This is a genomic window from Novosphingobium profundi, from assembly GCF_018491765.1.
In the GTDB taxonomy this organism is placed as follows: Bacteria; Pseudomonadota; Alphaproteobacteria; order Sphingomonadales; family Sphingomonadaceae; genus Novosphingobium; species Novosphingobium profundi.
In genome coordinates this window covers 114,304-228,124 of record NZ_JABWCU010000001.1, presented here as the reverse complement: position 1 = coordinate 228,124, position 113,821 = coordinate 114,304, and the positions used below count along the sequence as shown (strand labels likewise).

112 protein-coding genes and 1 riboswitch (2 of these 113 running past the window's edge) are annotated in these 113,821 nt (G+C 65.7%); of the genes, 39 read left to right on the top strand and 73 right to left on the bottom strand.

All coding sequences use genetic code 11. From position 1 onward, the window contains the following. The 3 genes from HT136_RS01075 to HT136_RS01065 form a co-directional block, all read right to left on the bottom strand. A protein-coding gene (locus HT136_RS01075) for a TonB family protein (RefSeq protein ID WP_214196874.1) crosses the window boundary here: on the bottom strand, positions 1-101 show its start. It extends 673 nt beyond the left edge of the window; 101 of the gene's 774 nt are visible here — the first part of the coding sequence; the start codon lies at positions 99-101; its stop codon lies off the left edge, out of view. A 59-nt stretch (positions 102-160) separates the two neighbouring features. Then, positions 161-1,105 (bottom strand): hypothetical protein, encoded by a 945-nt coding sequence (locus tag HT136_RS01070; protein ID WP_214196872.1) that lies wholly within the window; start codon positions 1,103-1,105, stop codon positions 161-163. Positions 1,106-1,236: 131 nt separating this feature from the next. Next, the gene (locus tag HT136_RS01065) at positions 1,237-2,646 is read right to left on the bottom strand and encodes a helix-turn-helix domain-containing protein (RefSeq protein WP_343222075.1); all 1,410 of its coding nucleotides are present in this window, start codon (positions 2,644-2,646) and stop codon (positions 1,237-1,239) included. A gap of 188 nt (positions 2,647-2,834) precedes the next feature. On the opposite strand from HT136_RS01065, the gene HT136_RS01060 reads away from it, so the two are divergent. The 5 genes from HT136_RS01060 (at position 2,835) to HT136_RS01040 (ending at position 10,491) form a co-directional block, all read left to right on the top strand. Then, positions 2,835-4,427, top strand: coding sequence for an isocitrate lyase (locus tag HT136_RS01060; RefSeq protein ID WP_214196870.1), 1,593 nt, complete (start codon positions 2,835-2,837; stop codon positions 4,425-4,427). 155 nt (positions 4,428-4,582) lie between these two features. Continuing rightward, positions 4,583-4,759, top strand: a complete 177-nt coding sequence (locus HT136_RS01055) for a hypothetical protein (RefSeq protein WP_214197216.1) — start codon at positions 4,583-4,585, stop codon at positions 4,757-4,759. Positions 4,760-5,012: 253 nt separating this feature from the next. After that, positions 5,013-7,763 carry a bifunctional diguanylate cyclase/phosphodiesterase gene (locus HT136_RS01050; RefSeq protein ID WP_246543236.1) on the top strand — a complete coding sequence of 917 codons (2,751 nt, stop codon included), beginning with the start codon at positions 5,013-5,015 and terminating at the stop codon, positions 7,761-7,763. Between the two features lie 161 nt (positions 7,764-7,924). Next, positions 7,925-8,863, top strand: coding sequence for a 1-phosphofructokinase family hexose kinase (locus HT136_RS01045; protein ID WP_214196869.1), 939 nt, complete (start codon positions 7,925-7,927; stop codon positions 8,861-8,863). Positions 8,864-9,306: 443 nt separating this feature from the next. Continuing rightward, positions 9,307-10,491 carry an MATE family efflux transporter gene (locus HT136_RS01040; RefSeq protein ID WP_246543235.1) on the top strand — a complete coding sequence of 395 codons (1,185 nt, stop codon included), beginning with the start codon at positions 9,307-9,309 and terminating at the stop codon, positions 10,489-10,491. Between the two features lie 129 nt (positions 10,492-10,620). On the opposite strand, the gene HT136_RS01035 is transcribed toward HT136_RS01040, so the two are convergent. From HT136_RS01035 to HT136_RS00995, 9 genes are read right to left on the bottom strand one after another with little or no spacing between them, the layout of a single operon-like run. Continuing rightward, positions 10,621-11,277 carry a DUF938 domain-containing protein gene (locus HT136_RS01035; RefSeq protein WP_214196867.1) on the bottom strand — a complete coding sequence of 219 codons (657 nt, stop codon included), beginning with the start codon at positions 11,275-11,277 and terminating at the stop codon, positions 10,621-10,623. 25 nt (positions 11,278-11,302) lie between these two features. Further along, on the bottom strand, positions 11,303-11,626 hold the full coding sequence (locus HT136_RS01030; protein ID WP_246543234.1) for a hypothetical protein: 324 nt from the start codon (positions 11,624-11,626) through the stop codon (positions 11,303-11,305). Between the two features lie 15 nt (positions 11,627-11,641). Further along, complete coding sequence (locus tag HT136_RS01025; protein WP_214196865.1) at positions 11,642-12,082, bottom strand: chemotaxis protein CheW; 441 nt, start codon at positions 12,080-12,082, stop codon at positions 11,642-11,644. Positions 12,083-12,110: 28 nt separating this feature from the next. Next, positions 12,111-12,482, bottom strand: a complete 372-nt coding sequence (locus tag HT136_RS01020) for a response regulator (RefSeq protein WP_084592158.1) — start codon at positions 12,480-12,482, stop codon at positions 12,111-12,113. Between the two features lie 16 nt (positions 12,483-12,498). Continuing rightward, positions 12,499-13,056: a chemotaxis protein CheD gene (locus HT136_RS01015; RefSeq protein ID WP_214196863.1), complete on the bottom strand. Its 558-nt coding sequence runs from the start codon at positions 13,054-13,056 to the stop codon at positions 12,499-12,501. Beyond that, positions 13,056-14,081, bottom strand: a complete 1,026-nt coding sequence (locus HT136_RS01010) for a protein-glutamate methylesterase/protein-glutamine glutaminase (protein ID WP_214196861.1) — start codon at positions 14,079-14,081, stop codon at positions 13,056-13,058. Before HT136_RS01010 ends, HT136_RS01015 begins: the two co-directional genes overlap by 1 nt. Beyond that, the gene (locus HT136_RS01005; RefSeq protein WP_214196859.1) at positions 14,078-14,947 is read right to left on the bottom strand and encodes a CheR family methyltransferase; all 870 of its coding nucleotides are present in this window, start codon (positions 14,945-14,947) and stop codon (positions 14,078-14,080) included. The genes HT136_RS01010 and HT136_RS01005 overlap by 4 nt, the downstream gene beginning before the upstream one ends. Continuing rightward, positions 14,944-17,202, bottom strand: a complete 2,259-nt coding sequence (locus HT136_RS01000) for a chemotaxis protein CheA (protein ID WP_214196857.1) — start codon at positions 17,200-17,202, stop codon at positions 14,944-14,946. Before HT136_RS01000 ends, HT136_RS01005 begins: the two co-directional genes overlap by 4 nt. Next, complete coding sequence (locus tag HT136_RS00995) at positions 17,199-17,459, bottom strand: STAS domain-containing protein (RefSeq protein WP_214196855.1); 261 nt, start codon at positions 17,457-17,459, stop codon at positions 17,199-17,201. Before HT136_RS00995 ends, HT136_RS01000 begins: the two co-directional genes overlap by 4 nt. A gap of 318 nt (positions 17,460-17,777) precedes the next feature. On the opposite strand from HT136_RS00995, the gene HT136_RS00990 reads away from it, so the two are divergent. Further along, entirely contained in the window at positions 17,778-18,812 is a 1,035-nt protein-coding gene (locus HT136_RS00990) for a chemotaxis protein CheB (protein WP_214196853.1), read from the top strand. Between the two features lie 198 nt (positions 18,813-19,010). Here HT136_RS00990 and HT136_RS00985 read toward each other — a convergent pair whose 3' ends face one another. Genes HT136_RS00985 through HT136_RS00975 form a run of 3 tightly spaced genes read right to left on the bottom strand, consistent with a single transcriptional unit; the run spans position 19,011 to position 23,147 of the window. Next, positions 19,011-20,585, bottom strand: a complete 1,575-nt coding sequence (locus HT136_RS00985) for a DHA2 family efflux MFS transporter permease subunit (protein WP_214196851.1) — start codon at positions 20,583-20,585, stop codon at positions 19,011-19,013. Beyond that, positions 20,585-21,739, bottom strand: a complete 1,155-nt coding sequence (locus HT136_RS00980) for an HlyD family secretion protein (RefSeq protein WP_214196848.1) — start codon at positions 21,737-21,739, stop codon at positions 20,585-20,587. Before HT136_RS00980 ends, HT136_RS00985 begins: the two co-directional genes overlap by 1 nt. Next, complete coding sequence (locus HT136_RS00975; RefSeq protein WP_246543233.1) at positions 21,732-23,147, bottom strand: efflux transporter outer membrane subunit; 1,416 nt, start codon at positions 23,145-23,147, stop codon at positions 21,732-21,734. The genes HT136_RS00980 and HT136_RS00975 overlap by 8 nt, the downstream gene beginning before the upstream one ends. Positions 23,148-23,255: 108 nt before the next feature. Between HT136_RS00975 and HT136_RS00970 the strand changes: the two genes are divergently transcribed. From HT136_RS00970 to HT136_RS00920, 11 genes are all read left to right on the top strand, one after another. Then, positions 23,256-23,873 (top strand): TetR/AcrR family transcriptional regulator, encoded by a 618-nt coding sequence (locus HT136_RS00970; protein WP_214196845.1) that lies wholly within the window; start codon positions 23,256-23,258, stop codon positions 23,871-23,873. Positions 23,874-23,936: 63 nt separating this feature from the next. Then, the gene (locus HT136_RS00965) at positions 23,937-24,428 is read left to right on the top strand and encodes an asparaginase domain-containing protein (protein WP_214196843.1); all 492 of its coding nucleotides are present in this window, start codon (positions 23,937-23,939) and stop codon (positions 24,426-24,428) included. Positions 24,429-24,618: 190 nt separating this feature from the next. Then, positions 24,619-26,076 (top strand): sensor histidine kinase, encoded by a 1,458-nt coding sequence (locus HT136_RS00960; RefSeq protein ID WP_343222074.1) that lies wholly within the window; start codon positions 24,619-24,621, stop codon positions 26,074-26,076. Then, positions 26,069-26,521 (top strand): response regulator, encoded by a 453-nt coding sequence (locus tag HT136_RS00955; protein ID WP_214196839.1) that lies wholly within the window; start codon positions 26,069-26,071, stop codon positions 26,519-26,521. The genes HT136_RS00960 and HT136_RS00955 overlap by 8 nt, the downstream gene beginning before the upstream one ends. Then, complete coding sequence (locus tag HT136_RS00950) at positions 26,518-28,344, top strand: putative bifunctional diguanylate cyclase/phosphodiesterase (protein ID WP_214196837.1); 1,827 nt, start codon at positions 26,518-26,520, stop codon at positions 28,342-28,344. Before HT136_RS00955 ends, HT136_RS00950 begins: the two co-directional genes overlap by 4 nt. A 262-nt stretch (positions 28,345-28,606) precedes the next feature. Next, positions 28,607-29,002: a glycine zipper 2TM domain-containing protein gene (locus tag HT136_RS00945; RefSeq protein WP_214196835.1), complete on the top strand. Its 396-nt coding sequence runs from the start codon at positions 28,607-28,609 to the stop codon at positions 29,000-29,002. Between the two features lie 511 nt (positions 29,003-29,513). Next, the gene (locus HT136_RS00940) at positions 29,514-30,272 is read left to right on the top strand and encodes an SDR family oxidoreductase (RefSeq protein ID WP_214196833.1); all 759 of its coding nucleotides are present in this window, start codon (positions 29,514-29,516) and stop codon (positions 30,270-30,272) included. Between the two features lie 78 nt (positions 30,273-30,350). Beyond that, positions 30,351-31,592 carry an SAM-dependent methyltransferase gene (locus HT136_RS00935; protein WP_214196831.1) on the top strand — a complete coding sequence of 414 codons (1,242 nt, stop codon included), beginning with the start codon at positions 30,351-30,353 and terminating at the stop codon, positions 31,590-31,592. A gap of 100 nt (positions 31,593-31,692) precedes the next feature. Next, on the top strand, positions 31,693-32,907 hold the full coding sequence (locus HT136_RS00930; RefSeq protein WP_214196829.1) for an argininosuccinate synthase: 1,215 nt from the start codon (positions 31,693-31,695) through the stop codon (positions 32,905-32,907). A gap of 182 nt (positions 32,908-33,089) precedes the next feature. Continuing rightward, a complete protein-coding gene (locus HT136_RS00925; protein WP_214196827.1) occupies positions 33,090-33,614 on the top strand; it encodes a septal ring lytic transglycosylase RlpA family protein in 525 nt (174 codons plus the stop codon). Positions 33,615-34,043: 429 nt separating this feature from the next. Beyond that, entirely contained in the window at positions 34,044-35,471 is a 1,428-nt protein-coding gene (locus HT136_RS00920; protein ID WP_214196825.1) for a hypothetical protein, read from the top strand. On the opposite strand, the gene HT136_RS00915 is transcribed toward HT136_RS00920, so the two are convergent. From HT136_RS00915 to HT136_RS00905, 3 genes are all read right to left on the bottom strand, one after another. Continuing rightward, positions 35,403-37,028: an oligosaccharide flippase family protein gene (locus tag HT136_RS00915; protein ID WP_214196822.1), complete on the bottom strand. Its 1,626-nt coding sequence runs from the start codon at positions 37,026-37,028 to the stop codon at positions 35,403-35,405. The two genes, HT136_RS00920 and HT136_RS00915, sit on opposite strands and share 69 nt — an antisense overlap. Continuing rightward, positions 37,022-38,056 (bottom strand): glycosyltransferase family 2 protein, encoded by a 1,035-nt coding sequence (locus tag HT136_RS00910; RefSeq protein ID WP_214196820.1) that lies wholly within the window; start codon positions 38,054-38,056, stop codon positions 37,022-37,024. The genes HT136_RS00915 and HT136_RS00910 overlap by 7 nt, the downstream gene beginning before the upstream one ends. Positions 38,057-38,159: 103 nt before the next feature. Next, the gene (locus HT136_RS00905) at positions 38,160-39,287 is read right to left on the bottom strand and encodes an acyltransferase family protein (protein WP_214196819.1); all 1,128 of its coding nucleotides are present in this window, start codon (positions 39,285-39,287) and stop codon (positions 38,160-38,162) included. A gap of 564 nt (positions 39,288-39,851) precedes the next feature. Between HT136_RS00905 and HT136_RS00900 the strand changes: the two genes are divergently transcribed. Beyond that, positions 39,852-40,103: a helix-turn-helix domain-containing protein gene (locus HT136_RS00900; protein WP_246543232.1), complete on the top strand. Its 252-nt coding sequence runs from the start codon at positions 39,852-39,854 to the stop codon at positions 40,101-40,103. Positions 40,104-40,120: 17 nt separating this feature from the next. On the opposite strand, the gene HT136_RS00895 is transcribed toward HT136_RS00900, so the two are convergent. Then, on the bottom strand, positions 40,121-40,306 hold the full coding sequence (locus HT136_RS00895; protein ID WP_214196817.1) for a hypothetical protein: 186 nt from the start codon (positions 40,304-40,306) through the stop codon (positions 40,121-40,123). Between the two features lie 400 nt (positions 40,307-40,706). Next, on the bottom strand, positions 40,707-43,604 hold the full coding sequence (gene uvrA / locus HT136_RS00890; protein WP_214196815.1) for an excinuclease ABC subunit UvrA: 2,898 nt from the start codon (positions 43,602-43,604) through the stop codon (positions 40,707-40,709). A gap of 254 nt (positions 43,605-43,858) precedes the next feature. Here uvrA and HT136_RS00885 point away from each other — a divergent pair, with 254 nt between their 5' ends. The 3 genes from HT136_RS00885 (at position 43,859) to HT136_RS00875 (ending at position 45,736) form a co-directional block, all read left to right on the top strand. Further along, positions 43,859-44,263: a hypothetical protein gene (locus HT136_RS00885; protein WP_246543231.1), complete on the top strand. Its 405-nt coding sequence runs from the start codon at positions 43,859-43,861 to the stop codon at positions 44,261-44,263. 538 nt (positions 44,264-44,801) lie between these two features. After that, positions 44,802-45,179 carry a UrcA family protein gene (locus HT136_RS00880; RefSeq protein ID WP_214196811.1) on the top strand — a complete coding sequence of 126 codons (378 nt, stop codon included), beginning with the start codon at positions 44,802-44,804 and terminating at the stop codon, positions 45,177-45,179. Between the two features lie 155 nt (positions 45,180-45,334). Further along, the gene (locus HT136_RS00875) at positions 45,335-45,736 is read left to right on the top strand and encodes a hypothetical protein (protein ID WP_214196809.1); all 402 of its coding nucleotides are present in this window, start codon (positions 45,335-45,337) and stop codon (positions 45,734-45,736) included. Between the two features lie 6 nt (positions 45,737-45,742). Here HT136_RS00875 and HT136_RS00870 read toward each other — a convergent pair whose 3' ends face one another. Together HT136_RS00870 and HT136_RS00865 are read right to left on the bottom strand one after the other, a co-directional pair. Continuing rightward, positions 45,743-47,560: a mechanosensitive ion channel family protein gene (locus HT136_RS00870; protein ID WP_214196807.1), complete on the bottom strand. Its 1,818-nt coding sequence runs from the start codon at positions 47,558-47,560 to the stop codon at positions 45,743-45,745. Positions 47,561-47,642: 82 nt separating this feature from the next. After that, positions 47,643-49,163: an ABC1 kinase family protein gene (locus tag HT136_RS00865; protein WP_214196805.1), complete on the bottom strand. Its 1,521-nt coding sequence runs from the start codon at positions 49,161-49,163 to the stop codon at positions 47,643-47,645. Between the two features lie 147 nt (positions 49,164-49,310). Between HT136_RS00865 and HT136_RS00860 the strand changes: the two genes are divergently transcribed. Together HT136_RS00860 and HT136_RS00855 are read left to right on the top strand one after the other, a co-directional pair. Continuing rightward, the gene (locus HT136_RS00860) at positions 49,311-50,999 is read left to right on the top strand and encodes a M28 family metallopeptidase (protein ID WP_214196804.1); all 1,689 of its coding nucleotides are present in this window, start codon (positions 49,311-49,313) and stop codon (positions 50,997-50,999) included. A gap of 4 nt (positions 51,000-51,003) precedes the next feature. Then, positions 51,004-51,570, top strand: coding sequence for a septal ring lytic transglycosylase RlpA family protein (locus HT136_RS00855; RefSeq protein WP_214196802.1), 567 nt, complete (start codon positions 51,004-51,006; stop codon positions 51,568-51,570). A 63-nt stretch (positions 51,571-51,633) separates the two neighbouring features. Here the strand turns inward: HT136_RS00855 and HT136_RS00850 are convergent, their stop codons facing one another. Then, positions 51,634-51,840 carry an FmdB family zinc ribbon protein gene (locus HT136_RS00850; protein WP_214196801.1) on the bottom strand — a complete coding sequence of 69 codons (207 nt, stop codon included), beginning with the start codon at positions 51,838-51,840 and terminating at the stop codon, positions 51,634-51,636. A 138-nt stretch (positions 51,841-51,978) separates the two neighbouring features. Between HT136_RS00850 and HT136_RS00845 the strand changes: the two genes are divergently transcribed. Then, positions 51,979-52,134 (top strand): hypothetical protein, encoded by a 156-nt coding sequence (locus HT136_RS00845; RefSeq protein ID WP_214196799.1) that lies wholly within the window; start codon positions 51,979-51,981, stop codon positions 52,132-52,134. Positions 52,135-52,455: 321 nt separating this feature from the next. Further along, a complete protein-coding gene (locus HT136_RS00840) occupies positions 52,456-54,627 on the top strand; it encodes a M3 family metallopeptidase (protein ID WP_214196797.1) in 2,172 nt (723 codons plus the stop codon). A gap of 87 nt (positions 54,628-54,714) precedes the next feature. Here the strand turns inward: HT136_RS00840 and HT136_RS00835 are convergent, their stop codons facing one another. The 6 genes from HT136_RS00835 to HT136_RS00810 all read right to left on the bottom strand — a co-directional run bounded on the left by HT136_RS00835 (position 54,715) and on the right by HT136_RS00810 (position 60,694). After that, positions 54,715-55,413, bottom strand: coding sequence for a TIGR02466 family protein (locus HT136_RS00835; RefSeq protein ID WP_214196795.1), 699 nt, complete (start codon positions 55,411-55,413; stop codon positions 54,715-54,717). A gap of 345 nt (positions 55,414-55,758) precedes the next feature. Continuing rightward, positions 55,759-56,118: a hypothetical protein gene (locus HT136_RS00830; protein WP_214196793.1), complete on the bottom strand. Its 360-nt coding sequence runs from the start codon at positions 56,116-56,118 to the stop codon at positions 55,759-55,761. An 89-nt stretch (positions 56,119-56,207) separates the two neighbouring features. Next, positions 56,208-56,990 carry an ABC transporter ATP-binding protein gene (locus HT136_RS00825; RefSeq protein ID WP_214196791.1) on the bottom strand — a complete coding sequence of 261 codons (783 nt, stop codon included), beginning with the start codon at positions 56,988-56,990 and terminating at the stop codon, positions 56,208-56,210. A gap of 13 nt (positions 56,991-57,003) precedes the next feature. After that, entirely contained in the window at positions 57,004-57,972 is a 969-nt protein-coding gene (locus HT136_RS00820; RefSeq protein ID WP_214196790.1) for a FecCD family ABC transporter permease, read from the bottom strand. Further along, entirely contained in the window at positions 57,969-58,838 is an 870-nt protein-coding gene (locus HT136_RS00815) for an ABC transporter substrate-binding protein (protein WP_214196788.1), read from the bottom strand. Before HT136_RS00815 ends, HT136_RS00820 begins: the two co-directional genes overlap by 4 nt. A gap of 2 nt (positions 58,839-58,840) precedes the next feature. Continuing rightward, positions 58,841-60,694, bottom strand: a complete 1,854-nt coding sequence (locus HT136_RS00810; protein ID WP_214196785.1) for a TonB-dependent receptor domain-containing protein — start codon at positions 60,692-60,694, stop codon at positions 58,841-58,843. A 108-nt stretch (positions 60,695-60,802) separates the two neighbouring features. Continuing rightward, a riboswitch (cobalamin riboswitch) is annotated at positions 60,803-61,003 on the bottom strand. 241 nt (positions 61,004-61,244) lie between these two features. Here HT136_RS00810 and HT136_RS00805 point away from each other — a divergent pair. The 9 genes from HT136_RS00805 (at position 61,245) to HT136_RS00765 (ending at position 72,867) form a co-directional block, all read left to right on the top strand. Then, positions 61,245-62,474, top strand: a complete 1,230-nt coding sequence (locus HT136_RS00805) for a cell wall hydrolase (RefSeq protein WP_343222073.1) — start codon at positions 61,245-61,247, stop codon at positions 62,472-62,474. Positions 62,475-62,702: 228 nt separating this feature from the next. Further along, complete coding sequence (locus HT136_RS00800) at positions 62,703-63,089, top strand: hypothetical protein (RefSeq protein ID WP_214196782.1); 387 nt, start codon at positions 62,703-62,705, stop codon at positions 63,087-63,089. A gap of 433 nt (positions 63,090-63,522) precedes the next feature. Beyond that, entirely contained in the window at positions 63,523-64,485 is a 963-nt protein-coding gene (mdh, locus tag HT136_RS00795) for a malate dehydrogenase (protein WP_214196780.1), read from the top strand. A gap of 122 nt (positions 64,486-64,607) precedes the next feature. Further along, positions 64,608-65,498, top strand: coding sequence for a succinate--CoA ligase subunit alpha (sucD, locus tag HT136_RS00790; protein ID WP_214196778.1), 891 nt, complete (start codon positions 64,608-64,610; stop codon positions 65,496-65,498). Between the two features lie 215 nt (positions 65,499-65,713). Beyond that, positions 65,714-68,566: a 2-oxoglutarate dehydrogenase E1 component gene (locus tag HT136_RS00785; protein WP_214196776.1), complete on the top strand. Its 2,853-nt coding sequence runs from the start codon at positions 65,714-65,716 to the stop codon at positions 68,564-68,566. 8 nt (positions 68,567-68,574) lie between these two features. Then, positions 68,575-69,786, top strand: coding sequence for a 2-oxoglutarate dehydrogenase complex dihydrolipoyllysine-residue succinyltransferase (gene odhB, locus HT136_RS00780; protein WP_214196774.1), 1,212 nt, complete (start codon positions 68,575-68,577; stop codon positions 69,784-69,786). Positions 69,787-69,909: 123 nt separating this feature from the next. Beyond that, entirely contained in the window at positions 69,910-71,307 is a 1,398-nt protein-coding gene (lpdA, locus tag HT136_RS00775; RefSeq protein ID WP_214196773.1) for a dihydrolipoyl dehydrogenase, read from the top strand. 245 nt (positions 71,308-71,552) lie between these two features. Beyond that, positions 71,553-71,984, top strand: coding sequence for a hypothetical protein (locus HT136_RS00770; protein WP_214196771.1), 432 nt, complete (start codon positions 71,553-71,555; stop codon positions 71,982-71,984). Between the two features lie 124 nt (positions 71,985-72,108). After that, a complete protein-coding gene (locus HT136_RS00765) occupies positions 72,109-72,867 on the top strand; it encodes a TorF family putative porin (protein ID WP_214196770.1) in 759 nt (252 codons plus the stop codon). 57 nt (positions 72,868-72,924) lie between these two features. Here the strand turns inward: HT136_RS00765 and HT136_RS00760 are convergent, their stop codons facing one another. Next, the gene (locus HT136_RS00760; RefSeq protein WP_214196768.1) at positions 72,925-74,610 is read right to left on the bottom strand and encodes a dipeptidyl-peptidase 3 family protein; all 1,686 of its coding nucleotides are present in this window, start codon (positions 74,608-74,610) and stop codon (positions 72,925-72,927) included. Between the two features lie 205 nt (positions 74,611-74,815). On the opposite strand from HT136_RS00760, the gene HT136_RS00755 reads away from it, so the two are divergent. Then, entirely contained in the window at positions 74,816-75,466 is a 651-nt protein-coding gene (locus HT136_RS00755) for a trimeric intracellular cation channel family protein (protein WP_214196766.1), read from the top strand. 10 nt (positions 75,467-75,476) lie between these two features. On the opposite strand, the gene HT136_RS00750 is transcribed toward HT136_RS00755, so the two are convergent. From HT136_RS00750 to rplO, 12 genes are all read right to left on the bottom strand, one after another. Further along, complete coding sequence (locus tag HT136_RS00750; RefSeq protein WP_214196765.1) at positions 75,477-76,064, bottom strand: hypothetical protein; 588 nt, start codon at positions 76,062-76,064, stop codon at positions 75,477-75,479. A 122-nt stretch (positions 76,065-76,186) separates the two neighbouring features. After that, positions 76,187-76,705: a hypothetical protein gene (locus tag HT136_RS00745; RefSeq protein ID WP_246543230.1), complete on the bottom strand. Its 519-nt coding sequence runs from the start codon at positions 76,703-76,705 to the stop codon at positions 76,187-76,189. Positions 76,706-76,839: 134 nt separating this feature from the next. After that, positions 76,840-78,900 (bottom strand): prolyl oligopeptidase family serine peptidase, encoded by a 2,061-nt coding sequence (locus HT136_RS00740; protein ID WP_246543229.1) that lies wholly within the window; start codon positions 78,898-78,900, stop codon positions 76,840-76,842. A 215-nt stretch (positions 78,901-79,115) separates the two neighbouring features. Continuing rightward, positions 79,116-79,538, bottom strand: coding sequence for a 50S ribosomal protein L17 (gene rplQ, locus HT136_RS00735; RefSeq protein ID WP_214196761.1), 423 nt, complete (start codon positions 79,536-79,538; stop codon positions 79,116-79,118). A 129-nt stretch (positions 79,539-79,667) separates the two neighbouring features. Beyond that, the gene (locus HT136_RS00730; protein WP_214196759.1) at positions 79,668-80,729 is read right to left on the bottom strand and encodes an acyltransferase family protein; all 1,062 of its coding nucleotides are present in this window, start codon (positions 80,727-80,729) and stop codon (positions 79,668-79,670) included. Between the two features lie 432 nt (positions 80,730-81,161). After that, on the bottom strand, positions 81,162-82,229 hold the full coding sequence (locus tag HT136_RS00725; RefSeq protein ID WP_214196757.1) for a DNA-directed RNA polymerase subunit alpha: 1,068 nt from the start codon (positions 82,227-82,229) through the stop codon (positions 81,162-81,164). A gap of 111 nt (positions 82,230-82,340) precedes the next feature. Then, positions 82,341-82,730, bottom strand: a complete 390-nt coding sequence (rpsK, locus tag HT136_RS00720) for a 30S ribosomal protein S11 (protein ID WP_007011846.1) — start codon at positions 82,728-82,730, stop codon at positions 82,341-82,343. Positions 82,731-82,790: 60 nt separating this feature from the next. Further along, on the bottom strand, positions 82,791-83,159 hold the full coding sequence (gene rpsM / locus HT136_RS00715) for a 30S ribosomal protein S13 (protein WP_214196755.1): 369 nt from the start codon (positions 83,157-83,159) through the stop codon (positions 82,791-82,793). A gap of 304 nt (positions 83,160-83,463) precedes the next feature. Further along, positions 83,464-84,201 (bottom strand): SRPBCC family protein, encoded by a 738-nt coding sequence (locus HT136_RS00710; RefSeq protein WP_343222072.1) that lies wholly within the window; start codon positions 84,199-84,201, stop codon positions 83,464-83,466. A 143-nt stretch (positions 84,202-84,344) separates the two neighbouring features. After that, positions 84,345-84,992: an adenylate kinase gene (locus tag HT136_RS00705; protein ID WP_214196753.1), complete on the bottom strand. Its 648-nt coding sequence runs from the start codon at positions 84,990-84,992 to the stop codon at positions 84,345-84,347. 43 nt (positions 84,993-85,035) lie between these two features. Next, positions 85,036-86,403 (bottom strand): preprotein translocase subunit SecY, encoded by a 1,368-nt coding sequence (secY, locus tag HT136_RS00700; protein WP_214196751.1) that lies wholly within the window; start codon positions 86,401-86,403, stop codon positions 85,036-85,038. Positions 86,404-86,643: 240 nt separating this feature from the next. Beyond that, the gene (gene rplO / locus HT136_RS00695) at positions 86,644-87,123 is read right to left on the bottom strand and encodes a 50S ribosomal protein L15 (protein WP_214196749.1); all 480 of its coding nucleotides are present in this window, start codon (positions 87,121-87,123) and stop codon (positions 86,644-86,646) included. A gap of 281 nt (positions 87,124-87,404) precedes the next feature. On the opposite strand from rplO, the gene HT136_RS00690 reads away from it, so the two are divergent. After that, the gene (locus tag HT136_RS00690; protein WP_343222071.1) at positions 87,405-88,826 is read left to right on the top strand and encodes a hypothetical protein; all 1,422 of its coding nucleotides are present in this window, start codon (positions 87,405-87,407) and stop codon (positions 88,824-88,826) included. Positions 88,827-88,851: 25 nt separating this feature from the next. Here the strand turns inward: HT136_RS00690 and HT136_RS00685 are convergent, their stop codons facing one another. From HT136_RS00685 to rpsJ, 21 genes are all read right to left on the bottom strand, one after another. Then, positions 88,852-90,090: an ankyrin repeat domain-containing protein gene (locus HT136_RS00685; RefSeq protein WP_214196747.1), complete on the bottom strand. Its 1,239-nt coding sequence runs from the start codon at positions 90,088-90,090 to the stop codon at positions 88,852-88,854. Positions 90,091-90,273: 183 nt separating this feature from the next. Next, positions 90,274-90,450, bottom strand: coding sequence for a 50S ribosomal protein L30 (gene rpmD, locus HT136_RS00680; RefSeq protein WP_103099210.1), 177 nt, complete (start codon positions 90,448-90,450; stop codon positions 90,274-90,276). 6 nt (positions 90,451-90,456) lie between these two features. After that, entirely contained in the window at positions 90,457-91,176 is a 720-nt protein-coding gene (gene rpsE, locus HT136_RS00675) for a 30S ribosomal protein S5 (RefSeq protein WP_214196745.1), read from the bottom strand. Between the two features lie 2 nt (positions 91,177-91,178). Next, on the bottom strand, positions 91,179-91,517 hold the full coding sequence (gene rplR / locus HT136_RS00670) for a 50S ribosomal protein L18 (protein WP_214196743.1): 339 nt from the start codon (positions 91,515-91,517) through the stop codon (positions 91,179-91,181). Further along, positions 91,517-92,050, bottom strand: coding sequence for a 50S ribosomal protein L6 (rplF, locus tag HT136_RS00665; protein ID WP_214196742.1), 534 nt, complete (start codon positions 92,048-92,050; stop codon positions 91,517-91,519). Before rplF ends, rplR begins: the two co-directional genes overlap by 1 nt. Next, on the bottom strand, positions 92,050-92,445 hold the full coding sequence (rpsH, locus tag HT136_RS00660; RefSeq protein WP_214196740.1) for a 30S ribosomal protein S8: 396 nt from the start codon (positions 92,443-92,445) through the stop codon (positions 92,050-92,052). The genes rplF and rpsH overlap by 1 nt, the downstream gene beginning before the upstream one ends. A gap of 14 nt (positions 92,446-92,459) precedes the next feature. Beyond that, positions 92,460-92,765, bottom strand: a complete 306-nt coding sequence (gene rpsN / locus HT136_RS00655) for a 30S ribosomal protein S14 (RefSeq protein ID WP_086490047.1) — start codon at positions 92,763-92,765, stop codon at positions 92,460-92,462. Positions 92,766-92,794: 29 nt separating this feature from the next. Beyond that, complete coding sequence (rplE, locus tag HT136_RS00650; protein WP_214196738.1) at positions 92,795-93,376, bottom strand: 50S ribosomal protein L5; 582 nt, start codon at positions 93,374-93,376, stop codon at positions 92,795-92,797. Continuing rightward, positions 93,369-93,683, bottom strand: coding sequence for a 50S ribosomal protein L24 (gene rplX / locus HT136_RS00645; RefSeq protein WP_214196736.1), 315 nt, complete (start codon positions 93,681-93,683; stop codon positions 93,369-93,371). Before rplX ends, rplE begins: the two co-directional genes overlap by 8 nt. Further along, positions 93,683-94,051, bottom strand: a complete 369-nt coding sequence (gene rplN / locus HT136_RS00640) for a 50S ribosomal protein L14 (protein WP_039388073.1) — start codon at positions 94,049-94,051, stop codon at positions 93,683-93,685. Before rplN ends, rplX begins: the two co-directional genes overlap by 1 nt. An 88-nt stretch (positions 94,052-94,139) precedes the next feature. Then, on the bottom strand, positions 94,140-94,427 hold the full coding sequence (gene rpsQ, locus HT136_RS00635) for a 30S ribosomal protein S17 (RefSeq protein WP_214196734.1): 288 nt from the start codon (positions 94,425-94,427) through the stop codon (positions 94,140-94,142). Positions 94,428-94,439: 12 nt separating this feature from the next. Further along, positions 94,440-94,643 (bottom strand): 50S ribosomal protein L29, encoded by a 204-nt coding sequence (gene rpmC / locus HT136_RS00630; RefSeq protein WP_214196733.1) that lies wholly within the window; start codon positions 94,641-94,643, stop codon positions 94,440-94,442. A 3-nt stretch (positions 94,644-94,646) separates the two neighbouring features. Continuing rightward, a complete protein-coding gene (gene rplP, locus HT136_RS00625) occupies positions 94,647-95,078 on the bottom strand; it encodes a 50S ribosomal protein L16 (protein WP_214196731.1) in 432 nt (143 codons plus the stop codon). 22 nt (positions 95,079-95,100) lie between these two features. After that, positions 95,101-95,796 (bottom strand): 30S ribosomal protein S3, encoded by a 696-nt coding sequence (gene rpsC, locus HT136_RS00620; protein ID WP_039388082.1) that lies wholly within the window; start codon positions 95,794-95,796, stop codon positions 95,101-95,103. 3 nt (positions 95,797-95,799) lie between these two features. Continuing rightward, positions 95,800-96,177 (bottom strand): 50S ribosomal protein L22, encoded by a 378-nt coding sequence (gene rplV, locus HT136_RS00615; RefSeq protein WP_214196729.1) that lies wholly within the window; start codon positions 96,175-96,177, stop codon positions 95,800-95,802. After that, on the bottom strand, positions 96,177-96,455 hold the full coding sequence (rpsS, locus tag HT136_RS00610) for a 30S ribosomal protein S19 (protein WP_214196727.1): 279 nt from the start codon (positions 96,453-96,455) through the stop codon (positions 96,177-96,179). Before rpsS ends, rplV begins: the two co-directional genes overlap by 1 nt. A gap of 6 nt (positions 96,456-96,461) precedes the next feature. Then, complete coding sequence (rplB, locus tag HT136_RS00605) at positions 96,462-97,298, bottom strand: 50S ribosomal protein L2 (protein WP_214196725.1); 837 nt, start codon at positions 97,296-97,298, stop codon at positions 96,462-96,464. A 4-nt stretch (positions 97,299-97,302) separates the two neighbouring features. Then, positions 97,303-97,617: a 50S ribosomal protein L23 gene (locus tag HT136_RS00600; RefSeq protein WP_214196723.1), complete on the bottom strand. Its 315-nt coding sequence runs from the start codon at positions 97,615-97,617 to the stop codon at positions 97,303-97,305. Further along, a complete protein-coding gene (gene rplD, locus HT136_RS00595) occupies positions 97,610-98,236 on the bottom strand; it encodes a 50S ribosomal protein L4 (RefSeq protein WP_214196721.1) in 627 nt (208 codons plus the stop codon). The genes HT136_RS00600 and rplD overlap by 8 nt, the downstream gene beginning before the upstream one ends. Positions 98,237-98,239: 3 nt before the next feature. Beyond that, positions 98,240-98,995: a 50S ribosomal protein L3 gene (gene rplC, locus HT136_RS00590; RefSeq protein ID WP_214196720.1), complete on the bottom strand. Its 756-nt coding sequence runs from the start codon at positions 98,993-98,995 to the stop codon at positions 98,240-98,242. A 370-nt stretch (positions 98,996-99,365) separates the two neighbouring features. Beyond that, entirely contained in the window at positions 99,366-99,677 is a 312-nt protein-coding gene (gene rpsJ / locus HT136_RS00585; RefSeq protein ID WP_007011873.1) for a 30S ribosomal protein S10, read from the bottom strand. A 232-nt stretch (positions 99,678-99,909) separates the two neighbouring features. On the opposite strand from rpsJ, the gene HT136_RS00580 reads away from it, so the two are divergent. After that, entirely contained in the window at positions 99,910-100,449 is a 540-nt protein-coding gene (locus HT136_RS00580) for a hypothetical protein (RefSeq protein WP_214196718.1), read from the top strand. Between the two features lie 137 nt (positions 100,450-100,586). Here HT136_RS00580 and tuf read toward each other — a convergent pair whose 3' ends face one another. The 8 genes from tuf to HT136_RS00540 form a co-directional block, all read right to left on the bottom strand. Continuing rightward, positions 100,587-101,777, bottom strand: coding sequence for an elongation factor Tu (gene tuf / locus HT136_RS00575; RefSeq protein ID WP_214196716.1), 1,191 nt, complete (start codon positions 101,775-101,777; stop codon positions 100,587-100,589). A 96-nt stretch (positions 101,778-101,873) separates the two neighbouring features. Beyond that, on the bottom strand, positions 101,874-103,967 hold the full coding sequence (fusA, locus tag HT136_RS00570) for an elongation factor G (RefSeq protein ID WP_214196714.1): 2,094 nt from the start codon (positions 103,965-103,967) through the stop codon (positions 101,874-101,876). 143 nt (positions 103,968-104,110) lie between these two features. Next, on the bottom strand, positions 104,111-104,581 hold the full coding sequence (gene rpsG, locus HT136_RS00565) for a 30S ribosomal protein S7 (protein WP_214196712.1): 471 nt from the start codon (positions 104,579-104,581) through the stop codon (positions 104,111-104,113). A 94-nt stretch (positions 104,582-104,675) separates the two neighbouring features. Then, positions 104,676-105,047 (bottom strand): 30S ribosomal protein S12, encoded by a 372-nt coding sequence (gene rpsL, locus HT136_RS00560; protein WP_007682177.1) that lies wholly within the window; start codon positions 105,045-105,047, stop codon positions 104,676-104,678. A gap of 441 nt (positions 105,048-105,488) precedes the next feature. Continuing rightward, positions 105,489-105,770 (bottom strand): hypothetical protein, encoded by a 282-nt coding sequence (locus HT136_RS00555; RefSeq protein WP_214196710.1) that lies wholly within the window; start codon positions 105,768-105,770, stop codon positions 105,489-105,491. A gap of 20 nt (positions 105,771-105,790) precedes the next feature. Continuing rightward, positions 105,791-106,681 (bottom strand): S-methyl-5'-thioadenosine phosphorylase, encoded by an 891-nt coding sequence (gene mtnP / locus HT136_RS00550; protein WP_214196708.1) that lies wholly within the window; start codon positions 106,679-106,681, stop codon positions 105,791-105,793. Beyond that, positions 106,671-107,300 (bottom strand): TetR/AcrR family transcriptional regulator, encoded by a 630-nt coding sequence (locus HT136_RS00545; protein WP_214196706.1) that lies wholly within the window; start codon positions 107,298-107,300, stop codon positions 106,671-106,673. The genes mtnP and HT136_RS00545 overlap by 11 nt, the downstream gene beginning before the upstream one ends. A 58-nt stretch (positions 107,301-107,358) precedes the next feature. Next, positions 107,359-108,144, bottom strand: coding sequence for an SDR family NAD(P)-dependent oxidoreductase (locus HT136_RS00540; protein ID WP_214196704.1), 786 nt, complete (start codon positions 108,142-108,144; stop codon positions 107,359-107,361). Positions 108,145-108,306: 162 nt separating this feature from the next. On the opposite strand from HT136_RS00540, the gene HT136_RS00535 reads away from it, so the two are divergent. Together HT136_RS00535 and HT136_RS00530 are read left to right on the top strand one after the other, a co-directional pair. Further along, positions 108,307-108,627, top strand: a complete 321-nt coding sequence (locus HT136_RS00535; protein WP_214196702.1) for a hypothetical protein — start codon at positions 108,307-108,309, stop codon at positions 108,625-108,627. A 19-nt stretch (positions 108,628-108,646) separates the two neighbouring features. Then, the gene (locus HT136_RS00530; RefSeq protein WP_343222068.1) at positions 108,647-111,499 is read left to right on the top strand and encodes a TonB-dependent receptor domain-containing protein; all 2,853 of its coding nucleotides are present in this window, start codon (positions 108,647-108,649) and stop codon (positions 111,497-111,499) included. Positions 111,500-111,677: 178 nt separating this feature from the next. On the opposite strand, the gene HT136_RS00525 is transcribed toward HT136_RS00530, so the two are convergent. Together HT136_RS00525 and HT136_RS00520 are read right to left on the bottom strand one after the other, a co-directional pair. Beyond that, the gene (locus HT136_RS00525) at positions 111,678-113,378 is read right to left on the bottom strand and encodes a tetratricopeptide repeat protein (protein WP_214196700.1); all 1,701 of its coding nucleotides are present in this window, start codon (positions 113,376-113,378) and stop codon (positions 111,678-111,680) included. Between the two features lie 9 nt (positions 113,379-113,387). Continuing rightward, positions 113,388-113,821, bottom strand: partial view of a 2OG-Fe(II) oxygenase gene (locus HT136_RS00520; RefSeq protein ID WP_214196698.1) — the 3' portion only. The gene runs 298 nt beyond the window's last position; 434 of the gene's 732 nt are visible here — the last part of the coding sequence; the start codon falls outside the window, past its right edge — the gene reads right to left on this strand; it ends in the stop codon at positions 113,388-113,390.

Sequence of the window (113,821 nt, the reverse complement as noted above, 5' to 3'; positions counted from 1 at the left end):
ACGTGCACGACAGCGACCACCAGCACTGTCGGCAGACTTACGCGGTGTCGGGAGCCGTAGGTCTCGCAAGGCTGTTCGATGGGGGCGATGTCCCTGGTCATGTCCTCTAGATAGGCGCCTCGGGCGCGAATGCCATTTGCCGCCCCCATCTTCGAGCACGTCAGAAATACCAGACGAGCACCGAATCGGCCTCCATCTTTCCCTGCATCGGCACGACGACCATCGACTTGAGCCCCGCAGCGACGGCCAGGCAGGCCGTCGGGCTTTCGATATCGGTCGCAAGATCCTCGTCAACGAGCGGGATGCCTTTCCGGCAGGCACGTCCGAACAAGCCCGTATCACCCGAAATCCAGACATCGGCGTGCAGCCCGGCGAGGTCCTCGACGACTTCGCAATAGCCTGCCTCGAACCGGAAGGCGCCGCGTTCGGGATCGAAAACCCAATACTCGATGCGCCCCACCACCGGTGACAACCGCGAGGAAACGAGCGTCAAGACCCAGGCCGAACCATCCTGGCCCCGGCACGGCACACCGAACGCGCGATCGAAGCCGATCCGATCCTCGGCCTCATGCCGCAGGAAGCGCCCCTCGGGACGCAGGGACGTGAAGAATACCGGGGCACCGCTCTCCCAGACCTTTCCCGGAATGCCCTGCCCCCTTGCAAAGTGCAGGCTCCGGGCTTCCGCCTCGAAGCCATGCGCCTGCCCGAAGTAGCCGTCGGCAAGAGCCAGCACTTGCGAATCCCTCGTGCATTGCCAGAGCTCGAGCGCCCCGAGCCGGAAGCGCTCGTCACCACAGAAGAGCAGCAGGACGGCCGCCACTCGGCTCTCGCGCCAGCACGGTAGCGAGACCGCGCAACTCAGCTCCTCCACCAGCGCCGCTTCCTTGCGCACGAAATAGGATTTGCCGAAGTCGCCGAGGACCATCGGCCGACCATGCTGCCATGTCTTTCCCGGCAAACCCTCGCCCTTGCCAAGCCGCATGCCCCGACTGGCCGAGGCAAAATAATCCATTGCGCCATAGACGCCGGACACGAGGTCGATCGTACGACCATCTTGCGAGGGCACCCACACCTCGATCGCCCGGATGAACGGCTCGCGCTCCATGCCCCCTCTTTCCCGCCACCCCGGTGGCCCCTCTCACGGTTCAGGAAGCCAGAGCCATAGCGCAACGGTAAAAAAGAAGGGTCAATGGATCCTAGGTGCAACCCCGCGAAAACCCGGCGCGCCCGAGGCCATCATTCATCGGTGAAGGTGTAAGGCTGCACGCCCCTGCGGTAGTCGTCGCTCATCACCGCGCGGCCAATCGGGGGGACCGAGCGGGCCGCGCATTCGGGACGGTGGCACAAGCGGCAAGTCACCCCGATCGGAGTTGCCACGGCGTCCTCGGACCGGACACCGCGCGCATAGACCAGCTTGTGTGCCTCCTCGGCCGCGCAGCCCAAAGCCACCGCGCGCGTGATCCGCGCACTCGCGAAATGGCTGCCTCCGCTCGTCACCGTGCGCGCGATCGAGAAGAAGCGCTGTCCGTCGGGCAACTCGAGCCATTGCGCATGGATCTCGCGCGGGCGGCGGAAGACCTGGTGCACGCTCCACAAGGGGCAGCCCCCGCCATGCCCGGCAAAGGGAAAGCCCGCCCCGTCAAGCCGCTTGGAAACGTTGCCCGCCTCGTCGAGCCGCAGAAAGAAGAACGGCACGCGCTCCTCGCCCGGACGCTGGAGTGTGGTGAGACGGTGCGCGACTTGCTCGAAACTCGCTCCGAACAACCCGCCCAGCGCCTCGAGGTCGTAGCCGCGTTGCTGCGCCGCGCGCGCGAAGCGGCCATAGGGCATGAGCGTCGCCGCCGCGCCATAGGCCGCCAGCGCCCGCTGGACGAGCGTCGCAGTCATCGCGCTGGCGAAAGTCTCGGCGCGAAGAATCGCCTTTATCTCGGCCCTGAGCGCCGTATGCGCGATGTGCGTGGCGACCTGGAAGGCGCGGCTTGGCGCATCGAGCGTGTCGTCGATCAGCAATTGCTGGTTGTGCCGGTCGAACCGGCGCAACGCGCCCATCATCACCTCGGGCGGCAGATAGCGCAATCGAACTTCGCGGGCGGCCAGCCACGCCTGCGCACCGCCCGCCTGCTCGATCGCGACCGCGAGCTCTTCCGCCTTCGTATCGAGCGGGTGGAAGTAGTTGCGCCGCGCGGCAAGGAAACGCTGCGCCTCGCGCACGGGCTCGTTCTCCTGCGCCCCTGCCCCTGCGCTGCGCTGCTCGGCCAGCGCCTGCTGTTCGCGGGTATAGGCGCCGTGCAACCGCAGCAGCGCCTCGCTCACCCCCGGAAAGCTCATCGCGAGGTCGGAAATCTCGAGCGCGGGCAGATCGATGTCGTCGAAGATCGGGTCGCGCAGGACACCTGCAAGGCGCCGCGCATAGTCCTCGCCGTCCTCGCTGGCGAGGTCGCCGATATCGAGGCGGTAGGTGCGCGCGAGGCGCACGAGCATGTCGGCAGTGAGCGGGCGCTGGTTGCGTTCCAGCAGCGCGACATAGCTGGGCGAGATCTCCAGGTCGTCGGCCATGGCCTGTTGGGTCAGCCCAAGTTCGCGGCGCAGACGGCGCAGCCTTGGCCCAAGGTACAAGGGACGGGACTGGGTTCGGCTATCGGCCACGAGTCGGTTCCTGTGAGACCTGTACAACTTTACAAGCAAAGTTTGTAATGTTTGACAACGTCACTTTGCAAGCCATTTCGCGCAACAAAATTCGCCGGTATCAGCAGGTCATCGAACACACCGGCTCACATCGTTCCTTCCAGTCAGACAGGAACGAAAGGGCCGACCACTCAGACGGGATGAGCACAGTGACCTACCAGAGCAAGATCAGCGACGCCGGTCAGACCATCGGCAACGAGCCCAACTGGAACGGCATCGAGGCCGAATCGGTCGCCCGCATGCGCATCCAGAACCGGTTCCACACCGGTCTCGACATCGCCCGTTACACCGCCAGGATCATGCGCCAGGACATGGCCGCTTACGATGCGGACCCCGCCAACTACACCCAGTCGCTGGGCTGCTGGCACGGCTTCATCGGCCAGCAGAAGATCATCTCCATCAAGAAGCACTTCGGGTCGACGAAGCAACGTTACCTCTACCTCTCGGGCTGGATGGTCGCCGCCCTGCGTTCCGAGTTCGGTCCGCTCCCCGACCAGTCGATGCACGAGAAGACTTCGGTCCCCGCGCTGGTGGAAGAGCTCTACACCTTCCTCAAGCAGGCCGACGCGCGCGAACTGGGCATGATGTTCCGGGACCTCGACAAGGCAAGGCTGGCCGGAGACGAAATGGAAGCCAAGCGGATCGAAACCGCGATCGACAACCACGAGACCCACGTGGTTCCGATCATCGCCGACATCGATGCCGGCTTCGGCAACGCGGAGGCAACGTATCTGCTCGCCAAGAAGTTCATCGAGGCCGGTGCCTGCTGCCTGCAGATCGAGAACCAGGTCTCGGACGAAAAGCAGTGCGGCCACCAGGACGGCAAGGTCACGGTTCCGCACGAGGACTTCATCGCGAAGATCCGCGCGATCCGGTATGCCTTCATGGAACTGGGCGTCGAGGACGGCCTGATCGTGGCGCGCACCGACTCGCTCGGCGCTGGCCTCACCAAGCAGATCGCCTTCACCCGCACGGCCGGAGACATCGGGGACCAGTACAACAGCTACCTCGACTGCGAGCCTGTCGAAGCAGGTCAGGTGGGTCATGGCGAAGTCCTCATCAGCCGCGACGGCGCGCTGATGAAGCCCAAGCGCCTGCCCTCCAACCTCTACCAGTTCCGTGCCGGAACCGGCGAGGACCGCTGCGTGCTCGACTGCATCCACGCCCTGAAGAACGGCGCGGACCTGCTCTGGATCGAGACCGAGAAGCCGCACATCGGCCAGATCGGCGGAATGGTGAGCCGAATCCGCGAGGAAATGCCGGGTGCCAAGCTGGTCTACAACAACTCGCCCAGCTTCAACTGGACGCTCAACTTCCGCCAGCAGGTCTACGACGCCTGGGAAGCGCAAGGGCGCGACCTCTCGGGCTACGACCGGGCAAGGCTGATGAGCGTGGACTACGACGGCACCGAGCTGGGGGCCGAGGCCGACGAGCGCATCCGCACCTTCCAGAAGGACGCGGCGCGCGAGGCGGGCATCTTCCACCATCTCATCACCCTGCCCACCTACCACACTGCGGCGCTGTCGACCGACAACCTCGCCAAGGAGTACTTCGGCGAACAGGGCATGCTGGGCTACGTCAAGGGCGTGCAGCGCCAGGAGATCCGCCAGGGCATCGCCTGCGTCAAGCACCAGAACATGGCCGGTTCGGACATCGGCGATGACCACAAGGAATACTTCGCCGGTGAAGCGGCCCTCAAGGCCGGCGGCGAACACAACACGATGAACCAGTTCGCGGCCTGATCGGCCTCGCAACCAAAGGAAGCGAGACGATGGAGACCCGTGAACACCTGAAATTGCCGAGTGGGGCAATCCTGAGCCTCGCCCCTCTCGCCAATACCACGACACATGCAACCACCGACGCCAATCCCGGCGCGAGCAATGGAAGGAGACGTGACATGATGACTGCCCCCACCACGACCGAACCGGCGCGCGCCCGGGCCGTGCTTTCGAACCAGGACTTCAAGTTGCTGCAGGACGCCGTCCTCTACTACCTGAAGGCCCACGAGGACGATCCGATCTCGTCGAAGTACTCGGCGCTTTACCACCGCCTTGGATCGGCGATCCGCCGCTGACGGCCTGAATACCGGCACCGACGCGAAAGAACGTCGGGCCGGAGACCAAATTCGCGAGTTTTCCTGGGGAGGAAAGCTTGGCCCGCCATGCCGGAAGGCGCGGCGGGCCATTTTGCATTGCCCCCACGCGAAACTTCGGCCCGGAAAGTTACCGGGTATGGGATTAGACCGCCATCAAGCCCGATGCCGCTAGACCCCGGCCATGGGCTATATCGGCAGCAACCCCTTATCCCGTCTTTACATGTGCGCCGCCTTGCAACACCGCGTCGACCTGTTGCTGCTGGCCGTTCTGGTCTGCACCATGGCCTGTGCCACAACGGTGCTTCTCCTACGCCAGGCACAATCCGCCTCGACCGAAGATATGCGCCGCTGGCGCATGCTGGCGGGCGCGGCGTTGGGTTTCGGAGCCTGGGCCACCCATTTCATCGCCCTGCTCGGCTATGTAAGCGGCATGCCCCAGGCCTACGCGCTCCTGCCCACGCTGGCGAGCTTGGCCATCGGCGCTGTCGTATGCGCCCTTGCGCTTTTGCCTGCACACCCCACCGCGCCGATCCCTGTGCGAGTTGGTTCAGCTGCAATCCTGACAGCTGGACTCGGGTCGATGCACTATGTCGGAATGCTCGCCATCCAGGTGCCCGCCCGCTTCCAATGGGATTCAGGGTTCGTCGCCGCTTCGCTGGTGCTGCCACTCGGCCTCATGGTGACCGGCCTGCTATATGCACAGGCGCAAACGGGTCGGCGCGGCGTCTGGGTAGCCACGGCCCTGTTCGTCTTCGGCATCGCGATCCTGCACATCCTCGGCATGTCGGCGCTCAGCCTGATACCCGATCGCACCCCACATGCCCAAGCCGTGATCCGTCCGGAGGCCCTGGCCAGCTGGATCGCCACCGTGGCGCTCGCGCTCTTCGCCACAGGGATCGCGACGCAATTCCTGCGCGACCAGGCGCGTACGGCAGTCCTGCGCAGCGAAAGCCTGTTCAGCGATCTCGTCAAGTCGGTCTCGGACTACGCCATCCTCATGCTCGACCCGAACGGGCTCATCTCACAGTGGAACGAAGGGGCCAAGAATCTCACCGGATACACCAGCGAAGACATACTCGGCATGCCGGTCGCCCGCTTGTTCAGCTATGGCGACCGCTGCGACGACCTGCCCGCCCGGACACTGGACCACGCCCGCGAAGCGGGCCGCGCGACCGGGGAATGCCTCTACGCCCGGCGCGACGGGTCGACCTTCTGGGGCCACGGCACGATCCAGGCCAACCGCACCAACGACGGTTCGCTCATCGGCTATTCGTTCATCATGCGCGACATTTCCCGCTTCAAGGCCGACAAGGACCTGATCGCGCAGACCACCATGCGTCTCGACACCGCGCTCACCAACATGCACGAGGGCCTGTGCCTGTTCGACGCGCAAGAGCACCTTGTTCTGTGCAACGAGCGCTTTCGCGAACTGTGGTCGCTCGCCGGCAAGGATTGTGAAGCAGGCACGACGCTGGCCGAAATGGTCCGTGCCGGCTTCATGAACCTCGACGGCGAAGAACATGCCGAACCTGCCCTGGCGCAATATCGGCAGTTGCTAAAAGAGACCTTCAACGCGCCCAACACACCTGCGATCGTGATCGAGTTCGACAACGCCAAGGCTGTCTCGATCGCCAATCGCGCTTTGCCCGATGGCGGCTGGGTGACGACCTGCGACGATGTCACCGAACAGCGTCGGTCCGAGGCGCGGATCCAGCACATGGCGCTGCATGACAATCTGACCGGGCTGCCGAACCGGGCGCGTTTCAACCAGCGCTTGCAGGACAAGCTGGGTCTGGCCGACCGGACGGGCTCGAAAGTCGCCGTCATCGCGGTCGATCTCGACCGATTCAAAGAAGTCAACGACACCCAGGGCCATGCCGCCGGCGACGCGCTGCTGCAGGCGATCGGACTGCGTATCACCGAGCGGATCAAGGCCCGCGAGATCGTCGCCCGCCTGGGAGGAGACGAGTTTGCCGCCGCCAAGGTCTTCACCGAAGACGGCGAGTTGAGCGAATTCGTTGGGCGACTGCACGAATGCATATCGGGCGCTGGTATCGAACCGGGCTGCGTGGTCGAGGCCAGTGTGGGCATCGCGATCTATCCCCACGATGGCATCGATCGTGAAGGCCTTGTCAACAACGCCGACCTGGCGATGTACCGCGCCAAGAACATGCGCGGGGAAAAGACCTGCTTCTACGAGGAGGGGATGGATGAAGCCGCCCGCCGTCGCCGGCAGCTCGCCAACGACTTGCGCCATGCGATGGAGCGCGGCGAATTGCACTTGCTCTACCAACCCCAGCGCTCGCTTCGGACGGGCAACCTCAGCGGATACGAAGCGCTTCTGCGCTGGCAACATCCCAGGCTGGGTGCAGTGCCCCCCGATGTCTTCATCCCCATTGCCGAGGAGAGCGGCGCCATCTTCGAAATCGGAGAATGGGTGCTGCGCGATGCCTGCCAGGAAGCGACGCGCTGGAAAGGCCACGAAAAAATCGCCGTCAATCTTTCGCCGGTCCAGTTCGTCAAGCCGGACCTGGTCGCATCGATCCGCCAGATACTCGCCGACACCGGCCTGTCCCCCAGCCGCCTCGAACTCGAGATTACCGAAACCGCGATCATCAGCGACAAACTGCGCGCGTTGCATTGCCTGCGCCAACTCAAGGCCATGGGTATCAGCGTGGCCATCGACGATTTCGGAACCGGCTATTCCTCGCTCGACACCCTGCACTCCTTCCCCTTCGACAAGATCAAGATCGACAAGTCGTTTCTCCTGCGCTCGGAGACGAGTTCGCAGGCCCGGGCCATCATCCGCGCCGTCCTCGCTCTCGGCAAGAGCCTGGAAATCCCGGTTCTGGCTGAAGGCGTCGAAACCGAGGCCCAGTTGGCCGTGCTCGAAAGTGAGGGCTGCGACGAAGCCCAGGGCTATTTCTTCGGCCGACCCGACACGCCGCCGAGCCAGCCACGCAAGGCCGCCGTCAACTCCTGAGACCTCCTCGCCCACCCAGCTACCAGCCTAGGCTTCACGTCGGGGCCATCGCCAGGGCCGCGGGTTGAGAATACACCCGCCTTGATGCAGGACATGGAACCCGATGCGGGACGGCGCCTACCTGCTTGCCAGGTCCGGCCGAGCCGAGGAGATGCATGTCCATGAAGTCTATCGCCACTGTGACGATGAACCCGACCATCGACGTATCCTACGACGTCGCCGAAATGCGCCATACCCACAAGATGCGCACGGACAACGAATGGTACGCACCTGGCGGCGGCGGCATCAACGTGGCGCGTGTCTTCGTGCGCCTCGGCGGCCATGCGCGCTGCTTCTATCTTTCGGGCGGCGCCACGGGCCCCGCACTCGACGGTCTTCTGGACAAGCACCAGCTGGTCCGCACCCGCATTCCCATCGCGGGGCCGACGCGCATCGCCTCCGCCGTGCTGGAGCGTCAAAGCGGAAAGGAATACCGCTTCACTCCAGCGGGCCCCACCGTCTCGGACTGCGAATGGCGCGCCTGTCTCGAACAAGTGGCGGCAACCGACGCCGAGATCGTCGTGCTCAGCGGATCACTGCCACCGGGTGTTCCCGCAGATTTCTATCCGCAAGTCATGGAGCGCCTGTCGGCTCGCGGGATCGAGGTGGTTCTCGACAGTTCGGGTGCCGCACTCGCGCGCGGCATCGAACAGGGTGGCCTGCTCCTCGTCAAACCCAGCGTCGGCGAGCTCCAGCAATATGTGGGACACAAGCTCGAGAGCCACGAAGACATCGCCGAGGCCGCCCTGCGCAGTGTCCGCGCGGGAAAGGCGCGGCTCATGGCGGTGACGATGGGGCACCAGGGCGCGATCCTCGCCTCGGGCAAAGGCGCGTACTTTCTGCCCGCCCTGCCGATCGAGGCGGCCAGCGCCGTTGGCGCGGGCGACAGCTTCGTCGCCGCGATGGTCTTTGCCCTCGCGCGCGGGGACGATGATCTGAGCGCCTTTCGCCTGGGCATCGCGGCAGGTTCCGCGGCGATCTTGCGCGCCGGAACCGGATTGGCGCATCCCGCCGACATACGGCGCCTGCTCGCGTCCATCGCGCAGCCTGCAAGGCTCTGATTCTGCACGAGAGAGATTCGGCAAACTTCGCCAGGACCGCTGCAGCATACCGCAATTCAGGCCTGAAGAATTTTGCAGCATCGCCGCCGATTTCGCAAGTTCGCTATAGAATTCCTACGTAGGAACAATACCTTGGATCGGCAAGGTGGGTGGAGCCTGTATCGATTGCAAACCCGTTTGCAGATATTGCTTCCCCTGACGCGATTTCTGTTGCACATTGCGATTGAAAGGTCTTTGACAGACCTCACGAATTTGCAGAGGTTGGGAGAGAGCGCGCCGGGGGATACCTCCGGCGCGCCGATTTTTTTAAGGCTCCCGAACGCTCCGTAGAGGCGAAACCGCACAGGGGTCGTCGTTTCGTCCCGCTCCGACGACGTAATCGAAGGCTTGTACTCACCTTGCGCCTGATCCGATCGCGCCGCGCATCCCCACGCCAGCCCTCCATGAGCGGATTGCTCTGGTCGATCGCCTTACCGGCCATGCTCACCAACATTGCAACGGCTCTCTTTGGCCTCGCCGATATGTGGGCGATCGGGCGGCTCGGCGACGCCTCCGCGCAAGGCGGCGTCGAACTCGGCGCCAAGTTCATGATGGGCCTGCTCAACGTGTTCAATTTCCTGCGCACGAGCACGATCGCGCTGACCGCGCAAAGCGCCGGCCAGCGCGACACGCATGCGCAAGCCGCCACCCTCGTGCGTGCCCTGGTCGTCTCGCTGGGCGTCGGCCTCGTTCTCGTCTCGGCAATGCCACTTGCCGTTCCTTACGGGCTCGACTTCCTGAGCGCGCACGGCGACCTGCGGTCACAGGCCGAGAGCTATGTCGCGCTTCGCTACTGGAGCGCCCCGATCTGGCTTTGCAACTGTGTCCTGATCGGCTGGCTGGTCGGTCAGCGCCAGCTTCGCGCGGTGCTTGCAATCGAAGTGGCCGCCAACCTGCTCCATATCACCCTTGATCTCGTACTCGTCCTCGGCGCGGGCTGGAATGTTGCGGGTGTCGCGGCCGCCAGCCTGATTTCCGAAGGTGTTCGACTGGTGCTTCTGGCCTCGATCGTGACGCGCCGTCCGGGGGCTCGGCTTGCATGGACGATGGCCCGGCGCAAATCAACGTGGCAGCGCCGGGAGCTTGCCCGGCTCTTCGCGCTCAATCGTGACCTATTCCTGCGTACCCTGCTGCTGACCGGCGCCATGATGCTTTTTGCGCGCATGGGCGCCAGCTCGGGCCCGGTCACGCTCGCGGCGAACGGCATCCTGTTTCAACTCTTCATGCTGTCGAGCCTCCTCCTCGACGGGTTCGAAAACGCGGCGCAGGTGCTGTGCGGCGAGGCCTTCGGGGCGAACGACGAACCGCGTCTTCGCAAGATCGTGCACCTCGCACTGGCGTGGGGGCTGGTAGCAGGCCTGGCCGTGAGCCTCGCCTACGCGATCGTCGGCCCCGCACTGGCCCAGGCCTTCACCGCGTCGCCGGCGGTTCAAACGGAAGCGCAGGCGTACTTCGGGTGGGTCATTGCCCTCCCGCTCGTGGGCGTAGCCTCGTTCGTGCTCGATGGCGTGTTCGTCGGTGCCGGTTGGACGCGGGCGATGATGGGTACCATGGCTTTCGCCATGCTGCTCTACGCAGGCCTACTCTAGCTCCTGCACCCCATCTTGGGCAACTATGGTCTGTGGCTGGCCTTCACCACCTTGTTCCTCGCGCGAGCGGCTGGTCAATTGGCAACCTTGCCGCATCTCGTTCGCCGATCATTTCGCTGACCGGACAGCTCACGCCGGATCAGGCTTGAGCTGCTTTCGGAACACGAGGCAAAGGTTGTTCGCGGGCATTTCAACTTCACGTTCGAGAACGAAACCACGTGCCAAGGCCTCGGCCCGAACCGCTTCCACCTCGCGCAAGCCCCAGCGCGGATCGCGCCGTTTGAGGTCGAGATCGAACGCCGCATTGCTCGGTTCCAACACCCGATCACCACGCCGATAGGGTCCGTAGAGCACGACCGGGGCGCCCTCTTCCAAAACCCTTTGCGCACCTGCAAACAGGCCCAGTGTTGCTTCCCAGGGGCTGATGTGGACCATGTTGATGCACACCAGTGCCTCCGCCTTCGCCACGGGCCAGTCCGCCGGCGAGGCGGCATCGAGCTCGAACGGCGCGTGAAGATTTGGACAGGGTTCGGCCTCACGCCAGGCCGCGATCGAAGCGCAGGCATCCCGATCAGGATCACTCGGTTGCCAGTCGAGACCCGGCAAGGCGCGCGCGAAATGAACGGCGTGTTCGCCGCTCCCGCTCGCCACTTCGAGCACCCGGCCCTGCTTCGGCAGAACGGCTCGCAGAACGTCGAGGATCGGCTCGCGATTGCGCAAGGTGGCCGGCGCATGCCGGCGCACGTCCACGCCTGGCCGGGGTTCGGGCGGTGCACGATCAGTCATGCCATCCGCGATTAAAGCGCCGACGTCACTCCCACAAGCCCAGCGAGTCCGGCTTCACGCTGCCTTCCAGAGGAACCTCGCAATAAGGGACGCTGTCGTCCATGAAGCCGCAAAAGCGCGTGCGCAGGGCCTCCAGGCTGATCCGGCGCATCTCGTGCTCGCTGAACCCCGCAGCCAGAATTGCCGCCAGCGCGCGCTGCTTCTGGGCTATGAGGTCGATGGCCTGCAACTCGCGCAAGTGCCTCCCGGCAAATCCCTGGTCGCGGCACAGGACCTCGCCCAGGGCTTCCACTTCGGTTCCCAGCTCCAACAGGACTTCGGCCATCGCGTTGAATTTCGGTTCATGCATAGCATCTGGTCCCGATCAAGCCGCGAACGCCATGTCTCCGGAATCGCTGAGCGCGTTGAGATCGAGAACCATGACCATCTTCTCCTCGATCGCGACGAGGCCCTCGAGGAACGGCACGACTTCGTCGTGGCCCGCAGTGGGGGCCGGCTGAAGCGTCTCGGTGTTGAGACCGACGATGTCGCTGACCGAATCGACGATCAGCCCCTGCGACTGCCCCTTCACCTGGCATACGATGATCGCATGGCGCGGCGTCGCCTCGGTCGCCGGCCACCCCAGCCGCGCGGCAAGATCGATCACGGGCAGCACGGTGCCGCGAAGGTTCACCACGCCCGAGACGTAATGCGGCACGCGCGGCATCGGTGTCACCGGGGTCCAGGCCCGAATTTCGCGAATGGCCATGATGTCGAGCGCGAAGATCTGCCCGGCGACTTCGAAGGTTATCAATTCACGGTACATGGTGGGCCTCCTCGGCTTGGTCCTGGCGTCAATGGGCAACCCGGCGCACGGCGGCGACGAGCTTCTCGGTGTCGAAGGGCTTGACGATCCAGCCGGTCGCGCCGGCGGCGCGGGCACGCGCCTTCTTCTCGTCCGAGCTCTCCGTGGTCAGCACCAGGATCGGTCGATCCCGGTGGCGCGTGCCGCCACGCACCTGCTCGATCAGCCCGAAGCCATCGAGACGCGGCATGTTGATGTCGGTAATCACGACGTCGACCTCGTTCACCGCCAGCCACTCGAGCGCGGAGACGCCATCGTCGGCTTGCGAAACCTCGAAGCCGTTGGTCGAAAGGGCATGGTTCAGCAGCGCACGCATCGATGCGCTGTCATCAACGGTCAGGATGCGGGTATTCTTGGACATTGCGTGCCTCGCTTGATCAGAACAGTTCGACATCGCCCCGCGGGGCCGGTCGCGATGGGGGTTGCGTACGAATTTCAGGTGGGGCGTCGGAGGATGCCACCGAGCGGCACCGCACCATTCCCGAAGAGGGCCGGAAATCGACCCTGCGCGCGTTCGATCCCCCCAGATCCTCGCGCACGAGTTCGATACGTTCGCGCACCAGGAAACTGCGCGCAAAATCGGCGTTCGCGGTACCGATCTGCTGCATCCCGGAGCGGATATTGGCCCCCCCGTAGAGGTGCGCTCGAAGGCGGTCCTTGCGCGCGCCGTAATTCAGCATCTCGTTGATCAGCATCTCCATGAGATAGACCCCGTAATGGACGTCGACTTGCCCGCGATCGTGGCTGGCGGGCGGCTCGGGCAGGAGGAAATGGTTCATGCCTCCCAGTTCGACCGCCGGATCGTAGAGACAGGTCGCGACACACGATCCCAGCACCGTGCTCAGTTCGACCCGGGGCCCCGAGCTGACCTTGAACTGGCCCTGCAACACGGTGAGCTTGACGTTTCCGCTGTTCATGAAATCGAGACTGGACATCAGGCGGCCTTGTTGAGTGCGTGGCGGGCGATGCGGTTGATGGGGGCGACGACACGCGCCGCGCCCAGCGTTATGGCCGCGCGGGGCATGCCGAAAACCGTACAGGTGCTTTCGTCCTGCGCGATCGTATGGGCGCCCGCTTGCGCCATCGCGAGCAGGCCCTGGGCCCCGTCCTTGCCCATCCCGGTCAGGAGAATGCCCACGGCGTCGCTGCCTACCGACTGCGCCACAGACGCGAACAGCGCATCCACGCTCGGACAATGGCCGGAAATCGGATCACCGCGGCGCAGCTTGGCGTGCAGGCTCGAGCTCCCGCGGACGAGGAGATGATGATCGGCCTCGGCCGCCAGGTAGACGTTGCCAGCCAGCAAGGGCATGTCGTTCATGGCGACTTGCACGCGGGCCGGACAGGCATTGTCGAGCGTGCGCGCAATGGCCGGAGCGAACCGCGGATTGACGTGCTGGACGATGACCGTCGGCGGGCAATCCACCGGGAACTCGCGCAAGAGCACCTGCAGGGCCTCGACCCCTCCGGTCGACGAACCGATCGCGATCACGCGGGTGTCGCGCCGGATCGATCGCCGGCTTTCCTCCGCAACGGCGGGGGCGGAACGCGCGGGCGGACGAAAGCGAACCTGCGCGGCCTCGTGGATGAGCCGCCCCAGCTCGCCGCTGTCGTTCAGGGCGAGCTTCCCGGTCGGGTCGTATTTCGAATAGCAACTCACCGCACCCAACGCGAGCGCGCGCGCGGTGACGTCGTTACCTTCCTGCGTGGCCCCCGATATGATGATCACGGGCGTCGGGCGCAGGGTCATGATCTTCTCGAGAAAATCGAGACCGTTCATGCCGGGCATTTCGATGTCGAGCGTGACCACGTCGGGATCGTGCTTCTTGATCAGTTCGCGTGCCTGCGCCGCGTTCGATGCCGTGTCGACAACCTCGATTTCGGGCTGTTCGCTGAGCCGTGACATGAGGATCGCGCGCATGGTGGCGGAATCGTCGACGATGAGCACACGGACCGTCACGCGTCCCTCCTGCGATAGATCGTAGGGCCCACGAGGTTGAGTTCCTGCGCGGCTGGCCCCGTCACCCGCTCGGAATGGCCGATGTAGAGGTAGCCGCCGGGATGAAGCGCCTCGCTGAAGCGTTGGACCAGCCGCTCCTTGGTCGGATTGTCGAAATAGATCATGACATTGCGACAGAAGATAAAATCGAAGTGCCCCCGGATCGGCCAATCGCCCAGCAGGTTCAGGAGGCGGAAGCGCACAATCGAACGCGGCACGTCGCCGATCGTCCCGTTTTCGCCTTTCACGCTCACCCAGGCCTGACGCAGGGCATCGGGAACTGGCTTGAAATCCTTCGCCGGATAGATCGCGCGCTCGCCCGCCTCGATGGCATGCGGCGCCAGGTCGCTCGCCAGAACCCGCAGGTCCGCGCGCGCCAGTTGGGTGCCCTCGTGCCGGTCTCCCCCCAGCAGGGTCATCACGATCGACCAGGTCTCCTCCCCGCTCGAGCAGCCTGCCGACCAGACCCGCACCTTGCCGCCCCCCTTCAGCGTCTGGACGAGGCGGGGGCGCAGCTCGCGCTGGAGATGCTCGAAATGGTGGGCTTCGCGGTAGAAGAAGGTGTGGTTGGTCGTCAGCGCCGCGACGGCGCGGCTCAGTTCCGCCCGATCCGCGTGCAGCCGCTCGATGTACTTGCCGAACGTGACCAGCCCGCTGCCCCGCACCAGCGGGGCGAGCCGCGAATAGACCAGCATCGACTTTCCTTGCGGCAGCACGATCCCCGCCGCCTCGTGCACGATGCGCGCGACTGCGGCGAAGTCGGCCGGGCTGTAGATATCGGGACTGACGCCCGGTATCGTGTCGGCCAGGTCCAGGGCCTCGCTCACGCGGCCTGCCTTTCGTGCGCCGGCAACGCACAGGCGACAAGACCGTCGACGTCGACGATGAGCGCGACCCGTCCGTCACCCAGGATAGTGGCGCCGGCCACGCCTTCGACGGGCCGGAAATTGGTTGCCAGGCTCTTGATCACGAACTGGCGCTGGTCGTGGATGTCGTCGACCAGCAAGGCCGCCTGCCCCGCGCTTTCGGTATCGACCACGATCAGAACGCCCTCTTCGGGTGTCGTCGCGTTGCAGGCCGTGCTCAGTTCCTCGCCAAGGGTGATCACCGGGATGAACTGGCCCCGCACGTTCAGCATCCGCCGGTTCGAGCCAAGGCCCTTCACGTCGCCCTCACCGGGGCGAAGACTTTCCACCACGTGCGCGAGCGGGACCACCATCGTCTGGTCTCCCACGTTCACGATCATCCCGTCCGAGATGGCGAGCGTCAGCGGCATCGTGAGAATGAAGGCCGTGCCCTTGCCCGGCGTGCTCTCGATCGTGATGCGTCCGCCCAGTTCCTTCACGTTCTGGCGCACCACGTCCATGCCGACGCCGCGACCCGAGATGTTCGAGATCTGCTTGGCCGTCGAGAAGCCGGGGGCGAAGATCAGGTTGTCGATCTCCTCGGCCGAAAGCTGGGCCTCGGGATTGACGATGCCCTTCTCGATCGCCTTGGCCAGCACGACCTCGCGATTGATCCCGGCCCCGTCGTCGGCGATCGAGATGACGATACGCCCGGAGCGATGCTCGGCCGACAGGGTCAGCGTCCCTTCGGGGGACTTGCCCGCCGCGATCCGGTCTTCCGCCTTCTCGATGCCGTGGTCGACCGCGTTGCGAATCAGGTGCGTGAGCGGTTCGCCAAGGCGCTCGATCACGGTCTTGTCGAGTTCGGTGGTTTCGCCATGGACCTCGAGCCGGACATGCTTGCCGGTCGAGGAAGCCAGATCGCGCAGGATGCGCGGGACACGGCTGAACACCGAAGCAATCGGCTGGGCCCGGATCGACATCGCCGATTCCTGGATGTCACGCGTCAGGCTTTCGAGCAACGACAACTCCTCGGTCGCATTGACCCCCGCGCCCTCGAGACGCTGCACCAGCATTGCCTGCGCGATCACCAGTTCCCCGACCAGGTCGATCAGGCGATCGAGCTTGTGCAGGTCGATACGGATCGACTGGCCCGCGACCGGTGCGGCCGGCGGGGCAGCCGCCGGCGCGGCGGCGACGGGCCCCCGCGTGGCGGCGCCATCGTTGCCACCCGGACTCGGTGCGGCGGTGCCTGCTTCGTCTGGTTCGCGTGCTTCGGTGCGCGACGGCCCTGCCTCCAAAGCCGCCCCCCGATCATCGGCGCCCTGCCCATTGGCCGCCTGTCCGGACGGCTGTGGCGCCGGCGAAGCAAGCTCGACCTCGGGTATTTGTGCGTCCGCGCCGAGGGCGACGGCGCAGTCGTCCCCGATAAAATCGAAAATCTCACGCACCGAATCTTCGGTCACCTCGCCCGGCATCGCGAAGGTCCAGCCCAGGTACCCTTGCGCCACGTCGAAGCCATCCAGCTGCGGAACCTGCGAAACATCGCAGTGGACGCAGCGGCCGCCCAGCTCCGCCAGGTCGCGCAGCATCAGCAGCGGCTCGCTGCCGTTGCGCATGGCGCCCGCTTTTGGCCGGACGTGGACCGGCCAGGTGCCGGTGCCCTGCGAAGCCGCCATGTCCAGTGGGTCCGTTGCACCCTCGCCCGCCGGCGGAGGCGCGAAATCGGCCGTCAGGTCGTCGAGCAGGGCATCGAGGTCCAGGCCGAAATCGGGATCCTCGCTGGCGGCCTCGGAGGATTGCGGCGGATCATCGGAAGGAATTTCGGCGACAGGAGACGGGCTGGCCGGCGCGGCGAGGTTGGCCGCCATCGCGGCCTCCATTTCCGCGATAAGGGCCGCGTCGTCGGGCGCATCGCCGCCTTCGCGCGCGGCCTCGACATGATCCGCCAGGGTGTCGAGCGCCCGCAGCAGAAGATCGATGAGTTCGGGCTCGATCGCCACGAGACCTTCGCGCACGTCCGAAAGCAGGGTCTCGAACGTGTGGGTATAGGCCTGGAGCGCGCCATAGCCGAAGGCACCGGCGCCTCCCTTGATCGAATGGACCGCGCGAAAGACGCCGTTCACGGTATCGGAATCCTGCGTCCCCTCACGGCAGGCCGCCAGACCGGCCTCGGCCGCGGCGAGCGATTCCTCGCATTCGACGAAGAATATCTGCTGGATTTCTTCCGGGCTCATAGTTCGCTCTCTTCGAAAAGTTCGGCTTCCAGACCGGTGAGTTGCGCGGCGGCGCGCAGGGCCGGAGAGGCGGTGATCACGGCGCCCCCATTGCTGCGCCGCGCCGAGACGAGAAGCTGCAGGACCGCCTGGCCGACGTGTTCGACCCCGCTCGCATCGATCCGCGTCGGGTCATTGCTGACCGCGGCGACGAGCTCGGGCCAGAGTGCCTCGGCCGCGGCGCGGTCACACCGCGCCGGCAGGATGACGCTGCTCATGAACCTATTCCCCCTTCTTCACGGTGCCCGGCGCGCGCCCGATCCCCGGTTCGCGACGCCGATGCAGCGTCGCGCCGGGGCAGTTATGCGGAAGGGCTGGAAAATCGGCGTGCACCATTGGCTTCCTCGGTCGATCCTTCGCCCCCGACGATCGAGACGGCAAAGACGGGAAGCGAGGTCTTAGGGGCCAGCCTGCCACCATGCGGTTTGCCGCAAACTCAGGCGATCTGCTTAGGCCGACGAAGGGAAATCGTGGGATCGTGAGCGCTATGCAACAAGCCCGTCCGGGTTGCCGGAGCCAGCAGAGAGGTTCAATCCATGCATGACGCCCGCGTCCTGGTAGTCGACGATTCAGCCGCCATGCGTGCGCTGTTCTGCGATGTGCTGGAACAGTCCAAGAATGTACGGGTCATCGGAACGGCCGCGAACGCGGCCGAGGCCCGCGACCAGATCGCCGAACTCAAGCCCAATGTGGTCACGCTCGACGTCGAGATGCCCGGGATGAGTGGCATCGAGTTTCTCGAGGAGATCATGACCAGCGGCAGCCCACTGCCGGTGGTCATGCTCTCGAGCCTCACCCAGAGCGGAACCGAGACTTCGCTCAAGGCCTTCGAACTGGGCGCCGTCGAGTGTTTTCCAAAACCACTCAAGGCAACACCCGAGCAGTTCGCCAAGACGGTCGGCAAACTGGGCAAGATCGTCCTCGCCGCGGCCAATTCGAACGTGCGCGACAAGCCCCGTCCCAAGGCCGCGCGCAGCGAGGATGCAGACTACGCCGCCAATGGCAAGATCGCGGCGTTCAGCACCTCGATGGGCGGTGTCGACGCGCTGACCGAAGTGCTCGGGCACTATCCCAAGGCCTGTCCGCCCACCGTGATCATCCTGCAGACCGAGCCGATGCTCGCCGAAATGTTCATTGCCCGGGCCGACAAGGACTGCGCGTGCGCGGTCAAGGCCGCCACCGACGGCGCCGAACTGCGCGCGGGCACGGTCCATATCGCCTATGACCCCGGCCGCCACGTCATCGTCGAGCCGGGCAATCCGGCCAAGTTGCGCTTGATCGACCGCGACCCGGTGGAAGGTTTCCGTCCTTCGGCCACCCTGCTCTTCGGCTCGCTCTCGCGCGGGGGAATGCCCACGATCGGGGCTGTCCTGACCGGCATGGGCGAGGATGGCGCCAAGGGCCTAAGGCTCCTGCAGGCGGCCGGCTGTCGGACCCTGGCGCAGGATCGCGCCTCCGCGACCGTTCCTCAGGCTCCCGCCGCCGCCGTCGAAGCCGGAGCGGTCAGCGCCGAACTCAAGCTTGAGGAGCTTGCCGCCGACGTGCTTCGGAATTGCTCGCAGGAAGAGTGATAGAGGCCCTGCCGCCGCTTGAGGCGGCGCGCGAGGGTCCATGTCCGCGCTGACGGCACCGACCCGGCTTCCGGCGGAAGAACCAGGGTCGTCGAGGGATAGAAACGTACCCTGCACACCGGAAGTGGGGTGCTGGGGGGCGTTCCGGGTCGGTGCCGCGCGCCCGGCGCGTGCCGGAAGCGGTTTGGCCGGGCGGGATCAGTGTCCCGAGGCAGCCTTGGTGCCGCGCTTGGGGCGCGGTGCGAACCAGATGGCGAACGCCGCCACCAGAAGCGCAATCGCCGATATGGTCGCCACATGGACGGTCGCCTGCGCCTGGGCCTGCAACGTCACGATCTGGTTGATCGCCGCCCGGGCGGTATCGAACGGCATTCCCTGGCTCTGGAGCCGCGCGATCAATCCTTCGACATTGTTCATGCTCGCCACCAGGTCCGCCCCGTCGCTTCGGCCAAGGTCCGACCACATGGTCGTCACCACCGAAGTCCCGATGGCACCCGCCAGGGTGCGTCCGAAGTTGGAGATCCCGGCCGCCGAGGCGGTTTCCTCCGGATCGACCGAGGCGAGCCCGATGGTGGTAAGGGGCACGATCATGAAAGCAACCCCGACGCCCTGGATCAACTGCGGGAAGGCGATCTCCCAGAGCGTCGAATCGGTCGACCAGAAGGAGCGCAGGAACGCGCAGAACGCCAGCCAGGACACGCCCAGGAAAACCAGAAGGCGCGGGTCGGTCTTCTGCATGAGCCTGGGCACTATCGGCGAGGCGATGACGGCCAGCACGCCGGCGGGGGCCATCGCGATCCCGGCCCAGGTCGCGGTATAGCCCATCCCCGCCTGCAACCACTGCGGCACGATGACGACGGCCGAGAAGTAGGTCGCGAAAGCCAGGGCCAGGGCGAACGTCGAAGCGCTGAACCCGCGATGGCGGAACACGGCCAGGTCTACGATGGGGTGCTCTTCGGTAAGCTCCCAGATCACGAATATCGCGAAGAACACCGCCGCGACGCATCCCAGAACACAGATCGTCGTGTTGTGGAACCAGTCCCGGTCATGCCCAAGGTCGAGCATGGTCTGGAACGCGCCGACCCAGACGATCAGCAGTGCCAGGCCGACAATATCGATCGGGAGCCGGCGCAAGGGCGAGGTCACCCCGCGCAAGAGCACCAGCAGCGACATGAACACCGCGATCACGATCGGCACGTTGATCAGGAAGATCCACCGCCAGTCCCAGTTGTCGGAAATGTATCCGCCCAGAATCGGCCCCGCGATCGGCGCGACGACGACCGTCATGGCCCACATCGCCATGGCCTTGGGATGCATCTCGCGCGGGAAGATCTTGAGCAGGAGCGTCTGCGACAAGGGCATCAGCGGTCCACCGCAGAAACCCTGCCCGAGGCGGAAAAGCAGGAGCATTTCCAGATTCCCGGCGATACCGCACAAGGCCGAAAAGATGCCGAAACCCAGGATCGAGGCCAGGAACATGCGCACGACCCCGAAACGACCTGCGAGCCACCCGGTCAGCGGAACGCAGATCGCCTCGGCAACGGCGTAAGTCGTGATCACCCAGGTCCCGCTCTCGGTCGAGACGGCGAGGCCGCCCGCGATATGCGGGACCGAAACGTTGGCGATGGTCATGTCGAGCACGACGACGAAGTTCGCCATCGCCAGGACGAAGGCGGTGATGGCGAGCTTGGCCCCGCTGAAGCTGCCGGCCATGTCCTGCGCGGCTCCGGCGGCCGGGCGGCCACCGGACGCTGGCGTTGCGGCGCCGGCCATTACTTGCCGCTCGTCAGGTCGATCTCGGCATCCATCGAAAGACCCACGCGCAGCGGGTGTTCCTCGAGTTCACGCGGATCGAGTTCAATGCGGACCGGCAGGCGCTGCACCACCTTGATCCAGTTGCCGGTGGCGTTCTGCGCCGGGATCAGCGAGAACGCCGCCCCGGTCCCGCCCGAGAAACCGACGACCTTGCCGTGGTACTCGACGCCGCCGCCGTAGAAGTCCGAGGAAAGCGTCGCGCTCTGGCCCGAGTGGACCTTGCCGAGCTGGTCTTCCTTGAAGTTCGCGTTCACGTAAAGCTTGTCGACAGGCACGATGATCATCGCCGTCGAGCCGTTCTGGATCTTCTGCCCCACCTGGATCGATCGCTTGGACACGATGCCCGAGATCGGCGCGCGCACGATCGTGCGCTCCAGATCAAGCTTGGCCTTGTCGTACTGGGCCTGGGCGAGCTGGATTTCCGGCGCGGTCTCGACCGTCGTACCCTTGGTGAGGGCGACGGCGGCCTGTTCCTGCTGGCTGGCGCTGACGGCATTGGCCTGGGCCTGGGCCAGCGCGGCCTTGCGCTGGTCGAAGGCCGCCTGCGCGGAATCGAGCGCCTGCTTCGCGCTGGTCAGTTCCTCGGTTGAGACGGCACCCGACCCGGCCAGCGCATTGCGCCGCGTGAAATCGGACTTGGCCTTCGTCAGGTCCGCCTGCGCGGCCTTCAAGTTGGCGCGCGCGGTATCGATCTGCGCCCGGTTCGCGTCGGCGGCGGCGCCCAGTGCCTGGTTGCTGGCCAGCGACTGGCCGTACATGCGCCTGGCCTTCGCGAGATTCGCTTCGGCTTCGGCGAAGGCGATCTTCTGGTCGGTATCCTCGATCCGGAACAGCAGCTGCCCCTTGCGCACGGGCTGCGTGTCGGTGACCAGCACTTCGACGACCCGCCCCGAAGTCAGCGGCGTGACTTCGGCATTGTCGGCGGCCACGTAGGCGTTGTCGGTCTCGACCGAACGGCTCGCGATGAAGAACTCGTAGGCGCCCCAGAGCACGCCGATTGCGACCACGGCTCCGCCGAGCCCCAGCAGCAGCGTCTTGCGCTTGCTCTTGGGGACGACGCTGGCCTTGCCGGCCTCGGCGGGCGCGTCGTTGTCCATCTGGTTATCACTCATCGGATGTGGCCTTCTTGTATGTTTCGTCTGCATATCCGCCGCCGAGCGCGCGCTTGAGCGCGACATCGCTGGCCAGCGTTGCGAAATGGGAATCCAGCGCGGAGAGCCGCGCATCGAGTTCGGCGGTCTGCGTGGTCAGAACGTCGATATAGGTCGTCAGGCCCGCACGATAGCGTTGCAGGGCCAGATCATAGGCCGCGGCGGCCTCGCTCTGGGCATCACCTGCGTGCTTTTCCTGTTGGATCGCGGAATCACGGCTTGCGATCGCGTCAGCCACCTCCTGCAAGGCGCCGATCACGGTCTTGTTGTAGCTCGCGACCATCGAATCGTAGCCCGCGCGCGCGATGCGATAGCGTCCCTCCAGGGCACCGCCCTGGAAGATCGGCAAGCTGACCGCCGCGCCCGCGTTGCCATAGTCCGAACCGCTGTCGAACAGGTTCGAGATCCCGAGCGAGGTCAGCCCGAGCAGCCCGCTCAGCGAAATATCGGGCAGGAAGGACTTGCGGGCGTATTCGGTTCCCTTGTCGGCAGCCTCCACGATCCGGCGCGCCGCGACGATGTCGGGGCGGCGTCCGGCCAGCGCGATGCCCGCGTCGGCGGGCACGGCCGCCACGGCAACCTTGGCAATGGAGGGCGGAGTCAGGTCGATCGTGCTGTCCGGACCGGCACCGATCAGGGCCGCAAGCGCATGGCGGCGCAGCGCGATCTGTTCCTGGTTCGCCGCGACGAGCCCGCGCGCGCGCGCCGTTTCGGCGTTCGCCTGGCGCAGGGGCGCTTCGTTCTCCAGCCCCTGTCCATGCCGCTTGGCGGTCAGGTCCGCCGAATTGACCCGCACCGCCAGAGCCTCGTCGAGGACCTTCTGGCGTTCGGTCAGGCGCGCGAGGTCGAAATAGGACGAGACGATCTCACTGGTCAGCACCAGTTCCGACTGGCGCATTTCCGCGACGGCCGCCTCGGTGGCCGAGGTCGCCGCCGACAGCAACGCCCTGTTCTTGCCCCATATGTCGAGATTCCAGTTCGCCGACAGCGCCAGCGTCCCGTAGTCCTTCCAGCCATGCGGCAAGGCCGAGGCCGGAGTGCCGTTGTTGTAGCTTTGCTTTGCCACTTCGCCGGAGCCCTGCGCGCCGACTGAAGGCAGCAGGCTGGCACGCGAGGCCTGAAGCGCGCCACGCGCCTGCTGGACACGCGCGATCGCCGAGGCGAGATCGGGCGAATCCTTGAGCGCGGTATCGATCAGCGCGTCGAGCTGCGGATCGTTGTAGACGGTCCACCAGCGCGATTGCGGCCAGTCACGCGCCGAAGCCGTGGCCGCGATGGACGCGCCACTCTGGAATGAAGACGGCCCCCTGAGCTGAGGACGCGGACCCAGGTCCGGCGCGCAGGCGGCGAGCGAAACGGAAGCAGCCAAGAGAACACTTGCTGCGACTCGGGAGGGGAATGTTGTACTCATCAGTACAGTTTTTATCGTTGCAAGGCTTGCAAGTGTCAACCGAAAAGTGTACCACTGAGTTCAATTATGGAAGAAAACATCGGCAAACGGGAACTCAACAAGGCTCGCAAGCGGGCCGCGATCGTGGAAGCGGCGCGTCAGTCGTTCCTCGAACAGGGCTACGCCGCCACCAGCATGAGCGCCGTTGCCGATGCCCTCAGCTGTTCCAAGGCGACCATGTGGTCCCATTTCAATTCGAAGGAAGACCTCTTCGCCGCGGTGATCGACGAACTCGTGGACGAATTCTCGCAGGAAATCGATGAGGTCCTGACCCAACAGACCTTCTCGCATCCGGCCCTGCGCCGCGCCTGCCTGCGCTTTCTCGATTGCCTGCTCGCCGGTCATTCGATCCGGTTGTTCCGCCTCGTCGTCGGTGAAGGCGAGCGCTTTCCCGAAATCAACGTGATGTTCTATTCGCGCGGCCCGGAAAAATTGCGCCGCCGCGTACGCGCGTTCTTCGCCACCGCTTTTTCCGATGCGGCCGCCGAACGCCTGACCATCGCCATGCTGTCGGCGATCATGGGCTATCGCTCGGACATTCTCCTTAGACCGGCGCAACCTGGCCCCGCCGAACGCCAGGTCTTCGTCGACAACCTCATCGAGATGATCGACTGGGACGGCCTCGAAGTGCGCCAACCCGATTGAGGCGCGCCGTGCGCCACGCTCGCTCTCTTTTGCCACTCCGGCAAAAGTGCTAGTTCGACGGGCATGAACCAGTCCCCCATTCTCGTCGTCACGACCGGCGGCACGATCGACAAGCAGTATTTCGACGCCCTTAGCGAGTACCAGATCACCGAAAGCGTGATCTGCAAGCTGCTCGAGACGGCGCGAGTCGCGCAGCCCTTTCGCGTTATCGAGCTCCTTCGCAAGGACAGCCTCGAGTTGACCGACGAGGATCGCGCGCTGATCGCGCAGACCATCGAGACGGCACCCGAGACCCGCGTCGTGGTCACCCACGGTACCGATACGATGACCCTTACCGCCCAGTCACTCGCGCCGATCGCGGGCAAGACCATGGTGCTGTGCGGCGCGCTGGCACCGGCGCGCTTCGCCGAAAGCGACGCCGCCTTCAACCTCGGCATGGCCTTTGCGTGCGCGCAATCGGCCGCTCCCGGCGTCTGGATTACGATGAGTGGAACGGTGTTCGACGGGCTGAAAGTCCGGAAGGACCGCCAGGCCGGAAAGTTCGTCGAAGCCTGATCTTCTCCCCGCGCCAGGTGAGCAATCCCTAGGGGCAAACAACCAGGCCTACGTTCGCGGCACAAAAACCAATCGCCCCTACCCTGACCAAGGTCGGGTAGCGGGCAGTGCCGGAAAAGATGACGCACAGCCCCCAAGCTGCCTGACCATTGCCGTTGCGGCATGGCGAAGACATCGCGGGGGAATGCGCGTGGCAACTTCAATATCTTGCGGGACCGAACTTCCAAGCGGATTGGCGCATGCCCCGATCGGTGCCCTGCTGGTGGAACGCAGCGGCTTGATCCGGGCCGCCAATGGCGCCGCGGCCGGGATTTTCGGAGAGGCCGACCCGGCTTCACTGCAGCACACCCTGATCTCGGTGTGGCTCGGCGAGAAGGATGCCGAGACGCTGAGCCAGATGATCACGATTCATTTCGATTCGCCGCTCGAGGCGCGCGCCGGATGGACCCGCCGCATGACGCTTCTCAGCAACGAGAGCGACGAACACCCGATCGAAGTCACTCTTACGCCCTATCCCGAAGAGCACGAATGCTGCGCGATCCTCTTCGTGCGCAGCCTCATGCGGGTGCTGACGGCGGAGAGGCGGTTCGCCCAGATCTTCGAGACATTGCCGGTCGGTCTTCTGGTCATCGATATTCGCCACCGCATCGTCAAGGCCAACCGGACACTCGCCTCCGACTTCGGCTACACCCGCGAGGATCTGATCGGCCAGTCGCTCAATATCCTTCTACCGCCTCGCTATCGCGCCGTGCACGCTGGCCACATCAAGGCCTATAGCGAAGCCCCGATGTCACGGATGATGGGAACCGGGCGCGATCTGACCGGCCTGCACCGATCCGGCCAGGAAATTCCCATCGAGATTGCCCTGACCCGGCATGAAAACGTCAGCCAGCCGCTGTTCATGGCGATCGTCACCGACATCACCCATCGCAAGCGCGCCGAAGTGGCGATGCAGCAGACCAATGCGCAGCTGGAAGAGTTCACCTACGTCGCCAGCCACGACTTGCGTTCACCTCTTCGCGGTATAGCCGATCTCGTAAGCTGGATCCGGGAAGACCTGGACCAGAGCACCTTGTCGGAAGAGGTCATTCGCAACTTCGATCGCGTGGCCATCCGGATCGACCGCGCCGAGCAGATGATCGACGACCTGCTCAATTACGCACGCATCGGCGTTCGCGACCCGCAGCTCGAACTCCTGCAACCGCGCGAACTGATCGACGAAGTGCTGTCGCTGGTCGCAGTGCCTTCCGGCTTCGACGTCACGGTCGATGTCGATGCGGGCGCGCTGCAGGCAGCACGGGCCCCTCTGTCCGCCTCGCTGCGCAACCTCATCAGCAACGCCATCAAGCATCACGGAAGCGAACAGGGTCATGTCGCCATTCGCGCCCGCGAGGAGGGACGCTTTACCGTCTTCACGGTCGAGGACGACGGGCAGGGTATCGCCCCCGGTAACGAGGAACGCATCTTCAAGCTGTTCCATCGCGGCTCGACCCGCGTCGAGGGCGATGGAGTCGGCCTCGCCTTCACGCGAAGGATGATCAACGCCAACGGCGGCATGATCGCGGTCACCTCCCCCGGGGAGATGGGCGGTGCCCGGTTCGACGTCTACTGGCCCCGCATCCTGCTTAGGGAGTTCGACGATGCTTGAATGCGCCGAGGGACTGGACGATTTCACGGTCCTCATCGTCGACGACGACGATGTCGCGCTCGAAGGGGTCCTGCGCTCCTTCAAACGCAATGAGGTGCGCTGCCAGACCCTCACCGCCAGCGACGGCCGGGAAGCGCTGGCCATCCTGAACGGCGTGCATCCCTCGAAGCATATTTCCCCGCCCTATATCGTCCTGCTGGACCTCAACATGCCGGGCATGGACGGATTCCAGTTTCTCCATGCGCTGCGCACGACCCCCGAGCTCAAGCGCACCGTCGTCTTCATCCTCAGCACCTCGGCCCGCGAACAGGACATGTGCCGCGCCTACGACGAACAAGTTGCCGGCTACATGGTGAAGTCTGCGGTCGGCCCCCAGTTCGCGCGCCTCGCCGACTTCATCCGAAAATACACATGTACCCAGAAGCTTCCACGAGAACGCTCATGAAGCATGCCACGATCGAAAAGGCTGCTGGCGCGGATGCCGCCCCCGACACGCAAGAGCCCCTGCACGTGCTCATCGTCGACGACGACGACGTGGATCGGGAAAAGCTGTCCCGGCTGCTGCACCGGTGCCCCTGGCGCATCGAAGTGAAGGAAGCCGCGTCGCGGCGCGAGGCGCTCGACCTCATCCGCACCCCGGAAACCCGCTTCGACGTCGTCTTTCTCGACTTCGGACTGACCGACGGCGATGGTCGCGATCTCCTGCCGCCCATTCGCGAGGAACTCGACCCCGACTGCCCGATCATTGCCGTCACGGGGCATGGCAGCGCGCAGATCGCCGCGGATTCGATCAAGCTGGGCATGACCGAATTCCTCACCAAGCGCATGCTTTCGGCCGAAAAGGTGGCCGCCTCGATCGAGGAGGGTATGGCCTGGCGTCAGGATCGGCAAGCCTTGCGCCAGGCGGAAGCGGAACTGACCCACCGCAGCCTCCACGATCCCCTGACCGACCTGCCCAACCGCACCTTGTTCTTCGATCGCCTGACCCAGGCCTGCGCGCGCGCCAGGCGAAGCGGCGATGCCTTTGCCGTGCTGATGGTCGACCTCGATCGCTTCAAGGAAATCAACGACAGTCTCGGCCACGCCGCGGGAGACGTCGTGCTGCAGACGATCGGACGCCGCTTGCGCTCGCACTTGCGCGAAGTGGACACGGTGGCTCGCCTCGGTGGGGACGAGTTCGCGATCCTGCTCGAGAACATCGCCACGGTCGACGCGGCCATGGCGATGGGCGACAAGATCAGCCAGCTGATCCAGCAACCCGTCCTGCATGACAACCGCGTGCTCTATGTCGGGGCCTCGCTCGGCATCGCCTTGTGCCCGCAGCTCGGCTATACGCCGACGGCGCTTCTTTCCGCGGCGGACAACGCGATGTACGAGGCCAAGGCCGGGATCGAGAAGACGTGCCTTGCCCGCAGCCAGCAATCCGACGACACCGAAGCACTGGACAGCAAGAGCCTGCTCGAGGAGCTTGCGCAGGCAATCGCGGACCATGCGATAACCTGGCATTGGCAACCCAAGATCGACCTGGCGAGCGCAACGGTCACCGGCTTCGAAGCCCTCGTTCGCTGGCAACCTTACGACAGCGGCAATATCTCGCCCGAGCAATTGATCCGCATCGTCGAACAATCGCCGCTGATCGAGCCCTTCACGGTTCTCTGCCTCGATACGGTACTGGGTCAATTCGCCTCGGTGCAGGATGCCTGGCCCGGTACTTCGGTCTCGATCAATGTCTCGGCCCGCATGCTGGAGCGCCCCAGTTTCGTGGAAAACGTGCTGGGCGCGATCGAGATCCACAAGATCGCGCCCGAGCGTGTCATTCTCGAACTCACCGAAACCGCCCTCATCGCGCACCCCGCGCAGGCCCGCCGCGTGATCGAGCGCTTGCGACGCCATTGCCTGCGCCTTTCGATCGACGACTTCGGTGCGGGTTTCACCTCGTTCGGCTACTTGCGCGAATTCACCGTGGACGAAATCAAGATCGATCGTTCGTTCATCTCGCGCTGCACGCAGAGCGCCTTCGATCAATCGCTCATCACCTGCCTGGTGGTCCTGTGCGACAGCCTGGGCATCACGCTGGTCGCCGAAGGCATCGAGGACGACGAGGTGCGCGCACTGCTCATCCACCTGGGCTGCCCTTCCGGCCAAGGCTATGGCATCAGCCGGCCTCTCGCGTTCGATGCGCTGCAAGGCTGGATGCACAAATGGAACTCTACTGCGCACCCGGTCGTCGAGGTCCTTCCCGTTCCACCGCGCCAGGCGGCCCGGTAACGCAATCCATCCTCGACCAGTCCCGCCGCGGGCACTTGGCTTGCCTCTTTCACGGGCTGTCGCGGTCACGCTGACGCGCCGAATGGCCTATCGTCCTAACCGGTTGGTGCGCGGATCGGCCGGTCGCACGGACGGCGCGCCCTGCCGCTCAATCGCAAATATGTCACCTGCACGATCGCGCGGTTCATTTGCAGTTGGGGGAAGGCGCGTCAAAGCGTTGCATCAAGTTTGCAATGCTCAGTGTGTGCGAAAGGAAGTTGAAATGAAACGTGCTCTGTTGGTTCTGGCAATGGCGACGGCGGCTGTCAGCCTGCCGGCGACCTCGGTGCTGGCCGACCCGCCCCACCATGCCCCCGCACACGGCTATCGCGACAAGCATGATCGTGGCCATTCCCCAAGCCACTACGATTCGCGCGGCCGGTACCGCGACCCGCGGCCGATCAGCCGCAATTCGCACGTCTGGCGCGGACACGATGGCCGCTATTACTGCCGCCGCGACAACGGCACGACGGGCTTGCTGATCGGCGCCGGTGTCGGCGCGCTTGCGGGTCACGAACTGGCGGGCAATGGCGATCGCACGCTCGGCGCCGTTCTGGGCGGTGTCCTTGGCGGCGCGCTGGGACGCGAGATCGATCGCGGAGACATCCGCTGCCGGTGATCCGTGCAGCATCGAGCTTCGCCCCAGGGCGCGGCGAGGACGGTCGGGGGGCTCCAACGCCCCCCTTCTCGTTTTGAAGGACATCGCTTGCACGTTCGCGGCGGACCGAGGTCGCGTTGGCTGAGAGTTCGCGCCATGGCGCGCCCGCGGGCTTGCATAGTTCGCCGCGGGGGTTGCGACGACCGGGACGTCCCGAGCGACGCCGGCTTCAACGGAGCCCCCAAATTCGCCGCCGGCACGCGGGCTGCATCTCCCCGATCGCCCCAAAAATGCCGTCCATCCGCTTGATCCCGGTCCCCCACCGTGGCGATGTCGAGCCGAACGCGCAACGGCGCCTGCGCACCCCATCGAAGGGTTTTTGCGCAGTGCCCCCCTTCCCTCGCTGCCCCCGGTATGCTCCATAGGCACTTATGACTAATCGTCCGCGTCTTGAGTCTGCTTTTCCGCCGGAAAGCCACTGCCTGTCAGGTCGTTCAAGCGGACCTTGTCGCGCCGTAACAAACCCTCATCCATGACCACGTCGCGCAAGAGCGTCCTGATTACGGGCGGAGCCAAGCGGATCGGCTCGGTAATCGCCAAGGCGTTTGCGGACGAGGGATGGCATGTGGTCATCCACTATGGAAAATCACGCGATCAGGCCGAGAACCTGAAGCAACGCCTTCCTTCCGCCGAAATCATCTCGTGCGACCTCAACGACACCGCCGCCGCGAACGCCATGATCCATGAGCTTGCCCAGCGTCTCGACGATTGGAGCGCGCTCGTAAACTGCGCGGCCGTCTTCGATCTCGACACGGCGCAAGCGATGAGTTCCACCATTTTCGACACCGCCATGCGGGTCAATGCGGCGACCCCGGCCTCGATCGCCCAAGCCTATTTTCGCCATGCCCGTGCCCGAGGCGGCCGCAGCCTCATTCACGTCACGGACCAGAAACTGGCCAATCCCAACCCGGACTTCTTTTCCTACACGATGAGCAAGCACGCCCTCGCAGCCACGATCCCGATGCTCTCGATGGCCCGGTCGAACGACCAGGACCGGGTCTTCGGCATCGCGCCGGGAGCTATTCTCGCCAGCCACGACCAGCGCGAGGAGGAAACCGAGGTCTCGCACCGGATGAACCTCCTGCACCGCAAGACCCCGCCCGACGAGATCGCCCGGACGGCGCTGTTCATGGCGAAAGGCTGGCTTGCCAGCGGCCAGACCGTGTTCGTCGATTCCGGCCAGCACCTCGTACCCCAACCCCGCGACGTGCTGTTCCTGGCACGCGCCTGAAACACAACGCGCCTACGGCAAATTTTGCCCATACCCCGGTGATTTGCATCAAGTCACAGCAAGCGACGACAGGATACGATGGCCCTTCTAGACAAGTTCCTCGAGAGTGGCGTTCGCCACGGCACACTTGAAGTCTCCCGGCCGGATGGGTCGACCACCCGTTTCGGCAAGTCCGCTCCGGGCTATCCCGATGTCCGCCTGCGCTTTACCGACAAGGCGGGCGAACGGCGTATCCTGCGCGATCCGCGCATCGGGGCCGCCGAAGCCTTCATGGACGGGCAGCTGGTCATCGAGAGCGGCGACATCATGGAACTGGTCCAGCTCCTGCGCGCCAACGCCCCCTGGGATCGCGGCGGCGAAGTCAAGGAAACGACCGCGTTCAAGAAGGCGGCCGGCAAGGCGGTCACGCTGATCGACGGCATCAACCGCGCGGCCAGCGCAAAGAAGAACATCGCCCATCACTACGACATCGGCAACGATCTCTACAAACTGTTCCTCGACACCGAGCACATGCAGTATTCGTGCGCCTACTGGCCCGAGGAAGGCATGACGCTCGAGCAATCGCAGACCGCCAAGCTCGCGCATATCGCGGCCAAACTGGCGCTCGCGCCGGGCCAGCGGATCCTCGACATCGGCTGCGGCTGGGGCGGAATGGCGATCTATCTCGCCAAGCACGCCGACGTCAGGGTCCATGGCATCACCTTGAGCGAGGAGCAGATCGAGCTGGCCAAGGTTCGCGCCGCCGAAGCCGGCGTCAGCGACCGCGTGACCTTCGAGCTTGTCGACTACCGCGAACTGCCCAAGCGCGGCGAGAAGTTCGACCGCATCGTTTCGGTCGGCATGTTCGAGCACGTCGGCCAGGCGCAGTTCAAGCAGTTCTTCAAGTCCACCGCCGAACTGCTGAGCGACGATGGCGTGATGCTGCTCCACACGATCGGACGCATGGGCGGGCCCGGCACGACCGATGCCTTCACCCGCAAGTACATCTTCCCCGGCGGCTATATCCCCGCCCTCAGCGAGACGGTGGCCGCCAGCGAGAAGTTCCGCCTCATCGCATCGGACGTCGAGAACCTGCGCCTCCACTACGCCTTCACCTTGCGCGAATGGTACAAGCGCTGCGTTGCCAACAAGGACGCCATCGTCGCGCTGATGGACGAGCGTTTCTACCGCATGTGGATCTTCTACCTCGCCGGGGCGACCGCCGCCTTCGAAAGCGGGTCGATGTGCAACTACCAGATCCAGTACACCCGCTTGCGGCGGACCCTTCCGCTGACCCGCGACTACATGAGCGCGGCCGAAAGCGCCTTGCGCCGACGCTGAGGAACGAAGGCAAGGTGCAGCATACCGTTGCACACGCGGGCGCGTGCTGATAGGCGCGCGTCCCGAAGAAGCGTATTTTCTCGCGGAGAACACGGCTACCATGTCCGATATCAAGAAGGTCGTCCTCGCCTACTCGGGCGGGCTCGATACCAGCGTCATCCTCAAGTGGCTTCAGGTCACCTACAACTGCGAAGTCGTCACCTTCACGGCCGACCTGGGCCAGGGTGAGGAACTCGAACCCGCGCGCGCCAAGGCCAAGCTCATGGGCCTGCCCGACTCGAACATCTACATCGACGACCTGCGCGAGGAATTCGTGCGCGACTTCGTCTTCCCGATGTTCCGCGCCAATGCCCGCTACGAAGGCGACTACCTGCTGGGCACCTCGATCGCGCGTCCGCTGATCTCCAAGCGCCTCATCGAGATCGCCCGCGAAACCGGCGCCGATGCGATCGCGCACGGCGCCACCGGCAAGGGTAACGACCAGGTCCGCTTCGAACTCTCGGCCTATGCCCTCGATCCCAACATCAAGGTCATCGCGCCCTGGCGCGAATGGGACCTCAACAGCCGCACCGCGCTCATCGCCTGGGCCGAGCAGCACCAGATCCCCGTCCCCAAGGACAAGCGCGGCGAGAGCCCGTTCTCGACCGACGCCAACCTCCTGCACACCTCGTCGGAAGGCAAGGTCCTCGAGGATCCCTGGGAAGAGACGCCCGATTACGTCTACTCGCGGACCGTCAACCCCGAGGACGCGCCCGATGCGCCCGAATACATCACGATCGACTTCGAGAAGGGCGACGGCGTCGCCCTGAACGGCGAGGCGATGAGCCCGGCAACGCTGCTGACCGCGCTCAACGAGCTCGGCCGCAAGCACGGCATCGGCCGCCTCGACCTCGTCGAGAACCGCTTCGTGGGCATGAAGTCGCGCGGCATGTACGAGACCCCGGGCGGCGAGATCTACGCCCGTGCGCACCGCGGCATCGAGCAGATCACGCTCGATCGCGGCGCCGCGCACCTCAAGGACGAGCTCATGCCCAAGTACGCCGAGCTCATCTACAACGGCTTCTGGTTCGCCCCCGAGCGCGAGATGCTCCAGGCCGCGATCGACCACAGCCAGGAAAAGGTCAACGGCACCGTCCGGCTCAAGCTCTACAAGGGCCTTGCCTCGGTGGTCGGCCGCAAGTCGCCCAATTCGCTCTATTCCGAGCGCCACGTGACTTTCGAGGACGACGCCGGCGCCTACGACCAGAAGGACGCGGCAGGCTTCATCAAGCTCAACGCGCTGCGCCTGCGCCTGCTCGCCCAGCGCGATCGGTGATGAACCTGCGTTAAGGCGTCCGTCGCAAATGCGCATGGAATCCCGGCGGCCCGTTGCTTCAGCGCGACGGGCCGCTTTCGTTGGAGTCCCATCCTTGAGACTTCGCCTGTAAAAGCCTCCCCATCGTCAACGGCCCAGCGGGGTAGGTTTTGCAAGTTTCACGCTTCGGATTGTTCGCGGCCATGGCCGCGTCGGTTACGCTCCCGCTTTCCGGGCCCGTGCACGCCGACGCTTCGTCCGCCGCCGTCGACACCGTCGCACCGCTTGCTGCGGTCGCCAGCGTGAGCAGCGCGGTTGCCGCGCCCGCTCCGGCCACCGCCGAACCCGCTCCCACCATGTTGGTCTCGCGCCCGGTGGTACAGGCACTTCCCGCTTCCACTGCCGAGGCCGACGAAGATTCCTACGAATTCATCGGTACGGGCATCGCCAGCTTCTACGGCGTCAAATTTGCCGGCCGTCGCACCGCCAGCGGCGCGATCTTCGATCCCGAGGGCCTCACCGCCGCACACCCCACCCTGCCCTTCGGCACGCACCTTCAGGTGACCAACGCCAGCACGGGTGAAAGCGTCGTCGTCACCGTCACCGATCGCGGTCCTTACCACAGCAACCGCGTGATCGACCTTTCCAAGGCCGCCGCGCGCGAAATCGGACTTATCGCCCGCGGCTCGGGCAAGGTCGAACTGGCTGTCCTTTCCAGCGACAATTGAACGTCCTACGGCTGCGACCCGAGGATGGCCCGGCATTTTCCGCCCCGTTTCGGGGGGTCGGACCGGCGCGATCTGGAGGGGGTGGGGGGGGACTGACCGCGCCGGTCTTCACTCCCGATAACGGCAAAATCGCCCAGCCGTTCCCCGCGCTTCACCTTTTTTGATTTTTGCAGGTCGCGCCCGCGGCTCAAAGCGTGCCGACGGGCCCCGGCTGGCGCATTCCTGCGCAGACATGCGCACGGTTCGTGTCACCCCCGCAGCGCTAGACGGCCTCTCGCTTTCCTACCCACCCCCCCACACCTCGTCGCCGGCACGCAAGAAGATCGCTGCGTTGCCAAGTCCAGGCGACAGGTGCTTGCGTCCCCGCACAAGAAAGCCCATGCCAAAGCGATGCGGGGCTGGGGCGACATGCGTTGGAATCAGTGGCTTTTGCCCGCATTCTTCCTGCTGGTCGTCATCGCCCTTTGCCGTGTCTCGGCCTTGCGCGATCCGGTGATCGACGAATTCTGGACGATGCTCTTCACCGAGCCGAACCGCACGTGGAGCGCCGGTTTCGCGATGTGGTCGGGAGATACCGGGCACCCGCCGGCCTACTATGCATTGATGCGGGCCCTGGCCGGGATCCTTCCTCAGTCGGTTCTGTTCGGACGCCTTGCAAACCTGTTGCCACTTGGCCTGTTCCTGGCGCTGGCAAGCGCACAGCGAGGGCGCGAGCACCGCCGGTTCGCGTTTCACTTTTGCCTGGCGCTGCTGCCAGGCTTCTTCGTGGTGGAATACTTCGCCGAACAACGCGCCTATTTCGCTGCGCTCATGGTTCTTGCAAGCCTCGTGCTGGTGCTGCGAGGGGACTTCGTTCCTGTTCCCAGCAGACGGCGGACCCTGGGGGCAGCGCTGCTCGCCTGCACTCTGGCGGCCCTCAACTACACCCAGTTCCTGGCTGGCGTGGCGGTTCTTGGCGGATGCGTCGTCGCCCATTGCCGTGGTAGGCGTCGGCAGGCGGCACTCGGCACCTTGCTGGTCCTTGCCTGCGGGCTCCTGGTGATGATCGCGTGCCTGCGCAACGGTGCGCGCTTCGAAACGGTTCCGTCCCCCTATCGCATCGACATGGCGGGCTTTGGCCGCGACCTCGCGATGGTCATAGCCTTGGCCTGCCTTGCCAATCCCTTGTTGACGATCCGGACCCTGCGCCGCCCTGCGCATGACGGTGACGGCGCAGGAGGCTTCGCCTTCGCCATGGCCCTCGGCCTGCTTTTCGCCGTTCTGGGCTACACGCTGGTCAATCTTGCCACCCATGTCCTGATCGAGCGGCACGTCATCGCGCTGGGCGTGCTGGTCGCCGCCCTCCTCGCCGCGCTGGTGCAGGATCGACTCGGCGAGAAGAGCTACTGGCCCCACGCGCTCGTGGTCACCGCCCTGGCAAGCTTGTCCGTCGCGTGCCTGACGGTGGCCGGACAACGCAACTTCACGCAGGCGGTCCCCCATCTCGTCGCCCGCCAGAAAGCCTGCCCGCAAACGCGCATCTTCGCGCTCGATCCCTCCGTGTTGGGGCCGCCCCCCCAAAGCGCGAACGCCCGCCAGCGCGTCGCCGCGATCGCCAGCGGATATGCCTGGACCCAGGCGCACAGGACGTTGAAGCTCGAGCCGCCCGGTGCTCCGCGCACATTCCCCGAGGAATGCGGGGGCGCGGTCTGGATGGCCCATCTCCACCTTGCGCCGGACACCGATCCGAGGGACATTCTCGAAAAGCTGGGTTTCCGACTTGCGGCGTGGCAGGCGCATTCGGCCCGGCTAATGGCGTTCCCCGACACCGTCATCATCGCGGTGCCGGGCCGGGCCCGATCGCGCGAACTTCGCTAGATTCAAGCGGATCTTCGCCGCCTGGCCTGCCTTTCGCCGCAGCAGGACGTCTTGCATTACGCGCCGCGTGCGCTGGCGCACGGGATCAAAACAGGGATCGAGCCGCCAGATCATCACGGTTGCCCCGCCATAGAGCGTAGCCGTCGCCAGGCCCACGATCACGCCCGAGACGATCGGTGCAAACAGGCCAAGTTGCCCGTGGAGAAAGCGCCCGAACAGGGCACTGGCGATTCCCGCACCAAGTGGGAAGGCAACCTGCCGTAGTACCTGCGCAAAGGAGACCGGGCTCGCCCGACTCGCAAGAAACATCCCTGGCAGGAAGAGCAGCAGCATCGTTCCGCTGTAGGCCCTGGCCATTGCGAGCGGCCCTCCCGCGATGGCCAGGGCGAACCCCAGAAGCAGGGCGAGCGTGGAGACGATCGACCAGACCATGAGCGACTTGCCCCGACCCAGCGAGACGTAGATCCAGTTCACCGTCGCGAGGAGGTTGAGAGAAAACAGGGAAACGGACAATGTCAGGAAGATCTCCCGGGATTGGTCCCAATGGCTCCCGAACGTGATCAGGATGACGGCATCCGAACAGGCGATCAGGATCGCCGTGATGCCTGAGGAGACCATCGCCGTGAGGCCAAGTGCTTCGAGGTAGATCCTGCGCCAGCGCTCGGGCTCGGCCTGAACTCGGCTCAAGGCCGGCACGATTGTCGCATTGAACGGGGCGGTGATGAGCTGCGTGGGAATGGCAAGGAGCAGGTACGCCCGGTTGTAGAAGCCCAGCGGCGCCGCGCCCCACCGCCAGCCGATCAGGATGTCGTCGATCTGGCGCTGTAGATAACTCAGGAACTGCGAGAGGGTGAACGAGGCGCCGAAACCCAGCACCGCCCCTGGCGCCTGCCCCTTGAAACCCAGAGTTGGCCGCCAAGGACACCACCACCAAAGAAGCCCCGCCGTCACCACGGCCGCGACCCAGACCTGCACGACCAGGGCCATGTATCCGCTATGGAAGAACCACGCGCAGGCAAGCGCGCAAACGGCCCCGGCCGCCTGCCCGACCAGACTGGAGAGTTCCAGCGGCTTCCAGCGCATCGTGCGGCGCAGGATGGCCGCATGCTGGCGCCCCGCCGCAACCACCGGGATGGAGGCGGCCAAGGCGATCACCAGCCCCGCGACCCGATCATCCGCGAAAAACCAGCCCGCCAGGGGCGCCAGCGCGACCAGCAAGGCCATGCAGACCAACCCGATCGCGGCGCTGGCGTAGAACAAGATGTTGGACGCTGCCTGGTCCAGCTCGCGACGTTGCACGGTCGTCAAGGTGACCCCCGGCTCGATAAAGACGGCGGAGAGCGCCGTCACCGCGTTGGCCATGGCGACAAGGCCGAAATCCGCCGGCGTCAGCAGGCGGGCGAGGCCGGCAAGGGCGAGGAACTGAACCACCACGCGGGCAAGCTGCGCGGATATGGCGACCGCGCTGCCATGGGCGGTCCGCCCCGTCAGGTCCGAGCCGTCCCCTTGCGGTGCAAGCGCTGCACGATTGGTCCGGGCGCGCGCGAGTTTCAGCACCCGGACACGCCTGGCTTGCCGTGCACGGGCTGGCCGCCTGCAGGGGCCGGGCGAACGGGAAGTTCACTCTGCGGAATCAGGCCCTTGGCGATCATCCGGCGCGTCACGCGCGCATGCCAGCGCCAGCGCCCGGACGCCACCAGCTTGAACACCGCTCGATAGAGGTACGCGCCCAGCAGCGAGAGAGACCAAAGTCCCGCCGAGGTACGCCGGTGGTGCCCGAGCGCGCGGGCCATCTTCAGTTGCCCCCTGCCCTCACCCATCCGCCCGAGAGCGAACAGGTGATGCGCAAGATTGCAGCGAATGAGAGCCCCCGCCTGCGGATATTCGTCAAAGACCGCGCCATGCAAATCGAGAACCGTCTCCATCGCGTCCACGTAAGCCTTGAGGTTACTCGAAATGTTGCCAGGGGTCATATAGGCGTGAACAAGCGGCTCATCGACCAGGTCGAATTCGTAGAGCCCACTGAGCCGGATCGCCAGTTCCCAATCCTGCAGGCGCCCCAAAGTCTCGTGAAAGCCGCCGACCGCGTCGAGGCATGCGCGCGGAACCAGAAGTGTCTGCGTGCTGACGAAATTGCCTTCGAGCAATGGAGCCACGATGCGCCCTCGGCGCGGCGCGATGCCCGAATGGGGCGTATAGGCCGCGACGCCATCCTCGCAGCGCATGAAGCCGCAATAGATCACGCGGTCGCGTGCCGCGCCCAGCACGGCGAGCTGGCGCTCGAGCTTGGTCGGGTGCCAGACGTCGTCGCTGTCCTGAAAGGCCAGGATATCGGCCCGCGCCAGTTCGATACCATGGTTGCGCGCGGCGCAGGCGCCCGCGTTGCGGGGCAAGGCGACATAGCGCAAGCGTGGATCCGTAAGCGCCGCCATGACCCGCGCGGTGTCATCTTGCGACCCATCGTCGACGACGATGACTTCGATCTGCGCGCAAGTCTGGCCCAAAATGCTCTCGACGGCGGCCGCGATCGTCGATGCGCGGTTGTACGTGGGAATGATGACACTCACGATGGGTTCTGGCGTCATTTTCCGGACTTTCACGTTCGATCTCGCAAACACGGGTGGCCTGGTGGGCCAGGATGAGCATGCGCTTGGGAAGTTCGACTAAGCCGAAATCCTGCTCTTATGGTTAATCCGATCCCAAATGCGCCCCGGCGACCGTGTTGCGCCGATCACGTCGCCTCCGGGGCCACTTCTCCTCGAAGGCCTTCAATCTTGGCCGAAGCAACCTCATGACCGGCTTTTCGAACAAATGCCAGGAAAGCAGCCCCGCACCGATGCTAAGCGGCAGAGCGAGAGCGACATTGAGCGCGCTCGTGCGCGACCACGCCCACTGGTCCGCCACCAGTTGCTGGATGACGTAACCATAGAGATAGACACCATAGGAACAGTCGGCCAATCCGCTCGGCAGGACCATGCGCGGACTGCAGGTTCCCAGGAAAACCGTCGCGTACACGGTTGGAAAGAGCGCCAGGTACTGCCCTCCCGGCACGAAGAACATCAGGATGCACGCCGCCAGCACGCACATGCCAAACAACTCCCAACTCCAGGGCAGTTCGCCACGGTAGAGATGGAACGCGACGCCGGCGGAAAAATAGACCAGCAGATCCAATCCCCAGACATGCCCGACGAGGACCGTGAAGCCGCCATGTTCGATGGAATTCGTCGTCGCGGCGACGAGGATCATCGCGCCGATCGCCCAAAGGATCAGTCGCCTGCGATGCCCCAGCCCCAGGAGGATGAGGACGGACAGGCAAAGATAGCAGATCAGTTCCCAGGGCACGGTCCACAACTGGCCATTCACGACATCCGGCTTGGGCGCCGTCGCGAACACCCCCGGCAACCGATAGCTGATGTGACCCGTGACGTTGACGAGGTAGCGAAAGAACTGCGGGTCGAAAAAGTAGGCCTTCCAGGGCAGCGAGGTGACCAGCGGCCCCACGAGAAACGCGGAAAGCAGGACTTCGCAGACCAGTGCCGGATAGATGCGGATACCCCGCAGCATGAGGAACATCGCCAAGGACTTGCAGCGCTCCATGCTGCCCGCCACGAGGAACCCGCTCAAGGCAAAGAAGGCCGGCAATACGAATTTGAGCGGAGCGGCCAGTGCGGAGTTGAAGAAATCAACCCCGGCCTGTTCGCCGCGGGCAATCGTCGGGGCATGGGTTACGACGACCAGACAGGCCAGAACGAGGCGCATGTAGTCAAAGCCAGTCGGCCGAAAATCATGCAGTTCCAATTTTCGGGCGATCGTCAACCGTTCCGATAGCCGCACCAAAATACCCCCACGCCGAATCACCCGATTTCAGATTTCGACTAAGTTCGAATACCATGCGTGTGAAGTGCGTTAACAAGTCCGGCGCGGACAACCTCACTTACCGGCATGAACCTGATCTTTTTTCGCGTGTTCGGCGGCCAAGAACTGCTTCACCACAAGCCAATCCTGTCGGCGTCACCTTTTGGCGTACGCCGACAGAGCGTCGGGTTATGGCGGGTCGGCGCGCGACAGAACCGACAGATAGCAGCACCCAGGAACGCCCCCGCTCCAAGGTCCCCTCCGGAGCTACGGCAAATCCGCCTAACGCCCGCTAACCTTGCCAAGAATGAACACGATCTGTCTCGCGCTGCGGCGAACTAGCCAAATCACTAACCAACCCCCAGCATCCTTAAGGGCCTGTTAAGACTTTAATCGACTAGAGAATTAGACCAAACATCTGAATTCATGACATAAATTATCAGAAGATAAGGTCAATTACATAGTTTTCACATGGCCTGCAAATACAAAATATATACAAACAATGCATCGTGGATCACAAAGAAGATGCTGACAAACATGCCTTATTCGAAGACCCATGGTTGGCTGAGTAACCGCCAAATTGAATGTCTACGGCTCGTAATGGATGGAAAATCGTCCAAGGAAATTGCCCGGGAACTCGAGATCGCACCCTCGACCGTCGACAACCATATCAAGCTGGCGCTTGCACGCCTCAATTGCGAAACGCGCCGCCAAGCTGCACACCTCATCGAAAGTGAAAGTGCTTTCCAACCCGACGATAAGGCTCGACGAAATTAGGAGCACCAATTCTGCCATCACGCTGCACGCGAACCCACCCGCGTACGCACGTCGTCGTTGCCGTCCCTGCGGAAATCCAACGCGTACAGGTCTTCCAAACCCTGATCGAGATCGCGTTCGAGTTCGCGCCCGTACGGATCGCCCTCCTCGATCATCCCCGGAATCCGGGGACCGCTCCATGTGTTGAGCCACTTTTCGCGCACGATGGCGTGACCATTCCTCCCATGCATTTGGAGCGCGATGGCGCAGCGCAAGCACAAGCCGTCGAAGTGATCGCTACAACTGCGAACCTCGCGCTGGGTAAGGTTCGAAGTGATGCCCTGTAGAGCGCGCCATTGCGAGCCGGGGGGCGAGGATCTGGGCCAAGAGCGCGAAAGTGCCCTTCACCTTGAAGCAGCTACGGGCTTCACGCCGAGGCAGGCATGACGGCCGATTGAACACGTGGCAAACCGAGGTCGCCGATTTGAGGAACGCGAGGGCAATGGCCCTCGAATTCCTCCCGGTTAAGGCAGCCCAGGAATGCTCCAGCTTCCCGCCTTTGCCAGGCTGTCGAAGTGAGGAAACGCGATGATGCGCAAGGGTGTTTTCACCCCTTGCGCATCGTCAAAGCAACGGCTTGAGGTAGTGCCCGGTGAACGAACGGTCGTTCTTCACGACTTGTTCGGGGGTGCCGACGGCAACGATCTCACCGCCGCGCACGCCGCCTTCCGGCCCGAGATCGATGATCCAGTCGGCGGTCTTGATCACATCAAGGTTGTGTTCGATGACGACGACCGAGTTGCCCTGCTCGACGAGACGGTGGAGCACCTCGAGGAGTTTGCGCACGTCCTCGAAGTGGAGACCAGTGGTAGGCTCGTCGAGGATGTAGAGGGTCTGTCCGGTGGATCGGCGCGCGAGTTCCTTGGCAAGCTTGACGCGCTGCGCCTCGCCGCCCGAAAGCGTCGTCGCCTGCTGGCCCACCTTGATGTAGCCCAGACCCACTTCGGTGAGCATCTGCATCTTGTCGCGGATCGGAGGCACGGCCTTGAAGAACTCGACCGCGTCCTCGATGGTCATGTCGAGCACGTCGGCGATCGAGTGGCCCTTGAACTTCACTTCCAGCGTCTCGCGGTTGTAGCGCTTGCCGCCGCATTCCTCGCAGGTGACGTAGACGTCGGGGAGGAAGTGCATCTCGATCTTGATGAGGCCGTCGCCCTGGCAGGCCTCGCAGCGCCCGCCCTTGACGTTGAAGCTGAAGCGCCCGGGCTTGTAGCCGCGCGCTTCCGATTCCGGCAGCCCGGCGAACCAGTCGCGGATCTGGGTGAAGGCGCCGGTGTAAGTCGCCGGGTTCGAGCGCGGGGTGCGCCCGATCGGCGACTGGTCGATCTCGATCACCTTGTCGCAATGCTGGAGCCCGGTGATCTTGTCGTGCGGTCCCGCGATCACGCGCGCGCCGTTCAAGGTGCGGCTGGCGCCGGCCTGGAGGGTGTCGATGGTGAGCGAGGACTTGCCCGAGCCCGAGACCCCGGTGACGCAGCAGAAGGTGCCGAGCGGAAACTCGGCGGTCACCCCGGTGAGGTTGTTGGCGCGCGCGTTGTGGACGACGACCTTGTGGCCGTTGCCCTTGCGCCGCTTCGTGGGGACCTCGATCTTGCGCTTGCCGGTGAGGTACTGGGCGGTGAGGCTGGACTTGCTCTTGAGCACTTCCTTGAGCGTGCCCTCGGCGACGACCTCGCCGCCGTGGACGCCCGCGCCGGGGCCGAGGTCAACCACGTAGTCGGCGGTGCGGATGGCGTCCTCGTCGTGCTCGACGACGATCACCGTGTTGCCGAGATCGCGCAGGCGCTTCAAGGTTTCGAGCAGGCGGTCGTTGTCGCGCTGGTGCAGGCCGATCGAGGGTTCGTCGAGCACGTAGAGCACGCCCGAAAGCCCCGAGCCGATCTGGCTGGCGAGGCGAATACGCTGGCTTTCGCCGCCCGAAAGGGTTCCGCTCGTGCGGTCGAGGTTGAGGTAATCGAGCCCGACGTTGTTGAGGAAACCGAGGCGCTCGTTGATCTCCTTGAGGATGGCCTTGGCGATCTGCGCCTGCTGGCTGGTAAGCTTCTCTTCGAGGCTGCCGAACCAGGCATAGGCGTCGGCGACCGAGAGCCGCGCGGCGTCGGCGATGTCGCTCTCGGCCAGCCGCACGCAGAGCGCTTCGGGCTTGAGGCGCTTGCCGCCGCAGACCTCGCAGGGCTGCGCGGTCTGGAAGCGGGTCAGCTCCTCGCGCATCAGCGCACTGTCGGTCTGGACGAGGCGGCGGTGGAGATTGCCGATCACGCCCTCGAAGGGCTTGGTGACGGTGTATTCCTTGCGCCCGTCCTTGAAGGTCAGCGGCACGGGCGCGCCCGCGGTGCCGTAGAGGATGACGAGGCGCACTTCGCCAGGCAGGTCCTGCCACGGGGTCTTGAGGTCGAAGCCGAAGTGGGCGGCCAGGCTCGCGAGCACCTGCATGTAGTAGGGGCTCGGCGGGTTCGACTTGGCCCAGGGCACGAGCGCGCCCTGCTTGAGCGACAGCAGTTCGTTGGGAACGACGAGCTGGGGGTCGAACTCCATCTTCTCGCCCAGGCCATCGCAGGCCGGGCACGCCCCCTGCGGCGCGTTGAACGAGAACAGGCGCGGCTCGATCTCCTCGATCGTGAAGCCCGAGACCGGGCAGGCGAACTTTTCCGAGAACACGATGCGGTTGGCGGGGAGCCCGGCCCCCTTTAGGTTCGTGCCGGTGGCATCGGCCCCTTCCGCCTCGCGCCCGGGCACGACGCCCTCGGCAAGATCGACGTAGGCCAGCCCCTCGGCCAGTTTCAGCGCCTGTTCGAAGCTGTCGGCCAGGCGGGTCTGAATGCCGTCTTTCACCGCAATACGGTCGATCACGACCTCGATGTCGTGCTTGAACTTCTTGTCGAGCGCAGGCGCATCCTCGATCGCGTAGAGCTCGCCGTCGATGCGCACGCGGGTGTAGCCCGCCTTCTGCCACTCGGCCAATTCCTTGCGGTACTCGCCCTTGCGCCCGCGCACGACGGGGGCGAGGAGGTAGAGGCGCGTGCCCTCGGGCAGTTCCATCACCCGGTCGACCATGTTCGAGACGGTCTGCGCCTCGATCGGCAGGCCGGTGGCGGGCGAATAGGGCACGCCCACGCGCGCCCACAAGAGACGCATGTAGTCCCAGATCTCGGTCACCGTCGCGACCGTCGAGCGCGGGTTGCGGCTGGTCGTCTTCTGCTCGATCGAGATGGCGGGCGAGAGGCCGTCGATGTGCTCCACATCCGGCTTCTGCATCATCTCGAGGAACTGGCGCGCATAGGCAGAGAGGCTCTCGACGTAGCGGCGCTGACCCTCGGCGTAGATCGTGTCGAAGGCAAGGCTGGACTTGCCCGAACCCGAAAGCCCGGTGATGACGATCAGCTTGTCGCGCGGCAGGCTGATGTCGAAACCCTTGAGGTTGTGCTCGCGCGCGCCGCGCACGGTGATGTGGGTGAGACTCATGGGGGGCTTTGTTCCAGATTTGTTCGCGCCAATCAAGGTGGCGGGCCGAGGATTTCTCCGTAGATAGGCGCAGCCCTGCCAAGCGCAATGCCCCTGCCCCGTTTCGCGACCTGCCTGGCCCGCCGCCGATACGTGGGCAGTTTGCGACGAGCGGTGGAACGTTTCGTCGCATCGCTTTTGCAAAGGTTGCGCATCCTACGTTACAAGAGCGTAGGGACACGAATAAATCGGGGTTTGACATGAGGGTATCGCGCTTGGCACCGGCATTGGCCGTGCTCGTTTCCGTTCTGGCCGCACCGGCGCTGGCCGACGATCCCAAGGACCCCGCGATGCGTTCGCGCGCGGCGCGCGAGGCCGACGCGGCCGAGATCCGCCGCCTCAACCGCGAGGAAGCCGCCTATGTCCAGCAGCGCGATGCGCGCTATGCGCAAGGTTGGCAGGACTGGCGCGACGCCCGCGACGCGCGCGGCGGCTACCAGAGCCGCAGCGGTTCGAACTATGCCCAGGATATGCGCGACCACGATGCAGGCCGCAGCGCCGCCGACGACGACCGGCGCAGCTACGCCCGCGCCCGCGCCGATTACGAGGCCGCGATGGCCGAGTGGCGCCACGACGTTTCGGCGTGCCGTGCAGGCTATTACGAACACTGCGCGCGCTGAGCCCCTACGGCGACGAATCGTGCAAAATTGTGCATCTTCCGGGCAGGGCCATTAGTCATCCGGATACTTACGTAGCTTATTTTCCACGATAAACGCTTCGTCGCAGCCAGCGACCGCCCTGCACCACGTGCGCTTTTGTAAACTTTGCCATCTCGCGCGACGAGGCGTATAACCCCGACTCATCGCAGGGAGAGGTCGCCCCAAAGACAAGTTGCGGCAACGACGGCACCCGGCCGGACAGCCCGCTCGCCCCCGCCTGCCGAGCCCCGCCCAGCGGGCCGGAAACAGGGGCTACGAGACTGGATGGCAGGGTGGATCGGCAGGCCGAGACAGCGGACACGGTCCGCCGACAGCTTTTGCCGATTTCGTCCGACACGCGAAACCCCGCCACGCGCAACGCACCGTGCCCGCCTGCTGCCCGATGACGCAGCCCGCCCGGCACGCGAACCTTTTGAGACTAATTCCACGCAAAGCTCGTTCCGGCGCTCTCGCGCCGGAGCCCGTCTCCCTGTGCGCAACCGATATGAGGAGAACGACCATGAGAAAGCTTGCCTATGCCCTTTGCGCGCTTGGCGGTGCGCTGCTCACCACCCCAGCCCTTGCCGACGTCGTCGTCGAACGGGCCATCTCCAACGACCTGCCCACCGTGCTGGTGCGCTACACCGATCTCGACCTCGACAGCGCGGACGGTCTTGCCACGCTCGACGTGCGGCTAGGCTCGGCCGTCAAGCGGGTCTGCGGCTACGCCGACTTGCGCCAGTTGCGCGAGCACGCCCAGATGCGCGAATGCCGCGTGGAATCGCTTGGCCGGGCCTATGCCGACCGCGACACGATGCTCGCCGCGCGGCTCGAGGCGCGCGGCGATCCCAGCCGGCTTGCCATGCTCGATGCACGGGGCCTGCGCGTCTCGCGCTAGCCATCGCCCCGTGACAGCCCCGACCCGCCCCGACGATCCCCCGGGGCGGGCCGGTGGTCCGACACGTTGATCGGCCTTTGCTCCAAGCGCTTGCAACGGTAAGACTTTCCCGAGATCGGCGCGCGATCACCGCGCCCCGGAGAAAGGAACCGAGAATGCGCCCCGTGCTGCCCCTGACGCTAGCGATCTGCACCCTGATGGCCGTCCCCGTCCAGGCGCAAGTCCCCGAGCAGACCCCGGTCGCACCCACGGCGCCTGCCGAGGATCCCGCCGTTGCCGCGCGCGTCGAGGCGAACCGGGTCCAGGCGGAACTGGCGCAGGACGCCGCGCAGAGCACGCTCGCCAGCCGCAAGGCACACGACGACGCCGTGCGCGCCGCGCGCACCAAGAGCGAGAGCGACGAAGCTGCCTACATGGCCGCGCTCAGCGCCCACCGGAAGGACGTGGCCAAGTACGACGCCGAGCAGGCCGAGTGGGAGAAGATCGTCGCCGCCTGCAAGCAGGGCGACCGCAAGCTCTGCCCGCCCAAGGGCAAGACCGCTCCCAAGCGCAAGTAGGCGCGCTCAGGCGGGGGTGACATCCTCGCCGTCCGCATCGTCGTCGTCGACCGCGTGCGGGCTGTCCTGCGGCGCATCGTCCGGATCGTCGAGAACCGTCTGCACTGGCGCAGCCCCACGTTCAGGCCGCGCCGGCAGCGCGGATGGCGAGGTGCCGCCCGCGCGCGCGATCTGCAGCGTCTGGGTGGGAAAGGCGATGCCGATCCCGGCCTTCTCCAGCGTCGCGAAGATCACCAGCAGCAGGTCCTGCTGGATGACCAGGCTTTCGTCGTAGTCGGCCGCGGCGATGTAGGAGAAGATCTCGATGTTCAGCGAACTGGCCCCGAAGGCGACGAAGCGCGCGCGGTAGCCCGGGCGAACGATGCGGTCGTTGCCCTCGAGCACGCCTTCGATCGCCTCGACCGCCTCGAGCAGCTTGGCCGAGCCGATGCCGTATTCGACCCCGATCACCGGGTTGAACAGGAAACGATCGCGCCGCGCGTAGTTCTCGATCTTCTGCGCCGAGAGGTCGCCATTGGGGATCGTCACCACGGTGCGCTGGAGCGTGCGGATGCGGGTCGAGCGGATGCCGATGTCCTCGACCGTGCCGAGCACGTCGCCGATCTTGCAGAAGTCGCCGATCTGCACCGGCTTGTCGGCGATCAGCGAGACCGAGCCGACGAGGTTTTCGACCGTCTTCTGCGCGCCGAGCGCCAGCGCGATGCCGCCGATGCCCAGCGCCGCGATGCCCGTCGTCACGTCGATCCCGAAGGTGTCGAGGATCGCCACCAGCACGCCGAACAGCAGCAGGATCTTGGCGGTGCGGCGAAGCAGCGAGGCGACCGAGACCACCTGGCGCTGGCCCCGCGCCTCCATGCGCGCAATCACCATGTGCGAAATCGCGTCGATCAGGCGGACCAGGAACCACGTCAGCGCGGCGGCCGAGAACAGGCCGATGTATTTCAGCATATACTGGCGCGCGATGATCGAGACCGGCAGGCTGTCGGCCCAGATGCGGATGACGATGCTGGCGAGGAACAGGCTGAAGGGCGGCATCGCGGTGCGCGCGAAGCCAAGTGCCGCATTGGCATCGGCGTTGCGCACCAGCCGCCGCGCGATCGCCAGCAGGGCCGTGGTGACGAGCTGGAACGCCAGGAACACCACGGCGGCAAGCCCGAACAGCACGCCCCAGTCCTCGAGCCCGGCACCCGCGACCTCGATCTCGCCGTTGTCCTCGAGCGTGGTGGTCTGCGGGTTCATGCGCCCGACGATGTCGCTGGTCTGGCGCGAGACTTGCCAGATCACGGTGCCGTTCGCCTCCTGCGAGCGGGTCAGCACGATCGGCGTCTTGCCCTTGTCGCCCAAGTTGCCGACATATTCCTGCTCGGGCGGGAGGTCGTCGTCGAGCACGCCCTCGCTCTTGTCGGACAGCTCGGCGAAGGCGTTGAGCGAGCCGCCCTGGTTGAGCACCGCCTCGAGCTGGCGCGCGCGGGTCGCGCCGTTGTCGGCATCCTCGAAGAAGACCGCGGCCTCATCTTCGTCGCCGTCGGCGAGCGCGCCGATCAGTCCCTGGACCATCCCACGCGGGGTGCCGCGCCCATAAGGGTCGCTCGGCGCCTCGCTGGCGGGGGCGGTGGTGGAGCCGTCCGAGCTTGCGCTGTCCGAGCTCGCGCCGGTCGCGGCGGCCTCGACGGCTTCGACGGCTTCGACGGGCGTCTGCGCGGCATGGCCGGGCGCGGGCAGCGCCGGGGCGAGCGCCAGCGCGGCAAGCGGCAGGATACGAAAGAGAATGCGCATGAAGGGGGCGGGAACTCCGGTCAGCCGGACCCATAGCGACGGGCCCATGGAGGTTTGCAACCTGCCGGGTGCGAAAGGGTTCCCTCCGCCCGCCGCGCCGCGATCACGGCCTGACCCGGCTCCGCGCCTCTCAGCCGACCAGCCGCGCCACCACGCCGATCAACGCGTGGGCGACGAGCGCGGCGCCGACCAGCGCACCTGCACGGCGCACCGCCCGGGCGGTGGCCTCCTCGCCCGGTGGTGCCTCCTCGCCGCGTTCCAGCCGCGCGCTCGCCGCGCGCATCAGGCGCGGTGCCTGATCGGCCACGCGCGCGAGTTCGAGCAGCAGCGCCTCGCCGCGCTCGGGCCGCGCCAGCCCCGAGAGACGGTGCGTGATCAGCCGCAGACGCATGGCGCCCAGCGCCTCGGACAAGTCGAAGCCCGGCGCGATGCCCGATAGGACCCCGTCCATCGTCACCATCGCCTTGAAGATGAGGACGAGGTCGGGCGGCAGCACCAGCCCCTCCTCGCGCAGGAGCGGGAAGAAGTCGGCTACCATTGCGCTGAGCACCAGCGGCCCGGTGGAGTGGCGCGCGACCAGCCGCTCGGCGGCGACCATCAGCCGCTCGCGCGAAACGTCGCCGGTCTGCGACCACAGCGCGAGGGTGTCGGCCACGCCCGCCGGATCGCCCGCGCGCAGGGCGAGGATGAAGGTCAGGAACTCGTGGCTGCGGCGCGGGGCGATGGTGCCGACCGAACCAAGGTCGATCAGCGCGAGACGATCGGGCGCGAGGCACAGGAGGTTGCCAGGGTGCGGGTCGGCGTGGAAGCGCCCGTTGACGAGCACCATCTCGAGCACCAGCTCGGCGCCGAGCGCGGCGATCGCCTCGGGATCGATGCCCTTCGCCCGCAAGGCCTGTGCGCTGCGCGGCGGCGTGCCCTCGATGAAGTCCATCACCAGGAGGTCGGGCCCGGTGTGCGCCCAATGGATGCGCGGCACGGTGACGCGCGCAAGATCGGTAAGGTCCTCGCGCAGGCGCTCGGCGTTACGCGCCTCCTGCGTGAAGTCGAGCTCCTCGAGAATGTCGCGCCCGAGCTGCTCGATCATCGGGCGGGGCGCAAGCCGACGCAGTGCGGGCGAACGCGCCTCGGCGAGTCCGGCAAGCCGGCGCAGAATGCGCATGTCCGCCTCCATCCGGGCCGCGATGCCCGGGCGGCGGATCTTGACCGCGACCTCGGTGCCGTCGGCCAGCCGCGCGCGGTGGACCTGCGCCATCGAGGCCGCGGCGAGCGGCTGTGGATCGAACTCGTCGAAGACCTCCTCGGGCGGGGCACCGAGCGCGGCTTCGACCTGGCCGCGCAAATCCTCGAACGGCAGCGTCGGCGCCTCGTCCTGCAGGCGTTCGAAGGCCGCGATCCACTCGTCCGAGAGAAGGTCGCGGCGGGTGGCGAGGATCTGCCCGAACTTGACGAAGGTGGGCCCCAGCGCCTCGAGAGCGCGGCGGGTGCGGCTGGGCAGGTCGCGCTCGGATGCGGAATCTCCGTCGCTCCGCTTGCCCTCCCCCAGCCCGAGCCGCACTGCCAGCGCCTCGAGCCCGAACCGCGCGATCACGGCGGTGATTTCGCCCCAGCGCGCGCGGTCGCGCGGCCCCATGGTCATGACCTCGAACATGGCTCTCCTTTCGCTCCGAGCCTAGCAACACGCATGCAATGCGCGCGGTTCCGATCGGCCTTGCGAAACCCCATTCGAACAGAGCTTTGCACATCTCGCACAGGCTCCGCGCTTGTCCTTCGCGCCTGTCGCCCTAGAATGCGCACCATGCTGAACCGTACCCTGCTTTGCCTCGCCAGCGCGCTGGCCGCTCTTCCGATCGCTTCCGCCGAAGCCCAGACGGCATCCGCCACTTCCGCCCCCCTCGCCCTCGACACCAAGCGCATCGCGCGCGACGTCACGACGATGGCTTCGGACACTTTCGAGGGCCGTGCACCGGGTACCGCGGGCGACGAGCGCACGATCGGCTACCTCATCGCGCGCATGCAGGACGAAGGCCTCGAGCCTGCCGGGCCGGACGGCCAGTGGGTCCAGGCCGTGCCGCTGCTGCACACGAAGCTGGGCACGCCCCGCACGCTTGCCTTCCAGACGCCCAAGGGCGCGCTCGCGGTCGATCGCACCAAGGACATCTACGTCTCGACACTGCGTCCCGCCGATGCCGCCGTCATCGACAAGGCCCCGGTCGTCTTCGTGGGCTACGGGGTCAAGGCTCCCGAACGCGGCTGGGACGACTTCAAGGGCGCGGACCTTGCGGGCAAGGTCGTCGTCTTCCTGGTCAACGACCCCGACTTCGAAGCGGCCAAGGGCATGGATCCCTACGGCAAGTTCGGCGGGCGCACGATGACCTATTACGGGCGCTGGACCTACAAGTTCGAGGAGGCCGCACGCCAGGGCGCGGTGGGCGCGCTGATCGTCCACGACACCGCCGGCGCGGGCTATGGCTGGAACGTGGTAGAGAGTCCGGGCGGCGAGAACTACGACGTGGTCAAGAGCGCCGACACGCTGACCCCGCTCCAGCTCCAGGGCTGGATCCAGGGCGCGGTTGCCAAGGACCTCTTCGCGCGCGCCGGGCTCGATCTCGCCGCGCTGGAGAAGCAGGCGCGTTCGAAGGACTTCAAGCCCGTTGTGCTCAAGGGCGTGACTTTCTCGGCCGACGTTCCCGTCACCCACGAGACGATCACCAGCCACAACGTGCTGGGCAAGATCGCAGGCACCACCCACGCCGACGAGGCGGTGATCTTCGGCGCGCACTGGGACGCCTACGGCAAGGGCGAGCCCGACGCGCAAGGGCGCATCTACCGCGCCGGCGCCAACGACGACGCGCTCGGCGTCGCGGCCCTCCTCGACATCGCGCGCGTCATGAAGACCCGCCCCGCGCCCGAACGCTCGGTGGTCTTCGCGGCCTGGACCGGCGAGGAGCGCGGGCTGCTCGGCTCGGAATTCTACGCGGCCAATCCGGTCGTGCCGATGGAAAAGACGGTGGCGAACCTTGCCATCGACATCCTCCAGACGGCGGGCCCGGCCAAGGACGTGATCCTCGTCGGCCAGGGGCAGGACACGCTCGAGGACGACATGGCGCGCGTCGCCAGGACGCAAGGGCGCACCGTCACCCCCGAAGGCCTGCCCGAGCGCGGGCTGTTCTACCGCGCCGACCACTTCTCGTTCGCCAAGCGCGGCGTGCCGGTGATGCTGCTGATGGGCATTGCGGGGGCCTCGAACCTCGAACAGGGCGGCACCAAGGCCGGGCAGGACTGGATCGATGCCTATACCGGCAACTGCTACCACCAGGCCTGCGACGCGATCGGGCCCGACTGGAACCTGACCGGCGCGCTCGAGGACATCGATCTCATCGGCCGGATCGGCTGGGACCTCGCCACCTCGCGCCGCTGGCCGACGTGGAAGGCGGGCTCGGAATTCAAGGCGATCCGCGAGCAAAGCGCGGCCAGCCGGAACTGATCGGGTGCGCAAGGCGCTCGCGCTTCTCCTCGTCTCGAGCCTCGCGCTTGCCGCCTGCGGTGGGGGCACCCGCTTCCGGCCGGTAAGCGACACCCCGGTGCGCATCGGGCCGCCCTATTCGGTGCGCGGCGCGCGCTACACCCCGCGCGCGCAGCCCGGTTACGACATGCTCGGCTATGCCACCTGGTACGGCAACGAAAGCGGCAACCAGACCGCCAGCGGCGAACGCTTCCGCGCCAAGTGGATCACCGGTGCGCACAAGGACCTGCCGCTGCCCAGCTACGTCGAAGTCACCGCGCTCGACACCGGGCGGCGCATCCTCGTGCGCGTCAACGACCGCGGCCCCTTCGGCGATCCCACCCGCATCCTCGACCTTTCGAAAGGCGCGGCGCAGGAACTGGGGGTGCTCGCCAAGGGCAAGGCCGCGGTGCGCGTGCGCGTGGTCGAGCCCGACGAAAAGGACAAAGCGCGGCTGCGCAAGGGCAAGAGCGCGCGCACCCTGCCCCCCGTCTCCGCGCGCGCGCTCGCCAGCCTGCAAAGCCAGTTCGAACGCGGCGTGGGCACGCGCTGAGGGTACGCTTCGCGACAATGTCGCGAAGACGACACGCCCCGCCGGCTCCGGCACCCGCGCCTCTCAGAAGTTGCTGAGGTGGCCCTCGCGTTTGGCGCGCGCGCGCCCCGCCGCGATCAGCGCCTTCGACTTGCCCGGTGGGGACACCCGCGAAACCAGCCGCTCGAGCGCGGTGTTGCCGCAATTCGGGCAAACCGGCGTGTCGCTCGAGCGCATCAGCAGCTCGAACGCGGCGGTGCATTCGGGGCAGTGGAAATCGTATAGCGGCATGGGTCCTCGCGGCGATCGTGGCGAACTGGCCAACTGCGTTGCGAAAAGCGTGCCAGCCACCACCCGTGAAAAATTTGCCCGAGCCGGGAACCAACGCGCCCGCGCGCGCGTTGAAGTGGTTGGATAGAGGAGAATGCCATGAACATCGGAGCCGAATTGCCGTTCCGCCGCTCGAGCTTCAGCCGGAAGACCGGATCGCTCGTGTTCGACCGCCAGCGTGATGACGCTGCCCGCGAGGACACCGAGACTCCCGACTTTCGCGTCTGGACCCAAGGACGCTTCCGCAAGCTCTGACCGCAAGGCCCGCAGGGCCAGTCTCCCCTGACCCGAAACCACCGGGGCATCCCTGCCTCCCGGTGGTTTCGTGCATCTGGGCCCCCGCACGATCGCGCCCGCAAGATTTTTGCCGCGAGGGTCTTGTTTCGCTTAGCAAATGACGTCGCAGCGGCGATCTGAGCAAGAGGCGCTCACAGCGCCAGTTGGCGCTTGCAATGCCCGGCCCATCGCGCTTCAACCCCCGCCACGACATCGTCTTCAGGCCCGGTAACCGGCGCTAACGAGAACGCCGGCACGCCCATTTGTCGCTTGCCTGTTGACCATCTGGAGATTGCATCGATGAAGAACCGGCTCCTTGCAGCCGCTGCACCGGCTGTCCTTGCCAGCCTTGCTCTTTCGGGAACCGCAGCCATGACCCTTGCCTCGCCCGCGCTCGCCGCCGATGCCGCCCCCAAGGCCACTGCACCCTATGATGGCGTCTTCGCCAAGCCGAGCACGCTGCCCTTCCACGCGCCCGACTTCGCCAAGATCAAGGACAGCGACTGGAAGCCCGCGATCGAGGCCGGCATCGCCCAGAAGCGCGCCGAGATGAAGGCCATCGCCAACAACACGGCAGCGCCGACTTTCGCGAACACCCTCGTCGCGATGGAGCGCGCGGGCGTCCTCTACGACCGCGTCTACAACGTCTTCAGCCAGCTGACCTCGGCCAACACCAGCGACGCGCTCGACGCCGTGGACACCGAAGTCTCGCCCCAGATCGCCGCGATGGAAGACGCGATCTACCTCGACCCCAAGCTCTTCGCCCGCGTCAAGGCGGTGCACGACAGCGCGGCGGGCAAGGCGCTCACCGGCGAGGACGCGATGCTGCTCAAGACGCAGTACGCCAAGTTTGTCCACCGCGGCGCCCTGCTCAGCCCCGCGCAGAAGACCGAGCTCAAGGCAATGAACACCGAAATCTCGACGCTCGAGACCCAGTTCGCCCAGCAGCTGACGCAAGCCAACAACGCCCACGCCGTGGTGTTCGACAGCAAGGAGCAGCTCGCTGGCCTCTCCGACGCGCAGATCGCCGCCGCCGCCGAGCGCGCCGCCAAGGACGGCAAGCCGGGCAAGTACGTCCTGCCGCTGATCAACTACACCCAGCAGCCCGTGCTCGCGCAGCTCACCAACCGCGAGAGCCGCCGCCGTGTCTTCGAGGAAAGCATCAACCGCGCCTCCTCGGGCGACCAGTACGACACCACCGGTATCGTCACCAAGATCGCCACGCTGCGCGCGAAGAAGGCCAAGCTGCTCGGCCAGCCCGATTTCGGCACGTTCCAGATGTACGACCGCATGATCAACACGCCCGCAAAGGCGATGACGTTCATGAAGGGCTTCGTGCCCGCGCTGCGCGCGACGCAGGACCGCGAGGCCGGCGTGCTGCTCGAGGCCGCCAAGGCCGACGGCGTGACCACGCTCCAGCCCTGGGACTGGACCTACTACGCCGAGAAGGTCCGCAAGGCGAAGTACGACCTCGACGAAAGCGCCATCAAGCCCTACTTCGAGGTCTACAACGTGCTGGAAAACGGCGTGTTCTACGCCGCCAACAAGACTTACGGGCTGACCTTCAAGCGTCGCACCGACTTGCCCGTCTACCACCCCACGATGCGCGTCTACGAAGTGATCGACAGTGACGGGAAGACCCCGCTCGGCCTGTTCTACTTCGATCCGTTCTCGCGCCCGTCCAAGCGCGGCGGTGCATGGATGAACAACTTCGTCGAGCAGTCGAACCTGCTGGGCGAGAAGCCGGTCATCGCCAACACGCTCAACATCGACCCGCCCGCCGAAGGCCAGCCCGCGCTCGCGAGCTGGGACGACGTGACGACGATGTTCCACGAATTCGGCCACGCGCTTCACGGCTTCTTCGCGCATCAGCAGTACCCGGCGCTCTCGGGCACCAACACCGCGCGCGACTTCGTGGAATTCCCCAGCCAGTTCAACGAGAACTTCGCGACCGTGCCCGAAGTGCTCGCGCACTACGCCAAGCACTACAAGACCGGCGCGCCGCTGCCCGCAGGGCTGCTCGACAAGATCGATGCGGCGGGCAAGTTCAACCAGAGCGTGGGCTTTGGCGAAACGCTCGAGGCGGCCATGCTCGACATCAAGTGGCACACGCTCACCCCCGAAGAGGCTGCGCAGCCGCCGATTGAGTTCGAGAAGCAGGCCCTCGCCAGCCTTGGCCTGCGCACCGACCTCATCCCGCCGCGCTACCGCACGCCCTACTTCCGGCACATCTGGGACAACGGCTATGCCTCGGGCTACTACTCGTACATCTGGACCGAAGTGCTTGCGCATGACGGCTGGGACTGGGTGGAAAAGCACGGCGGCATGACCCGCGCCAACGGCGACCACATCCGCACGACGTTCCTGGGCCAGGGCCACTCGAAGGACCTCGACGTGCTCTACCGCGACTTTACCGGACACGACCCCGAGCTCGAACCGATGCTCGAGGCGCGCGGCCTTTCGGGCAAGTAGGCGCGGCCAAGACCCCGAACACGTAAAAGGCCCGGACGGCTTCCACGCCGTCCGGGCCTTTTTCACGTCGCCTCGCGGCGTCGGCGCTCAGCCCGCCATGGGCGGTACGAGGTTGATCGCGATCGAGATGCGCGGGCGCTTGCCCGTGAACACCGCGACCTGATGCAGCAGCCACGACGGGAACAGCACCAAGGTGCCCGACTTCGGGCTCACCTGGTGGCGAAGCCCCGCCAGCAGGCAGCCCTCGATCCGCATCTTGATGCTGGGCGCGAGCATGAGCGGCATCGAGCCGCGCGGGTCGAGGAACTCCAGCTCGCCGCCGCAATCCTCTTCGCCCGGCTCCCGCCCGTCGTCGACCCAGTAGACCGCCGACCAATAGGCCCCCGGGTGCGCGTGGCTGACGTTGCCGTGGCCCGACCGGTTGACGTTGGCCCAGGCGTTGAAAGCCCAGTCGAGATCGGCCGCGACCAATCCGTGGGCCGGATCGAGCACGGCCGACATGCGGTTGGCGAAGGCGATCGCGAAGGCGACCAGCTCGGCTCCCGCCTCGCCGCTCCAGGCGAGGAAATCGTCCTGCGACTGCCAGCCGCCCTGGTTGCTATGGCTGACACCTGGATCGGCCGCCTCGTGCGCGAGGATGACCTCGGTCAGTTCGCGGCAGAGCCGTTCGGCCTCTGGATGCACGATACTGGCGAGCGGGGTCGGGAAGATCTTGGCGATCTGCACGAGGTCCGAGTTGACCGACGCGGCGGCTTCGCGCGCGCGCTGATGGATCGGGCTGGACATGGTTGGCTGTGCACTCTCTTCAAATAGGTCAAGAAACCGGCGTCGCCGCCACGGGCGGAGCGAAGGATCGGCGTGCACCGCAAGGCAAATCGCCCCGCAGCCTGTCTCGTTCCGTCCCTGCGGTCGCGAAGCCCTGACCCCGCGCCTGCTCTCGTTCGCTATCCATTATAGAGCGAACACGACCGCCTCCGGACGAACGCGGAGCATTTCACACGAAGATCGGCCCAGCCGGACGAGACCTGTGACGAAAGGAGAACGCGACCGTTTCGAGGGGCAGCGCCGCTCGAGCTCCATTTGCCGTCTGGGCCGGTAGGCGAATGTCCGGTTTTCGAAGGCAGATTGCCTTTACCGGACGTTTCTTGCCGCACCTTGTCCGTTGTGTTGAATCAGCTCAATCAGGTGCTGAGCATCAGCACAGATCTTAGGCCACGAGGGGTGCCCTATGATAGCATGCCCCCAGTCCCCTGATGTCTCAGCGCCAGCGAGTGCATGGAGCTTAAACGCAAGGTCATCGGCGACAGGTAATTCGTCAGGAAAAAGCCAAGTACCTTTACCCTGATGGGGATCGTCATAAAGCTCTATATCGTTCAACAGCGTTTCCGCCGCTTCGCTGGCTCGAGCTGTGCTGGTTTGGGGATCGGCTAGGATCAGGCAAGCATAGTAAAGATCGCGTCGCTCCGGCCACACCCAATGATTCTCGTTCATTTGCAAAGTCTGAACCAACGACCGATTAGGAGCAAGGCAGCACGCCCCATGAACAACCAACAAGGGCGCCAATCCGCCAACCAGCCGCCTCAGTCGAGCGGGCGCAGGCCGCGTTCCATGACTGGGGACGGCGAGGCGACCGAAAGGGCCCGTTCGCCCGGGTCGCCGAGCCAGCGGGCGCGGCATTTCCACACGCGGCTGATCAGCTCCTGCGTCAGCGCGACTTCGGGAACGCCTTCGGCGACCACCCGGCCCTTGTCGAGCACGACGACGTGATCGGCGTGGTTCATCGCGGTGGCAAGGTCGTGGAGCACCAGCACCACCCCGCGCCCCTGCTGCGCCTGCTGGCGAAAGCGGCGCATCAGCGCGGCCCCATGGCCGAGGTCAAGGCTGGCGAGCGGTTCGTCGGCGAGCAGCCAGCCGGGCCGGGTCGCCAGCACGCGCGCCATCAGCGCGCGGGCGCGCTCACCGCCCGAGAGCCGCGAGACCGGTCGGTGGCGCAGCTCCTCGAGGTCCATCGCCGCGATCGCGTCCTCGATCGCCTGCGCGTTCTCGCCGGCGGGCGCGTCGCTCCAGGGCAGGCGGCCAAGCGAGACGAGCACCTCGACCGCAACGTCCCAGGCGACCTCCGGGCTCTGCGGCAGGTAGCCGAGCCAGCGCGCGCGCTCACGCGGTGACGAGAACGCCATCGGCCGTCCGCCCAGCCTCACGCTGCCCGAAGTGACCGGCTGGAGGTCGGCAAGGCACGACAGCAGCGTCGACTTGCCCGCGCCGTTGGGTCCGCAGATCGCCGTCACCAACCCGCGCCGGCACTGGATCGTGACCTCGTGCAGGCGCCCCTCGACGCTGAGCTCGCGCGTTCCCATTCCCATCAGACAGCTCGCTTCACAACATGCCCCGGCGCAGCCGCAGCAGCAGGTGGAGGAAGAACGGCGTGCCCAGCAGGCTGAGCGCAATGCCCAGGCGCAGCTCGCCGCTCGACAAGGGCAGCACCCGGCACAGGCAATCGGCCACCACCAGCAGCAGCGCGCCGGCCAGACTGCTGGGGAGCAGCAGCGAGCTCGGCCGCCGGTCGGTCAGCGGGCGCACGAGGTGGGGCACCATCAGCCCGACGAAACCGATGATCCCGGCAACCGCCACCCCCGAGCCGATGATGAGGCCCACGCCCACGATCATCTGGATCTGCAACACCAACGGGTCGACGCCCAACGAACGCGCCGCGCTCTCACCCAGCGTCAGCGCATCGAGGCTGCGCCGCGCCGAGGCGATGACGAAGGCCCCCGCTATGGTGCAGGGCAGCGCGATCGTCACCTCGCGCCACGAACGGTCGGCGAGCGCACCCATCATCCAGGTGACGATCTCGGTCATCGCGAAGGGCGAGGGCGAAAGCGAGATCGCCAGGCTCATCAGCGCCCCGGCAAGGCTGGAGACCATCAACCCTGCAAGCGTGAAAAGCGCGACCCCGCCGCCCCGCCCCGCGATCAGCGCAAGCAGGAGCATCGCCCCCGAGGCGCCGATAAGCGCAAAGACCGGAAGCAGCCAGGGCGAGGCCGCGTAGCCGGTCCAGAAGCTCAGCACGGCGCCCAGCGCCGCGCCCGGCGCGATGCCGAAGAGACCGGGATCGGCGAGCGGGTTGCGCAAGTAGGCCTGCATCGCCGCGCCGGTGAGGCCCAGCCCCGCCCCCAGCGTCACCGCCAGCACCGCGCGAGGCAGGCGCAGCTGGGTCAGGATCAGCGCGGCGTTGTGCGTGTCGGGCGTCAGGGGATCGATCCAGACGCGCCCGGCGAGCAGCGAGAGCGCGGCGGCGAGCACGACGCCGACGAGAAGCGAAAGATTGAGCTTGAGGTTCGTCACCGTGCGCCTTCCTCTCGGCGCATGCGAAAGTCCTCGCGCGCGGCGTGCAGGCGTTCGAGCAGCCGCGGCACGGTCGGGCCGCCGCACCACAGCAGGTTGCGGGAAAGCGGGAAGCGCATCATGTCCTTCATATCGGCAAGCACCGGGTGATGGAGCATGCGGTCTTCCTCGGCAAGCGGGTTGCCGACCGCGAAGACCACGCGCGGCGGATCGGCGACGACCTTCTCGAGTGGGAGAAACTCGGCCTGGTGCAACCCGCGCGCGCTCGCCGAATTGACGAAGCCGGTGTGCTTGAGGAGATCGACCACCAACGTGTCGTCACCCGCGACGAGCCCGCCCGATTCCCACACCAGCGCGGGCACCGGCGTCCAGCCGGGCGGCGCGGCGCTTTGCGCCAGCGCGGCGTCGATCCGGCCGACGAGGCGTTCGCCCGCAGGCGCATCGCCGCTCAGCGCCGCCAATTCGCGCACTTGCGCGCGCACCCCCGCGATGTCCGAGACGATTGGCTCGAGCACGACCTCGATCCCCAGGTCCTTGAGCGCCTGCTGCGTGGTGGGGGGCATGAAACTGCCCGCCACCACCACGTCGGGCGCGAGCGCGGCGACTTCCTCGACCGAGCCCGAGACCCCGCGATAACGCGCGGCCACGGCCACCCCCATCGAACTGCTCTGCGGATCGTGGCTGTAGCCCGAGATCGCCAGCAATTGCCCGGGCCGGGTCACTTCGGCGAGCACCGCATCGGTGCAGGGGTTGAGCGAGACGATGGTGGGATGCCCGTCCCCGGCCGGCGCGTGCGGCGCAGGGCTGGCGCTGCAGCCCGCGAGCAGCGTTGCCGCCAGCAGCACGGCGGCCGGGGACAGGCGCATCCTCACATCTTCACGCGCAGGCCCGCATAGGCCGAGCGGCCGGGCGTGCCGTAGGTACGCACCACTTCGTAGTGCTCGTCGAAGAGGTTCTCGACGCGCGCGAAGACTTCCAGATTACGGCGCACCGCGTAGGAGCCGCGCAAATTGACCAGGGTGTGTCCCTCGACCCATTGCGTGTTGTCCGCATCGTCCCAGCGCGCGCCGCCGATGCGCAGTTCGCCGCCCAGGCGCAAGCCGCCATAGGGGTTCACCGCGAAGGCACGGTCGATGCCGAAGGTCATGTTGTTCTTGGCGCGGCGCGGCAGACGGGCCCCGGTCTCGCGGTTGACCGCATCGAGATAGGTATAGGCGAAGTTCACGTCGAAACCCTGCCAGCCCAGCACCTGCATGCCAAGCTCGAGCCCCTTCGCCCGGGCGCGGCCGATATTATAGTAGTTCCACTGATCGTAATCGTAATCGATCAGGTTCTTCGTCCGGCGCTCGAACCAGGTGAGCGAGAACGTTCCCTTGCCCCCGGCGAAGGGCTGCTCGACCCCAGCGTCCCAGCTGGTCGAGGTTTCAGGCTTGAGCGCGCGGTAACCCGCGTTGGTGTAGAGCTGGTAGAGCGAGGGCGCCTTGAAGCCTTCGCCGTAGCTGGCGCGCAGCACCGGGCCGCCCTCACCCGCGAGCGCATAGGCACCGTTGGCGGCGAATGTCGTGCGGTCGCCGAACTGCGAATTGTCGTCGTAGCGCAGGCCTGCGTTCAGCGTCAGGCCGGTTACCGGACGCAGCGTGAGGTTGCCGAAGGCGCTGTCGATCGACATCGAATCGTCCGAACCGTAGTTGTCGGTGAAGTCCTGCTTCTCGGTCTCGGCGCCGAGGAGCACGCTGACGAGTTCGACGGGAGTGAACTCGACCTGCCCCTCGACGCGCTGGTTCTTGCCATTGGTCTCGTAAGGCCCCCAGACCGCGTCGTCCGAAATGCGGCGGGTGTCGATCACGCCATAGCCCACGCGCGCCTTCAGCCGGTCGTCGAGCCCGGCATAGCGGATGTTGGCATAGCCGGTGAGATCGCGCTTGAGCCCGAGGTTGAGCGCATCGGCGCCGCTGTTGTCGTAGTCGTAGTTGGCGCGGGTCCAGAAAGTACCACCGTCGACCGAGAGGCCCTCGGCCAGTTCGACTTCGGCGCGCGCGTTCAGGCTCTTGCTCTCGAAGCCGTCCTTCTCGGTGGCGCCGCGATCCTCGTTGAAGGCCGAGTAGCCATCGCCCTTGAGCCAGTTGCCGCCGAGCGTCAGCCCGACCGGACCGACGAGGCCGGCGGCCGAGGCGCTCACCTGGCGGCGGTCGCGCCAGCCGTATTCGGCGCTCGCACGCGCGTGCCAATCCTCGGTCGGGCGCTGGGTGATGAGGTTGATCACGCCGCCGATCGCGCGGCTGCCGTAGAGCACGCCCGAGGACCCGCGCACGACCTCGACGCGATCGAACTGGCCGATGGTGAGCGTGCCGAAGTCGAAGCCGCCGCCCACGTCACCCGGATCGTTGACGCGCACGCCATCGATGAGGACGAGGCTCTGCGCGTTCTCGGCGCCGCGGATGAAGACGCTCGAGGGCTGGCCGAAGCCGCCGGCATTGGTCACCTGCACGCCCGGAAGCCGCGCGAGGACCTCGCTCGCGGTGGTCGCCTGGGTCGCCTCGATCTCGGCGCGGGTGACGACGCTGACGGCCTGGCCGACTTCGCTGCGCGGGGTCTCGGTGCGCGTCGCGGTCACCACGATGCCGGTGTCGGCGGTGTCGAACTTCGTTGCATCTTCGGCGAAAGCGGACGTGGCCGGACCGGCCGCAAGTGCGGCTGCGCCCAGAAAATAGCGGTACTTCATGTCAAAAACCCCCGGACCCCCCTGAACGATCGTGCCGTTCCTGGCGGAAGGTCCGCGCCGGTCCCGCTGGCGCCCCATACCGCTGCCCACGGGTCCCCTCGCCCCGCTTGCAAACGACGACCCCGGGCAGGTCTCCTGGCTTGCCGGATCGACGCAGTCCCTTGCGGCCTTCCCGATTGCTCAGTGGCGCTTGGAGCAAGGGGCTGCTCCCCGGTCACAGTTGCGGGGGCAGCGCCGGATTGGAAACCGGCTTCCCTCTTAGGTCCGCAAGGGCCTAAGGCCCGACGCGGACAACCCGTGGCGTGGGCGCGCCTTTAGAACCGGCGCCCGCCAATTGCAACCGAACGCAGGTTCCTCGCAGAGCCCCTTGGCCGCGATGCAGAGGCATTCTTAAGGAATCGGGCGTAAGAGGACGCAGATGTACCGGAGCGGGACGTCGCGTGCATCGCTACGACTTGCGCCGACGACGTCCCTATATAGGAAGCGCGCCAAGCCGCGTATGCGCCGCAAGATCGCGCGTGCACCGATAGCAACAGGACAAGAGCAAGCCGTGCCTACCCCCCCCGCACCCCCCGACTGGATCGCCCCCGGCGACAGGCGGCCTGCGGATTTCCATGCACGCATCACCCGCCCGGGGCGACGCGGTTTTCGCGGCAGCCTCGCGGCGGCCACCGATCCGCGCACCCGCGCCCGCCGTCAGCGTCGGCAACGCCTCGCAGCCGGACTGCTCGCGGTCGTCGCCTTGCCCGCCTTCGCCTCGCCCAGCGCGTGGGAGGACCGTTTCTCGGTCGCGAACGCAGGCTCGAGCGCGCTCGAGGTCGATCCGATGCCCTTCGAACAGGCGGGCTCGAGCTTCCCTGGCTCGGCCTTCTACTATCTCGAACCCGACAAGGTCGTGCTGGGCAAGGGACTTGCCGGTGCCTCGATGACGATCGGCAGTGCGCTCGATCCCGGCCCCTCCGCGCAGGCGCTGCACATTCTCGATGTGCACTTTACCAGCTCGTTCACCGACCGCACCCGCGCGCTGCAATGTCTGACCAGCGCGATCTACTACGAAGCCGCCAGTGAACCCGACGCGGGCCAGCGCGCGGTGGCCCAGGTCGTGCTCAACCGCGTTGCACACCCCAGCTACCCGAACACTGTGTGCGGGGTCGTTTACGAAGGCTCGGAAAAGCCCACTGGCTGCCAGTTCTCGTTCACCTGCGACGGCTCGCTCGCGCGCAAGCCCGCGACCTATTTCTGGAACCGCGCCGAAGACGTCGCCCGCGAGGCGCTTTCGGGCGCGGTCTACCGCCCGGTGGGGCTGGCCACGCACTACCACACGCTCCAGGTCCACCCCTACTGGGCGCAGAGCCTCCACGCGCTGACCACGATCGGCGCGCACCGCTTCTACAGCTTCGCAGGCCCTGCCGGCAACGCGGCGACTTTCCACTACCTCTACGCCGGTGGTGAACCCGCCGCGCGCCCGCATCCGCGCACCGTCCTCGTCGACGGCCGGGACGAGAGCGCGCTCGCCGATCCCCTCGTGGTCCAGCAGAGCTACGCGTGGAAGGCCCCGCTCGCCGCGCCGGGAGCAGGCGCGGACAAAGCTTTGCAAGCGACGCCCGGCTCCGGCGGCGAGGCGGGCTCCGAACCGCGCGACGGCCTGCCCGCGCCGGCCTATACCGCGCAGCAGCGCGCGCAAGGTGGCGATGCGCGCTACCGCGCCAGCGACTTGCCCGCATCCTCGGAAATCCGCCAGGAATTCGAGAATTCAGGACGCTGGCTGAAGCATCCCTGAGCCCCGCGTCCCGCGCGCACGATCATCCGCGCCGCACCCACGATTTGTGTAAACAATTGGGAAACCATAGGCTCACACAAAGGCTTAGCGGCTTTCCCTCTATAAGGAAGCTAACGGAGCCGATTGCGCCCGTGCCGAACCCCGCCCTGGTGGCGCCAACGGCACGCCGAGGCACAGTAGAGCGCTCCGGCTGGTGTCGAGAAACGGTAAAAGGGCTAGATCGGGACAATGGCAATTCGCTTCGCGGCCGCTAGAGGTCAGACGCTTCCGTTCCTGAACCGCGTCCAGTGCGTTTCGGCCCCGCTCGACAGCACCAACGACAACGCCGACCGCAAGTGCCCGGCCAGCTCGATCGACCTTTCGATCGTCTCGCGTGAGACCAGCCCCACACAGGCGGCAATGCCCGAACCCGCCAACGACGAGCGGATGCTCACGCAGGCGCTTCAGCATTTCGCGCGCCACGGCCTCTCGGCCGCCGAACACGCGCGTCGCAACGCCAACGCCGCGCGCCTGGTGGGCGACACCCGCTCGTGCACCTGGTGGATCTCGATCTGCCGCCAGCTCGACCGCCGCATGGCCGAACAGTTCGAACGCAACCTCGCCGCCGGCGCCTGAACGCGTAACCCCGTCCGACGTCCCGGGCGCACACCCCGCCGCGCAGGCACAACGATTCGCACCACCGGGCTTGTCGCCCTCTAGCGCCTGGCGCAAATCCCCCCGCATCACCGGCGCACGCCCAATCACCACGCGCGACACGCGCGCTCGATGGCACTTGCCCCGTCCGCAGCCCGCCTTGGGACGCCTGCGTAATCGTACGCAGGAGGCCGAAAACCGCGCCGAAAGAACCTCTCTCGACACCTTAATGCAATTGCGAACTATTATCATAAAAACCCGCGAATTCGGCGGTTTTAGCCCGCTTTCACGGTTGCAATGTCCGGGAGAGAGGATTAGGGCCCCCGATGCAAGTATACGGCGTCTGCCTTTCGCGGGATGAAGCAGGTTGCCTTTGAGTCCGTCAATCCCGCCCTGGGAAGGACAAGCAAGCATCATGGCTCGTAAGAAGATTGCCCTTATCGGCGCCGGCAACATCGGCGGCACGCTGGCGCACCTCGCTGCGCAGAAGGAACTGGGCGACATCGTCCTGTTCGACGTCGCCGAAGGCCTGCCCCAGGGCAAGGCGCTCGATCTTTCGCAGTGCGGCCCGGTCGAGGGCTTTGACGCGCAGATCACCGGCACCAACGACTACGCCGACATCGCGGGCGCGGACGTCATCATCGTCACCGCCGGTGTCGCCCGCAAGCCGGGCATGAGCCGCGACGACCTCCTGGGCATCAACCTCAAGGTCATGAAGGCCGTCGGCGAGGGCATCAAGAACAACGCCCCCGACGCTTTCGTCATCTGCATCACCAACCCGCTCGACGCGATGGTCTGGGCGCTGCGCGAATTCTCGGGGCTCCCCCACAGCAAGGTCGTCGGCATGGCCGGCGTGCTCGATTCGGCGCGCTTCTCGACCTTCCTCGCCTGGGAATTCGGTGTCTCGGTGCGCGACGTGACCTCGTTCGTGCTCGGCGGCCACGGCGACACCATGGTGCCGATCGTCGAGTACTCGACCGTCAAGGGCATCCCCGTCCCCGACCTCATCAAGATGGGCAAGTCGACGAAGGAGCGCATCGACGCGATCGTCAAGCGCACCGCGGGCGGCGGCGGCGAAGTGGTGGCCCTGCTCAAGACCGGCTCGGCCTTCTACGCGCCTGCCGCTTCGGCCATCGCGATGGCCGAGAGCTACCTCGGCGACCAGAAGCGCATCCTGCCCTGCGCCGCGCACCTCACCGGCCAGTACGGCGTTGACGGCCTCTACGTCGGCGTGCCCGTGTGCATCGGCAAGGACGGCGTCGAGGAAGTCATCGAGATCGCTCTCGACGACAACGCCAAGGCCGGCCTCCAGGTCTCGATCGACGCGGTCAAGGAACTGGTCGCGGCCTGCCAGGCCATCGACGAGAGCCTCGTCTGATCCACGCATAACGGTCCTGTGCACGGCGCGCGCCAGCCTCTGGTCCGCCGCGCACAGGCCTCCTAGTACACCGGACCTCCCAGGCCTTTCAGGCTGATCCAGCCCAGGAACAGGAAAACACCATGTCCATTCTCGTCGACAAGAACACCAAGGTCATCACGCAGGGCATGACCGGCAAGACCGGCAGCTTCCACACCGAGGCCGCGCTCGCTTACGGCACCCAGATGGTTGCCGGCGTGACCCCCGGCAAGGGCGGCACCGATCACCTGGGCCTGCCCCAGTTCGACACGGTCGCCGAAGCCAAGGCCGTGACCGGCGCCAACGCCTCGTGCGTCTACGTGCCGCCCTCGGGCTGCGCCGACGCCATTCTCGAGGCGATCGACGCCGAGATCGAGCTCATCGTGGCCATCACCGAGGGCGTTCCCGTGCTCGACATGGTCCGCGTCAAGCGCGCCCTCTCGGGTTCGAAGTCGCGCCTCATCGGCCCCAACTGCCCCGGCCTGCTCACCCCCGGTGAGTGCAAGATCGGCATCATGCCCGCCAACATCTTCTCGAAGGGTTCGGTCGGCGTGGTCTCGCGCTCGGGCACGCTGACCTATGAAGCCGTGTTCCAGACCACCAACGCCGGTCTTGGCCAGACCACGGCCGTCGGCATCGGCGGCGACCCGGTCAACGGCACCAACTTCATCGACGTGCTCGAACTCTTCCTCGCCGACGACGAGACCAAGTCGATCATCATGATCGGCGAGATCGGCGGCTCGGCCGAAGAAGAAGCCGCGCAGTTCCTCAAGGACGAAGCCAAGCGCGGCCGTCGCAAGCCGATGGCCGGCTTCATCGCGGGCCGCACGGCGCCTCCGGGCCGCCGCATGGGCCACGCCGGCGCGATCGTCTCGGGCGGCCAGGGCGGCGCCGAGGACAAGATCGCGGCGATGGAAGAGGCCGGCATCAAGGTTGCCGCCAGCCCCTCGCTGCTCGGCGAGACGCTGGTCGAAGCCATCAAGGCCTTCGCCTGATCCTTTCCCCCGCGAGGGGCGCCGGCGGACCTGCCGCCGCGCCCCCCTCGCGGGACGGGAACGAAGGCCCGGAACGATAGGGCGTCCCAAAACGCCCAGGACCGACTATATATACTGCAATGTAATCCCACTGCCGAACCTCCCCCGGCCCGACAGTGTCCCAACTATTCCTCCTAACGCCGCACAACGTATTCTGGCGTGGAAAAGGTGATCCCATGGGCGACGAAAGTTTCGAGTTCACCCCCGACACGGGCCTTGACGGCCCCCAGGCGGGACCCAGCTGGCAGCGCAAGAACTGGCCCCTCGTCGGCGCCGAGTTCGAAGACGATCTGACGCAGGGCCTCGATCCTTCGGCGCTGCGCATGGTCGTCGAGAAGGCCGCCGCGAAAGGCGGCGCCAAGGTCGACCAGAAGAGCATCGACCAGGCCGCGGCCGACTCGATCCGCGCCATGATGCTGATCCGCACCTACCGCGTGCGCGGGCACCTGGCGGCCAACCTCGACCCGCTCGGCCTCAACCAGCGCGCGCTGCCGGCCGATCTCACCCCCGAGTACCACGGCTTCGAAGGCGCCGCGCAGGACCGTCCGGTCTATGTCGGCGGCAACCTCGGCCTCGAATGGACGACCGTGCGCGAGCTGGTGCAGATCCTGCGCGCCAACTACTGCGGCAACGTCGGCCTCGAGTACATGCACATCTCCGACGTCGAAGAGCGCCGCTTCCTGCAGGAGCGCTTCGAGGGTCCGGACAAGGAAATCGAGTTCACCCCCGAGGGCAAGAAGGCGATCCTTCAGGCCGTCGTGCGCGGCGAGCAGTACGAGAAGTTCCTCGGCAAGAAGTACGTCGGCACGAAGCGCTTCGGCCTCGACGGCGGCGAGTCGATGATCCCGGCGCTCGAAGCCGTGATCAAGTACGGCGGCCAGCTCGGCGTCAAGGAGATCGTCTACGGCATGGCCCACCGCGGCCGCCTCAACGTTCTCGCCAACGTCCTTGCCAAGCCCTACAAGGTCATCTTCCACGAATTCTCGGGCGGCACCGCCAACCCCGAGGACGTGGGCGGCTCGGGTGACGTGAAGTACCACCTGGGCACTTCGGCCGACCGTGAGTTCGACGGCATCAAGGTCCACATGAGCCTGATGCCCAACCCCTCGCACCTCGAGACCGTGAACCCGGTCGTGCTCGGCAAGGTCCGCAGCTACCAGGTCAGCCACGACGACATCGGCGACGACGTCGGCCCGGGCGCCAAGCACAAGACCGTGCTGCCCGTGCTGATCCACGGCGACGCGGCCTTCGCGGGCCAGGGTGTGGTCTGGGAGTGCTTTGGCCTCTCGGGCGTCAAGGGCTACAACACCGGTGGCTGCATCCACTTCGTCATCAACAACCAGATCGGCTTCACGACGAGCCCCGCCTTCGCGCGCAACTCGCCCTACCCCTCGGACGTCGCCAAGGGCGTCCAGGCGCCGATCCTGCACGTCAACGGCGATGATCCCGCAGCGGTGACCTTCGCCTGCAAGCTGGCGATCGACTACCGCCAGACCTTCGGGCGCGACATCGTGATCGACATGTGGTGCTACCGCCGCTTCGGCCACAACGAAGGCGACGAGCCCGGCTTCACGCAGCCGCTGATGTACGCCAAGATCAAGAAGCACCCCGGTGTCGCCTCGATCTACGCCGACAAGCTCAAGCGCGAAGGCGTGATCGAAGACGGCTTCCTCGCCGAGACCGAGGCCGCCTTCAACGCGCACCTCGAGGACGAGTTCGAAGCCGCCAAGACCTACAAGTCGAACCACGCCGACTGGTTCGGTGGCCGCTGGTCGGGCTTCCACAAGCCCGCCGACGCCGAGACCGCGCGCCGCAACGTGCAGACCGGGATCGACACCAAGCTGTTCGAAAGCCTGGGCCGTACGCTGACTACGGTTCCCGAGGACCTCACCATCCACAAGACCCTGGGCCGCGTGCTCAAGGCCAAGGAAGAGATGTTCTCCTCCGCCGACGGTTTCGACTGGGCCACCGCCGAGGCGCTCGCCTTCGGCAGCCTCGTCACCGAGGGCTACGGCGTGCGCCTGTCGGGCCAGGACTGCGAACGCGGCACCTTCTCGCAGCGCCACGCGGTGTGGGTCGACCAGACCACCGAGCGCAAGTACACTCCGCTCACCACCCTGCCCCACGGCACCTTCGAGGTCCTCAACTCGACGCTTTCGGAATACGGCGTGCTCGGCTTCGAGTACGGCTATGCCAGCGCCGATCCCAAGACGCTCGTCCTGTGGGAAGCGCAGTTCGGTGACTTCGCCAACGGCGCGCAGATCATCATCGACCAGTACATCGCCTCTTCGGAATCGAAGTGGCTGCGTGCAAACGGCCTGGTGATGCTGCTGCCCCACGGCTACGAAGGCCAGGGCCCCGAGCACTCCTCGGCGCGTCTGGAACGCTACCTGCAGCTGTGCGCCTCGGACAACATCCAGGTCTGCAACATCACGACGCCGGCGAACTACTTCCACGTCCTGCGCCGCCAGATGCATCGCCCGTTCCGCAAGCCCTTGATCATCATGACGCCCAAGTCGCTGCTGCGTCACCCGATGGCCAAGTCGAAGGCCGAGGACTTCACCGGCGAGGGCCACTTCTACCGCATCCTCTCCGACCCCAAGGCGCCGGCGGACAAGGATACCAAGAAGGTGATCCTGTGCTCGGGCAAGGTCTTCTACGACCTTCTCGAGGCGCGCGACGAGAACGAGATCGACGACACCCAGATCATCCGCATCGAGCAGCTCTACCCGTTCCCGGGCGAGCCGCTGGCCCTGCGCCTCTCGCGCATGACCAACCTCGAGGACATCTGCTGGTGCCAGGAAGAGCCCAAGAACAATGGCGCCTGGTTCTTCGTCGAGAGCGAGATCGAAGCCGCTGCCAAGGAAGCCGGCGTTTCCAACCCGCGTCCGCGCTATGCCGGTCGCAACGCCTCGGCTTCGCCCGCCACCGGCCTCGCCAAGCGCCACGTCGCCGAGCAGTCGGCGCTGGTCGCTGACGCGCTCCACCTTTCCGTCCGTTCCGAACTCCGTCGCAAGCAGAAGGCTTGAGATCTACCATGTCCACTGAAATCAAGGTCCCCACCCTCGGCGAATCCGTCACCGAGGCCACCATCGGCCAGTGGCTCAAGCAGCCCGGCGAAGCGGTTGCCGCTGACGAGCCCATCTGCAGCCTGGAAACCGACAAGGTCGCGATCGACGTCATGGCCCCGCACGCGGGCGTCATGGGCCAGCAGCTCGCCGCCGAGGGTGACACCGTCACTGTCGACGCGCTGATCGCCACCATCGAGGAAGGTTCGGGCGCCGCTGCGGCTCCCGCCGCCGCGCCCAAGGCCGCCGCCCCGGCGCCGGCCGCAGCCGCTCCGGCTCCCGCCGCCAGCGAAGGCACCACCGACGCCGCTGTCCTCTCGCCCGCCGTGCGCCGCGCGGTGCTCGAGCACGGCATCGACCCGGCCACCATCAAGGGCACCGGCAAGGACGGCCGCATCACCAAGGACGACGTCCTCGAGGCCGCCAAGAACAAGCCCGCCGGTGCGCCTGCTGCCGCCGGCACCGTGCCCGCCGCGCCCGCCCGCCAGGAAGAGCGCGTGAAGATGACGCGCCTGCGCCAGACGATCGCCAAGCGCCTCAAGAGCGCGCAGAACGACGCGGCGCTGCTCACCACGTTCAACGACGTGGACATGACCGCGGTCATGGAATCGCGCAACAAGTACAAGGACGTCTTCGCCAAGAAGCACGGCATCAAGCTCGGCTTCATGTCCTACTTCGCCAAGGCCTCGGTGCTCGCGCTCAAGGACATTCCGGCGGTCAACGCGAAGATCGACGGCGACGAGATCGTCTACCACGACTACGTCGACATCTCGATCGCGGTCTCGGCCCCCAACGGCCTGGTCGTCCCGGTCGTCAAGGACTGCGACAAGCTGTCCTTCGCGGGCATCGAGAAGGCCATTGCCGACTACGGCAAGAAGGCCAAGGAAGGCACGCTGACGATGGCCGACATGGCCGGTGGCACCTTCACCATCTCGAACGGCGGCGTGTTCGGTGGCCTGATGTCGACCCCGATCATCAACCCGCCCCAGTCGGCGGTGCTCGGCCTTCACCGCATCGAGGACCGTCCGGTCGTGCGCAACGGCCAGATCGTGATCCGCCCGATGATGTACATCGCGCTGTCCTATGATCACCGCATCATCGACGGCCGTGAAGCCGTGACCGCGCTCAAGACCATCAAGGAAGCGATCGAGGACCCCACGCGTCTCCTGATCGACCTCTGATCCGAAATACCCCGCCCACCTTCGCGAAAATCGACGGACCGGGCGGGGTTTTCACTTGTGCTGAAATGACTATTTTGCCCTCGTGCCCACATGCTTTCCGGCACGAGCGTATGGAGGCCCCAGATGGCTGATTACGATTACGACCTGCTTGTCATCGGCGCTGGCCCGGGCGGCTATGTCGCCGCGATCCGTGGCGCCCAGCTCGGTCTCAAGACCGCCTGCGCCGAAGGCCGCGAAACGCTTGGCGGCACCTGCCTCAACGTGGGCTGCATCCCCTCCAAGGCGCTGCTGCACGCCTCGGAATACTTCGACGCGGCCAAGAACGGCGCGATGGCCAGCATGGGCATCAAGGTCACTCCCGAGCTTGACCTCGACACCATGCAGGGCCAGCGCAAGGACGCGGTCCAGGGCCTGACCGGCGGCATCGAGTTCCTCTTCAAGAAGAACAAGGTCGACTGGCTCAAGGGCTATGCCACGTTCAAGGACGCGCACACCGTCGAAGTGAACGGTGAGACCAAGACCGCCAAGAACATCGTCATCGCCACCGGCTCCTCGGTCACCCCGCTCCCGGGCGTTACCGTCGACAACGCGGGCGGCGTGGTCGTCGACAGCACCGGCGCGCTCGAACTGACCAAGGTTCCGGGCAAGATGGTTGTCATCGGCGGCGGCGTGATCGGCCTCGAGCTCGGCTCGGTGTGGCGTCGCCTCGGCGCCGAAGTCACCGTCGTCGAATACCTCGACCAGCTCCTCCCCGGCATGGACATGGACGTGCGCAAGGAAGCGGGCAAGATCTTCAAGAAGCAGGGCATGGCGCTCAAGCTGAAGACCAAGGTCACCGGCGTCGAAGTGACCGGCGGGGCGGCCAAGGTCACCGTCGAGCCGGCCGCTGGCGGCGATGCCGAAGTGCTCGACGCCGACGTCGTGCTCGTCGCGATCGGCCGCAAGCCCAATACCGATGGCCTCGGCCTCGACAAGATCGGCCTCGAGCTCAACGCCCGCGGCCAGATCGAGACCGACCACGATTTCGGCACCAAGGTCGATGGCGTGTGGGCGATCGGTGACGTCATCCCCGGCCCGATGCTCGCGCACAAGGCCGAGGACGAAGGCATTGCCGTCGCCGAGAACATCGCAGGGCTGACCGGCATCGTGAACCACGATGTCATCCCCGGCGTCGTCTACACCCAGCCCGAATTCGCGGGCGTAGGCCTGACGGAAGAAGCGGCGAAGGAACGCGGCAAGGTCAAGACCTCCAAGTTCCCGATGCTCGCCAACAGCCGCGCCAAGACCAATCACGAGCCCGACGGCTTCGTGAAGGTCATTGCCGATGCCGAGACCGACCGCGTGCTCGGCGTGTGGTGCATCGCCTCGGTCGCCGGCACGATGATCGCCCAGGCCGCGCAGGCCATGGAATTCGGCGCCACCTCGGAAGACATCGCCTACACCTGCCACGCGCACCCGACGCACTCGGAAGCGATCAAGGAAGCCGCGATGGGCATCTCGGGCAAGCCGATCCACATCTGATCGCGCTTTTCCAAAGCCAACACGAAAAGAGGCGGTGCCCCGGCGGGCGCCGCCTCTTTTCGTTGGCGCGGCCCGCCCTTGCGATCCATCGCGGATCACGACGCCCCACGCCGACCTGCGGAATCGCCGCATGGCGGGTAGTACCGAGGCAAAACCTTGGAATTTGGCGGGTCTCGGGAAAGAAAGCGGCCCGCCTGCGGTGCAAGCGGCAGGCACACCCTTTCCACTCTCCCAAGGAAACATTCGTGAGCCTCCTCCTTCTCGCCGCCGCGGCCAGTGCCGCTGCCGCCGCGCCCGTCCACACCGTCGCCTTCGAACAGAACGGACGGACCTACTCGGTCGACTACGTCGCGCACCTCGAGACCACGGCGCGCCCCGCCCATGCCAATGCGGCGGGCCGCCACGCTGTCCAGCGCTGCCTGACGCAGGCGAACGTCACCATCGAGCGGCGCATCACCGATCCCGCTTCCGGGCAGTCGATGAGCGCCATGCTGCCGGGCATGGCCACGCTTTCGCAGGCGCGCGCCGGACGCTGCACCGCCGAAAGCTTCCGCGCCACTGACCTCGCCAGCGCGCACGCCGAGGTGATCGAGGCGCGCCTCGCCGCCGCGGCCCAAGCCGACAAGCCAGCCCTCGCCGCCACTCTGAGCGCCGCACGGTCCTTGGCCGCCCGCTGATCAGGCGCTAGAGCGGCTTTCGATCAGATTACATCCGATCGGCCGCTCTAGATTCTTGTTTTAACGCATTTTCTGAATCGTCTGGTGATTTCACCTGACTGAAAAATGCTTTAAGCGAAGCTGCATGTCTGCACTGAAAAATCCCGCATTCCTCGCGGCTTCGCTTTTCCCTCTGGCGCTCGGCCTCGCGTCCGCCGCCCATGCCCAGGCCGTTCCCGAAGCGAGCGCCGGGCTCGAGGCGGATACCGACATCCGTTCACGCGGCCTTAGCGAGACGGGTGGCAAGCTCGGCCTTCGTGCCGACGGTTCGCTCCCGATCACCAACCACGTCATCGTCGATGCCAAGGTCGAGACCTTGCGCGGCAGCCACCGCAACGGGGGCAGCGAGCTCGGCCTCGAGATCGCCCCGCGTTACACCGTCTCGAGCAATGGCTGGGACCTTTCGGCCGGGGTGCGCGGCCACCTCTACGCCGACGCGGGCGAGCTCGACTACGTCGAAGTGGAGGGCTCGCTCTCGCACACGCTGGGCCCGGTCTGGGCGACGCTGGGCGCTGCCTACGCGCCCAGCCAGGACGCCATCGGCGGCGACAACCTCTACCTCTCGGCCAATGCGGGCACCGGCATTCCGGGCACGCCGCTTTCGCTCTACGCCGGGGTCGGACGCACCATCGGTTCGACCGACGACGCCGTGCGCGCGGTGCGGCTGCGCCCCGATGGCGACTACACCGACTGGTACCTCGCAGTCGAACGTACAGAGCTCAATTTCACCGTCGGCCTGCAGCTGACCGCGACCAGCATCGACCAGGATGCCGCGAAGGGCACCCGCTACTGGGACGCCGACACCGGCACGCGGGTCGCAGGCTACATGCGCGTTTCGTTCTGAACGAAGCCGCCAAGGCGGCACGCGCGGCGGAGCTCCCCTGCGCGTGCCGCCCGCAGTTCAGATCTGGGCGGGGTAGACCGGACGGATGTCGACCGGGAGCGTGCCCATGGCCGCGATCGCGCTCTCGGCCTCGGGATCGAGCTTGGCCCAGGTCGCCATGAAGGCCTTGGTGCCCGCGTAGTCGCCTTTGGCCTGGAGCATCAGGATGTCGTGGAGCAGGTCGCGCACGCCGGCTTCCATCTTCGCATCGTCGACCACGTAGCGTTTGGCCGCCGCATCGTAAGTGAACGCCCCCTTGGCCCTCAGGTACCCGTACTGGAGCGCCGCGCCCTTGCCGTGCGCCTCGACCGCGCCGAAGCGCACCGCGCGGAAGATGCCGGTGAAGTAGGTGGCAAAGAGCTGCGGCTTCTCGGCCGCCGGGATCTCGCCCTTCTGCATCATCAAGAGGATGTTCCACACCCCCGCGACGTCGGCCTTGGCTTCCTCGAGCGCCGAATTCTGCTCCTTGAGCATCTTGTCGACGGTGGTGGTCTCGCCATTCACCACGATCGTGCCCGGCCCGAGGCTGTGCGAAAGTTCGTGAAACAGCGTCTCGTACTGCATGTACTTCTTGGCGACGAGCCGGGCCTGGTCGCCCTTGAGAACGAGCGATCCCATCGGCGCCAGGATACGCTCGAACTTGGCGCCCAGCACGTTGGAGAGGATCACCTTCTTGGCGCCCTTGGCCTCGCGCACGCGTTCGTCATTGGGCAGGTTGAAGGCGACCGTCTGGGGCCCTGGCACGTTGTCGCCCCCGCCGTGGACCTGCTCGGCAACCGCGATCGGGCTCGCGAAGCCGCGCTGGAAGTTCTTGTACTTGTCCTCGATCGGCAGGTTCGCTTCCATGTCCTTGAGGTAGTTCTTGTACTTGGCAAGCGCGGCCGATTCTTCGGGGTCCTTCAGCGTCACGAAGCTCTCAAAGGCGGTCTTCGCGCCCATCAGGCGATCGGTGTAGACCTCGTAAGGCCCGATCGCGACCTCGATGGGCGTGTCCTTGAGGTCCATCCAGGCCAGCTCGCTTGCGTAGTAGTCGTCAGTCCGAAAAGCCTTGGCGCGAAGCGAGAGGAATGTCTTGAGGCTCGGGTTCGAGGTTGTCGCCGCGGCCTCGTCGAGCAGCTTCGCGGCGGGTTCGAGCCATTGCTTGTACTCCACCGAATAGGGCACCGCGACCAGCCTGGCGCCTTCGCGCTTCACCACCGTATAGGGACCGAGCAGCGCGGCCTTCTGGTCGGGGTGCTTGGCGATGTAGCCCTCAAGCTCCTCGCGCGTGAGATCGGTGGGGTAGAAGCCCGCCCCCTCGGGCATCGGGGTCGTGCCCCAGAACGGGTGCAGTTCGGCGAGTTCGTCCCAAGGCCCGAAATTGCGCTCGAACATCTCGACGAGCAGGTCGCGGTCGGCGCGGCGGTTACGCGAGATCGCGCTCTGGACCTGCGGGTTCTGCGCAAAGCGCTGGCGCAAGTAGACCTCGGAAAGCAGGTCGGAGGCCTTGATCAGGAGGTTCACCACCTTGCGCTCCTCGACGGAAAGAAACGCGGTGTCGACGTCCATCGTGATCGTGGCGAGCTTGGCTTTCTGCGCCGCGAGGTCATAGTGCGCCCCACCCGCTTCGTCCGCCGGGGACTGCGCCAGCGCAACTGGTGCCTGCGCAAAGGCCGTACCCGCCAGTAACAGCGCGAGCGAGGTGAATGTCGTGCGAAAAGCCATCTTTGGTCCCTCGTGTCTCTCATGTCGGGCGCCCTTGTCCGGAAGCGTGAAGCTCCCGTCGAAAGCGCCTGGAATGGTCGCAAACCTAGGCCCGATCCACAACGAAGCAAGTCCCCCGGGCGCCGGCCAGCCTTCCACAGCTGCCCGCACCGGGAAGGGCCAAGCGGGGTATGTCGGGCGGCCGTGCAATGATAGGAGGGAGGCGATGATAGCCCCGCCCGAAACGCCGGTCCTGCCCGCCTTCGTCGATCTCTTCGCGATCGGCCTCTTCGCGCTGTCCGGCGCGCTTTCGGGCACGCGCAGCCGCCAGACCTTCGTTACCGTCGCCTTCTTCGCGCTGATCGCCGGGGTTGGCGGGGGCACCGTGCGCGACGTGCTGATCGGCGCGCCGGTGTTCTGGGTCCACGACCGCTTCGTGGCCCCGGTCTGCCTCGCGGTGGCGACACTCGCCTGGCTGACGCCCTCGCACTGGTACAACGCGCGCCTGCTGGTCTGGGCTGATGCGCTGGGCCTTGCGGTCTATTCGGTGCTCGGCACGATCAAGGCGCTGGGCTGGGGCGTGCCGCCGGTGCCTTCGTTCCTGATGGGGGTGATGACGGGCTGCGCGGGCGGCATCATCCGCGACGTGATCGCGGGCCAGCCCTCGATCCTGATGCGCCCCGAACTCTACGTCACCGCCTCGGCGCTTGCCTCGGCGGCGGGCGCCTTGATGATCGCGCTCGGGGTCTCGCCGATCACCGCATGGATCTGCGCGGCGCTGGCGGGGTTCGCCTTGCGCGGCGCGGCCATCCAGTGGTCGATCGGCCTGCCGACCTACAGCGCCGAGGACGATCCGGACGAAGCCGGACCGCCCTGAGGCCAAAGCATCAGATCATCGCGTGCCCGTCGACCGCAACCGAGCGTACCCGGCCGGTTTCGTCCACGCTGCAGGCAAAGCCGCGTCCGTCGGCAAGCCGGCCCTCGACCGCGATGCGCCCGTTGAGGCGATCGACCTTGTCGACCGTGCGCACGTCGTAGTTCGCGCTGTCCTCGATCTCGGCGGTGCAGGTGTCGACCGCCGCGCCGAACCCGGCCGAGCCCGAGGGGCCGCGCGTATCCTCGTAGCGGCGCTCTTCGTCATAGGGCGCGGCGTAGCCCGCCTCGCCCGCCACCGGACCGCCCGGATAGGCGGCGCGGCCGCTCTCGACATAGGCGCTGCTCTCATGGTCCTCGCCCGGATCGACGTTAACCGGCTCGTCGCGGCTGTTCGACTTGCTCGCCGCGCTGGCAATGGCAACGAGACCGCCGCCGATCAGCAGGCCGGCCAGAAGATCGCCGCCTCCGCCACCGTGGTGGTGATGGCGCGGCGGCGGTGGATAGCCGCCCCAGCCATGCGCCATCGCAGGCGAAACGGTAAGCGTCGTCGCCGCCAGGACGGCCAGCGCGCCACAAGTACGCGAGTGCAGGATCTTCATCTTCGAAACGTCCCAATCCGGCGCGCCGGATGCGCGCCAACCAAACCCGTGAAGAGGCTAGCCGATTCGCGCTTTCGGATCGCTGAACCGACCGTGCCCCGCCCGCGTGCATCGGGCCTGTTTCACAGACCCCGAATGCCCGAGAACTCGAGGTTGCGCAGCGCTCCGCCATAGTTGACGCGGCAGGTGAACTTGCCGGTGTCGACATCGCCCCGCCGGCTCCAGCGACCGCGCGCATAATTCTCGACCGCGATGCGCCCTTCAACCTTGTAACCGTAGTCCTTGCGATCGACGTCGCGGACCTGGGTCACCCGTGCCCGTCCGCCATATCGGTTGGCGGTCCCGGTTGCGGCCGACACGCAGCGGTCCACCGCCTCGCGCGACGAAACCCCGCGATAGCCGCCGCGGTAACCGTCGTAACGCGAGCGGTGTCCTCGATCGTAATAGCTGTCGTCGCGCTCGTTGCCCGAAGACGCCGCCAGCGCGGCGATTCCGCCGACGACCAGCGCGCCCGCGATCACGGTTCCGGCATCGATGCCCTCGCGCGCCTGCGCCGGGGTCGCCAGCGAAGCGGCCATGGCCCCGGCCGCGACCGTCGCGACGGCGCCCTTGCCCAGCGTCGTGGTGATCAGGTTCGTCATGAGGCTCTCCTCCTTGGTTGCCCGCACCCGGCCAAATGCCCGGTGACATGGATGGTTCTACCAAGGAGGCGCTGAGGCCGCGCTGAACCCTAAGGACAGCCAATATTCATATTAATCGCTATTTTTATGAATAATTACGAGGGTGGAACCGCCAGTCCCGTCCACTGCGCCATGAAGCTGAGGATGTCCGCCGATTCCTCGATCACCTTGTCGGTGGGCTTGCCCGAGCCATGGCCTGCGCGCGTCTCGATGCGGATGAGGTGCGGCTTGCCACCGATCGCGGCGTGCTGGATCGCGGCGGCGTACTTGAACGAGTGCCCGGGCACCACGCGGTCGTCGGTGTCGGCAGTCGTCACCAGGATCGCGGGGTAGTCCGTGCCCTCGTGAATGTTGTGGTAGGGCGAATAGCGGCGCAGGATCTTGAAGTCGGCTTCCTTGTCGGGATAGCCGTAATCATCGACCCAGTAGCGCCCGGCGGTGAAGCGGTCGAAGCGCAGCATGTCCATCACCCCCACTTGCGGCACGGCGGCGGCGAAGAGGTCCGGGCGCTGGTTGGTCACCGCACCGACCAGCAGTCCGCCGTTCGAGCCGCCGTTGATGGCAAGACCGTCCTTCGTCGCGATCCCTTGCGCCTTGAGGTACTCGCCCGCCGCGATGAAATCGTCGAAGACGTTCTGCTTGTTTTCGCGCCTGCCCGCGTCGTGCCATTCGCGCCCATACTCGCCGCCCCCGCGCAAGTTCGCCAGGGCATAGGCACCGCCCGCCTGGACCCAGGCCATGCGCGAGGCGGAAAAGCCCGGGGTGAGCGCAATGTCGAAGCCGCCGTAGCCGTAGAGGAGCGTCGGCACCGGCTTGCCCGCCGCCGCGACGTCGGCCCGACGCACCACGAACATCGGAACCTTGGTGCCGTCCTTCGAGGTGTAAAAGCGCTGCTCGATCACGAAATCGTCGGGGTCGAAATCCATCTTCGGCTCGGCGAAGGGGGTCGACTGCCCGGTTTCGATGTCCATGCGGTAGATCGAAGGCGGGCGGTTGAAGCTGGTGAACGAATAGAAGGTCTCGGGATCGCCCGGCTTGCCGTGGAAGCCCGAGGCGGTGCCGATGCCCCCCAGCGCAAACTCACGGGCTTTCTTTCCGTCAAGGCCGACGATCACCGCGTGGCTCGTCGCATCGCGCATGTAGTTGAGGATGAGCTGGTTGCCCACGATCCCGGCGCGCTCGAGGATGTCCTCGCCCTGCGGGACGACCTCGCGCAATTTCGGTGCCCCGCTGGCCAGGTCGACCTGGACGAGGCGCTTGCGCGGCGCGTCCTTGTTGGTGACGAACCACAGCTTGCTGCCTACGCCTTCCACCAGTTCCCAGGCGTCGGTGAAACCGGTGACCACCGAAAGCGGCTTCCAGGTCTTGGCCGTCAGGTCGATCGCATGGACCTCGTAGCGCGCGTCGGTGCCGATGCTGCTGGTGATCACCGCCCAGCGCCCGTCCTGCGTGACTTGCGCGCTATGGTTGTACTCCGGGTGCTCGGGCGTGCGGTAGACGACCAGGTCCTCGGACTGCGGCGTGCCCAGCTTGTGGTAGAACACCGTCTGGTTGTAGTTGCGGCCCTGGAAGGTCTCGCCTTCTTCCGGCGCCGGGTAGCGCGAGTAGAGGAAGCCCTTCTCGCCGATCCAGGCGAGGCCGGAGAACTTCACCCAGTGGATCTCGTCGGCCAGGACCGCGCCGCTCGTAACGTCGAGAACACGCAGCGTGCGCCAATCGCTGCCGCCGTCCTGCACACTGTAGAGCAGGAACGAGCCCTCCTTCGAGGGCGTCCAGTCGCTGAGCGCGGTCGCTCCGTCGCTGGCCCAGGTATTGGGATCGATCAGCAGGCGCGGCGCCCCATCCAGCCCCTCGCGCACGTAGAGCTGCGCCTGGTTGAGCAGGCCGGTGTTGCGGGTGTAGAAATAGCGCTGCCCCGCCTTCTCGGGCAGGCCGAAGCGCTCGAAGTCGAGCAGCGAGCGAACCTTGTCCTCGAACCAGGCACGCTGCGGAAGGGCTTTCAGGTAGCTGTCGGTGAAACCGGATTCGCGCGCCACCCAGTCGGCCACCTCCTTGTCCTCGCGCACGTCGTTCTCGAGCCAGCGGTAGGGATCGGCGATCCTCTCGCCGAAGAGGGTGTCGACAACGTCGCCGCGGCGGGTTTCGGGGTAGCTCATGGGGGTGGTGTCTCCGGCGAGGATAGGCGCTTGCGCGAGGGGGGAAGCTGCGAGGACCGAAAACGCCGTGGTCCACCGAAGAAAGTTGCGCATGTTTATGATCTGCTCCCGACAGTTCGTTGCCGCCAAACGAAAGAACGGCCGCGAGACTGGCATCTCGCGACCGTTCCGGTCAATTCGCTTGTCAACAGAACCGACAGGTTCCGTTCAAGGACTTACGCCTCGGCGTATTCCTCGGCGTCGCTCGTCACCGGGCCCGAATCCTGGCCCTTGGCGTCGACGTCGCGGTCAACCAGCTCGATGATCGCGATCGGGGCGGCGTCCGACGCGCGGATGCCAGCCTTGATGATGCGGGTGTAGCCACCCGGACGGTCCGAGTAACGCTCGGCGAGAACTTCGAACAGCTTCTTTTCCTGCGCGTCGTCCATGATCTTGGCGTGCGCGAGGCGACGGTTCGAAAGGCCGCCGTGCTTGGCGAGCGTGATCAGCTTTTCGATGTAGGGGCGCAGTTCCTTCGCCTTGGGCGTGGTGGTCTGGATCTGCTCGTGCTTGATCAGGGCCGCGGCCAGGTTGCGCAGGAGGGCGGCGCGGTGGCCGGACTTGCGCTGCAGCTTGCGGCCCGAATACTTATGACGCATAAACTCTACTCCGTTCGTCAGACAGCCGTTTGAGGTACTGCCTGCCGGGCGATGTGACTGACGGCCACCGCCCAAAACCGATTCACGTGTGCGTGAAGAGTGGCCCTAATGACGAAATCGGCGGCGGAGTCAAGGCCGGTCGACCAGCGAAGCCGCCAAAAGCCGCCGACGCAGCCCGCCCAGACGCGACGCGACGCACTGCCCGAGCGCAATTCCCGGCCGCTCGATAGCCCAATGCGCCAGCGCGGCCGCCGCAATGACGAATGCCATCAGCAGCGGCAGCGCCACCGGCGCGGACAACCGGCCAAGCCCCAGAGCGAAGCCGAGGTAAAGCACGATACCGTGCAGGACATAGACCCCGAAGGACAGATCGCCCAGCACCCTCAGGGCGCGCCAGCGCAGCACCCCGAAGAGGTCGTTGCCGCACGCGATGCCAATGAAGAACAGCCCAAGCACCACCGTCGCGGCCGTTTCGTAAGGATCATGGAATAGCCCGAGTTCGCCCGCCAGCAACACGGCGAGGCTCCACCCTGCCCCGTTTGTGCGCAGCCGCCCGGCAAGCCGCACGCGCCCGGCGAGCTCGCAGCCCAGCATTCCGAGCAGGAACAGAGGCAGGAAGACGAACAGCGAGAGGCCGCTTACGCGCAAGGCGAGGCTCGCGAGGAGCAGCCCTGGCACCACCGGAGTCCAGGCCGAACGCGGCCAGAGCGAGCGCAGCCCCGCAAGTGCGGGCAGAAGGACAAAGTAGAAGGCCCATTCCCACTTGATCGTCCAGAACACACCCGCATTGACCAGTGCGGCGTCCGCCCGCCCCATCAGCGGCACCTGCACCCCCGCCAGCCAGGCCAGAACCTGGAACAGGAAGGAGCGGTCCAGCCTTGCTCCCTCGCGCAGAACGAGCAGAGCTGCGCAGAGCAGCGTGGAGAGCAGCAGCATGGGCACGAGCCGGAACACACGCTGGACGAACATGCGCGCCCAGTTCACCGCCTCAATTCCGCCCTGGATGCGTGGATAGAACAAGAAACCGGTCATCATGAAAAACAGCGCGACCGCACTCAGGCCCAGCTGGTTCCCGAGATTTCCCTCAGGCGCACGCCAGACGCCCGAAGCCGCATAGCCCCGCCAGATCAGGTAGTGGTGGATGACCACCGCGCAGCCGAGCACCCCGCGAAGACCATCGAACTGCACCATCCGACGCTCCGCCCGCTCCAGCCAACCCGGCCGGTCGAACGCGTAGCCCAGCCCCCATGCCACCCCAAGTGCAAGGATGATGGAAAAACCAACAGTTGCATCCGCCATCCGCAAAGAGCCCCGCAAGTGCACTATGCGACAGAAGGCAATCATCACGACTGAAAGTCAAATATATTCACTTATGTACTTATTTTCTTCCGAATTGCCGGATCATTCGAAATTACTTATTGAATGAAAATTCGATCAGAAATTTTGAATTATTCGATAAAATGAATGCACATACATTCTCATTCGACAGACGATGCTCGACCAATGCAGCTATCCTATTTTCGAAATTGAACCGTGCCGCACGTACGATCCAGATCCGCCAACGAAAAAGGGCTCCACGGTATCCCGTAGAGCCCTTCTCGAACCTATAAGGAGGTATGGCTATCAGCCGAGCAGTTCCTGCTCGAGCTTCTTGGCCATTTCTTCGATGTTCTCGGGCGGCCAGCCCGGAATGTCCATGCCGAGGCGCAGACCCATCGAGGAAAGCACTTCCTTGATCTCGTTGAGCGACTTGCGGCCGAAGTTCGGCGTGCGCAGCATCTCGGCTTCGGTCTTCTGGACCAGGTCGCCGATGTAGATGATGTTGTCGTTCTTGAGACAGTTGGCCGAGCGGACCGAAAGCTCCAGCTCGTCGACCTTCTTGAGAAGGTAACGGTTGAGCTGGTTGGTGTCGCTCTCTTCCTGCGAAGCGGCGCCACCGGCGGCCATGCCCACCATCGGCGACTGGCCGACGGGCGCGATGTCCTCGAAGTGGACGAACAGCGCAAGCTGGTCCTGAAGGATGCGCGCCGAATAGGCGACCGCGTCCTCGGGAGCGACCGTGCCGTCGGTCTCGACGGTCAGGCTCAGCTTGTCGTAGTCCAGTTCCTGGCCGACGCGGGCGTTCTCGACCTTGTAGCTCACCTGGCGGACCGGCGAGTAGAGCGAGTCAACCGGGATAAGCCCGATCGGCGCGTCAATCGGACGGTTACCGACGGCGGGTACATAACCCTTGCCGGTGTCGGCGGTGAGTTCCATGTTCAGGACTGCACCCTCGTCGAGCGTGCAGATCACGAGGTCCTTGTTCATGACCTCGATGTCGCCCGAAACGGCAATGTCGCCCGCCTTGACCTGCGCCGGGCCGGTGGCCGAGAGCTGGAGACGCTTGGGGCCTTCGCCCTGCATCTTGAGGGCGATCTGCTTCACGTTGAGGACGATGTCGGTCACGTCTTCACGCACGCCGGCAAGCGAGCTGAATTCGTGAAGGACGTTCTCGATCTTGATCGAGGTGATCGCCGCCCCCTGGAGCGAAGACAGAAGAACGCGCCGCAGCGCGTTGCCGAGCGTAAGACCAAAACCGCGCTCGAGGGGTTCGGCAACGAAGGTTGCCTTCAGCTTGGGGTCGGGTCCCGGCTTGATCTCAAGGCTGTTCGGCTTCTTGAGTTCCTGCCAGTTCTTGATGTTGACAGTCATGGACTTCCCCTGGGATTACGATGGCGGTTAGCGCCCCAGGGCCCGTTGGAAGGACCCTGGACCGCTCCTGAAAACGGGCGACAACCGGTTTGCCGCCCGCAAAAGGATCGATCAGACGCGGCGACGCTTCGAAGGACGAACGCCGTTGTGCGGGATCGGGGTCACGTCGCGGATCGACGTGATCGTGAAGCCGACGGCCTGGAGGGCGCGAAGCGCGCTCTCACGGCCCGAGCCGGGGCCCTTGACTTCGACTTCGAGGGTGCGCACGCCGTGCTCGGCGGCCTTCTTGCCGGCGTCGTCGGCGGCAACCTGCGCGGCGTAGGGAGTCGACTTGCGGCTGCCCTTGAAGCCCATCATGCCGGCCGAGGACCAGCTGATGGCATTGCCCTGTGCGTCGGTGATGGTCACCATGGTGTTGTTGAAGCTTGCATTGACGTGCGCAATGCCGCTCGTGATGTTCTTGCGCTCGCGCCGCTTAATGCGCTGGGGTTCGCGTGCCATGTCCGTATATCCTGTCGATAAATCGCTGCGTGAAACCGAAAACCGTAAAGGTTCTCAGGCTTACTTCTTCTTGCCGGCGATCGGCTTGGCCTTGCCCTTGCGGGTGCGCGCATTGGTGTGCGTGCGCTGGCCACGAACCGGAAGACCCTTGCGGTGACGCAGGCCACGGTAGCAAGCGAGGTCCATGAGACGCTTGATGTTCATCGCGGTATCGCGACGAAGGTCGCCTTCCACGAGGTGATCGGCGTCGATCGTTTCACGGATCTGGAGCACTTCGGCGTCCGAGAGATCCTGAATGCGACGGGTGTGATCGATACCCAGCTTGTCGGCGATCTCGACGGCCTTGGTACGACCAATGCCGTGAATGTAGGTGAGCGCAATGATCACGCGCTTGTTGGTGGGGATGTTTACCCCGGCAATACGAGCCACTTAAATCTCCTGCTCCACAGAGGCACATGGGTGCGCCTCCATCTCAACGCTGAACTCAGCCCGATCCGGAAACGCAAAACGACCGGGCGGCGACTTGATGCAAGCCAGACCATCCGGACACAGCGATTCCGTCGAGTGAAGGGCGCGCTTAAAACGATTCGACCCGACTGTCAATGCAGCCGACACGAATAGCGGGCCAGGCGCGGAAATTCGCGCAAGACCCGATAGCGATGGGGCCATCATACCGTGCAATGGTGCCCACGTCAAAGACCACCTCGCACAACGGCTTGATCTTCCTGCAACCTCATCGCCCGATCGCCTCACCCTTGGGCGGTTCGGGCGCGAGCGGCTGGATGCCCGACGGGTCCACCACCTCGATCGGCGGCGAGACATCCGAGGCCGCGGGAGCTTCGGCTTTTTCTCCGGCATCGCCCGGCGCGCCCGCCTCGCCGGCACCGATCTCGTCGGCACCGACATCGCCGACACCGGCGTCTCCGAACGCCCGCGCGAATGCCCCGCCGAGCTTGGCGACGAGCCCTTCCATCTGCTGGCCGAGCATGGCGTCGACCGCAGGGGCCATCGCCTCGGCGCCGCGCCGCATGTAGCCACCGACCACGTATTCGAGCAGGATATGCGTCGAGCCCGCGGCGTCGCCCTCGTCGGGCTTCAACTGGATCGTCAGCGTGGCGTTGACCGCGTCGGCCTGGAGCGGACCGAGCGCGCCGCTCATGCGCAGCACGCGCGGACGCTCGATGTAGACCACCCGCATGTGCTCGACGCTGCCGCGCGGCGCGGCGCGCGGCGAGGATTCGTTGGGCAGGATCTCGCAGAAGCAGCCGCCCGCCTTGGCGTCGATCGAAAGATTGGCGGCATCACCCGACCAGGTATGCGCCGAATTCCACCACTGCGCGGGCTCGAGCAGCATATCCCAGGTCTTCTGCGCATCGGCGGGAACATCGAACATGTGGCGTACGATAAAACCGCGCTCGCTCACCTCGGCCACCTTGGCCTGCGCCATCTGCGGCACGCCGAGGGCCAGCACCGCAAATCCAATTCCCGAAAATGTCCGCCAAAGGCCGTGTCGTCTCATGCTGCGCGGCACTCTGACGGCAAACCTTTCGCATGGCCAGAAAAAAAGCCGGGCTTTCGCACCGGCTTCTTTCGCTTTTCGAGGGACGGGGCCGATCAGGACGCGAGCACCGCCTCGATCGAGGCGGTCACCTCGTTCATGTCGGCCATGCCGTCCACCTTCGAGACGATCCCGCGCTCCTCGTAGATCGGCAGGATCGGCGCCGTCTTGGCGCGGTATTCGGCCAGACGCGTGCGCACGGTCTCGGCGTTGTCGTCGGGACGGCGCTTGAATTCGGTGCCCCCGCACTTGTCGCAGGTGCCCGGAACCTTGGGCTGCTCGAACACGTCGTGGTAGCCCTTGCCGCACGAGGCGCACGTGAAGCGTCCGGTGATGCGCTCGACGAGCGCTTCCTCATCGACGCCCAGCTCGATCACGTGATCGAGCTTGCGGCCGCGCTCGGCAAGGATCGCATCAAGCGATTGCGCCTGCGCTGCGGTGCGCGGATAGCCATCGAAGATCGCGCCGGTCTCGGCACCCATCGCGTCGAGTTCGTCGCCGATCAGCGCCGAGACGATCGCGTCGGAAACCAGTTCGCCGCGCTCCATCACGGCCTTGGCCTCGAGCCCGGTGGGCGTGCCCGCCTTGACCGCGGCCCGCAGCATGTCACCGGTGGAAAGCTGGCGCATGCCATGCCGTTCGACCAGGCGCTGAGCCTGGGTTCCCTTGCCCGCCCCCGGCGGTCCAAGAAGAATGATATTCACGCCTAAACCCCCTCAGTTTCTTGTTCGCGGCGTCGGCCCGCGCTTAGCGCAGACGGCCTTTCAGCTTCGCCTTCTTTATGAGATCGCCATACTGGTGCGCCAGCAGGTGCGACTGGATCTGCGTGATGGTGTCGACGGTCACGTTGACCACGATCAGCAGGCTGGTTCCGCCCATGAACAGCAGCGGCAGGCCCGTCTGCGCCAGGAAGAATTCCGGCACGCAGCACACGATGGTGAGGTAGGCCGCACCGACCACGGTCACGCGCGTCAGCACGTAGTCCAGATAGTTTGCGGTGTTCTTGCCGGGACGGATGCCCGGAATGAAGCCTCCGTTCTTCTTCAGGTTCTCGGCGGTTTCCTCGGGATTGAAGACGACCGCGGTGTAGAAAAAGCTGAAGAAGATGATGCCGGCGGCGTAAAGCAGCATGTAAAGCGGCTTGCCGTGGCCCAGGTACTGGTTGAGCGAGACCACGATCTTGCCCATCGTCGATTCCGGCTGGAGCGACTTGCCCGCGAACTGGGTGATCGTGAGCGGCAGCAGCAGCAGCGAGCTCGCGAAGATCGGCGGGATCACGCCCGCGGTGTTGATCTTGAGCGGGAGGTGGCTGCGATCGGCCTGCATCATGCCGCGCTGGGTGGCGCGCTTGGGATACTGGATCAGCAGGCGGCGCTGCGCGCGCTCGCAGAAGCAGATACCCAGGATCATCGCCACGATCAGCACGATCAGACCGATGATCAGGAACGAGCCGGTGTCGCCGGCCGAATAGGCCTGACCCAGGTTCGAGGCGAACGTCGGCATCTGCGCGACGATACCCGCCATGATGATCAGCGAGACCCCGTTGCCGATGCCGCGCGAGGTGATCTGCTCACCCAGCCACAGCAGGAACATGGTACCGCCAACGAGGCTGATCACCGCACCCACGCGGAACAGGATGCCCGGGTCGACCACCGCCGGCAGGCCGCTCGAGGCGCCGTAAGCCTCGAGGCTGACGGCCAGGAAGTAGCCCTGGATGGCGCAGAGGCCGACCGTGCCGTAGCGGGTGTACTGGTTCATCTTCTTGCGGCCGGCCTCGCCTTCCTTCTTCAGCGCCATCAGCGCGGGATGAAGCGAAGCGGCCAGCTGCACCACGATCGAGGCCGTGATGTAGGGCATGACGCCCAGCGCGATGAGACTCATGCGCGAGAGCGAACCACCCGAGAAGGTGTTGAACAGGTCGAGAATGCCGCCCTGGGTCTGGCTGTAGAGCTGGCTCAGGATGCGGGCGTCGACGCCCGGCAGTGGCACGAAGCTCAGGAAGCGGAAGACGATGAGCGCACCGATCGTGAACCAGATGCGCTTCTTCAGCTCGGTGGCCTTGGAGAAATTGCTCAGGCTCAGCGAGCTGGCGATGTTGTCGGCACGGGAAGCCATGAGTGTTGAAAGCCTCGAATAACGTTTCCGGATTCGGCCTTAGCTGCTGTGAGCACCCTTGTCGAACCCGCGTTCCAGTCCGTCCATATAGACATTCGTAGGAGAGCGAAAACCCTCCAGGCGACCCCGGGGCGACGAATCCCACATGATTCGTTGCCCCGCGTGTCGCGAAACGCACAAGAGGGCGAAGCGCCTGGCGCTCCGCCCTCCCGTGTGATTGCATCATCGCACCATGGCGAATCAGGCCTCGGCAGCTTCCTTGGCCGGAAGGATGACCTTGCCACCGGCCTTTTCAACCGCTGCGACCGCGCCCTTCGAGGCACCCGCGACGTTGAATTCGACCTTGGCGGTCAGCTCGCCCTTGCCGAGCAGACGCACGCCGTCCTTGCCACCGCGGGCGAGGCCAGCGGCCTGCAGCGTGGCGTGGTCGACGGTGCCCGAGACGTCGAGCTTGCCGGCGTCGATCGCCTTCTGGATCATGCCCAGGTTCACTTCCGCGTAGTCCTTGGCGAACTTGGCGTTGGTGAAGCCGCGCTTCGGCAGACGCATGTGAAGCGGCATCTGGCCGCCTTCGAAGCCCTTGATGGCAACGCCCGAACGGCTCTTCTGGCCCTTCTGACCGCGTGCCGAGGTCTTGCCCTTGCCCGAACCGATACCACGGCCGACGCGCAGACGACGGTGACGGGCGCCGGCATTGTCACGAAGATCATTCAGATTCATAGTATGCACTCGCTTTCGCTTTTCATCGCGCTGATAGGAAGCGGGCCCCATAAGCGAAAGGGAGCGGCTTGTCACCCCCGAATCCGGCCCCATCTCCGGCGCATTGCTCCGGATCGGGATTAACCCGGTATTAGCCACGGGCTGGCAATCCCCTCGCGGCACGCCCGCACCACGCGCGCCGACACGGAGCCGAGACCATTTCCCCGACCGAACGCGCCCTGCCCACCGACACCCTCGCGGACGATGCCCCGCCAGGCGATCCTGCGCTGGCCTGGTGGACGGTGCTGCTCTTCCTCGCGGTCGCACTTGCCTTGCGCGCCAACACCTTCGCCTCGCCCAACCTCAGCGTCGACGAGGCCTTCTACCAGACCGTGGGTGTCGCCATGCACAAGGGCTACCTGCCCTATGTCGACATCTGGGACCGCAAGCCCTGGGGCCTGTTCTTCCTCTTCTACCTGATCGCGTTCCTCTCGTCCTCGCCGCTTGCCTACAAGCTTGTCGCCTGCCTGTTTAGCGCCGCGACCGCCTGGTGCATCGCCCGTTTCGCAACGCTGGGCCGGCCGAACGCGCGCGCCGGCCTGCCGTGCGGCCTCGTCTACCTGCTGTGGCTCGATCCGCTCCAGGGTTTCGGCGGCCAGAGCCCGGTGTTCTACAACCTGTTCATCGCCACCGCCGCGCTGCTGGTCTACCGCGCACGCGGGCAACTGCTGGCAGGCGAAGCCCCCAAACGCGTCGCCCTAGCCATGCTGCTCGCGGGCTGCGCGATCACGATCAAGACCACCGCGCTGTTCGAGGCGGTGTTCCTCGGCCTTGCTGCGGCGTTCTGGCAGTTGAAGGCGCAGGCGGGTCCCGCGCTCCCACGCCGTTTCGCCACGATCGCCGCATGGGCGCTGATCGGCGCCCTCCCCGCGTTGGCGATCGCGGCGTGGTACGCGCTCCACGGCTACTGGGACATCTACTGGCACGCGATGGTCACCTCGAACCTCGACAAGCCCGGCAACGTGCGCGACGGCGCGATCCGCGCGACGATCGACTTCATCCTGCTCGCCCCGGTGCTGATCGTCGGCGTGCTGGCCCTTCCCGAATGGAAGGGAGCCCCCTTCGCCTTCCTGCGCGCCTGGCTGCTCGCCGCGCTCGTCGGACTCTGCTCGGTGCCGCGCTTCTACATGCACTATTGCCTGCCGATCCTGGTGCCGCTCAGCATCCTGCCCGCACGTTTCCTCGAGCGGCGCATTCTCGGCCCCCTCGCCGTTGCCGCGCTCGCCATCTGGTCGGTACCGCAAAGCCAGGCCTTCGACTTCGCCCGCTCGCAGAAAGCACGTGCGGGGATGGAGGCGCTTCTCACCGCGATTCGCCAGAACGATGATGGCCGCGACATCTACGTCGTCGACGCCCCGCCCGCGCTCTACATGATGAGCGGGCACCGCATCCCCTCGCCGCTGATCTTCCCCGGCCATCTCGCGCACACCATCGAGCGTGACGTCAGCCATCTCTCGACCATCGGCGAAGTGCGGCGCGTGCTCGCGACGCACCCCGGGATCATCGTCGTGCCCCCCAAGGTGAACGACGGCCCCGAGAACCGCGAGGTCATGGGAACCGTGCGCGCCTACGCGCACGCGCACTGTCGCAAGGTCGCCTCGGTCCGGGTTACCGAGATCATGACCGAAAACCTGGACGAAGTCTGGGCGCACTGCACGCCCTGATCCCTCCGCCTCCCGGTGCCCGCGCCTACTTGCCGATGCCGAAGACCAGCTTGGCGTCGCCCGGCACGGTCGTGCCGAAAGCGTCACGCGAAGGCGTCCAGCGCACCACCTTCATCGCCACTTCGCACAGTTCGCCGTCGAAGGCGGGCGAGTTGGACGCCGGCACCACTTCGCAGCTCGTCGAATTACCCTTCTCATCAATTGTGAAGCGCATCTCGTAACGCGCGAACTTGCGCTGGCGCAGGATCGGGTCGTAGCGCTGACGGATCTCGAAGAAAGCGCGGTTGAACGCGGCCAGGCTGGTGTCGTCGTAACGCGGGTTCTGGCGCAGGCTCGCGAACTGGTCCTCGCTGACATAAGGGCGCAAGCGCAGCAGCATGTCCGACCAGCGCATCAGGCGCGCGACCTGCAAGGGCGACTGGCGATCGATCGCGCTCTGGCAACCGGCACCGGTCGGGCTCGCCCCGGCCTCGATCAGCACGTCGGCGGTGCGCCAGCGCTGGTAGGCGATCGCCCAGGCAAGCGGGGTCAGGCCGAACATGTCGGGCTTGTCGATGTCCTTGGGGTGTTCGGCCAGCAGGCGGCGTAGCTGGGTAACGGCGTTGTGGCGCGCGGCATAGCCCATCGTGTCGACCGGCGCGTCCGACTGGAGGTCGGCGAAGCCATAAGGCTGCGACACCGGCTCATCGGGCAGAATCGCCGGCTCGGGGCCGACATCCGCGACAGGTCGGCAGATGTCCCGATAAGGGTAGCGCGAATCGCCCATGAGCGCGGCGTTGTAAGCGCGCCCGAACGCGGTCGCCGGATCGTCGGCACCCCGTCCCTCTGCAGCCGCCAGATCGGGTACATAGGCCAACGCCCGGATCGACCAGGCGGGCAGATCGCCGAGCACCCGGCACTGCGCGTTGTAGAGATCGAGCGAGACGCCCTTCGCACTCGTCACGGCAGCGAGCCGGAAATCGCCGCGCGCCGCGGCGTCGCTCGCCAGTTTCACCGGATCAGGGCGTCCGCCCGAGGCAAGCGCCCGGCGAAGCGCGATGTCGCCACTGCGCATACCGGCAAGGATCCTGGGATCGGCGCGCACGTCGTCGCAGCGGGTAACCGCGGCCCCTTCGGGCGCAAGGTCGCTGTCGCCCCCGGGCGCGTGTCCGCAGGCGACCAGCGTACCGGCAAGGAGCAAGGCCGCAAAGCCGGCGAAACGCCCACGCCCGGCAGGCGTAGGACGGTCGATGATGGCGGAAACGAGCGAAGCGTGTGGGGACAAGACGATACCTGGCGGTCTATCAGTGAGGGGTGAGCGCATAGCACAGGCACGTACGAAGGAAAGCGCCAACGCGCGCGAGGCCCCGCACTGCACCGCAAACGCAAAAGGGGCCCCGACGCGAACGTCGGGGCCCCTTTCGTGTCTCGCATCGCGCGGCCCGTCCCGAAGGACGAGGCCAAGCGATCAGTCGACGATGGCGACCATGTGCGGGAGCTTGGCGATCGCACCACGGACTTCCGCGGTGTCCTCGAGCTCGACGACACGGTGCATCTTGCCGAGGCCGAGACCGATGAGGATCTTCTTCTGGCTCTCGGGGCGACGGATCGGCGAACCGATCTGCTTGATCTTGATCTTGGCCATTGTCGCTTACTCCACGATGGCTTCGGCTGCGGCTTCCGCCTCAGCTTCGCTCGCGCCGCCACGACCCAGGAGGTCGGTGACCTTCTTGCCACGACGCTGAGCCACCGCCTTGGGCGAGGACTGATCGGTCAGGGCGTCGAAGGTGGCGCGGATCATGTTGTAGGGGTTCGAGGTGCCGACCGACTTGGTCACGACGTCATGGACGCCCAGGCTCTCGAACACGGCGCGCATCGGACCACCGGCGATGATGCCGGTACCCGCAGGTGCCGTACGGACGTTGACGCGACCGGCGCCGAAGTGGCCCTTGCCGTCGTGATGGAGGGTACGACCCTCCTTCAGCGCGACGCGGATCATCTTCTTCTTGGCCGAAGCGGTCGCCTTGGTGATCGCCTCGGGAACCTCGCGGGCCTTGGCATGGCCAAAGCCGACGCGGCCCTTGCCGTCGCCAACGACGACGAGTGCAGCGAAACCGAAGCGCTTACCGCCCTTGACGGTCTTCGAGACGCGGTTGATGTGAACCAGCTTCTCGATCAGCTCTTCGCCCTGCTCCTCGTCCTCGCGACGACCGCGACGGTCATCGCGACGGCCACGGCCGCCACGCTCACCGCGTTCGCCACGGCCACGACCGCCACGACCACGACCGCCTTCGCGGCCCTCACGGGCTTCGCCGCCCTGGGGGTGCTCAGCCGAGATCGGCTGTTCGATGGTGTTGTTTTCGTCAGCCATGCTCAGAACTCCAGCCCGCCTTCACGGGCGGCATCGGCCAGCGCCTTGACGCGACCATGGTACAGGAAGCCGCCGCGATCGAACACGACCGTGGTGATGCCCGCCTTCTTGGCGGCCTCGGCCAGTTCCTTGCCAACGCGAACGGCGGCATCGGTGTCAGCGCCCTTGCCACCAAGCGTGTTGGCGGCAGCGACCGTACGGCCCTGCGCATCGTCGATGATCTGGGCGTAGATGTGGCGACCGGTGCGGTGCACCGAAAGACGCGGACGACCACCGGCCGAAGCGCGAAGGGCGGTGCGCACGCGCTGACGGCGGCGCTCGAAAAGGGAAAGCTTTGCCATTACTTCTTCTTCCCTTCCTTGCGGAAGATGAATTCGCCGCGGTACTTGATGCCCTTGCCCTTGTAGGGCTCGGGCTTGCGCCAGCGACGGATCTCGGCCGCAATCTGGCCGACCTTCTGCTTGTCGATTCCGGAAATCTCGATGGTCGTGTTGTCCGGAGTCTTGATCTCGATCCCTTCGGGGATCGCGATGTCGACGTCGTGCGAGTAGCCGAGCTGCAGCTTCAGGGTCTTGCCCTGGATCTGCGCGCGGTAGCCGACGCCCTTGAGCTCGAGGACCTTCGAGAAGCCTTCGGTCACGCCGCCAACGAGGTTGGCAACGAGCGTGCGCTGCATGCCCCAGTGGCTGCGGGCCTGCTTCGACGTGTTGATCGGCTGGATCGCGACGGTGCCGTCTTCGACCGCGCAGGTGACCTGGTCGGACACGCCCATGGTGAGCGTGCCCTTGGGGCCCTTGACGGTGAGGACGTTGTCGCTGAGCGCGGCGGTGACGCCGGCCGGGATCGCGACGACCTTCTTACCAATACGGCTCATTAGAACACCTCCGCCAGCACTTCGCCGCCGACGTTGTCCGCGCGCGCTTCGGCATCCGAAAGCACACCCTTGGGCGTCGAGACGATGGTGATGCCAAGGCCGTTGCGCACAACCGGGAGTTCCTTCGAACCCGAGTAGACGCGGCGGCCAGGCTTGGAGACGCGGGCGATGTGCTTGATAGCGGGTTCGCCCTCGAAATACTTCAGCTCGATGCGCAGCTGCGGATGGGCACCGGTGGTGTCATCGCTGAAACCACGGATGTAGCCCTCGCGCTGGAGAACTTCGAGCACGCGCGCACGCAGCTTGCTGGCGGGGGAAAGGACGGAGTCCTTCTTCGCCTGCTGGCCGTTGCGGATGCGGGTGAGCATGTCACCCAGGGGATCGGTCATAGCCATTGCTCAGATATCCCTTACCAGCTCGACTTGGTCACGCCGGGGATCATGCCCTTGTTGGCAAGATCACGCAGCTCGACGCGGCACAGGCCGAACTTGCGGTAGTAACCGCGCGGACGACCGGTCGTGGCGCAACGGTTGCGAACCCGGGTCGGGTTGCCGTTGCGGGGGATCTCGGCCAGCTTCAGGCGGGCGATGAGACGCTCGGTTTCGTCGAGCGATTCATCCGCAGCAACCGCCTTGAGGCGCTCGTACTTGCCTGCATACTTCTTGACGAGCTTCTTACGACGCTCGTTCTTGTTCACGGAACTCAGTTTCGCCATGGACTTAAGCTCTCTTCCTCAGCGGCGGCTCACGCCGCCTCCTTCTGTTCCTCGGCTTCGGCCGGGAACGGGAAACCGAAAAGGCGAAGCAGCTCGCGCGCTTCCTCGTCGGTCTTAGCGGTGGTGGTGACGATGATGTCCATGCCACGCACCTTCTCGATCTGATCGTAGCTGATCTCCGGGAAGATGATCTGCTCCTTCAGGCCCATCGCGTAGTTGCCGCGGCCGTCGAACGACTTGGCGTTCAGACCACGGAAGTCGCGGATGCGGGGCATCGCGATCGTGATGAGGCGATCGAGGAATTCGAACATGCGCTCGCGGCGCAGCGTCACCTTGCAGCCGATCGGCATGCCTTCACGCAGCTTGAACTGCGCGATCGACTTGCGGGCCTTGGTGATGACGGGCTTCTGGCCGGCGATCTTTTCCATCTCGGCCGCGGCGGTCTGGACCTTCTTCTTGTCCTGGCTCGCCTCGCCCACGCCCATGTTGAGCGTGATCTTCTCGATCTTGGGCACTTCCATGACGTTCTTGTAGCCGAACTTCTCGGTCATCGCCTTGACGATTTCCGCATCGTACTTCGAACGCATGCGCGGGGTGTACTTATCAGCCATCGATCGTCTCCCCGGTCTTCACGGCCACGCGGACCTTCTTGCCGTCCTTCTCTTCGAAGCGAACGCGGGTCGGCTTGCCGTCGACGGCAACCGCGACCTTGCAGATCGCCATCGGAGCGGGATTGCGCTCGATGCCACCCTGGGGGTTCGCCTGGGTCGGCTTGCGGTGACGGGTCGCGACGTTCACGCCCTCGACCAGGACCTTGCCGTCCTTGGGCATGACCTGGAGGACAGTGCCGGTGCGGCCCTTGTCCTTGCCCGACAGAACGACGACGTTGTCACCCTTCTTGATCTTCGCGCCGGCCATTACAGCACCTCCGGAGCAAGCGAGATGATCTTCATGAAGCCCTTGCCGCGAAGCTCGCGGACCACGGGGCCGAAGATACGGGTGCCGATCGGCTCCTCGCTCTTGTTGATGAGCACGGCAGCGTTGCTGTCGAAGCGGATGACGCTGCCGTCGGGACGACGAACGTCCTTGCGGGTGCGCACGATGACGGCACGGTGCACGTCGCCCTTCTTGACGCGCGCACGCGGCTGCGCTTCCTTCACCGACACCACGATGATGTCGCCGACGCCTGCGAAACGACGCTTCGAGCCACCCAGCACCTTGATGCACTGGACGCGCTTCGCGCCGCTGTTGTCCGCGACGTCGAGATTGGATTGCATCTGGATCATTGATCCGGTTCCTTCTCAACGGCTTGCCGGAACCAGTCCGGCAGTTCCAAAAAAGCTCCCCCGGCACTAAGGCCGGGGGCGTCTCAAATCAGTTGGCGGCCTCTACGTCGAGATTAGCCTCGATGGCAACACCTTTTCCGGCCTGCAGAGCATCGAGGACCTTCCAGGTCTTCGATTTCGAGATCGGCTTGGTTTCCTCGATGCGGACGCGATCACCAATGTGGTACGCGTTCTCTTCGTCGTGGGCAGCGTACTTCTTCGAGCGACGAATGATCTTGCCGTAAAGCGGGTGCTTCACTCGGCGCTCGACGAGCACGGTAACGGTCTTGTCGGTCTTGTCGGAAACGACGGTACCGATCAGAATACGCTTGGGCATCGTGTTTCCTCCTTACTTCGCCGCAGCCGAACGCTCAGCCTGGAGCGTCTTGATGCGGGCGATGTCGCGACGGACCTCCTTGATCCGGGCCGGTGCCTCGAGCTGGCTCGTGGCGGCCTGGAAACGGAGGTTGAACTGCTCGCGCTTGAGAGCAACCAGTTCTTCGGTGAGCTGGTCGTCGGTCTTGGCGCGGAAGTCTTCGATCTTGGCAGCCATGAATTAACCCTCCAGGTGCGAGGTGTCGCCGAGACGGGCAACGACCTTGGTCTTGATGGGAAGCTTCATCGCGGCGCGGCTGAAAGCCTCAGCGGCGAGCGGGCCGGCAACGCCGTCCAGCTCGAACAGGATACGGCCCGGCTTCACGCGAGCGGCCCAGTATTCCACCGAACCCTTGCCCTTACCCTGACGGACTTCGGCAGGCTTCTTCGAAACCGGCACGTCCGGGAAGACGCGGATCCAGAGGCGACCCTGGCGCTTGATGTGACGCGTGATCGCGCGGCGAGCCGCTTCGATCTGGCGGGCGGTAATCCGCTCGGGCTCCATGGCCTTGAGGCCATACGAGCCGAAGTTCAGGTCGGTGCCACCCTTGGCGTCGCCCTTGATCCGGCCCTTGAAAGCCTTGCGGAACTTGGTCTTTTTCGGTTGCAGCATGGTGCTTACTCTATCCTAAGCCTCAGCGCGCCGGGCGGACGCCGGAGGTCTGAGCCTCCATCATCAGCCGGTCCTGCGCCATCGGGTCGTGGCCGAGGATCTCACCCTTGAAGACCCAGACCTTGATGCCGATGATACCGTAAGCGGTAAGCGCTTCGGCTTCGGCATAGTCGATGTTGGCACGCAGCGTGTGGAGCGGCACGCGACCTTCGCGATACTGCTCGACGCGCGCGATTTCCGCGCCGCCCAGACGGCCACCGCACATGATCTTGATGCCTTCGGCACCCAGACGCATGGCCGACTGCATCGCGCGCTTCATCGCACGACGGAAGGCAACGCGGCGGATCAACTGGTCCGCAATACCCTGAGCGATCAGCTTGGCGTCGACTTCCGGCTTGCGGATCTCGACGATGTTCAGCTTCACTTCGCTCGAGGTCATCACCGCAAGCTTCTTGCGAAGCTTCTCGATGTCCGCGCCCTTCTTGCCGATGATCACACCGGGACGGGCCGCGTAGATCGAGATGCGGCACAGCTTGGCCGGACGCTCGATCACGACCTTCGAGATCGCAGCCTGGGGCGCGTTCTCGAGGATGAACTTGCGGATCTTGAGGTCTTCCTCAAGCAGCTTGCCGTAGTCCCGGCCTTCCGCGAACCAGCGGCTGTCCCAGGTACGGTTGATCTGCAGACGCAGACCGATCGGATTGCTCTTATGACCCATGGATCAGGCCTCCTCGACTTCGCGAACGACGATCCGCAGGCGCGAGAACGGCTTGAGGATACGGGTGCTCTTGCCGCGACCACGGGTGTGGAAGCGCTTCATGGTGATCGACTTGCCGACCGACGCCTCGGCGACGACGAGAGCGTCGACGTCGAGGTTGTGGTTGTTCTCCGCGTTGGCGATCGCCGAAGCGAGAACCTTGCGGGCGTCCACGGCCATGGCCTTCTTCGAGAAAGCGAGAATGTTCATCGCTTCCTCGGCCTTCTTGCCGCGGATCAGGGCGGCGACGAGGTTGAGCTTCTGCGCCGAACCACGGATCGTGGTGCCGACCGACAGGGCTTCCTTATCGCCGACTCGGCGGGGTGCTGCCTGCTTGCTCATTAGCGCTTGCCCTTCTTGTCGGCGGCGTGGCCGGGGAACGAGCGCGTGGGCGCGAATTCACCGAGCTTGTGGCCGACCATGTCCTCGTTGACCGAGACAGGGATGAACTTGTGCCCGTTGTAGACCGAGAAGGTCAGACCAACGAACTGCGGAAGGATGGTGCTGCGACGCGACCAGGTCTTGATCGGAGCAGCGCGGCTGCCGGCATCCTGCGCGACCTCGGCCTTCTTGAGAAGGTACAGGTCGACGAAGGGGCCTTTCCAGACGGAACGTGCCATCGTGTCTTACCTCTTCTTCTTGGCGTGGCGCGAACGGATGATCATCTTGTCCGTCTGCTTGTTGTTGCGAGTACGAGCGCCCTTGGTCGGCTTACCCCAGGGGGTAACCGGGTGACGGCCGCCCGAAGTACGGCCTTCACCACCACCGTGCGGGTGGTCGACCGGGTTCTTGGCAACACCACGGGTGAGAGGACGACGGCCCATCCAGCGCTTGCGGCCGGCCTTGGCGAGGGTCTGGTTCTGGTTGTCGGGGTTCGAGACCGCGCCAACCGTGCCCATGCAATCGCCACGCAGGTAGCGCTGCTCGCCCGAGTTCAGGCGAACGATCACGAGACCGCGGTCACGACCGACGACCTGGACATAGGCACCGGCCGAACGTGCGATCTGACCGCCCTTGCCGGGCTTCATCTCGACGTTGTGGCAGATCGTGCCGACCGGCATCTGCGACAGCAGCATGGCGTTGCCAGGCTTGGTGTCGGTCTTCTCGCCGGCGATGACCTTGTCGCCCACGGCAAGACGCTGCGGTGCGATGATGTAGGCCTGTTCGCCGTCAGCGTAGCTGATGAGCGCGATGAAGGCGGTGCGGTTGGGATCGTATTCGATCCGCTCGACGGTGCCTTCCATGTCCCACTTGCGACGCTTGAAGTCGATGAAGCGGTACTTCTGCTTGTGGCCGCCGGCGATGCCACGCGAAGTGACATGACCCTTGTTGTTGCGGCCACCGGTCTTGGTCTTGCCCTCGGTCAGAGCCTTGACAGGCTTGCCCTTCCAGAGCGCCGACTTGTCGACGAGGACCAGGCCGCGGCGGGCGGGGCTGGTCGGGTTGTAATGCTTGAGTGCCATCGGATCAGCCCTGTACGCCTTCGGTGATGTCAATCGGCTGCTGACCTTCGGCCAGCGTGACAATCGCCTTCTTCACGTCGCTGCGGCGGTATTCCTTACCGCGCCAGCGCTTGGTCTTGCCCTTGGTCACCAGCGTGTTGACGCTCTTGACCTTACGGTCGAACAGCGCCTCGACAGCGGCCTTGATCTCGGGCTTGGTCGCATCGCCGGCCACCTTGAAGACAACCGCGTTGTGCTCGGAGAGCAGCGTCGCCTTCTCGGTGATGTGCGGTGCGAGGATCACGTCGTAATGACGGATTTCTGCAGCAGACTTAGCCATTGAAGCGCGCCTCCAGCTTTTCGACAGCGGCGCGGGTGAGCACCAGCGTGTCATGCTTCAGGATGTCGTAGACGTTCGCGCCCTGGGCGGGGAGAACGTTCACGCCGATGAGGTTGCGGGCCGCCTTGGCGAAGTTGTCGTTGACGGCTTCACCGTCGATCACGAGCACCTTCTTGCCGAAGTTCGCCTTGGCGAGCTGGCTGGCCAGGACCTTGGTCTTGGCGTCGGCGACGTCGAGCGTGTCGACGATCACGAGGCCGGTCTTGGCCTTCGACGACAGCGCCATCTTCAGGCCGAGCGCGCGCAACTTCTTGTTCAGCGACTGGCCGAACTCGCGACGACGGGCACCGTGAGCCTTACCACCGCCGATGAAGATCGGGGCTGCACGGTCACCGTGACGAGCCGTGCCGCCGCCCTTCTGGCGACCCCACTTCTTGCCGGTGCGCGCGACTTCCGAACGCTCGCGGGTGGCGCGGGCGATGCCGCGGCGGTTTTCCAGCTGCCAGGTGACAACGCGGTGCAGGATGTCGGCGCGCGGCTCGAGGCCGAACACGTCATCCGACAGCTCGATGTCGCCCTTGCCGGCGGAACCGTCGATATTGAGGACTTGAACCTTCACGACTTAGCCCTCCTGGCCTTCGGTCGCTTCAACAGCCGCGGTGTCTTCCGCAGGCGTGTTGGCAGCCGAATCGTTGCTGTTGGCGGCCGTCTTGAGGCCGGCGGGGTACGGAGCCTCGGCGTGGCGGTCGACCTTGACGGCGTCCGACACGGTGAGCCAGGCGTTCTTCGCACCGGGGACCGAGCCCTTGACGAAGATCAGGCCGCGCTCGTCGTCCACACGGACGATCTCGAGGTTCTGCTGGGTGCGCTGACGGTCGCCCATGTGGCCGGCCATCTTCTTGTTCTTGAACACCTTGCCCGGATCCTGACGGTTACCCGTCGAACCGTGCGAACGGTGCGAGAGCGACACACCGTGGGTGGCGCGAAGACCGCCGAAGCCCCAGCGCTTCATGGCGCCCTGGAAGCCCTTACCCTGGGTGTGGCCGGCAACGTCGACGAGCTGGCCGGGCACGAAGTGCGAGGCCGCGATGGTCGAGCCGACTTCGAGAACGGCGTCGTCGGCGACGCGGAACTCGGCAACGCGCATCTTGAGCGAAACTTCCGCCTTGGCGAAGTGCTCGCGCTGCGGCTTGGCAACGTTCTTCTGCTTGGCTTCGCCAGCACCGAGCTGAACGGCAACGTAGCCGTCACGCTCTTCGGTGCGGACCGAAACCACCTGGCAATCTTCCAGCGCCAGAACGGTCACGGGCACATGCCGGCCGTCCTCCTGGAAAAGGCGGGTCATCCCGACTTTCTTGGCGATCACGCCAGTACGCATGATCTGTCTCCTCAACAGAGGCCTGCCCGGGCCCATCCCGAACAGGCGTGTCCAGCCCAATGATGTGATGCATGCCCCGTCCGGGCTGGGTGTTCCCTGCAACCGGCCCGAATGGCCAGTGCGGAAACGAGACGGGGGACGCATTCCCAGCGAGGCCCGAAGGCTTCGCCGGAGGTATCCCTTGTGTCCCCTAGGCCGGTTCGCCGATTGGCGTGGGCCGGGGCTCTGTCTCTGCGGGCTTTCCCCGCAAAGCCGATCATTTCAGATCGACAAGGCTATCTGGATCCCTGGGGATCCGAATATCGCGTCCGATCGTTTAAAGTCCGATCGGAACGGACTGTGGGGCCGCCTGAGCAGCCCCGAGCCGGCATCAGGCCAGCTTGATCTCGACGTTCACGCCGGCCGCAAGGTCCAGCTTCATCAGCGCGTCGACAGTGGCGGCGTTCGGCTGCACGATGTCAAGCAGACGCTTGTAGGTGCGGACTTCGAACTGCTCGCGCGACTTCTTGTCGATGTGCGGACCGCGGTTCACGGTGAACTTCTCGATCTTGGTCGGCAGCGGAATGGGGCCCCGAATGAGCGCGCCGGTGCGGCGGGCCGTGTCAGCGATTTCGCCAGTAGCCTGGTCGAGAACGCGGTGATCAAACGCCTTCAGGCGGATGCGGATGTTCTGAGCTTCCATTACCTATACCGATGAGAAAGAGCCAAAGGGCCAGAAGCCCCGTCAAATTCGAAACGCGCCCCTACACCCTGATCGCGAGTCGTACAAGCCCTGTTTTTCGCCGCCGCTGAGGTTTTCCGCGCGCGGTGTCGCATTTTGTCGCATCGTGTCGCAGCCGGGCCCGCTCCCCTTCCCTTCCCCGATCACGCGATCTAGGAACGCCGTGCAGGGGCGATGGGATACTCTTATACGCATGATCTCCTGGACGACCGTTTCTGCCTCCACGGCAGCCCTTGCCTTTCTCTTCCTTGCGCCCGAGTTCGCGCGCGCCTCCGACACCGCCTCGGCCATGACCGCCCAGCCTGCCGGCACCGCGTCCACCGAGACCGGTGAGGAGACGGAGGCCCCCGCAGCCACGGCAGCCGACGCCCCGACACTGAGCGCACGGGTGACGATGCCCAGTTCAGGCCCCGTGCCCGTCGACGAAGCCTGCCGCGCGGCGGCCAACGCCAGCAACGGCGGCCACCCCGGCACGGTCGTCGCCTGCTTCCATGGCGCCGACGGTGAGAGCCAGCGCGTGCCGCACACCGACAAGGACGACACCGGCACCCATCTCGGCGATGCGCGCCCGCCCGACATGAACACGCTGCCCGGATGCCTGGGGCCCTGCATCACCATCCCCTTGGGCAAGGTACCCGAGCCGGTCTACTACATCGATCTTGCGAGCATCCCCGAGGCCCCCAAGGGCTCGGACGCCTGGAAGATCGGTGAAGGCACGCTGCGCGCGCCCTGAGCAAGACCGCCCGGGCAGGCGCCGCGGCCGGAAAACCACCGCGCCGTCCGCCCCGCCACGCACACGCGAAAAGGCCCGGCTCCCCTTTTCGGAAAGCCGGGCCTTTCGTGTCTCAGCTAAGCCTGAGGATCAGCTGCTTAGGCAGTGATCTTCGAGACAACGCCCGAGCCGACGGTGCGGCCGCCTTCGCGGATTGCGAAGCGCAGACCTTCGTCCATGGCGATCGGCGCGATCAGCTTGACCGAGATGGTCACGTTGTCGCCCGGCATCACCATTTCGGTGCCCTCGGGAAGGATCACTTCGCCGGTGACGTCGGTGGTGCGGAAGTAGAACTGCGGACGGTAGTTCGCGAAGAACGGGGTGTGACGGCCACCTTCGTCCTTCGAGAGCACGTAGACCTCGGCCGAGAATTCGGTGTGCGGGGTCACGGTGCCGGGCTTGGCCAGAACCTGGCCACGCTCGACCTGCTCGCGCTTCAGGCCACGGATCAGGGCGCCGATGTTGTCGCCAGCTTCGCCCTGGTCGAGCAGCTTGCGGAACATTTCCACGCCGGTGACGGTGGTCTTCTGGGTGTCGCGGATGCCGACGATTTCGACTTCTTCGCCAACCTTGATGATGCCGGTTTCGACGCGGCCGGTGACGACCGTACCGCGACCCGAGATCGAGAACACGTCTTCGACGGGCATCAGGAACGACTTGTCGGTCGGACGCGGGGGCTGCGGGATGAAGTCGTCAACAGCCTTCATCAGCTCGAGGATCTGGTTCTTGCCGATTTCGTCGTCACGGCCTTCGAGAGCGGCCAGAGCCGAACCCTTGACGATGGGAATGTCGTCACCCGGGAAGTCGTACGAGGAGAGAAGCTCACGAACTTCCATTTCGACGAGCTCGAGGAGCTCTTCGTCGTCGACCTGGTCAACCTTGTTGAGGAACACGACGAGAGCCGGAACGCCAACCTGACGGGCAAGCAGGATGTGCTCGCGGGTCTGGGGCATCGGGCCGTCGGCGGCGTTCACGACGAGGATCGCGCCGTCCATCTGGGCCGCACCCGTGATCATGTTCTTGACGTAGTCAGCGTGACCCGGGCAGTCGACGTGCGCGTAGTGACGGTTGGCGGTCTCGTACTCGACGTGGGCAGTCGAGATCGTGATGCCGCGCTCGCGCTCTTCGGGAGCCTTGTCGATGTTCGCGAAGTCAACGGCTTCACCGAAACCTTCTTCGGCCAGAACCTTGGTGATCGCGGCAGTCAGCGTGGTCTTGCCGTGGTCAACGTGACCGATGGTGCCGATGTTGCAGTGCGGCTTGGTCCGCTCGAATTTTGCCTTGGCCATCTTTCAAACCTTCTTTCACAATGAAATTGAATCTGGGGAATTCGAGGGCGGCTCCCGCAGAATCAGCAGGCGCCGCCCCTAGAACCATTCTTGCCCTTAAGCAAGCTTCTCCTTCACTTCCGCCGCGACGTTGGCCGGAACCTCGTCGTAGTGGCTGAAGATCATGGAGTACTGCGCACGGCCCTGGGTAAACGAGCGCAGCTGGTTCACGTAGCCGAACATGTTCGCGAGCGGCACGTTGGCCTCGACAACCTGGGCATTGCCGCGGCTGTCGGTGCCCTGGATCTGACCACGGCGGCTGTTCATGTCGCCGATGACGTCGCCCATGAATTCTTCCGGAGTCACAACCTCGACCTTCATGATCGGCTCGAGGATCTTGATGCCCGCCTTCTGTGCGCCTTCGCGCATCGCACCGCGGCCGGCGATTTCGAAGGCCAGGGCCGACGAGTCGACGTCGTGGTACTTACCATCGAGCAGTTCGATGTCGAAGTCGACGATCGGGAAGCCGATGAGCGCGCCGGTGTCGGCGGTCTCGCGCATGCCCTTCTCGACCGACGGGATGTATTCGCGCGGGATGTTGCCGCCCTTCACCGAGTCGATGAAGTTGATGCCGGCGCCGCGCTCACCCGGGGTGAGCTTGATCTTGACTTCACCGAACTGGCCCGAACCACCCGACTGCTTCTTGTGGGTGTAGGTCAGCTCGACCGGACGGGCGAGGTATTCGCGGTAGGCCACCTGCGGCGCACCGACGTTGGCTTCGACCTTGAACTCGCGACGCATGCGGTCGACGATGATGTCGAGGTGAAGTTCGCCCATGCCCTTGATGATGGTCTGGCCCGATTCATGGTCGGTCGAGACGCGGAACGAGGGATCCTCGGCAGCCAGGCGCGAGAGGGCGATGCCCATCTTTTCCTGGTCGGCCTTGGTCTTGGGTTCCACCGAGAGCTCGATGACCGGCTCGGGGAATTCCATGCGCTCGAGGATGATCGGCGACTTCTCGGCGCACAGCGTGTCGCCGGTGGTCGTTTCCTTGAGGCCCGCGACCGCGACGATGTCGCCCGCATAGCCCATGTCGATGTCCTCGCGGTTGTTCGAGTGCATCAGCAGCATGCGGCCGACCTTTTCCTTCTTGTCCTTGACCGAGTTCAGGTACGAACCCTTGGTCAGGGTGCCGGAGTAGATGCGGCAGAAGGTGAGCGTGCCCACGAAGGGGTCGTTCATGATCTTGAACGCGAGCGCGGCGAAGGGCTCGGTGTCGCTCGAGGGGCGTTCTTCCTCGACTTCGGTGTCGGGGTTGATGCCCTTGATCGCGGGAACGTCGATCGGGCTCGGCATGTAGTCGACGACGGCGTCGAGCAGGGGCTGCACGCCCTTGTTCTTGAACGCCGAGCCGCACAGCACGGGCACGAAGGCGCGCTCGAGCGTACCCTTGCGGATCAGCTTCTTGAGCGTGTCGACATCGGGCTCGGTGCCTTCGAGGTAGGCTTCCATGACGTCGTCGTCCTGCTCGACGGCGGTCTCAAGGAGCTTCTCGCGGTATTCGGCGGCCTTGTCGGCCAGCTCGGCCGGGATCTCGCCATAAGTGAACGAAGCGCCGAGGCCGTCGTTTTCCCAGACGATCGAACGCATCTTGACGAGGTCGACGACGCCCGCGAGGTCCGCTTCCGAGCCGATCGGCAGGGTCAGGACGAGCGGGTTGGCGCCGAGGCGGTCGATGATCGACTGGACGCAGTAGTAGAAGTCCGCACCGGTGCGGTCGAGCTTGTTGACGAAGCACATGCGCGGAACGCCGTACTTGTCGGCCTGGCGCCACACGGTCTCCGACTGCGGCTCCACGCCGGCCACGCCGTCGAACACGGCAACCGCGCCGTCGAGCACGCGCAGCGAACGCTCGACTTCGATGGTGAAGTCAACGTGTCCGGGGGTGTCGATGATGTTGATGCGGTGCTCTTCACCCTCGCCGTCTTCCGCCTTCCAGAAGGTGGTGGTGGCAGCGGACGTGATGGTGATGCCGCGTTCCTGCTCCTGCTCCATCCAGTCCATGGTGGCGGCACCGTCGTGCACTTCGCCGATCTTGTAGGACTTGCCGGTGTAGTAGAGGATACGCTCGGTCGTGGTGGTCTTGCCGGCGTCGATGTGCGCCATGATACCGATATTGCGGTAGCGTTCGATCGGATGGCTACGTGCCATGGTGCAGGTTCCTTAGCAGGAGGATGAGAAGGCGGTTGCGGGCCGAAATAAACCCGTGCCTCCTGAAATGAAAGTGTGACGCGCCCATGACATCGCGCAATGGCCGGGAGCCAGGGCGATGCATGGGCGCGCCACGAAGCGTCTTACCAGCGGTAGTGCGAGAAGGCGCGGTTCGCGTCCGCCATGCGGTGCGTGTCTTCGCGCTTCTTCACGGCGTTGCCGCGGTTGTTCGCCGCATCCATGAGCTCGCCCGAGAGGCGGGCCGACATGGTGGTCTCGGGGCGGTTGCGGGCCGCGGTGATGAGCCAGCGGATCGCAAGGGCCTGGGCGCGCTCGGGGCGCACTTCGACGGGGACCTGGTAGGTCGCACCACCGACGCGGCGGCTGCGGACCTCGATCTGCGGCTTGACGTTGTTGAGGGCGTCATGGAACAGCTGGACCGGATCGGCCTTGGCGCGGGTTTCCATGGTGTCGAGCGCGCCATAGACGATACGCTCGGCAGCCGACTTCTTGCCGTCGTACATGAGGTTGTTCATGAACTTCGACAGGACCAGATCACCAAACTTCGGATCCGGCAGGATTTCCCGCTTCTCGGGACGACGACGACGTGACATCGTTTTGAATTCCTTGTTCTTGCGGACGGGTGCGAAAGCGCATCACCATCCGTGAAATGTCATGGAGCAGCGCCAACCAGGCGCCGCTGCCGGATCACTTGGGACGCTTGGCGCCGTACTTCGAGCGCGACTGCTTGCGGTCCTTGACGCCCTGCGTGTCGAGCACGCCGCGCAGGATGTGGTAGCGCACACCGGGAAGGTCGCGCACACGGCCGCCGCGGATGAGCACGACCGAGTGCTCCTGCAGGTTGTGGCCCTCACCCGGGATGTACGAAATGACTTCGCGGCTGTTGGTGAGGCGCACCTTGGCAACCTTGCGAAGTGCCGAGTTCGGCTTCTTCGGGGTCGTGGTGTACACGCGGGTGCAGACGCCACGCTTCTGCGGGTTCTGCTCCATGGCCGGGACCTTGGACTTGGCCTTCTGCGGCTCGCGACCCTTGCGGATCAGCTGGTTGATAGTGGGCATCTATACTCTTCTTTCAAATCGGGAGTGCGATGGATCCGGCCCGCTCCGTGGCAGAGCCGCAAACCACGGGACGGACCCCTCGCACCCTGGGTCTCAGGGCCGGTGCCATGCGATCTGGGAAGAATGCCGATTCGCGAAGGAATGCCCAGGAAGCTCGCTGCGCCTTGCAGGCAGCGGCACGATCCCGGGTCCTTCGCGAGCCGAAAAACACTCCACCCGGCCCGAAAGGCACCGGATTACTCTGCCGCGAGGTGTTCGGTGGGACCTTCCCCGAATCGGGAGAGGCCGGTCGCAAGGACCCTTGTCCGCCTGCCAGGAGGCCGGAAATCCGCCGAAAACCAAACACCGACAGTGTTCAGCTCTAAAAGCCCGCCCGCAGACATAGCCGCAGGCGATGGGCGCCCTTACGAGAATTGGCCCGTTCGGTCAAGGAAAGCCCTTTCACCCCTCCGGCGCTGTGTCGCTCTCGACCAGTTCGGCGATCTCGAAGCGGTAGCTGGCCCAGCCGCGCTGGCGCGCGCCGTCGCCCGCCGCACCCTTGAGCTTCCTCGCCTCGGCAAGCGAGCGCGTATGCCCCCAGAACACCTCGGTCTTGCCGTTGGCAAGTTCGGCGACGATGCGCCAGTAATGCGTGAAGGGATCCGCGGTGGGGCCGATCGTCTTGACGTAGCCATCGGGCATGGTCGCGGTGAGGTAGCGCTTGTAGCGGGATTTGCGGGCCATCACCACGCGCTCCTGAACGCTCAGTCGCGCTCGCCGAACAGGCGGCAGGCGACCGCGTCGAGCATGCGCACGCGCCGCGTGTCGCGCTGCTCGTGCGCGGTCATCAGCGCGTGCTCGAGCGCGGTGTCGATCGGCACCGGCTCGCGGCGGGCCGGCAGATGGCGCGCCAGTTCGCGCACCGACCAGCGCGCGACGTCCGCGTTCCTCTGCATGACCTTGAGCACGTGACTGACCTCCACGCCCGCCTCGTCCTCGCGCCAGCAGTCGTAGTCGGTGACCATGCCGAGCATCGCGTAAGGCAGCTCGGCCTCGCGCGCGAGGCGCGCCTCGGGCATCGCGGTCATGCCGATTACCTGCGCCCCCCAGCCCTGGTACATCCAACTTTCCGCGCGGGTCGAGAACTGCGGCCCCTCGATGCAGACATACGTGCCCGAACCATGGACGTGGCCGCCCGCCAGGCTCGCGGCCTCCCCCAGCATCGCGCGCAGCCGTTCGCACGTCGGATCGGCGAGCGAGACGTGCGCGACGAGGCCTGCCCCGAAGAAGCTGTTTTCGCGGCGCGTGGTCCGATCGATGAACTGGTCGACGAGCACCATGTGTCCGGGCGCCATCTCCTCGCACAGCGACCCGATTGCCGAGAGCGAGATCACGTCGGTCACCCCGCAGCGCTTGAGCACGTCGATGTTCGCGCGGTAGTTGACCTCGGACGGCGGGATCGCATGGCCCTTGCCATGGCGCGCGAGGAAGGTCAGGCGCACATCGCCGATGCGCCCAGTGGTCACCGGCCCAGAGGGTGCACCGAAGGGCGAGGCGACCTCGATCTCCTGCGCGTCCTCGAGCGCGAGCCCCGCCGCGAGGCCCGAGCCGCCGATCACCCCGATGTGCCAGAACGTCGATTTTTCAGCGCGCAAGGATACCTGCCATGATGATGTCGATGGTGTGCTCGCGATAGCGGTCGCGCAGCGCCTCGGTCAACGTGTCCTGGTCGAAGCAGTGCTTGAGGACCAGGCGCGCCGAGAAGAAGCGGTCGCCCGCGCCGGTCACGGTGAAATAGAACAGCTGCGGGTCGATCGGACGGAACACACCCGCCGCCACACCGTCGCCGATCAGGCTTTCGTAGGCCCGGTACATCGGCGCCAGGTAGCAGTCGGCGATGCGCCGCGCCTCGGCGTCGTCGCTCTCGCGGATCACGCGCATCGTCAGGCGGTTGAGGTAGGGCACCTCGTAGAAGGTGTCGACGACCTTCCACAAGTGCCGACGCAGCTTGGCCTCGGGCGCCCAGCCATCCTTGGCGACGAGCGCGTCGACCGAGGTGACGATCGCCTCCCAGTCGCGGTCGAGCAGCGCCTTGAGCAGCCCGGCCTTGTTGCCGAAGTAATACTTTACCAGCGCCGAATTGAGGCCCGAGCGCAGCGACAGCTCGGACAGCGAGATGTCGATCACATCGCCATCGCGCATGATCGCGCTTGCCGTGTCGAGCAGCAGCGCCCGCGCTCCCGGAGGGGCACCCAGATCCTGTTTGTCGGCCATGGCCGCTCCCTTCCCCCCTCTTCGATCCGAGCGCAAGTGCTTCGTTCGTCCCGGCCGCTCAGCGCGGCCCCATCCGCACCGCCCCGTCGAGCCGGATGCACTCGCCGTTGAGATAGTCGCTCGCGATCAGGAAAAGCGCGAGCTCGGCGTATTCGTCGGGACGCCCGAGCCGCTTGGGACAGGGGATCGAGGCCGCCAGAGCATCCTGCACCGCCTGCGGCATCCCGGCGACCATCGGCGTCTCGAAGATGCCGGGCAGGATCGCGTTGACACGAATGCCCTCGTCCATCAGGTCGCGCGCGAGCGGCAGCGTCATTGCCGCAACCCCGCCCTTCGAGGCGGCGTAGGCCGCCTGCCCGACCTGACCGTCCTGCGCCGCAATCGAGGCGGTGTTGACGATCACCCCGCGCGCACCCGAAGCGTCGAGCGGTTCCAGCCCCACCATGCCGGTCGCCGCGTGCGCGACGCAGCGGAAGGTGCCCGACAGGTTGATCGCGACCGCCTTCTCGAACAGCGCCATGTCGTGCGCCCGGCGCGCACCACTCGCCCGGTCGCGCCCGACCGTGCGCGCAGCTGGCGCGATCCCGGCGCAATTGACCAGGATGCGTTCTTGCCCGTGCGTCTCGCGCGCACGCGCGAAGCCCGCCAACACGCTGGTCTCGTCGGTCACGTCGACCGCGCAATAGAGCGCGCCCAGCTCGGCCGCGAGCGCCTCTCCAGCCGCCGCATCGCGATCGAATAGCGCCACTTTCACATCCCGCGCCACAAGCGCGCGCGCCGTTGCCGCCCCCAGTCCGGATGCACCGCCCGTGATGACCGCTGCTCCTGCCTGTTCCAGTTCCATCAACCCGTTTCCTTGTCGTTCATGGCCTTCGCCACGCGTCGGGCACCTCAACGGCGAGGGCCGCTACAGCCTGGCCAGCGCGCGCACCGCGACGAATTGCTGTTTAATCGCATGATTAAAAGGGTTGATCGCGGGGGTCAATCATCCCGCCCAAGCTTGCCGATGCGAAACAACAACATTTCAAACGGCACGCCTTCCACGAAAGATGGATGCCAAAAGGCCACCAAACAAGCCACTTCATCACTGCAACGCGCAATTGCAAAAGAACCGCAACAAATGCCCGAGGCAAATATCGCACACACCAATGTTGCAACAATGACACAACCCGGCCGTCATTTTCCCGCCGTGCACAACATGGGATTGAAAGCGGACCGCCAGAGCGCAACAAAACTGACGCATGGCGACCTTGCGCGCAATCCGCGCATGTTAGCCGGCATCCGGGTCACCCTTCAGGATTGGTCACGCACCTGTCGGGAGAACTGAAGCAACAAGGGACACACACGTGAAAACAACTCTGAAGAAGGCCGCGCTGTACAGCGCGACGAGCCTTACCGCGTTCGCGGCGCTCGCGTCGACGGGCGCCTACGCCCAGGACGGCAGCGATTCCGCGTCGAGCGCCGAACCCAGCGGCGAGATCGTCGTCACCGGTTCGCGCATTGCGCGCCGCAATGTCGAATCGGCAGCCCCGGTCGCCGTCGTCGACAGCCAGGAATTCGCCCTCTCGGGTGCGGTGAACGTCGAAAGCGTCATCAACAACCTGCCGCAGGTCATCCCCGGCACGACCTCGTTCTCGAACAACCCGGGTGGCGGCGTGGCGACGCTCAACCTGCGCGGTCTGGGCGCCGAGCGCACGATGGTGCTCGTCAACGGCCGCCGCTACATGTTCTACGACACCAACCAGGTCGTCGACCTCAACACGATCCCCTCGTTCCTGATCGAGTCGGTTGACGTGGTGACCGGCGGTGCCTCGGCCGTCTACGGTTCGGACGCGCTTGCCGGCGTCGTCAACTTCCGCCTCAAGAACGTCGACGGCATCGAGCTGGGCGCGCAGTACGGCCTGACCGGCCAGGGCGACGGTCAGCGTCTCGACACCAACTTCGCGTTCGGCGGCGAATTCGCCGAAGGCCGCGGCCATGCGACCGTCTATGGCGAATACTACAAGCGCAAGAGCATCTTCGCCTCGGCGCGCAAGTTCTCGCAGGACGTCTACTGGGACGACTACGAAGGCGGCATCATCCCCGGTGGCTCCTCGACCGTGCCCTATGGCCGCTTCACGTCGACCCTGCCCACCGAATCGGACGACCCGACGACCACGCTGTGCCCCACCGGAAACGTGTTCTGCTCGCCGGGCGCGGTCTACCGCACCCCCGGCACCAGCACCCAGCGTGATGGCAGCGACCTCTACAACTACGGCCCCGTCAACTACCTGATGGTTCCGCAGGAACGCTACCTCCTGGGCGGCTATGCCGACTTCGAGGTCTCGCCGGGTCACACGGTCTACACCGAGATCTCGTACGTCAACAACCGCGTTGCCAACGAGCTTGCCGCGACCCCCGTCACCGGCACCTTCAATGTCGACATCGCCACGGTCTCGCAGTTCATCTCGGCTTCGGACGTCGCCGCGCTGAACGCGCTCGACACCGACGGCAACGGCGTGGTGCCGCTCTCGATCCAGCGTCGTGTCACCGAAGTGGGCGCCCGCAACTCGCTCGACGAGCGCAGTGCGTTCCGCGTCCTGCTTGGCGCGCGTGGCGAGATCACGAGCAACATCAACTACGACGCGTACTACATGTTCGCCCGTACGCGGAACTCGAATATCCAGACCGGCAACGTCTCGCGTTCGGCCTTCCAGGCCGGCCTCGACGGCACCGGCACGCCGATCAACATCTTCGGCCCGGACACGCTGGACCAGGAAATGGTCGACGCGATTTCGATCACCGCACAGAACACCGACATCTCGACCCTCCAGGTCGCGACCGGCGCGATCAGCGGTTCGCTGTTCAACACCGGCATGAGCCGTGACGACGTCGGCTTCGCCATCGGTGCCGAATACCGCCGCGTCTCCTCGGAGTTCATCCCCGACACCGCGCTGTCCTCGGGCGACGTCATCGGCTTCAACGCCGGCGACCCGACCAAGGGCGCCTACGACACCAAGGAGCTCTTCGCCGAGCTTCGCGTGCCGCTCGTTTCGGACACTCCGGGCGTCTACCGCCTCGAGCTGACCGGTGCCGGCCGCTACTCCGACTACTCGCTCGAAGCGGTCGGTGGCGTCTGGGCCTATGCCGGCGGCATCGAATACGCCCCGATCCCGGACATCACCCTGCGTGGTCAGTACCAGCGTGCGGTTCGTGCTCCCAACGTGTCGGAGCTGTTCGGTGGCCAGTCGCAGGGCTTCCCCGGCGCGACCGACCCCTGCGGCGCCAACCAGGCCGCATCGGGCCAGACCGACGTGGTCCGCCAGCTCTGCATCGCCAGCGGTGTCCCCGCCGGTTCGGTCTGGAGCGACTCGATCCAGCTCAACACGCAGATCCAGGGCCTGTTCGGCGGCAACCCCGACCTGCAGGAAGAAACCTCGGACTCGTGGACCGCAGGCGTGGTCTTCCAGCCGACCTTCCTCCCCGGCTTCGTCGCCACGGTTGACTGGTACAAGGTGACCGTCGACGGCGCGATCGATACCCTGGGCGGTGGCCTCGCGAACTCGCTGAACCTGTGCTACAACGTCATTCAGGACATCAACAGCCAGTACTGCCAGGCCTTCGTGGGCTCGCGCAATGCGCTCGGCCAGCTCGACGGTGAAAATCCGCCGGCGATCCTGAACGCCAACACCGGCGCGCTCGAAGTCGAAGGCATCGACTTCGAAGTGGGTTACAGCTACGGAATCGGCAAGGGCCTGATCGGCGAGAACGCGAAGCTCGCGTTCAAGTTCATGGGCAACTACACGATCCACAACCTCTACACCCCGGTCGCGGAACTGCCCGAAGAGACCTACGAGTGCGCCGGCAAGTTCGGTGTGCTGGTCTGCGGCAACCCGACGCCGAAGTGGAAGTGGACCACGCGTCTGACCTACATCGACGGCCCGCTGACCGCGAGCGTGAACTGGAACCACGTCGGTGCCGTCCGCGACGACGACCCCTCGACCGAGTACGCGGTCGAGCGCATCGGCGCCTACGACCTGTTCGGCCTGACGCTTGCCGCCGACGTGACCGAGAACTTCGGCCTCACCTTCGGTGTCAACAACCTGTTCAACAAGCAGCCGCCGACGATGGGCGACAACCAGCAGCAGACCAACACCTACCCGGGTGTCTACGACGTGCTGGGTCGCGACTTCTTCATCTCGGGCCGCATGACCTTCTAAGGTCATCGACCCGGACGAAGTCCGAACCGAATTGGGGGCGCAAGGTATCGACCTTGCGCCCCTTTTTCGTGCACACCTGGCCCCGTGAATGATCGCAGGCATGCGACCGCGCCCGCCCCGGTCGAACCGGAGCGGGCGCGGTCGCAGCTTGCTGGATACAGTCGCCGGCGCGGGCCGCTCAGTCGCCTCGCACGCTCACGTCGAAGGCCACGGTCAGGCGCCGACCTTGCGCAAACGGGCGCGTGCCGTGAAACAACGTGCTGGGAAAGAGCGTCAGATGCCGCTCGCGTGCAGGCACCACGCGGCGCGGCGGCAGTTCAATCCCGCGCGGCGCCCCCCCGATCTCGAGCGCTCCGGCATTGGGCGCATCACCCGCCAGGTCGGGCAGATCGAGATAGAGCGCCGAAGACAGCAGCCCCTTGGGATGGATGTGCACGGTGTGGTTGCCACCAGGCCCCAGCCGGACCGACCACGAGCCGGTGATGGTCAATGCCTCATCACGCCGTGAAAGAAGGGGGTGGTGCACGTCACGCGGCGGCAGTTCGCGGCGGTAGCGCTCGACCACCGCACGGATGGCTTTTGCGAGCTCCGCCAGTTCGGGCTCGCCCCGGTTGAACAGGCTCCCGCGCGTCTGGCTGCCTCCGCGCACCGACTGCCCGACGGGCACGAAACTCTCGTTGTGAAGAGAGTGGAGAAAGGCGATCCCGGCCTGCCAGTCGCGATCGGCCATCTCCAGCGGCAGTTGGCGCACCAGCCCTTCCTGCCCATGCAGCCAGTGTTCGCGTTCGTCGCCCAGCATGCGCCAGGCAATCGAACGCAAGCCCCAGCCGAGTACGTGGCGTGGCTCGGCCGCGAGCGCGCGCGCGGCCAATGCCTCGGCGCCCTGCGGGTCGCCGCGCCGCAGGCGATGGCGCGCCTCCTCGATAGAACGCTCGACGCCCGTTTCGGAAAGCCGCGCGAAATGACGGTCGGCAAGGTCGAGCTGGCCCTCTGCGCTGGCGTACGTCGCCGCCGCGAGCGCGACCGCCGGATTGTCCGGCAGGCGCGCCATCCCCGCTTCGGCGACCTTGAGCGCTTCCGCGAAGCGATCCGCCCCGGCCAGCGCCGAACTCCAGGCCAGGACCAGTTCGGCATTGTCAGGCAACTTCGTGCAGGCCGCCGCGAAATGGTCGGCGAACGTGCCGGCGCCCGCGTCCGCGACCTCGGTGTTGAGGCGAAGCTCGGCAAGGAAGCGGTGCGCGTCGAGCCAGCCTGGTATCTGCGCCGAGAGCTGCTCCCCGATCTGGCGCGCCTCGGCAATCTCGCCCGCGGCCTCAAGCGCGATCGCGCGACCCAGCCAGAGCGGCGCATCGCCCGGCGTCACCTCGAGCGCGCGTGCATAGCGTGCAGGCGCGTCGCGTTCGCCGCGTTCGAGTGCCACGCGCGCCCGGCCCTGCAAGGACCGGGCGTGACGCGGATCGAGCGCAAGACCGCGTTCGTAGCTCGCCCCCGCCGCGGCAAGGTCCCCCGCTGCGCGTTCGCACGATGCGCGCGCCGACCAATAACGCGGCTCGCCACCCGCCAGCGCCTCGAGCGGGCGCAGCACCGCCAGCGCCGCGCCTGGACGCTCACGGTGATCGAGCGCAACGGCAAGGTTGATGGCGTATTCGCTCACCTTTGGTGCGAGGCGATGCGCCTTTTCGTAGAGACGTTCGGCGCGCGCCAGGTCGCCCAGCCGCAGCGCGCTGCCACCGGCGCTGTTGAGCAGACGCGAATCGTGCGGAGCCAGTGCGAGCGCCTCGTCGAAGCGGGCCACCGCCTCGCCCGCTCGCCCGGCCTTCTCCGCCGCAAGCGCGGCCTCACGCAAGGCGCCGATGCGCGCCATCAGGGCCATGTCCATGGCGCTGGCCTACCGGTCGCGCAACCAGCCGGTCACCGCGAAACGGTGCGCCGGGGCGAACGGGGCAACGTAGCTCACCATGTGGCGTTGCGGCACGCGCAGCAGGTTGAGCGCGTTGAAGCGCGGCTTCCAGCCTTCCACCACGTCGCCCTCCTCGTCGAGGAAATGGAGATAGCCGCCCCAGTCGGGGTGCCACGCCGGGTCGGCGAAGTTCATGACGTAGGCCACGCGCCAGCCCTCGGCGACGTGGCTGTCGGTGTGCGGCCCGAGGAAATCGCCCGGCGCGAAAAGCGTCGCCTGGGCATCCGCCTTGATCAGCTCGGGAATACCGCAAATGTCGCGCGCGAGCTGCAGGAACGGCTGGTCGTTGATGTGTTCGAGCAGCAGCGCGAGCGGACCGTCGCGGTCCCAGCCCTGCAGGTAGGCATCGAGCATCGGATAAT

Excerpts from the sequence above, each read along its gene's own strand:
- HT136_RS01070 (WP_214196872.1), bottom strand. The coding sequence starts at position 1,105 with ATGGAGCGCGAGCCGTTCATCCGGGCGATCGAGGTGTGGGTGCCCTCG.
- HT136_RS01055 (WP_214197216.1), top strand. The coding sequence starts at position 4,583 with ATGATGACTGCCCCCACCACGACCGAACCGGCGCGCGCCCGGGCCGTG.
- HT136_RS01045 (WP_214196869.1), top strand. The coding sequence starts at position 7,925 with ATGAAGTCTATCGCCACTGTGACGATGAACCCGACCATCGACGTATCC.
- HT136_RS01040 (WP_246543235.1), top strand. The coding sequence starts at position 9,307 with ATGAGCGGATTGCTCTGGTCGATCGCCTTACCGGCCATGCTCACCAAC.
- HT136_RS01035 (WP_214196867.1), bottom strand. The coding sequence starts at position 11,277 with ATGACTGATCGTGCACCGCCCGAACCCCGGCCAGGCGTGGACGTGCGC.
- HT136_RS01030 (WP_246543234.1), bottom strand. The coding sequence starts at position 11,626 with ATGCATGAACCGAAATTCAACGCGATGGCCGAAGTCCTGTTGGAGCTG.
- HT136_RS01025 (WP_214196865.1), bottom strand. The coding sequence starts at position 12,082 with ATGTACCGTGAATTGATAACCTTCGAAGTCGCCGGGCAGATCTTCGCG.
- HT136_RS01020 (WP_084592158.1), bottom strand. The coding sequence starts at position 12,482 with ATGTCCAAGAATACCCGCATCCTGACCGTTGATGACAGCGCATCGATG.
- HT136_RS01015 (WP_214196863.1), bottom strand. The coding sequence starts at position 13,056 with ATGTCCAGTCTCGATTTCATGAACAGCGGAAACGTCAAGCTCACCGTG.
- HT136_RS01000 (WP_214196857.1), bottom strand. The coding sequence starts at position 17,202 with ATGAGCCCGGAAGAAATCCAGCAGATATTCTTCGTCGAATGCGAGGAA.
- HT136_RS00995 (WP_214196855.1), bottom strand. The coding sequence starts at position 17,459 with ATGAGCAGCGTCATCCTGCCGGCGCGGTGTGACCGCGCCGCGGCCGAG.
- HT136_RS00990 (WP_214196853.1), top strand. The coding sequence starts at position 17,778 with ATGCATGACGCCCGCGTCCTGGTAGTCGACGATTCAGCCGCCATGCGT.
- HT136_RS00985 (WP_214196851.1), bottom strand. The coding sequence starts at position 20,585 with ATGGCCGGCGCCGCAACGCCAGCGTCCGGTGGCCGCCCGGCCGCCGGA.
- HT136_RS00980 (WP_214196848.1), bottom strand. The coding sequence starts at position 21,739 with ATGAGTGATAACCAGATGGACAACGACGCGCCCGCCGAGGCCGGCAAG.
- HT136_RS00970 (WP_214196845.1), top strand. The coding sequence starts at position 23,256 with ATGGAAGAAAACATCGGCAAACGGGAACTCAACAAGGCTCGCAAGCGG.
- HT136_RS00965 (WP_214196843.1), top strand. The coding sequence starts at position 23,937 with ATGAACCAGTCCCCCATTCTCGTCGTCACGACCGGCGGCACGATCGAC.
- HT136_RS00955 (WP_214196839.1), top strand. The coding sequence starts at position 26,069 with ATGCTTGAATGCGCCGAGGGACTGGACGATTTCACGGTCCTCATCGTC.
- HT136_RS00950 (WP_214196837.1), top strand. The coding sequence starts at position 26,518 with ATGAAGCATGCCACGATCGAAAAGGCTGCTGGCGCGGATGCCGCCCCC.
- HT136_RS00945 (WP_214196835.1), top strand. The coding sequence starts at position 28,607 with ATGAAACGTGCTCTGTTGGTTCTGGCAATGGCGACGGCGGCTGTCAGC.
- HT136_RS00940 (WP_214196833.1), top strand. The coding sequence starts at position 29,514 with ATGACCACGTCGCGCAAGAGCGTCCTGATTACGGGCGGAGCCAAGCGG.
- HT136_RS00935 (WP_214196831.1), top strand. The coding sequence starts at position 30,351 with ATGGCCCTTCTAGACAAGTTCCTCGAGAGTGGCGTTCGCCACGGCACA.
- HT136_RS00930 (WP_214196829.1), top strand. The coding sequence starts at position 31,693 with ATGTCCGATATCAAGAAGGTCGTCCTCGCCTACTCGGGCGGGCTCGAT.
- HT136_RS00925 (WP_214196827.1), top strand. The coding sequence starts at position 33,090 with ATGGCCGCGTCGGTTACGCTCCCGCTTTCCGGGCCCGTGCACGCCGAC.
- HT136_RS00910 (WP_214196820.1), bottom strand. The coding sequence starts at position 38,056 with ATGACGCCAGAACCCATCGTGAGTGTCATCATTCCCACGTACAACCGC.
- HT136_RS00900 (WP_246543232.1), top strand. The coding sequence starts at position 39,852 with ATGCTGACAAACATGCCTTATTCGAAGACCCATGGTTGGCTGAGTAAC.
- uvrA (WP_214196815.1), bottom strand. The coding sequence starts at position 43,604 with ATGAGTCTCACCCACATCACCGTGCGCGGCGCGCGCGAGCACAACCTC.
- HT136_RS00880 (WP_214196811.1), top strand. The coding sequence starts at position 44,802 with ATGAGAAAGCTTGCCTATGCCCTTTGCGCGCTTGGCGGTGCGCTGCTC.
- HT136_RS00875 (WP_214196809.1), top strand. The coding sequence starts at position 45,335 with ATGCGCCCCGTGCTGCCCCTGACGCTAGCGATCTGCACCCTGATGGCC.
- HT136_RS00870 (WP_214196807.1), bottom strand. The coding sequence starts at position 47,560 with ATGGGCCCGTCGCTATGGGTCCGGCTGACCGGAGTTCCCGCCCCCTTC.
- HT136_RS00865 (WP_214196805.1), bottom strand. The coding sequence starts at position 49,163 with ATGTTCGAGGTCATGACCATGGGGCCGCGCGACCGCGCGCGCTGGGGC.
- HT136_RS00860 (WP_214196804.1), top strand. The coding sequence starts at position 49,311 with ATGCTGAACCGTACCCTGCTTTGCCTCGCCAGCGCGCTGGCCGCTCTT.
- HT136_RS00850 (WP_214196801.1), bottom strand. The coding sequence starts at position 51,840 with ATGCCGCTATACGATTTCCACTGCCCCGAATGCACCGCCGCGTTCGAG.
- HT136_RS00845 (WP_214196799.1), top strand. The coding sequence starts at position 51,979 with ATGAACATCGGAGCCGAATTGCCGTTCCGCCGCTCGAGCTTCAGCCGG.
- HT136_RS00840 (WP_214196797.1), top strand. The coding sequence starts at position 52,456 with ATGAAGAACCGGCTCCTTGCAGCCGCTGCACCGGCTGTCCTTGCCAGC.
- HT136_RS00835 (WP_214196795.1), bottom strand. The coding sequence starts at position 55,413 with ATGTCCAGCCCGATCCATCAGCGCGCGCGCGAAGCCGCCGCGTCGGTC.
- HT136_RS00830 (WP_214196793.1), bottom strand. The coding sequence starts at position 56,118 with ATGAACGAGAATCATTGGGTGTGGCCGGAGCGACGCGATCTTTACTAT.
- HT136_RS00825 (WP_214196791.1), bottom strand. The coding sequence starts at position 56,990 with ATGGGAATGGGAACGCGCGAGCTCAGCGTCGAGGGGCGCCTGCACGAG.
- HT136_RS00815 (WP_214196788.1), bottom strand. The coding sequence starts at position 58,838 with ATGCGCCTGTCCCCGGCCGCCGTGCTGCTGGCGGCAACGCTGCTCGCG.
- HT136_RS00810 (WP_214196785.1), bottom strand. The coding sequence starts at position 60,694 with ATGAAGTACCGCTATTTTCTGGGCGCAGCCGCACTTGCGGCCGGTCCG.
- HT136_RS00800 (WP_214196782.1), top strand. The coding sequence starts at position 62,703 with ATGGCAATTCGCTTCGCGGCCGCTAGAGGTCAGACGCTTCCGTTCCTG.
- mdh (WP_214196780.1), top strand. The coding sequence starts at position 63,523 with ATGGCTCGTAAGAAGATTGCCCTTATCGGCGCCGGCAACATCGGCGGC.
- sucD (WP_214196778.1), top strand. The coding sequence starts at position 64,608 with ATGTCCATTCTCGTCGACAAGAACACCAAGGTCATCACGCAGGGCATG.
- HT136_RS00785 (WP_214196776.1), top strand. The coding sequence starts at position 65,714 with ATGGGCGACGAAAGTTTCGAGTTCACCCCCGACACGGGCCTTGACGGC.
- odhB (WP_214196774.1), top strand. The coding sequence starts at position 68,575 with ATGTCCACTGAAATCAAGGTCCCCACCCTCGGCGAATCCGTCACCGAG.
- lpdA (WP_214196773.1), top strand. The coding sequence starts at position 69,910 with ATGGCTGATTACGATTACGACCTGCTTGTCATCGGCGCTGGCCCGGGC.
- HT136_RS00765 (WP_214196770.1), top strand. The coding sequence starts at position 72,109 with ATGTCTGCACTGAAAAATCCCGCATTCCTCGCGGCTTCGCTTTTCCCT.
- HT136_RS00760 (WP_214196768.1), bottom strand. The coding sequence starts at position 74,610 with ATGGCTTTTCGCACGACATTCACCTCGCTCGCGCTGTTACTGGCGGGT.
- HT136_RS00755 (WP_214196766.1), top strand. The coding sequence starts at position 74,816 with ATGATAGCCCCGCCCGAAACGCCGGTCCTGCCCGCCTTCGTCGATCTC.
- HT136_RS00750 (WP_214196765.1), bottom strand. The coding sequence starts at position 76,064 with ATGAAGATCCTGCACTCGCGTACTTGTGGCGCGCTGGCCGTCCTGGCG.
- HT136_RS00745 (WP_246543230.1), bottom strand. The coding sequence starts at position 76,705 with ATGACGAACCTGATCACCACGACGCTGGGCAAGGGCGCCGTCGCGACG.
- HT136_RS00740 (WP_246543229.1), bottom strand. The coding sequence starts at position 78,900 with ATGAGCTACCCCGAAACCCGCCGCGGCGACGTTGTCGACACCCTCTTC.
- rplQ (WP_214196761.1), bottom strand. The coding sequence starts at position 79,538 with ATGCGTCATAAGTATTCGGGCCGCAAGCTGCAGCGCAAGTCCGGCCAC.
- HT136_RS00730 (WP_214196759.1), bottom strand. The coding sequence starts at position 80,729 with ATGGTGCAGTTCGATGGTCTTCGCGGGGTGCTCGGCTGCGCGGTGGTC.
- HT136_RS00725 (WP_214196757.1), bottom strand. The coding sequence starts at position 82,229 with ATGACTGTCAACATCAAGAACTGGCAGGAACTCAAGAAGCCGAACAGC.
- rpsK (WP_007011846.1), bottom strand. The coding sequence starts at position 82,730 with ATGGCACGCGAACCCCAGCGCATTAAGCGGCGCGAGCGCAAGAACATC.
- secY (WP_214196751.1), bottom strand. The coding sequence starts at position 86,403 with ATGGCTTCCCGTGCCGACAACATCGCCAGCTCGCTGAGCCTGAGCAAT.
- rplO (WP_214196749.1), bottom strand. The coding sequence starts at position 87,123 with ATGAATCTGAATGATCTTCGTGACAATGCCGGCGCCCGTCACCGTCGT.
- rpmD (WP_103099210.1), bottom strand. The coding sequence starts at position 90,450 with ATGGCCAAGATCAAGATCAAGCAGATCGGTTCGCCGATCCGTCGCCCC.
- rpsE (WP_214196745.1), bottom strand. The coding sequence starts at position 91,176 with ATGGCTGACGAAAACAACACCATCGAACAGCCGATCTCGGCTGAGCAC.
- rplR (WP_214196743.1), bottom strand. The coding sequence starts at position 91,517 with ATGGCAAAGCTTTCCCTTTTCGAGCGCCGCCGTCAGCGCGTGCGCACC.
- rplF (WP_214196742.1), bottom strand. The coding sequence starts at position 92,050 with ATGAGCCGTATTGGTAAGAAGGTCGTCGCGATCCCGGCCGGCGTCACC.
- rpsH (WP_214196740.1), bottom strand. The coding sequence starts at position 92,445 with ATGGCTATGACCGATCCCCTGGGTGACATGCTCACCCGCATCCGCAAC.
- rpsN (WP_086490047.1), bottom strand. The coding sequence starts at position 92,765 with ATGGCGAAACTGAGTTCCGTGAACAAGAACGAGCGTCGTAAGAAGCTC.
- rplE (WP_214196738.1), bottom strand. The coding sequence starts at position 93,376 with ATGGCTGATAAGTACACCCCGCGCATGCGTTCGAAGTACGATGCGGAA.
- rplX (WP_214196736.1), bottom strand. The coding sequence starts at position 93,683 with ATGGCCGGCGCGAAGATCAAGAAGGGTGACAACGTCGTCGTTCTGTCG.
- rplN (WP_039388073.1), bottom strand. The coding sequence starts at position 94,051 with ATGATCCAGATGCAATCCAATCTCGACGTCGCGGACAACAGCGGCGCG.
- rpsQ (WP_214196734.1), bottom strand. The coding sequence starts at position 94,427 with ATGCCCAAGCGTATTCTGATCGGTACCGTCGTTTCCGACAAGACCGAC.
- rpmC (WP_214196733.1), bottom strand. The coding sequence starts at position 94,643 with ATGGCTGCCAAGATCGAAGACTTCCGCGCCAAGACCGACGACCAGCTC.
- rplP (WP_214196731.1), bottom strand. The coding sequence starts at position 95,078 with ATGCTGCAACCGAAAAAGACCAAGTTCCGCAAGGCTTTCAAGGGCCGG.
- rpsC (WP_039388082.1), bottom strand. The coding sequence starts at position 95,796 with ATGGGTCATAAGAGCAATCCGATCGGTCTGCGTCTGCAGATCAACCGT.
- rplV (WP_214196729.1), bottom strand. The coding sequence starts at position 96,177 with ATGAGCAAGCAGGCAGCACCCCGCCGAGTCGGCGATAAGGAAGCCCTG.
- rpsS (WP_214196727.1), bottom strand. The coding sequence starts at position 96,455 with ATGGCACGTTCCGTCTGGAAAGGCCCCTTCGTCGACCTGTACCTTCTC.
- rplB (WP_214196725.1), bottom strand. The coding sequence starts at position 97,298 with ATGGCACTCAAGCATTACAACCCGACCAGCCCCGCCCGCCGCGGCCTG.
- HT136_RS00600 (WP_214196723.1), bottom strand. The coding sequence starts at position 97,617 with ATGGCTAAGTCTGCTGCAGAAATCCGTCATTACGACGTGATCCTCGCA.
- rplC (WP_214196720.1), bottom strand. The coding sequence starts at position 98,995 with ATGCGTACTGGCGTGATCGCCAAGAAAGTCGGGATGACCCGCCTTTTC.
- rpsJ (WP_007011873.1), bottom strand. The coding sequence starts at position 99,677 with ATGGAAGCTCAGAACATCCGCATCCGCCTGAAGGCGTTTGATCACCGC.
- HT136_RS00580 (WP_214196718.1), top strand. The coding sequence starts at position 99,910 with ATGATCTCCTGGACGACCGTTTCTGCCTCCACGGCAGCCCTTGCCTTT.
- tuf (WP_214196716.1), bottom strand. The coding sequence starts at position 101,777 with ATGGCCAAGGCAAAATTCGAGCGGACCAAGCCGCACTGCAACATCGGC.
- fusA (WP_214196714.1), bottom strand. The coding sequence starts at position 103,967 with ATGGCACGTAGCCATCCGATCGAACGCTACCGCAATATCGGTATCATG.
- rpsG (WP_214196712.1), bottom strand. The coding sequence starts at position 104,581 with ATGTCACGTCGTCGTCGTCCCGAGAAGCGGGAAATCCTGCCGGATCCG.
- rpsL (WP_007682177.1), bottom strand. The coding sequence starts at position 105,047 with ATGCCCACTATCAACCAGCTGATCCGCAAGGGTCGCGAGCCGCAGAAG.
- HT136_RS00555 (WP_214196710.1), bottom strand. The coding sequence starts at position 105,770 with ATGGCCCGCAAATCCCGCTACAAGCGCTACCTCACCGCGACCATGCCC.
- HT136_RS00545 (WP_214196706.1), bottom strand. The coding sequence starts at position 107,300 with ATGGCCGACAAACAGGATCTGGGTGCCCCTCCGGGAGCGCGGGCGCTG.
- HT136_RS00540 (WP_214196704.1), bottom strand. The coding sequence starts at position 108,144 with ATGGAACTGGAACAGGCAGGAGCAGCGGTCATCACGGGCGGTGCATCC.
- HT136_RS00535 (WP_214196702.1), top strand. The coding sequence starts at position 108,307 with ATGCGAAACAACAACATTTCAAACGGCACGCCTTCCACGAAAGATGGA.
- HT136_RS00525 (WP_214196700.1), bottom strand. The coding sequence starts at position 113,378 with ATGGACATGGCCCTGATGGCGCGCATCGGCGCCTTGCGTGAGGCCGCG.